This window comes from Algoriphagus halophilus, from assembly GCF_041729275.1.
In the GTDB taxonomy this organism is placed as follows: Bacteria; Bacteroidota; Bacteroidia; order Cytophagales; family Cyclobacteriaceae; genus Algoriphagus; species Algoriphagus halophilus_A.
On record NZ_CP146486.1, the window covers coordinates 115344 to 230686 of the forward strand.

The window sequence follows — 115343 nt, forward strand, 5'->3', positions numbered from 1 at the left end:
GTATAAACGAGTGGATTTGGATACTGTAATCAATGAAAATAGCGTATACACGGTGTTTAGAATCTACCTTCATAGTGAATCCAAATTGCCAGAGCGGTTTGAAAGAAATAATTATTATAAAGGAGAATTATCTCAAAGGGTAGTTTACGAGTATGATCAATATCGTTTTGGCAGCTTCAATTCAAAATCTCAATATTCGATCCCACCTAACTTTGTTTCAGTCCCATATGGAATTTCTACCCAAGATTTGGTGATGTTAAAAAAGGGAGAAAAAGCTCCTGATTTTGAAGGGTTTGATTTAAAAAATGAATGGGTGGAAACGGGGGATTTTGCTGACCAGCAAGTATTGGTGATGTTTTCAGCTATCAATTGTAGCTATTGTAAATTAGCGATGGAATTTCTAACAGAGGAAAACATTCAACTTTCAGAGGGATTGAACTTGATCAGTTTTTACCCGGAAGACACCAAGGATCAGGTGTCTCGCTATATGACTAATTTTAACCCTTCATTTTCAGTGATTGCCAATGCCGGTAGGGTAGGCCAGGCTTATGGGGTCAAAGGATTTCCGACCTTTTTCTGATCAACCAACAGGGGGAAATTGAAGAAGTAGTTCAGGGATTTAATCAGGATTTTTTGAATAAGTTTTTGAGTAAAAATGGATCTTAAACTCTTTCTGAATTTCAGAAAAAGGAATTGTTTCATACTTAGTAAAGCCAATCTGTAGGTAGATATAAAAATTTTCTCCCTATAGATTAAACTCAGGCTCAGGGCTGTTCTCGTATTAATTTATGATCCCTTAAGCCCAGGGTTCCATACCGTGGCGGGGCCATGGTTTTTTCAAGCCTCCAGGATACCTCGAAACAAGAATAATTTTAGTATTTAAGCTTCGAGAATATTTTTTCTATAACTATGAATTAGAATCTGACCTCAGGGAGTTTATGATTGGCCAATTCGGGATTCCTCCAGGAAATAGAATAGTTAAAGTTTTTATATTTTTAGAAATTACCTTGAGTTTTAAACCTAATAGCCATTTACTTATTCGTACTGAATACGATACCTTGATGGGTTTTTCAATCATGGAAACAATCTTTTTAGAATACTTCAGATAAATGGACCTTTCACCAAGTAGTGTTAAAAAAATAGGGTTAAATTATTGTTAATAGAATTTTGATCAATAGTTAAGCATATGAAATTAAGATTTTTAAGCTCCCAGTTTATTTTGACAATGTTGGCACTTGTGGCCATCACCTCCTGTAATGAGAAAAAAGATTCCAGTGAATTAGAAAGCATTGTTGAAAAAAAAGACAATTATGTAGAAGTGATAACTAACGTGATGGATTTCGAAACTGTGGATGAAATTAAATCTGGATGGACGACATTTCACTACCTAAATAAATCACAAGACTCGCATTTTTTTATTTTTGAAAAAATGCCTGACACCTTAGGTTTATATACTTACAAACAGGATTTGTTTCCACCTTTTATTTCTGCTTTTGAACATTTTGAAAAAGGTGAAATAGAGGAAGGAATGAAGGAATTTGAACAAATACCTCAATGGTTTTTGAAGTAGAATTGTCAGGTGGAGTTGGATTAACCTCCAAAAATACAACATCTAAAACGACCATATTCCTCGATCCTGGGACCTACATTATGGAATGCTATGTCAGGATGCCAAACGGCTTAGGGCATGTTTTTATGGGGATGATAAAACAGCTTGTTGTAACAGATGAGTCAAATGGCAATTCTCCACCAGAGGCCGATTTTGACATCAAAATATCGAGTGAAAACGGTATTCTATTTAATGATTCAATTAAAGCTGGCAATTATACGTTAGCAGCTAGTTTTGAAGACCAAAAACAATATGAACACTTAATGGGACATGATGTTAATTTGGTCAAAATAGAAAATGAACGTGTGATACCTGAGTTGGATAATTGGTTGAATATTGCTGAATTCACGGCATTTCGTACTCCTGAACCTGAAGGGCTATTGTTTTTAGGTGGAGTGGAGGACTTACCAGCTGGTAAGACCGGTTATATGGAGGTGACGCTCGAAAAAGGTGATTACCTCTTAATATCAGAAATCCCGAACGCCGTAGAAAGGAATATGGTCAAACGCTTCACAGTTTATTAAGGCAGAAATTAAGGGGAAGTTTGACAATTGAGAGAAAAAACCGGGAGTCAGAAAACTAATCATTTGAAACTTCCAGTCGTGGCAGGGCTATTAAAATTGTATGTCATCAGCATGCTTTCATTCAAAAAATAAAACCTGAAAATATCGATTTCAGGTTTTAATTCTTCATTTAATTATAATATATCGCTGTAAGATTTTCATTCCAAAATCCCCCTTGCCTCCTTTTTTCCGTTTTTAACATTTTTAAACTAGCTTTAAAACGGTCAACGATATTTAGGGAAGTACAACTTTCAGCATTCAGCTTTCATACTTCATCCTTCTGAATTTACTGATCACTGACCACTACTTTCAGCTTTCATGCTTCATCCTTCTGTCCTCACTGATTACTGCCCACCGAATCTGAAAATTACATCCTGAGATTCTCCATTTCCATTAGTTTTGGTTGGAATGGTTGTTCATGGAGTCGCTTACCAGTCGCTTTGTACAAAGAATTTCCTAGAGCAGCGAAAACAGGAGGGAAGAGTGGCTCTCCTAATCCAGTTGGCGCTTCATTATTCTGTACAAAATGAACTTCAATCTTCTTAGGAGCTTCCTTATGTCGGATCATGCGATAGGTATCAAAATTGGTTTTGGTAGGGGTACCATTTTCAAATGCCATTTCTCCAAAGAATGCATTTCCAATTCCGTCTACAATGGCTCCTTCACCCATATTCGCTGCAGCGTCTGGATTGACAACAATACCACAATCCACTGCAGCATAGACATTTTCTACCACTGGTTGATTGTCTTTAATGCTAATGTCCACTACCTCAGCAACATAGGAGTTGTGGCAGAAATAGGCAGAAACACCTCTTGCAATACCATTGGGTACATTGGACCAGTTTGATTTTTCTCTTACTAACTCCAATACTCCTGCATAACGCTTAGGATCATAATCATTGTCTTCTCCTACAGGATCCGTCTCTGCTCTTTTCAGTAGCTCCAATCTGAATTCGATTGGATCTTTACCCATTTCTTCAGCCAACTCATCCAAGAAACTTTGTTCCGCTCCAGCAATAAAGTTGGATCTTGGTGCACGGAATGCCCCAATGGTGATATTGGATTCAATCTGCCATCCTTCCGCCAGGTAATTATCCAATGCTCCAGCAGGGAATCGATTTGCGTGGATTGGGGATTCTGGAATTCCTCCAGCCTTCACATGCAGAGCCAATAAATTGTTATTTTCATCCAATGCTGCTCTGTAAGTGGCTGAATAGGTAGGTCTGTACACCCCAGCAGACATATCATCTTCTCGGGTATACACCATTTTCACAGGAGCTTGGATTTTCTGAGAAATCAAAGCTGCCTCTGTCATATGATGGCTATATGCTCTTCGTCCGAATCCACCTCCCATTCTGGCCAAGTTGATCTGAACATTTTCCTGTGGCATTCCTAAGCTACTGGCAATTGTCTGCCTAATTAATTCCGGAGCTTGCGTTGGGCCATAAATCACGGCTTTGTCTCCTTTTACATCAGCAAAGCAGTTCATAGGTTCCATGGTATTATGAGCCAAGAAAGGAGCCGTATAGGTACGTTCCATTACTTTTGCAGCTTTTTTAAACGCCCCTTCAGGGTCTCCATCTTTTCTTAATACATTACCAGGTTTCTGGATATACTCAGCCATTTTCGCTTTATGGGTATCGGAATTTTCCAGTCCCGCAGGAACTGTTACTTGAGAGGTTCCTCCTCTGAATCCGGCAGCAGTGAACTCAGATTTAGGAGCTTTTTCCCATTCTGCCTTCAAGTTTTTCTTTGCCTGTAATACTTCCCAAGTGGAATTTCCCACAATCGCAATGATAGTAGGGAAAGTAGTGGTGTCAAAGAAGTTTCTGGCGTAGTCATCTTTAAAGATGTTTACTTCAAATGCGTCCTGAATTCCGGGCATAGAAGTCACCGAACTTTTATCAAATGATTTTAATTGCATCCCAAAAGCCGGAGGATGTACGATGGCCGCGTACTTCATTCCTTCTACCTTATGGTCAATGGCAAACATGGGCTTTCCTGTGACTATCTTGGTTCCATCCACATTCTTTTTGGATTTCCCAATGATCTGAAAGTCCGAAATCTCCTTTAGTTTAACGGTCTCTGGATCTGGTGCTTCCAATGTTCCAGCTAAAGAAGCCATTTCACCATATCCAGCCTTTTTTCCAGAAGCTTTATGGGCAACTATTCCGGCACTCGTGGTGATTTCAGTTGCAGGTACATTCCAAGTCTGAGCTGCGGCATTGACAATTAATTGCCTGGCTGTAGCACCAGCAGTTCGCAAAGGTGTCCATGCAGATCGAACTCCTTGGCTTCCTCCGGTAAACTGACGATCGAATCGTTCTGGATAAAAATCAGCTTGTTCTACGAGTACATTTTTCCAATCCACATCCAATTCTTCAGCTAAAAGCATAGGAAGGGAAGTTTTTACATTGGATCCGAATTCTGGATTTGGGTTGAAAAGCGTTACCACTCCATTGTCTCCAATTTTGATATAACTATTAATTTCAAACCATTCTTCCGGCATGGTCATCACTTCCTCTGGAGTAGGCTTACAGCCTGCCAGCCAACTGAAACTTAACATCATACCGCCCCCAGCAAGGGTAGAGACTTTTAAAAAGGATCTTCTATTTATTTTCTTATCTATCAATGTCATAATCTGCTGGTTTAAACGTTTTGAGAAGCAGTTTTAATCGCTGCTTTGATTCGAGTATAGGTACCACAACGACAAATGTTTCCATTCATAGCATTATCAATATCCTCATCACTTGGACTTGGATTATCTTTTAATAAAGCCACCGCAGTCATGATCTGTCCAGCCTGACAATAGCCGCATTGTGGGACATCATGCTCCAACCATGCTTTTTGAACCGGATGATCACCTTTTTCCGATATTCCTTCAATGGTGGTAATCTTTGCACCTTCAGCCGCTGAAACCGGGAGTTGGCATGAACGGACCGCCGTACCGTCCATATGAATGGTGCATGCACCACATTGGGCAATTCCACAACCGAATTTGGTTCCTACTAAGTCTAGGTGGTCTCTTAGAACCCAAAGCATAGGAGTATTTGGATCCACATCCACTTGTTTGGAGTTCCCGTTGACAGTTAAATTAAATATGGCCATAGTGATGTAAGTTTTTGTATAAAATTAACTTGTTTCAATTTTGAATTCTTACGAAAATCAAATGAAAACCTTTGTATTTAAATGAATTTAAGGGTTTTGTATTACTTAAGTACCTTGATCAAACGGAAATTTGCTCTGAAAAGGGCTGATGATAGATTCGATTCTCCGTAGCCTGATACAATGAATTAGCTAAAGCCGCAAAGACAGGGGGATAAGCAGGTTCTCCCAATCCGGTGGGGTCTAACTTGTTTTCCACAAAATAGGTTTCTATGGCTTTTGGAGCTTCCTTCATCCGTATCATTCGATAGGTATCAAAGTTTTTGTTTTTGGGAACACCTTTTTCAAAGGTTTGCTCCCCAAACATGGCTGTTCCAATTCCATCAATCACCGCCCCTTCGCAAAGGTTTTTGGCGGCATCCGGGTTAACCACAATTCCACAATCCACAGCGGTAATTACTTTTTGAATGGCGACTTGACTATTCTCGATTTTTAAATCCATGACTTGGGCCGCATAACTATTATGACAGAAATAAGCCGATACGCCCCTGGAAATGCGATTTTTTTGCTTTCCCCAATCGGACTTGTTTTTGACTAATTCCAAAACTCCTATATACCGATCCGGGTCGTAATCATTGTTTTCTCCCACAGGACTGTCTTTGGCTTTTTTTAACAGCTCAATTCTGAATTCCAAAGGGTCTTTACCTGCTGCTTCCGCGACTTCATCCAAGAACGATTGTTCTGCAGAGGCGTTAAAATTGGACCTTGGTGCCCGAAATGAACCGGTCGTGACATTGGAAGGAACTTCCCATCCTTCTACCAGGTAGTTCTCTACTGCCCCTGCTGGAAACCGATTAGGGTGTAGGGGATTTTCAGGGAGACCCCCTCCATTGATATGGAAGCCGATCAACTCGTTGTTTTCATCCAAGGCAGCACGGTAAGTAATTTGGTAACGGGAGCGGTAAATCCCTGCAGTCATATCATCTTCTCTGGTGTAAATTAGCTTGATAGGAGCATTTACCTTTTGCGATATAACGGCAGCTTCAATCAACCAGTGGGCATAAGACCTTCTTCCATAACCACCTCCCAAGCGTGTCATTTCTATTTCAATGTTTTCCGCAGGAATTCCCAATCGAATAGATAGTGCCTGTTCGGTCAGTTCAGGCTTTTGAAGTGGCCCTGCACAAAGGACTTTGTCTCCAGTTACATGGGCAAAGAAGTTCATAGGCTCCATGCAATTATGAACCAGAAAAGGAGCGGTATATGTGCGTTCGATGATCTGAGAGGCTCGAGCAAAAGCTGCTTCTGGATTTCCATCTTTCCTTTGAACGCTGGCATTTTTGGAGGCTTCTAGCATTTTTTGCTCCTGTGAGTCATTGCTTTCAAGACCACCTGGAACGAACCTGCTTCCTTCTCTTCCAAACATATCCCGCTTTTCTTCATAGGATTCCACCGGTTCGTATGCTACCTCCACGACTTTTTTGGCATTCATCACTTCCCAGGTGCTATTTCCTACAATAGCCACTAAATCGGTGAATTGGGCAGTGTCGAAAAATGTCCTTTTATAATCGTCCTGAAGGGATTTGATCTGAAAAACATCCACAATTCCTGGCATTTGCTTGGCTTTGGATGCATCAAAAGATTTTACTTTCATCCCAAAAGCTGGAGGATGGATGATCATGGCGATTTTCATTCCTTCCTTTTTATAATCTATGCCAAATAAGGGCTTTCCGGTAATGATTTTGGGAACATCTACATTTTTCTGGGAGGTTCCGATCAATTTGAAATCCCAAGTATTTTTCAATTCTACTTCTTCAGGAACCGGAAGGGTAGCGGCAAAGGAGGCCATTTCCCCATAATGTGCTTTTTTGTTACTTCCCTGGTGAATCAAATACCCTTTATCCGTTTCAATAGAATTTGCAGGAACGTCCCAGGTTTGTGCAGCAGCCTGAATCAATAAGTTTCTTGCTGTAGCTCCGGCAGTTCTTAATGGAACCCAGCCTATTCGAATAGCCTGACTTCCTCCTAAAAATTGTCTGGTAAAATTCTCCGTATCCAAAGGAGCTTGTTCTACAATAACTTTCCTCCAGTCTGCGTCCAGCTCCTCGGCAACAATCATAGGCATGGACGTTTTAATATTTTGACCTCCCTCTGGATTGGGAGACATGATGGTGATTACTCCATTATCCCCAATGCGGATATACCCATTCATCCGAAACCATTCCTCCGGTAAGGTCAATAACTCTTCCGGATTCGGTTTACAACCTGCCAACCAGCTAAAGCTTAACAATAAACCTCCTCCTGCCAATGCAGAGGATTTCAAAAATGTCCTTCTACTTAGTTTATTTTCAGCTAATTTCATGAATAGGCGGCTTTATTTTTAATTAACCAATTTAACTATTTAATGTTGGCTTTGCCTTACAATAATCAAATAGAAAATTGAATTGAATTCGCTGATTTTAAGCCATTAATCCAATACTTTTTGAAGAAAATCCATCACTTTATGCCGAATTTCCGGTGCGTCAAACATAGGCCCGAAATGCGGAGCCCCTGGTACGACCATTAATTCGGTAGGAACCTTTTTAACCTGAAGCCAAGAATTCAATAAATGGGATTGGTTAGGCGAAACCATATCATCTTTTTCCCCATGGATGATCAAAAATGGAGGATCCTTTTCATCGACAAAAGAAACAGGGCTTGCCATCTTAGCCAGATCAGGTCTATCCAAAGGAGCAGCACCTATGAGCAATCCTTCAGGAGATTTAGCGTCAATTGCCCCTGGAAAAAGGGTCAAATCTGCGGGTCCATAAAAGTCCACCACACCTTTGAATGTAAAAGATCGATTGGTACCTGGTAAAAAGAAATCATTCACATCTTGATTTTTAGATAAACCAACCATGGAAGCTAAATGCCCACCTGCAGAAAATCCCATCAATGCCATTTTTTCTGGATCAAATTGGTATTGGTCTGCATGATCTACCAAATAGGAAATGGCTGCATTGCAGTCCAGCATTTGAGCAGGGAAAGTTGCTTGGGTGCTAAATCGATAATCAATAGAAGCTAAGGCATATCCCTGATTGATGATTTCCTGTAAGGTTTCCTTCATGTAACCCATATCAGCATATTTGTCATTGCTTAACCACCCTCCTCCATGAACCCAAACCACCAAAGGGATTTTTCCTTTGGCATTTGGAGGAAGGTAGATATCCAATAAGTGCTTTTTTAATGTGTCTTGTAAATAGGAGATATTGCCATGAAGGATTGTTCCCTCTGGGAATAGGTTCATGACCCGATTGGATTGAGCAAAAGAATATTGACTTAAGATCAAAAAGAAACCAACTATTAGGTAAATACTTTTTTTCATGGTCATTGTTTGGTGAATCGAATGTTGAAATTAATTTCCGTTGATTTGAACAACTACTCGTTGATAGCTGGTCAATGGGGAATCGGTCACATCTTTGGCGCTAGCGATGACATGAATTTCCTGACCTGTTTTGGCATCTTCCGGAATGGTAAATTCAGTGGAGTTTCCGAGCGATGTAGAAAAAGAAACGCTAGTTTCCGAACCTGAAATTGGAGTTTGATACCATTGAATAGTTACGTCATCACCATCTGGATCATAGCTATCAGCATGTAATTTGATTTTTTGACCAGGTGCGGCCAATAAAGTTAAAGGACCTTCAATTTTTACAAGTGGAGCATGATTGGCATCCTGGAAGTTGGGAGTCACCGACCATTTTAATCTGGCAGCAAAATCACGTTGAGCTTCAGGAAAATAGTTGGGAAAATCTTTCAAATTGCTTTGGGTTCTATTTTGGGAGGAAAGAGCGGCTGCCATATCCTCAGCCGACCCGGAGGAACTCATTCCCGCTACCGTTGAAGTGGCGCTAGGACTTACCATTCTACCTCCCCAGCCTCCATAGTATCCTTTTTCAAAAGCTCGAAGCCCATTTCCCAGCATATTCATCACTGTATGATTATCTCCTTCACCTAGCCATGAACCTTTTTCCTGAACAGGCATCCAAACAAAATATCCCATTTCCTTTAATTGCTCATTGGTATAACCAGCCATTCCGAAATAATCCACTTTATCTCCTACCACCATTTGCTTTCCGTCACCCCAAACCCGGTATAATTCACCGAATTCACCTTGATTCGAGATGTTTTCTTTCATCCAAGTAGAGGTCAAGAATGGGGCATTTTCTGTGCTTGCATTGAGTTGTGCTACATATCCATAATTAGGGGACTGTCTGAATTGTCTGATTTCTATGTCAGGCCAATTGGGACGGATAAATGTAGCAATGGTATTGTCCTGATCACCCGAAGGAAGCAATACGACTTTTCTATTGATTTTATCCCGGATCTCAGGCCATTCATTATTGAATTCAAAATCTCTTTGGATCGTATACAAAGCCCTTGCAATGGTGCTAGCTCCACCCCAAGCTGTGATAAATAACTTTCCAGGTCGATCATCCAAAATTAATTCACGGATCAACTTCGAACCAGGACTGTCTTCGCTGAAATCTCCATCAAATTCAATATTTCCATAACGGATGACTGATTTCAAGCTTTCAGGTGTAGGATACTCCGGGTTGTGAGTCTTTAAATTGGGATAAGAACTTTCGTAGGCCTCCACAATATCATGTATGAAACGCTCATTTTCTGCCCATCTCCAAGACTCACAGGGACATTCATTCATTCCAAATCGATCATATTCTCTTCCGGAACAAACCATTTGGTTCCTTTTCCATCTCCTTTCCAATGAAACTGACTGCTCGCATAAATAAGTCCTTCAATTCGTAAATCCGAGCTATATAGAATCAAGCGAATTAGGGAATTATTATCATCCAATTCCGGGTCTGCAGTAATAATGATTCTAGGCTTTTCAGGGGAGGTTTGAGAGAATCCTTGCTTTGAATTTGTCAATACGAGTATCAATAACCAGGGAAGAGAGATCCTTAAAAAAGCGGAAGGAAGTTTTTCAATGTTCATGGGTTCTATTGTAATTGGATTCAATATACAGATGTAATCAAATTATTCAAAAAGAAACAATAGGACAGACAGATTGACCTTTTACCTCTGATTAACTTTTAAATTAGGTGCTTGGCCCATCTCAAGAAATGCTTAAAAAATGAGTTTCTAACCAAAGAAATCCAATATCATTTACAGGTAAAATATTGCAATCTTTAAATCATACTTTCTTAGGGTTGATGCTAAGAAATAGAATGTGATGGTTTGATGTCTTTAAGCATATTTGAGTGCTATTTGCCCAAAAATGGAATGATTTTGTTCGGTTTTGAACGGATAAAGTTAAGCAATGGCTGATTTAGGCTTGAATTGTCCAGATTCTCTGGCATGGTTTTATACTTTAGGTGCATGATTCTTTTTGAATTTGAATAAACCATGATCCGTAGTTTTCTCAGAATTAGCCTAAGGAATTTAGGCCGACATAAAATCCATACCCTGATCAATTTGGTGGGGTTAGGAACCGGTATAGCAGCAAGTATTTTTATCCTTCTTTGGATTTCTGATGAACTATCCTTTGATAATTTTCATGAAAAAGGAGATCGAGTTTATTCAGTTCTTATCAATAATCAACAGAATGATGGAAGAATAGAAACCTATGGGGCAACTCCAGCTGTATTAAGAGATAAATTATTGGATGATATACCTGAGATAGCGCATGCCGCTCGATATAGTTTTGAGACGGAGGTATTATTAAAGGAAGGCAAGGACTCTTACCAAGAAAAAGGAATATATGCTGATCCTACATTTTTTGAGATAGTAAGCTTTCCAGTAGTTTCAAGTAATGGAAATAACCCTTTGAATGAGAAATACGCCATTGCAATCTCCCAAAATTTGGCAAATCGGATTTTTCAGCAAGAAAACCCATTGGGAAAGAGTCTAACACTTCCTAATGGGTTAGAAGTGATGGTGTCGGATGTCTATGAGAATGTACCAAGAAACTCATCTCTTCAATTTGATTTTGTCTTGCCATTTGATTTGTTATTGGATGAAAACCCTTGGATGCAAAATTGGCAAAGTGGAGGTAGTCAAACCATGGTGTTGCTGCAAGAAGGAAGTAAGAATCCTAACTCGAAACTTTCTACTTTGATTGCTGAGAATTGCGAAGCCTGTACCACCGAACCCTTTTTATTCCCTTTTCATAAACAACGGCTTTATAGAGAATTTGAGCAAGGGAAATCAGTAGGTGGTAAAATTCAACAAATTTATCTTTTTGCAGGGGTGGCATTCCTGATCCTTGCGATGGCCTGTATCAATTTTATGAACCTTGCGACTGCTAAATCTTCCAGTAGAAGTAAAGAGGTAGGGGTTAGGAAATCCATTGGAGCAAGCAAGCAAAGTCTGATTTCACAGTTTATTTTTGAATCTGTATTACTGGCTTCTTTGGCGTCGGTATTTGCATTGATATTAATTCAGCTTTTACTTCCATTCTTTAATGAGGTCACTGGAAAAAACCTGGAATTGGAATTAGGAAGCCCGGTCTTACTTGGCGGAATAGTTGGGATTACTTTTTTAACAGGTTTGATGTCAGGATTTTACCCGGCTTGGTTACTTTCTCGTTTTAACCCCGCCAAAGTTTTGAAAGGGGATAGCAGCGCTGGTTTGACTGGGGCAGGTATAAGAAAAGCCTTGGTGGTAGCTCAGTTTGCCACTTCGGTGGTTTTAATTTTTGGCAGCTTAATTCTTTTTCAGCAAATCAAATTCATCAGCGAGCGGAATTTGGGATTCGATCGGGATAATGTAATGGTGATTGATCAAAATGAAGGGTTGATAAAATCCTTTCCTGCGATCAAAAATGAATTGCAACAACTAACAGGAGTAAGTCAAGTGGCATTTGGTGGAAATAATATATTCACGGTGCCAATCAGGAGTTCAGATCTGGTATGGGCAGGCAAGTCTGATCAGGAGCAACTCAATTTCAAGGTCTTTCGAAGTGATGAAGGATTCCTTCCCACTTTATCCATTCCATTGATTGCTGGAAGGAATTTTATAGGGAAAGTGGATAGCTCCAATTACCTGGTCAATCGAAAGGCAATCGAATTAATGGGCCTAAACTTAGAAGAGGCCGTAGGTACCAAAATTGAAATGTGGAATGGACCGGGAGAAATAATTGGGGTGACGGAAGATTTCCATAATGACAACCTAAAGTTTGGTATACAACCTTTGGTATTCATGTATTCTGAAAATGTAGGGAATCATTACTTTATTCGACTTTCAGAAAATCAGGCCATGCAAAGCACCCTGGAACAGATCGAAACTATATTCCAAGAGTATAATCCAGATTACCCATTTGAGTTTTCGTTCCTCAACGAAGTATTTGATCGTGAATACAGACAGGAGCAGGTGATTGGGAAGCTATCCATGGCATTTACCGTTCTAGCAGTCCTGATCTCTGGTCTGGGCTTATTTGGCTTGTCATTATTTTCTGCAGAGCAACGGGCGAAGGAAATCGGTGTACGAAAAGTATTAGGTGCTTCCGTAGTCGATCTGGTTCTGATGCTGTTTCAGGATTTCGGCTATTTGGTGGGGGCAGGCTTATTGCTCGGAACTCCTATTGCTTGGTGGCTGGCAGATCGTTTTCTATCTAACTATGCCTTCCATAGTGGGATTCATTGGTCAATCTTTATTCTTATCACGGGATTAATGCTGTTATTGACTTTGATCTCTGTAGGATTCCAATCCTTGAGAGCAGCACTTTCCAATCCCGTCGAATCTTTGCATACGGATGGCTAAGTGTGGAGAAATTCTCCTTCATATGGATTTGACTAAATCTATCCTGTCTATTCAATTATTAATTCTACCTTCCTTATGAAATACTCCGATGTATTCCTAGAAAGTATTTTTGCGGCATTGGATCTCTTTTAAAACCAGAAAACTTAACCACTACATTCTTCTTTTATGAATAATTTAGAATTCGAAAAAGACAATTAGCTTTTTAATGCCTGGTGTTGAGAAGTTCCTGGAGTTTCAATAATTAGATCGATTTGAATAGTATTCGTTTCTATTGAATACTTAATGATTTCATTCTTTATTTTTATAAATCCCAAGAAAATATATTTTAAATGATTGAAATACTGTGTTTTACTTTCAATTCTATTTTTTTAATACAGTAAATAGACGCTGAGTTGCTACTTATGAATAATCCTTATTGTTATTTGAATTGTGTAAGGATTGATTTGAAAATCACTTTTCTTAATTTTTCAAAATATTGACTTTTGTGGAGTGGGCGTATAATAATTTTTATGCGCTATATTTATTGCCACCTTCAACCTCTCATGAAAAAATATTTCCTTCAAATCTTTCTAATTGGGCTAGTATGCATAGCAAACATTCAAGTTCAAGCTCAAACTGAAACTGAAAAATCTCCAGTACTTAAACATTTTGATGGAACAATCACCGCTACCACCAATGGGATTTCCATTATTCCATTTTTCTCATTGGGGAGGCCTGCCATGTTGTTTGATTTGAGCTTGGGGGGATCGTCTTTCTTTTGATCCGATGATGCGATTTGGAATGAATGGGAAACCTTGGTCCTTTGTTTTTTGGTGGAGGTATAAATTCATTGACAAGCCTAAATTCAGTTTTAGAGCTGGGGCCCATCCGGCATTTTTGTTTCAGGAAAGAGAATTACTTGTGGATGGTAAGCCTAAGAATGTATTGGTAGCCAATCGGTTTTAGCATGGGAATTGGCTCCAACCTATAAAATATCTCCTCGTTCAAGTTTAGGAATCTATTTTCTAAATGGGAATGGAATTAATCCTTATCCACCGGATCACACCTATTTTTTAGGTGTAACTTGGTCTCTAAGTAATTTCCCATTGAGTGAAACATTGAGGTTTGCCATGACTCCTCAAGTGTATTATCTAAAAGTGGATCAGAATGATGGGTACTATGGAACTTCTACCTTTACCCTGACCAAAACTGATTTTCCTATAGGATTACAATCAACTATTAACCAGAAAATTAAGTCGACAATTGATGGGGACGATTTTGTCTGGAACTTGAGTTTGATTTACAATTTTGCCAACGATTACCGAAAACAATAATCCAACTGGAGATGGAAAAAGCAGAATCCTTGGAAGAGTTCTACAAACTAAAATTCAAATGGTTGCCTGAAGATTATAAAAAGGATTTTGGGCATTTTAACATGTTTCGCCTGGAACCTTATTATGAAGGAAAAGTAAAAAGCTTACCCTATAGAAGACGGGATTTTTACAAAGTCATGTTGGTAAAAGGACAAAGTCAGGTTCATTATGCGGATAGGGTGTATGAAGTGAAAAAGCAGGCACTCTCTTTTTCAAACCCTATGATTCCCTATAAATGGGATAATAATCATGTGAATTTAGAAGGAGTTTATTGCATCTTTAATCCTCATTTTTTTGCAGGATACGGAAATATTCAAAAGTATGAGATCTTTCATCCCAATGGGGTGCATGTATTTGAATTATCTGATGAAGAAGTGGAGGAGGTATCAGATATTTTCGAGCAAATGAACCAAGAGTTTTTATCTGAATATAAATACAAATTCGACCGCATTCGAAGTTTGATATTAGAGTTGGTTCATTTCGCCTTGAAACTTCAGCCAGCAGAACTTCAGATCACAAAAAAAGGGAATGCTTCTGCGGATGTGGCTTCTCTGTTTTTGGAGCTTTTAGAAAGACAATTTCCCATTGATGATACCCATTCCACGCTTCAACTCCGTGCTCCGGGTCAATTTGCCGAACAATTGAATATCCATGTGAATCATCTCAATAGATCATTGAAAGAGATGACCCAGAAATCTACTTCTCAACTGATTGCAGATAGAATCCTTCAAGAAGCAAAAATCTTACTTACACATAGTTCTTGGAATGTTTCTGAAATAGCGTACGCTCTTGGCTACACAGAAGTGACGCATTTCAACAATTTCTTTAAAAAGCATACGAATCTCAGTCCCACTCAATTTAGAAAAGGGTGAATTTTTGTTCTTTGAAATTTTATTATCAGGGATTCAAATATTGATGCCAAATCCATGCATCAAGACTAATCTAAGTCCTACGTAGACCACTAAAACCGCAGTCAGTCCTCCTAAAATTCGAAGGTTAAATTTCTTATTGGATAAATAAGAACCTAAACTGCCGCCCAAAATTACCGCCAAGACCAGCTTCCAGGCTAATTGGAAGTCTAATTGGAAAGTATCTGCTACGGTCAATCCTATTAATCCAGAGATGGAATTGACCAAGATAAATACAGAAGCTAAAGAGGCCACGGTTCTTGGGTTGGCCCAATTCAACAAGTTTAAAGTAGGACTGAGGAAAATTCCTCCTCCAATTCCTGAAACTCCGGCCAAAAATCCAACACTTCCTCCAAGGCTTAGTTTTTTAATCAATGAGAACTCATGGGATTTCATTTTGGCTTGGATGTAACGAAGCATCATGGCAATTCCTGATAGAATAAGGGAGGAACCTAAAATCAGAAAAAATACTTGCTGGGATAATCTGAGCTGTGCCCCAAAGTAGGCGAGGGGTATGCTGGAAACCAGGAATGGCCAAAAAGCTTGAAGTCAAAGACTTTATTTTTGATGAAAATGAGCGTTCCAATGCTGACCACACAGATATTCAGGATCAATGCTGTGGATCGAATTTCATAAAATTCGGTGAAAAACAGGCTTAAAATAGCCAAATAACTAGATCCTCCACCAAAACCTACCGAACTATAAAACAATGCTATGATGAAAAATATAACTGGTAGGTATTCGATAGTCAGCATTCAATGAAGAAGTATACAGGTGATTGAATTGGGTTCAATTTCAGCCAATATCTGAACTGAATTACGTAATGAATTTGACTAAAATTTATTGATCTACCAATGCAGGCTCGAAAGAAATGGCTTCTTAAGGCTAAATTTCCGAAAATCAGATTTGGATTTTAAAAAGCCCCATAATGGTAACAGCGCTTTACGGGGCATAAAAAACAGAAGTATAAATTCAAATTTAGAAGAATTGGTTATCTGTTTTCTATTTTGAATTCTCTTTTTCAGGCACCCAGCTTATGATGACCTTTTGTTGTCCCCATTCTTTTGCTTTGGGGATGTCTGTGCCCATATAAATGTCTATTTTTTTTGTCCACCTACTATTCATGAGATCCACGACTTTATATTTTCCTTCCAACCCTTCTATGGTAATTTCCATGTTATGATGAATTCCTGAATCAAGCAGATCTCTTGAAATCGCAATCACCTTTGTCCCAGGCTTTAAAGTATCTCCGAAAGCCGTAAAAAAGGGTTCATTGGAGGTTTGTTCTTTGACAGAATTGTATGCGGTAGCCGTAACTTCCATAGATCTAATTTCAGTTTTCCCACAACTTATGAACAGAAAAATTAGTGATAGGTAAAAAATGTATTTAACTGATTTGTACATACTTATACTAACCTATAATTCAAGTAAAGGTTATGGATAAATCGATTTGCTCCGGAGAGATACACCTTCCTACCTTCGGCAGAAGCTGAGATAGAGTCGCTTCGCTCCTGAGATAGATCCTTCGGATGAGATAGGGTCGCTTTGCTCCCGAAATACGCCTTAGGCGAGATATATGGAGATAATTATTTCACCGACCGAAGGGAGGTTTATTTCCCTTGTATTTCCACGAAGTTCAATGTATTTCAAATACAAAACCAATTGCTAGTCTATCTTAACTCATCTTCTAATTATTCTTAGTTTATGAATTCAAAAAACTGAAGATTTTCGAATTTTAAATTGGAATACTAGAAGGTAATTTGTCTATTTATAGACCCTATTAAAGCCAAAATATCTTTCAGCTTTCAATAGGAGCGTAGGGAAGTTTCTATGGTTTATTTAAAAAGTACCTTCTTAATTTTACTTATAATCTGGGATTCAGCATTTGCTATTTCCAGCCAAGACAGTATAAGGTATTCCCCATCTCCATCCATTTTGAATATTCAGAATTTCACGCTTTCTGATGGTTTGGCGGTGTATTGTTTGGGCGCAAGTTTTTTGGATAATAAAGGTCGCCTTTGGGTTAATCCCTGTCAGGAAGATGGCAGAGAGTTGAGAATGAATTTCTTCCAGTTTGACGGGGAACAAAGCTTCTTTTATGATCTGGCACCTGAATGGATCAAAGAAGGCGATTTGGCCCCAATTTGGTATTTATTAGGTATTAATTCGGACGGTTATTTATATGGTGCGGACTTACAGAATGAAATCCTGTTTTATTGGCATCCTGATTTAAAGGAACAATATTTTTTCCAATTAGAGGATGGGTCCAAGCTGCTTAACCTTGTTGAAGATCCTAATGGAGGTCTTTTGGGGTTGACGTTGGAGGCTGAGAATCAGCGCCAAATAGTAACTGCCAAGTACCACTTGATTCGTTTGAATAAAGGTCAACAAGAGGAAGTTGGCTCGATCCAACTCAATTTTGAAGAGGAATTATCGCCAACACCCCCAAAACTTTTGCCTATTCCTTGGACATATCAAATGGTCATGCCTGGTTTTTTCATCAGCAAAAAGGATTGGTCAAAGCAAACTTAAATTCTGGCGAAATGGAGTTAATTCCCTGGGCTCAATTCGAAGGTATTCCTCCGATTGAGAAGGAAGGATTGGCTGATAATGGAAGTGGTTTTGAGTGGAAATTGATTTCAAATGGGCAAAACCGATTGTTATTGTTCTTAGGAAGAAAGAATGGGTTTTTTGAGTTGGAAACCAAGGCACTCGATCTTTCTCTCAATGCCGATCTGAATAATATGATCCTTAGTGAGGAGGAGGATGATTTAGTCCTTCGTGTTTTTATTTCTAAAGATAAAAAAGGTAACATCTTGTTGGTATCTGGATATCCAGACCCTTACTTATATGCAACTGCTACTGCAAATCGAAAGGCTGTATTGATGGGCAGTGATGGTTTCTGGGTAGATTATAGTGATTTAATCAAAGCATTAAGTTTCTCATATGAATATGATTTCCAACATGAAGGAAATTTTTTTAGCGAGGATTTCAAAACGGAAATAGGTTCTTCCCAACGAAGAGCAGGGGTTGCCTTTATGGATATTCAAGTCCCATTGGGCATTACCAAAATCCATGGGAGCCCCAATTATAAACAGGGTCAGATCACTAGCCTTGGGGATACCAGCCTTATTTTTAATTCTCAAATGCAAGTCTATCGATATGACTGGATCAACGGTGGCTGGAAAGGGAGTAGGTTGACGGGAGGTGAATTTGTAAGGGCAAGGCCATTTTCATCCCTCATTCAAAAGATGGAAAAATCTGGATGTCTGCAGATTTTTATCAGGAAAAACGTGTGGGCTTGCAATGGTACGATATTGCGACCAATGAGATTAATTACATACCCATTGATACTAAATTTGAGAAATTTGTCTTTTTAAATGATCAAGAGGTCGTCTTCTTCCAAGATGATGGGAGTGAAGAGGAGGAAATAGGAAATTTGTTTTTGTTTAACCTTACCGACCAATCAAAAAATCCTTTTTTAGTTGAAAACGAGCCATTTTCCATTCATGCAAAAGTCAACGACCTTTGGTTACAAGGAGATTCTCATTTATGGGTAGGGGCACAAAATGGGCTGTGGCTTATCGATTTGAAAGAACATGAAGTAAAGTACTTTCTTCAGTTGCCTATTTTGACCAATCAAAATATTTTAAACATACATCCCGGTGAGGAAGGAAAATTATGGTTAGGGACCGCAACTCAAGGCCTTTTAATTTTTGATCCCAACACCCATGAAGTCATACAAATTTCAGAAAACCATGGGTTGGCAAATAATACTGTGGCAGGAATCCTTTCAGATGATGACGGAAACCGCTGGGTGTCCACCTACAATGGGATTTCCGTGGTGGATTCGACTGGTTCTGTCATTTTAGAATTGAATCAGGAAGATGGCTTGATCCATGAAATATTTCATAAACAGGCATGTTATCGATTACCGGACGGGAGGATGGTATTCGGAGGATACGCCGGTTTTATACTATTGGATCCTAAATCGATTCTTGAAAAAACTGCGTTGAAGAAATCCAATTCTATATACCTGACCGGTCTGGAATATTATGATGATCAGATTAAAGAGAATAGACACAGGCAAGGTTCATACGAGTTGGATGAACCATTGGTCATTCCTGCTGCTCAACGCTTTTTAAAACTTGATTTTGCCTTATCTGATTATGAAAATATAAAGGAGCACGCCTATAAGTACCGTCTTCTTCCAGCTGATTTTTCCAAAGATCAAGAAGCAGCTACACCTTGGATTAACATCGGATCTGCCTCTCAGGTAACCATTAACAATATTCCGCCAGGTAGCTATATCGTTCAAGTGGAAGGAAGTGATTTTAAATCTAATCAAGCATTAATTCCTTTGGCGATCCCGATTGAAGTGGGAGAATATTTTTATAATCAATGGTGGTTTTATGTTTTGGTCACCATTCCATTTCTTTTAGGGGCTTGGATTTATATAAGAAGAATCCGGACTGAACGGAATCGTTTGGAAATTGAAGTAGGACGTAGAACTTCAAAAATCCGGCAGGATAAAGAGACTATTAGCCTACAGGCCTCTAAACTTCAAGAGCTTGACGAATCCAAGTCTCGTTTTTTTACCAATATTTCACATGAATTCCGTACTCCTTTGACTGTGATTCTTGGAATTGCGGATCAGATCAAAGAAAATACCCGAGAGAAAAATTTGATTCGAAGAAATGCCAAATTACTACTGAGCTTGGTGAATCAGATTCTTCGATTGAGGAAATTGGAATCCGGCTCAGAAAAAGCACAACTAATTCAGGGGGATGTATTGGTACATATTCAGTACATCATAGAATCATTCCAATCATTGGCTGAAGAAAAAGAGATTTCTCTCCAATTTGACTCCGACACAACTGCTCTCGTGTTGGATTATGATCCGGAAAAATTGCTGCACATCTTATCCAATTTGATTACCAACGCGATTAAGTTTACTCCTAAAAATGGAAAAGTCCAGATTACGGTTCATTCTAAAACTGTAACTGAATCTCCTTTCTATGAAATCCAGGTCTCTGATAATGGAGTGGGGATTCCAGAGGATAAATTGGAGCATATTTTTGATCGGTTTTATCAAGTAGATGATGAACAAAGTAGAACTGGAAGTGGAACCGGTATAGGGTTGACTTTGGTATGGGAGCTGGTGAAAATCCTGAATGGAAAGATTCAAGTTCAAAGTAAACTAGGAGAGGAGACTATCTTTACAGTGAAGTTGCCAATAACCAATACGGCTGAGAAAGAACATGAAGAAGTACCAATCCCGGAACCTTGGATGTGGCAGGAGCAACCTAAAGAAACGCAAGATTATTTCATAGAGGGCAAAGAGGGTTTTTCTGAAATCCTGGTTGTAGAGGACAATGCAGATGTAAGAGAATACATTGCAAGTTGCTTAAAAGGCGAATTCCAAATTCGTGTAGCTACGGATGGTCAGGAGGGTATTGATGCTGCCATAGAATATGTTCCCGATTTAATCATCAGTGATGTGATGATGCCTCAAGTGAATGGCTTCGACCTTTGTCATGAATTGAAAACCGACATCCGAACCAGTCATATTCCGATTGTTTTATTGACAGCAAAAGCAGACTTGGATTCCAGAATCACAGGAATCCAACGCGGAGCAGACGCTTATTTGGCTAAACCATTCGATCAACGGGAATTAATTGCCCAGATACATAATTTATTATCTATAAGAATCCGACTTCAGGAGCGATATAGTAATCTCAGAGACCTGGAACCTTCCCAAGAAATTGATTTGAAGCTAGAGGATGAATTTATTCTTCGACTTCGAGACACTGTATTAGCAAGTTTGGGTGAAGAAAATTTTGGAGTCCCCGAATTATGTAAGAAAATTTACATGAGCAGAACTCAGTTACATAACAAAATCAAGTCACTTACCAATCAATCCACCTCTCATTTCATTAAGCAAATTAGGATAGAAAAATCCATTGAATTGTTGATTACAACCGAGTTAAACATCAGTCAAGTTGCAATGGAGGTGGGGATAGAAAACCTTTCTTATTTTTCTAGAATATTTACAGAGGAAGTAGGGATTTCTCCCAATAAGTACAGAGAACATCACTTTGGAAACAAAAAGTAAATTTTTTCTATACGGAAGTAGAAGGTTTTTTTATCGTATAAGTATTTGATATACAGTATTTTGAAATAATTATTTATTTTTTAAACAATAGGTAAACTATTTAAAACCATAGGTAAAATTAAGTAAACATTTTTAGTCCACTATTGTCGGGAAAGCTTAGTTGTGACTTAATGAATTTAATATTTGAAGGATCATTTCATTTTTCAAATTAAAAACAAATAGATGCTTTACCTTTTAATCAACTACGCAGTGAAAAGATTTAAAAATGAGTATTCTTTCGCAAATGGATTGTTATTATTTGCGAATTTCAGCCCAATGTCTGAAAATAACCCTCAAACTGCCAATTTAGAAAAGTTCTCTTGGAAGCAAATGAAGGGAATTTACAATTTAGGTAGGAGTGTATTGAAGGGGCTGTATTATTGCTAGTAATTCCAATTAGAATCAGGATGATTTTGATACCAAAACCTTTACAGATTATTACCAATTTCTAGAGGATTTCTGTCTTTTTATCCACAAAATCTAGGAGATCAAATTGCTTCCGGGTGTTTTTAGTATATTGAATATTAGATAATTAGGTGTTGTTATTTCAAAATATCCCTACTTTAAAAGAAGTGAAGTTCTAAATTATTTTTTATTGATTGTGCACCCAACTCTTGTAATCATAAATATTTTTGAATTACCCTGTCAATGGAAATGTAAAATTATTTGGAGATGAAAAAAGCATGGAGTTTTTTAATGATCATCGTGTTGTTAGTGTCATGTGAACAACCATTAGATCCTATCATCAAATCTGTAGATCAGACCAATAAATTGCTTCAGTCTCATGTTTGGCAACTAGAAGATTTCAAAGTAGAAGTTCGGGAATCAGACATTGCAGCCCCTATTTTATTTGGATTGGGTGAGTCTATATCAGGCCCAGGAGTATATGATTTAGATGATATGGTGTTTGATGTCACTGATATGAGGGATTATACAGTTATTTTCGATCCTTCAGGTTAAATAATTACCTCCAATGGGCAAATTGATGTTATAGGAGATAGTATAGCCTCTTATTTTGTATTTAATGAAAGAACAATCAGGATCAGTAATGACAAGGCCAAATTAAATTACCGGTATACCTATAATGAACTTGAAAACTCGCTCTCCTTACGCCTTACGTCGGATGAGGCAAATACATTGATTTCGGACATCAACAATAAAATGATTGATGCGATTTCGAAAAGTACTCCGAATAAATTAGGTGATTTGGTGGCTGGTTTACTGTTTAATAATGAAAAAATCCAAAAGCTGATCAATGATTTGATCGTTTCAGCCTTAGCTGGGGAGTTGGAATTTATCAATGAATTTGACCCGGAGGAAGCAGCTGATTTATTGGCCGGAAAAATTATTGATGCCTTAGAGGCAGTAGATTGGGAAGGAAAGCTCAGTGAATTTTTTAAAACTGAGCTCGAAAAAATAACCAACATTGATCCAGATGAAGTTGCTGGAAAGATTTCTGCAGAGGTTGTGAATGCCATCAGCGAACCCTTTCGAGAGAGAACATTTATGATTTGGTTTATCCCTTTTTAAATGTGCTGGCTACCAATCCCGATGAAATAGCAGAAAGTATTTCCACGCTCATTGTCAATAAATTTTTAGATGTATTCAATGAAGAAAATTTAAAAATATTAGTGGCTAGTGCATGGGAAAAATTCACGGAGTTAGATGAGGATCAGGTGGCTGAAATTTCCAATGAACTCACTTCAGTGGTAGAAGACAAATGGATCAATGAAGAAAACTTCAAACAGCTTTTTCTACCGTTTAACTCGAAAATTGAAAATACCTCAATTTTACAAATGGGAGCCTTAGCCAAGGAAGCGACCGAGTCTTTGCAAGGACTCATCACCAAAATCAACGGGGAGTTTCCTGATTTGAATTTAGCACCGGATTTTGAAAAGATTGAAGCTCAAATCAAAGCAGTTTTTATTGCTGCTAAACCAGTGATTGGGTTAGCCGGAGGTGCTGAAAAGGCGGCAGAAGAAATTGGGAAACTAATTCTTTCACAGTTTCTAAGTACTGAAAATCTAAACACGGTATTTACTGGAGCCATAAATTCTCTTCAGGAATTAGACCCTGAATTGGTAGGGTCCACCATTGCAACGTGGTTGGTAAACCTTTCAGAAAATATTTCTCCAGAATTGGTTGAAAAGCTTTCTGATTTACTAAGTCCTATTTTAGATAATATTAATCCAGAGCTGACAGCCTTTAAAATTGCGGAGGCACTCAATGGGTTTATTAAGGAAACTATAACCCAAGAAAAAATTCAGGTACTTATACAGCCAGCAGTCGAATTCATTGCCAATATCAATGCAGAAGCTTTAGCAAGGTTTATTGCACGGGAGATCTTGTCATTAGAAATCATTAAAGATACCATTAATGAAGATAATATCGCCGCCATTCTAATACCCGTATTTCAATCTATCAGTGACATTAATCCTGAAAGTCTCGCTCAAGGAATTATTGATGCAGTAGTTCAAAGCGGAATATTTGAGGAAGTAATTACTGAGGAACGTGTATCAGCTATCCTCTCACTTATTATGTATAAAAGCTTATGGGAACAGGTTCAGGTGGCCAATAATTTTAAAGAAGCAACGATCATTTTAAGCCATAAGTAGTCCTATGAAGAAGATTTTACTAATAGCGATATTCATGTCGGTCGGCCTCCCTGCCTATTGTCAAATTTCTAATCTGAGCTTGGGAGATCCTTATGAAAAATACAGGGATAGTATTAAAACGACAGATTACCCATGGCGCTTACCAATCATGGGAGGCAAACTTCGGCAAATGGGATTTGATCTTCCTTATCCTAATGGAATCAGTGTCACTTATGGACATTCAATTCAGCAATTAACCTTAAACAATGTCAATGTTGGCTTTGCACCTGACAAACTTATCAATCTAGATGGATTAGCAAGGTTTAGATCTCTAAAAGCAAATGTAAATGCGATTATTGCTAGGTATGATTTCTATGTACTCCCTTTGTTAATTTTTTTGCATTAGCTGGGCATATAGAGTCTACCACTAATGTGGATATTGGTTTACCTATCGATATTAAATTTTCAACACAAAATGCAGGTACTACCCTTGGATGGGGGACTGTGGTTGCTGGTGGAATAGGTCCAATGGTGATGGCTGCAAATTTTGTTCAGACCTTTACTTTTGTACCTAGTCTAGAAAAGCCCTCTAAAACCATAGTGGTAGATGGAAGGATGGGTTATATGCATCGGTTCCCAAAATATCCCGAACGAAACATCGTGTTTCTAGTAGGAGCCCAATATTTGGGGCTAAACCCATTGAGTTCTGGAGATGCAGACTTAGAAAAGTTAGTAGGGATTACTCCCGAAGGAAAAAAGAAGCTTCAGAAAAATTGGATAATTGGTATGAAGGATTGGATGATCCTGAAAAGAATGTGTTTGGGGGAGTTTATGAAGGGTTATCCAATTATCTAAATAATGCAGAGGGGGAATAATTTATTATGAGTTTGAAAAAAGCTTATACTATCCAGTAAGTATGACTGCAGGCGTTAATTTCCAATTGAATCATAGATTTCAATTCAAAGCGATTTATACTTTTTTAGGAAGTAGACAACAAATTGTAGGAGGTATTACTTATCGTTTTGGGTTCAAAGGTAAAAACTTGCTTAGAGGACTTACCCTTTAAATTGTTTCAATTCTTAACTTAACTGTTCATTTTTAGAATTAATTATCGTGATCAGAAGTATACTTGTAGGGTTATTGGTATTCATTGTGATTGGTGGGGTTTCTTTGAAAGCCATAGGCCAAACAGATACTTTGCCTAAAAAGAGGGAGAAGAAAAGGATAAGTTTTCGGGATCCAGAGGATGGAGCTTTTGACGTGAGTGAATTCTTAATCTCACCAACGGGTTTTTTCTATACCAATTATCATTACCGAGCCAGCAGTTGGTTATGGAGGGGGGCATCCATATTGTTTTTCCATCCTCATAAAGGCAATGGGGGAGATAATGTTGCTCCCAATATTTCTGGTGTAGTTGGCTTATTCACCCAAAATAAAACTTGGCTTGGTGGAGCATTTCACCGGCATGTGTTTGGTAATAATCGAGTCATCAGTACCACAGCAGTAGCCAAACCGGATATTTTTATCAAATACTTTGGTAACAATAATGAGTTCTTAAGCAATAATCCCATTACCATGAATCTAGATTCCTGGGTAGCTCATCAAGGAGTAAAAGTAAGGTTGGGTGATTCCAAGTTCTTCGCTGGATTAAACTATACATTTTTTAGGACCGAGGTAAGCTTAGATACCATACCAGGAAGACCATTATTGAACCTTATTCTGAACAGGCTAAAAGGAACTTCCACAATTAGTACAATTCAACCTAAGATCAACTGGGACAAGCGGGATAATATTTTTACTCCTACCAAAGGCTTTGATACAGGAGTTTCCTTTAGTTACAACGCTGAATGGTTGGGTGCCGATGAGACTTTTTATTCCATGAATACTTATTTCAAAGGTTATTTTCCCATTGCTTCTAAATTGTATTCTTCTTGGAGGTTTGATGGCAAATTTTTGCTAGGAGAAGCCCCATTGTATGCTTATCCCTTTATTCAACTTAGAGGAATTCCTGCGATGAGGTTCCAAAGTGATAATACCTTGGTAGTAGAATCAGAATGGAGGTATGAAGTGTATAAAAGGTGGTCTGTATTAGGATTTGTAGGAGGAGGAAAAGCCATAAATTCTTTAGAGAATTTCAAAGATTTTGAATGGGCCTATAGTGGTGGAACTGGAATTAGATATAAAATTGCTAAAATATTTGGTTTACATTCCGGGGTAGATTTTGCTTGGGGAAGCGCTGGTGATTTTGCCTTTTATATTGTTTTTGGAACTTCTATTTAAAGGAGCAAAATGAGTCAAGAAAATGGATTAATTACTAATCTTGAAAGAATTGAGTTTTCAATCAAAAATCATAAATATTTTTCCTGCATAGTTTTGATCATGGTAGTAGCCCTTTTTTTAGGGAATGTGGGAGGATCTGAAGCGAGACAACTTTTTAAAAAGGATTCAACAAAATCCGAAATAAAGTCAAAGAAACTATACTTCATTCCCTTGCCAGCTATCTCCTATAATCCAGCATTTGGTTTTATCTATGGAGTGGCTGCTACCAGTAGTATTTTGCTCGGAGACCCTAAGGACACTAAACTTTCCTCTGGCTTTTTAAATGCGACCTATTCCTCTAAAAAACAACTTGTTATAGGTTTAAAAACAACCATTTACACTCAAAAAATAAGTGAATTTTTTAGGGGATTGGAGATTTTTGGACTCTTCTCAACCAACTTATGGCCTTGGAACAGGAAAACAAACTGAGATTTTGGTCAATGAAAAACAAGATGGTTTTGAATTGGGGGATTACAAAGATGGAGTGGATTTGGCTGAGTTGATGGAGTTTGATCTTATTCGATTCCATCAAGTAGCATTAAGACAAGTAACCCAGGATTTATATGCAGGATTGGGTTATCACATAGACAGATATACAAAAATTCAAGATAATTTGTTGGACTTGGAGAGTGATCCTCCCAGGATTACGAACCATTTCGCCTACAATACCATTCATGATTTTGACCTTGAAAAATATACCATTACAGGGCCAAGTCTAAATGCAGTATTGGATACCCGAGATAACGTTAATTTTCCTATTAAAGGGAGATATGCCTTCGCGCAATATCGGTTTCTTCCCCATTGGTTAGGGAGTGATAAAAGTTCACATGCCTGGTGGTTGGAATACCGCCAGTATTGGAATGTTTCTAAAAAAGTGGAAAGAAACACCATTGCCCTATGGGCATATGCAAACATTACCCCGTATGGAAAATTGCCTTATATGGGATTACCAGCTTTAGGTTGGGACCAACTAGGTAGATCTGGCCGAGCATATCCACAAGGTAGATTTAGAGGAGAAAATCTTTTTTATAGTGAATTGGAATACAGATTTCGAATTCCATTATTGAATAAAAATCCTGATTTTTTAGGAGGGGTTATTTTTGCTAATTCTACTTCTGCCTCCTCATTGGATCAAGACGTGAAACTTTTTCAGTCTTTTAAAGGAGGGGCTGGAGTAGGTTTACGGTTCATGTTTCAAAAAGCCACTCGCTCCAATGTCGCCATTGATTATGGAATTGGGGCAGATAGAAAGGGGGCGATTTTCTTTAATCTCAATGAGTATTTCTAATATGAAGGTATGTTATTCATTTATGGAAGGTTAATCAATTCAACGGGCAATCGACCTTATTCCAAAGCACCTGCTTTTAGTTCAATAAGCTCTCTAGTTGCTTTGGATATCATACAGATTTCATGAACTGCTTCAGTAAGTTTCTGGGCTCTAATCAGGATCACAATAATCATCACTTCATTTCCATAAATTTCAAACCCACCTTCTCTAAATGGACTTTGGTTGTAATTTCAGCATCAGGCAAACTTACTTTTTAATTATATGTATATCCCCTTTCTTACCAGTAGCCAAAGAAAAAAGGGTTTGAAGTATATTTCAATGTGCTGCGGACAGTGGACTGTCGTCAGTGGGCGATTATCCGTGACTTTCTAAACAAATTCTTTAACTGCTGGCACCAATGCGGATAATCATATTTTATTAACTAAATAAATGTGCCTCCATAGGACACAGAAAAATCAAAGAACATTCGAAGGCAAAATGTGGAGAATTCTTAACCGATTTCAAGAATGTTCGATAATAGGTGTTTTTAAATTTTGGTAATCTGGCAGTACCCGATTCCTTCATCAGCGAAGTGGTAAATGCCCTCAGTGAATGCTCCAAACTAAGCATGGTTTGGAAAACTAATTTACAGACCAATCACATTCCCTTTCAATTATTGACCTCCAAAACAGATTTGGATTCTAGAATCATAGGAATAAAAGGTAGATAATATGATTAGAAGGATTAACCATTTGATCACCTGAATTTAACTGCTCAACCCTTTAAAAATAAAAACCTATAGAATCTGGCTTCAGAAGCAAAGGACAATTCCCAAAGGAATTAAATTATTAAAGAGAAGGATCGAAAGTAAAACAATGAATGTAAACTTCTCCTTCGGCAAATAGCTGGGCTGAAAGCAAGTTTTGCATTCCAGAATTATGTGGGAAAATTTACATGAATAGAACATTGGAACATAAAAAAATTAAGTCCTCTTCAATCAATTCAACTCTCCAATTACCATTCATAATAGGATGGAAAGGCCATCGGACTGCTAAGCGAAACTGACCCAAACTGTAGACCTGGGGCCAAAATAGATTGGAATTTAAACCCTTCTTTTTTAAGAATTTTTCCAGAAGATATTAGTGTTTTTCAAAAAGAATATTGATTATAAAACAATAAAACAATAAGTAAAACTTTTCGAACAGTAAGTCAAAAATGATATAGGGTGATTTTTATCATGAATATTATCCTTTTTACTCTTTGTTTTAGTGTTTATCTTGACAAAACAATAGGTCAATTATTTGGAACCATAAGTAAAATACAGCATCCATTTTTGATTCATATTTGCTTTGTGTTTAAGTAAGAATATTTCTGATTTTATTATATGAACGGAATTCGGAGCTATACATTTTTAAAGATTTGATAATAACTATTCTAATATAAATTACCATGAGAAAATCAATCAATGCAATTGCATTCCTTATTGGACTATTTCTGCTTGTGAGTTGTAATTCTGAATCTGGAAATGAGCAACATACTGGCAGTTCAGACGCTTCTGTTAATATGGAGGAATTCACTTCCATGCAAATGACGGGAGTGGATCAAATTTCGGTAGATGTGGACCTGGATGGAGCCGTGAAGCGCTTATCCAAAGCGGTTACTTTTCCTACCATTTCCAATCAAGATCGGGATGATTTTGATGCCAAAGCCTTTACAGATTATCACAAGTTCTTGGAGCAATCCTATCCTTTGGTTCACAAAACCTTGAAAAAGAGGTGCTGGGAGATCCAAGACCTTATAGTTTATTGTATACCTGGGAAGGAAAAGACCCAAGTTTGGAACCAGCGTTATTCTATGCACACCAAGATGTGGTGCCTGTACCAGCGGATTCCAGAGATCAATGGGAAGTGGATCCATTTGCCGGAACTGTTCAAGATGGATACATCTGGGGACGTGGTGTGTTGGATGACAAAAATCAGATCCATGGTATTTTGGAAGCCGCAGAGATGCGAATCAAGGAAGGTTAGCAACCCTCCCGTACCATTTATTTTGTATTTGGTCAGGATGAGGAAGTAGGAGGGCCAGAAGGTGCTAAGCATATTGCTGACGTTTTAGAACAAAGAGGAATCAAACGATTTGCTTACGTAATGGATGAGTCAGCCCCACTGACTCCTGGAATTTTCCTGGAATTGAAGGGAATACAGCCCTTATTGGCATTGCACAAAAGGGCTTCATTAGTCTGGAATTGAAAATGGAAGGGGTTGGCGGACACTCCTCTCAACCACCGTTAGAGACTAATATTGGCATTTTAGCCAAAGCAGTTACCAAATTGGAGGCGGCACAGTTCCCCTATAAAATACACCCGGCGGTACGTTCCCAATACCGTTATATGGGTCCAGAATTACCAGAAGAGCAACAGCCATTGTACGCTGCTGTGGCCTTTGGTAAAGACGATGAGATTACTCCAATGGAAGAGAAATTTATCGATGTAATGTCTCAAAATCAAGTAACTAGGGCCATGCTGCATACCACTATTGCGGTGTCCATGTTCAATGCTGGAGTGAAAGATAATGTGCTGCCGCCAGCAGCGACGGCAGTAGTGAATTTCCGTCCGATGCCAGGCGATACTCCTGAAGTCATTATTCAACATGTGAAAGATGCGATCCAAGACGATCGGATTACAGTACGCGATATATCAGCATCAACGCCTGCTACCAATATTGCAGAAGTAGGTAATGACGCTTACAATATGTTGGAAAAGACCATTCGCCAGATTTGGGGAAATGATCTAATGGTCTCTCCATTCTTTGTGATCGGGGGTCCGATTCCAAACATTTTCAGGCAAGAGATTTTGCTCCGGATGTCTATACCATCACGGCATTGCAATTGGAGAATACCAAAGAATTTGAAGGCTTTCACGGGGTAAATGAACGAATCCTAGTGGAAGAGTTTGGGAAGTCGATCGGTTTCTTCTATACCATATTCGAAAATTTGGAAGCGCTGTAATCAATAAGCCTTTGCTATAATGAAATCTAAAGTTTTAAGGTTGTCAGTGGTTTTATGCCTACTGACATCCTCTGTAGTATTTGCCCAAAATCAAATTTTGATTACCAACGCCAAAATCTTTGATGGAACCAATAAGTTGGTCGAAGGGAAGGATGTACTGATTCAAGGGAACAAGATTGTTCAGATTGCAGAGGGGATTATGATTACCCTGGATGAGAATTCCCAAATTATCGATGCCGCTGGCAAAACTCTGATTCCAGGGCTGACCGATGCGCATTGGCACACTATGCACGCACATATTGCCAGTATGCAAATCTTTGTGAACGACATTGGGTACCTGACCCTGGTCGGTGCAGAAGCGGCCGAAGCCGCATTGATGAGGGTTTTACATCGGTCCGCGATGTAGGAGGGCCGGTTTTGGAATTAAAAAGATGATCGATGAGGGAAGAATTGTAGGGCCTAGAATCTATCCTTCAGGAGCCTATATCACCCAGACTTCCGGCCATGGAGATTTTCGTTTTCCTACTGCGATGACCAGGAAAGACGGAAGAGAATTGCTCGATGGTGAATTGATGGGCTGGACAAAGATTGCAGATGGTGTTCCCCAAGTAATTAGACGTGTACGTGAGAATTTAATGAGCGGTGCTACACAGATCAAAGTCATGGCGGGAGGAGGAGTGGCTTCACTCAGTGACCCGCTGGATGTAAGACAATATACGCTAGAGGAAATGAAGGCGGCAGTAGAGGTGGCAGCTACTTGGAATACCTATGTAGCCGTCCATGCTTATTCGGATATCGCGGTCCGAGGTGCTTTAGAAGCTGGAGTTCAATCCATTGAACATGGACAGATGATTACAGAAGAGACCGCTAAAATGATCAAAGAACATGATGCTTGGCTTTGTTTGCAACCCTTGCTAAATGATGAAGACGCCATTCCATTTCCTGATGGATCTTTCGAGCAACAAAAATTTTTAGCAATGACTGCGGGCACTGAAAAAGCCTACGAGTTGGCTGCAAAATATGATCTGAAGGTTGCTTTTGGTTCGGATTTGCAAAATGGGGCAGCCATTGCAGCCACTCAGGGAAAGGCACTGGCAAAACTCAAAAGGTGGTATGAGCCATGGGAAGTGTTGAAAATGGCTACTAGTACCAATTATGAACTCTTTAAGATGTGTGGACCTAGAGATCCTTATCCCGGAAAAAATGGAGTCATTGAAGAAGAGGCCTTAGCAGATTTACTTTTAGTAAACGGTAATCCTTTGGAGGACATCAATTTAATAGCCGATCCTGAAAAGGACTTTGTGATGATCATGAAGGATGGAACGATTTATAAAAACACTTTAAACTAGGTCAATCATGAAAAAGCTGAAAATAAACATCTGGTCGATCGTGCTGATGACATTTTTAAGTGGACTTACTAATGCCCAAACGCCAGTAAAACAAACTTTAATTACCAACGCCAAAATCTTTAATGGTGTTGACGAGAAATTGATTGATGGAAACATCCTTATTGAAAATAATTTAATCAAGGAAATAGGCCCTTCTGTCCAAGCATCCTCTAATGCGGAAATAATTGATGCAGCTGGTAAAACTGTCATTCCAGGCTTAACAGATGTCCATTGGCACATGACAATGGCTGAAGTTCCACAAGTGACAATCCTTACTGGTGATGTTTATGAAATAGCGGCAAGAGCGGTTCCCACAGCGGAACGCACCTTGATGAGAGGCTTCACCACCGTTCGTGACATTGGTGGTAACAGCTTTGCTATCAAAAAACTAATAGACTCCGGGGTAATCTTAGGCCCCCGCATGTTAGTTGCAGGTCCACCCATTAGTCAGACCGGAGGTCATTATGATTATCGCCTGCCTAATGTCACTCCTTCGGACGATCCAATCGATTATTGGGGCCGGAATTCATTCTTCGTTGTCGCTGATGGAGTACCCGAAGTCCAACGCCGTGCACGTGAAATCTTCAAGATGGGAGCCAGTCAGCTCAAGATCGCGGCAGGCGGTGGTGTCGCTTCGATTTTCGATCCACTCGATGTTCGTCAATACTCCTTGGATGAAATGAAGGCTATTGTAGATGTTGCAAAAAGCTACAACAGCTATGTAGCTGCGCACATTTTTACCGATGAGGCAGTCCAGATGGCCGTTGAAGCAGGGATTAAAACCATTGAGCATGGCATGCTTATTCATCGCGAGACACTTGAGATGATGAAAGAACACGGAGGAGTATATGGCTAAGCACTCAGCCGATTCTGGACGACGAGGATCGAATGGTGTTCCCCAGTGCTGCATCCAATGCGAAATTCAAAATGGCAACTGATGGTACCGATAATGTTTATCGTCTTGCAAAGGAAATCGGAGTAAAAATCGCTTATGGAACAGACTGCCTAATGGATCCCGTAGCAGCAAGCAAACAGGGAAGAATGTTAGCAAAACTTGAACGATGGTTTACTCCTTATGAAGCATTGAAAATGGCCACCTCCGACAATGCCGAATTGATGGAAATGGCAGGACCTCGCCACCCTTACCAAGAAGGTCCTTTAGGAGTCCTAAAGCCAGGTGCTTATGCCGATTTAATCATCGTAGAGGGGAACCCTTTGGAAAATTTGAAACTGGTAGCTGACCCTGAGACCAACTTCAAGGTCATCATGAAAGACGGTAAAATCTATAAAAACACATTAAACTAAATCAATCATGAAAAATTTAAAGACAACAATTTTCAGAATGGGGTTTGCATTTGGTTTAACACTGATTTCCGGCATGTCATATAGCCAAGATAACCCACTTGCAAAATACTTGGAAGTGCCAGGGGCAAAGGTAACCATGCCTATAAACTTCGCGAAGTCTCCTTTTTCTCTCCGAATTTTCTCAGCAGGCATTAAAGAGCTTTGAAAACTTTCATTATCAGATGGGAGGCGACCATGCGGTTTATTATAACCTACACTTGAGTGAGATGTTGCCGACAGCTACTTCTAAACCTCATGAGCTATATAGACCGCTGGATAAAAGCTTGAATGCGGAGATTGGAAACAAGGTCACTTTTCCTGTGAAAGAAGGTGAACTAACTGTCAATGAGTATGTGGTTCATCCCAACCACCGTGTACAGGGGGTGCTTATGATTCACAAAGGTAAAATTGTTTATGAAGCTTATCCTGGTATGAACCCAATGGATATGCATGCCTGGATGTCGCCGGGTAAAACAACTGTTGGGCTGGTCATGGCACAACTGGAAGCCGAGGGTAAAGTCGATATGCAAAAAGAAGTGGTAGATTATATCCCCGAATTTAAAGGCACCAACTGGGATGGCATTAAAATGATTGATGCCGCTAATATGGCTACGGGACTTCAGTTGGAAGAAACTCTGGAAGCCATCATCAATCCATCCTCCATTATTGTAAAATTCTTCAGTGCTGAATTTGGAGCAGCCAATCCTGAAACTGGTAAAGTAGATAACTGGTTGGATATCTTGAAGGATGCTGAAAAAATAGAAGGTGAAAAATCCGGAGAGGTCTTTCGTTATTCTTCGGCCGTGACACAAATATTTGTAGTGATTGGTGAGCGTATTGAAAATAAAACCTGGGCTAAATTATTTGAGGAGCGCGTTTGGGGTAAAATGACTGCGCGTCTGGACATGCAACATCATTTAACACCCGATGGTACTTCCGTAGCACACGGATTACTTTCTACCACCCTTGAAGACTTTGGACGATTTGGGATGTTGTTTACGCCAAGTTGGGATAAAGCAGCCGTAGCACCTGTTGTTTCTGCAGTCGTGTTAAAAAGATTGCAAACGGCCGGTAACGTAGAAGCTTTTAGACGAGGCGCAAAATTCAAGGGGCTTACGGAAGAATTTCAAGAAGAGCCCTTAATGAATTCCATGCAGTTTGATGCCGTATTCAGTGATGGTGCACTGTACAAGCACGGTAATGTAGGGCAGGGTATCTATATAGATCCTGAAAGAGATTTTGTGGGGGTTTACTTTTCTACCAACGGCTACATTCCTCCTTATGGTGAAGACAAAATGATGGGGTATTTAAGGAGATCCGCCAAATATCTGGCTGGAAACTAAAACTCAATGACGTCGATGAAAAATTATTCACGTTTACTCAAAGTATATTTAATTTCCTTGGTTCCCATATCAGGTTTTACTCAGGAAATCACAGTTCAGGATTCCTCGAAGAATCAATTTGTGATACCCGAATCGGATTTAAAGGAAGATATATTAAAAACTGCTGCCGAGGGTTTAGGGAGTGATCAGTTTGTTGGGTCTTGGCCGATGTTTGGAACAGACCTGAGAATGAAAATCGGAGGCTACCTAAAAGCTGACCTGTTATATGATTTTGATGGAACTACTGATAAAAGCCAGTTTTTGATGTCAACGATTCCTGTGGAGGGACAGGACGCCTATGGTAATGAAGGCTATGTGTATTTTCTAGCAAAAGAGACACGGATCAATATTGATATTAGACGTTTTGCAGAGAATAAAATACCCTTGAAGCTTTTTGTCGAAGGTGATTTTTTCTCCACTACAAATCAATTTAGGCTGAGGCATGCCTACATCACTGCCGGTGACTTTATTATCGGACAAACATGGACAACCTTGTCCTTTTTAGAGTCAATGGCTTTTATGATAGACTTTGCTGCAGGAGATGCCCTTTTTGGAGGTCGGTCTGTACAGATCAGATATCAAAAGTCAGTGAGTGAAAAGGTGAAAATTGTGGCAGGCTTGGAGTATTTAGGTGCTTTGGGAATAGAAAATTCCAATGGATTTGATGGGCAGGCAAATCTGAGACTTCCATTATTGGCACTTAGAATGGATTACCGTTGGGAAACAGGTGTCTTGTTTATGGGTACCAGTATGGCTGAGTTGCGATGGGATGGAGGCACAACGGGTCCAAAGGATCAAGTGTTGCAATTTGATGTAATAGTTGCAGGAAGGCAGTACATCGGGAAGAATAATTATTTCACTTACAATATCAGTCTAGGGAATGCGAGTGGAGAGAATATCATTGCATTTGCCGGAAGTAGTGCCAATGCGGTATTAAATCAAGAAGGTAAGCTGGATCCCATCCCTGCCAAATCTATCATGTTTGGATTTATGCACAGATGGGCTGAAGGTTTGGAGTCCAATTTCAATTATGCTTATGGCTGGTTGGACGCACCTGAATCAAGAGCTCCGTTTGCACTTAAAAGAGGAGGGGTAGGTCATTTGAATCTTATCAAACATTTTGATCAGAATTTCTCCATTGGAGGAGAATATATATGGGGAGCCCAGCGGACTTCCAATGATGCCTTCGGAAATGCGAGGCGAGTTCAGTTAATGGCAAAATTCGAGTTTTAATCTAGATAAACAGAAATCTTTCTTAAAATATTAATGTAATGAAAATCAGAAATTTACTGATTTGCAATGTAATTCTATTACTTGTAAATCCCGTTTTCGCACAGGAGGAACCCGTGAAAAGTTCGGAAGAATTAGCCAAGGAACTGGCTAATCCAAATGCCACATTGGGACAAATGTTATTTCCTATTGATTATGTTCGATATAGTGGAGAAATCCCTGATGCAAATCAAGGAGGGTTGGTCTTAAGCTTTCAACCTTCTTTGCCCATACCGCTATCAGAAGGATTAAACCTATATGTGAGGCCATTAATCCCAGTCTATATTTCTCAGCCTATTATTGGTGAACAGGGGTTTGAGAAAAAAGGAGGGTTAGGGAATATCAGCGCCGATGTAGCAATTGGTAAAAGCTGGCCTTCCAAATGGGTGACGCTTGTAGGTGTTTTTGGAGGGTTTCCTACTGCATCCAATGATGCCTTAAAGTCCAAGCAAGTAACACTTGGCCCAGAGTTTTTAGTGGCAAAATTGACTGATTTTGGGGTATTGGGCTTGATGGTGAGTCAGGCTTGGGGGTAGGAGATCCCAAAGATTCTGATGCAAGTTCAATGACTATCTTAGCTGATGATTATTGGATTACATCCGAGGGATCTACTAATGCGAAGGTAACGGCAGGGCAATATTTTTATACCATCAATTTATCCAAAGGCTGGCAGATCACGGCATCACCAACCTATTCCTTTAACCATAACGGGTCTAAAGGAAATAAATTTACTTTCCCATTGGGCACCGGTGCGCAGAAGGTTGTGATGGCTGGAAAAATGCCTATTCGTGTCGGATTGCAATACTGGTATTATGTGGCTGCGCCTGACAATTTCGGACCACAACATCAGTTTAGATTTACCTTTGCGCCTGTAGTACCGTTGCCTTGGTGATACTAAAATTCTGCTTTTAAGAAAAAGAGGCTGAAATTGATTTCGCATATACAAATAAGTTTGTAATTTGATGTGGATGCATAGTGTATTTTACGAAATCACTTTTCAGTTTTATGAATAAAAAGACAGCGCCGGTTTATTTTTCTTTGATAATATTGGTTCATTCTACCTGTTTTGATGCCATGGCGCAAACTGATAGTACTGATCGAAATTATACGCCCTATGAACTCCTTTCCAGTTATTATGAGGAGGATTTTAAACCCTTTAAGAAACGTAATATTTATACGGGACTTAGGTTTAATCTTACGGATAGGTATGAGGAGAATGCTGACTATCTAATCCAGAATGTCATTGATGGGGATCGACTTGACTTTAATCTCACTCTCAAAGGTGGATATTATATCAATGATTATGCAATGGTAGGGTTAAACGTGAATTACTTCCAAAATAAGTTTATTGGAAATATTTATAGAGAACCAGATACGGTTGCTTCCAATTCCATTACCAGAGGTTATTCCATCACGCCGAACTTTCGATCCACAGTTCCATTGACAAACAATGAGCGCCTTAGTTTTTTCACCGAAATGGGAGTGACTTTTGGAAATAGTACCACATTGGCCCGAAGAACAACAAATGTGGATGTAGTCAGTAAGGAATATTCCAAGGATTTTAATTTTAGGGTTGGTATCAGTCCTGGTGTCACCTTTTTTGTGATGGAAGCCTTTGCTTTTGAAGTACAGCTAGATGTGCTCGGTTATGAGCTTAATGTTTCTAAAGGTAAGGATGGTGCAAGTAATCAAGAATCCAAAAGAGTCAAGCAATCGGTAGATTTCAACATCAATTTGTTGTCTTTGAATATAGGATTGGCCTATTATATAGGAGCGAAAAGATTCACTCAATGAAAATGAAAAACTGCTATTTATTTCTCGTTCTTTTCATACTGACTTCTTGTGTGAAGGAGGATTTTTGGATACTCCCCTTATGGCAACATCAAAGTTTTTGAAGTGAGTAATCAAGCAAGTCAGGCTTTGATCAATGTTGCAGAACAAACAGTTACAGTGGAGATACCAGGTGGAGTCAATCTAAGCGAAATAATCCTTCAGAAAATTGAACTTTCCTCTTTTGCTACGGCAGATGCAGCTGCAGGAGATGTTTTAAATCTGGAAGATGACCTTGAAATCAATGTAGTGGCTGAAGATGGAAGCATGCATACTTGGCTTATTCAAGCAGAGGTGGCTTCTGCTACTCCACAACTTGCCAATGGGGATTTAAACTTGTGGTATAAAACCAATTCGGATTATTATGAACCTGGTGAAAGTAAGGACAATACCATTTGGGGTACAGGTAATCCAGGAACATTTATTTTAAATAAATTAGCAACTATCCCTTTTGATAGGGGTAACGATAATTTGGCAGCCCAAATGATTACGCTGGATAACGGATTTTTAGGTTCCACTTTTGGAGCACCCATCGCTGCAGGCTCTATTTTTACTGGAGTATTCAATTCAGATAATCTGGATCCTAAAGATCCAGAAGCGGCCATTGATTTTGGGATGCCTTTTGCTGGAAGACCCACCAAAGTGCAATTAACTTATAGTTATGTCCCTGGTAGTGATAATCAAGATAAGGATGGAAATTCCTTGCCTTACTCTGATATGATGGATATATATGCCTTTTTGGAGGTAAGATCAGGAGGAGCTACAGAAAGGCTGGCTACCGCTTGGTTGAGAAGTGGTGAAGAACAAAGTGATTTGGTCACCGTGACCATTGATTTTGTGTATGGTGAATTGGACGATTCTTTCCCAGATTATATGAAACCTGAAGATGGGAATTATGTAAGCCCTGACTCTGCTGCTTTTATTCTACCTACTCATATCACGTTTGTGGCTTCTTCTAGCTTTGCAGGAGCGGAATTTGCTGGGGCAGTGGGAAGTGAATTGATCTTGGATGATATAGTGATGGTCTATGAGTAATTTTTTTTACATATTTTGTAAAATACAAAACACCCATCTCTCTGAGATGGGTGTTTTAGATTAATTAAGAATAGGAAATAGGTTTAAAACAAATACTTTCTTTTCTAAGGAGATACCGGGAATTTTTCCAGTAGTTTTTCTACAAGTTGATCTATTTTTTTCTCAGGATTCTTTCCTCCCGGGAAAGTTCTTTTTCCACGGTAGTATACCAAAGAAGTTCTTTTGATTGGGGATCATGTAAAGAGATAGTGATATGGCCAATATTGGTGTCATATTCTCTTGTATCACTGCTGATTCTCCCTCCATAAATAGATCTTCTTCCCATCATTCCAAAATTTGAATGAGTAGTGTTATAATTGGTTTGAGTACTCATGTCAGTTACCACTTTTATCAATATATCTGGATCTGTTGTAGAGTTTGTCATTCCACGACTGGTCAGCAAGTTATTCAGGGAATTATCGAACCGGTTTTTGTTTAATTCATTCATATATTGATTGACACCGCCGATATTGTTTTCATATTCAATTTGATATGAATTAAACTCGGAATAATCTACATCTGCTTTTTGATCTGAATACATTTTGACGCTGGAACATGAACCAAACAATAACATGAAACTGATCAATATGACTATTTTGCTTTTCATAATTTTAGGATTTAAGTAATACATCCTTTTTAATTAGTTATAGTATTTAACGGCCGTATTTCATTCTTGTGATTGTATAAAATCTTATAATTATGGTCTTTTTTAGACATGATTAATAATTATTATCTCTTTCTGGGAAGGAGAAATAAAAAAAGAAGTAGCAATCACGGGATCACTACCTCTTTTGGTTAATAATAACTAAACCAAACAAACACTATTATCTATTAGAAATTCCAACATGGCGATTAAATAGTCGAGGAATCCTTGAATAGAATATTTCAAAGTAGTTGCTTCCCCCATCTAATAATCCAAGTTCAGTTTTCTTGATTTTTTCAGGTAAAATTTCTTCTACCTTTTCATTTTCTATCACATCAAGTTCTTCCTCAATTTCTGGACTCTTAGCCAATTTGCTCAAGAGAAATTCCATATAATCTTTCATAACAATTAATTATTCTTTAGGAATTATGCTTTTTCATTCCTTTCATTAAACGGACACTATTTGTGATGTTTGTAGTATTAAATAGGATTTATATGGTCTTTTTTAGACAATTAGTCCTTGTTTTAACTTTGTTAGTTGTTTTGGCGGAAATGATTGGGAGTCATGCCATTTTGTTTTTTAAAGAATTTGACAAAATGTGCGGGATCTTTGAATCCCAAGTGGAATCCGATCTCTTTTACAGAATTGGAGGAATGAAAAAGAAGCCTTTTCGCTTCGAAGTCTAGTTTTTCGCTAATGATTTTATTTGCAGGTTTGTTTGCAATGGAATGACAGGCTCTGTTAAGTTGTTTTTCAGAAACCTGTAGCATTTCCACATAATCAGCTACAAAATGAGAAGAGCGGAAATGTAAGTTCAGTGAGGAAAGGAAATCCCTAAAAATATTGTCATAGGATCTGTTTGGTGCTTTTTGGCCAATTAATTCTTTTGACTGAGAATAAATTCTGATCAAAAGTGCTCGGATCAACGCAGCTAAAATCTCTTCGTTTTTTTGTTGGGAATATTCATAGTGGATGAGTTCAAAATACTTTTTGAAACTTTTTGAACCATCTTCATCTACTAAAAAATTCAACTTTCTAGCTGGTCCGGTAATAAAAGATTTGATATTTTCAGTAAATCCCATTCTATCAATAAATGATGGAGTAAATGCGATTAATAGATATTCAAAAGTGGTTTCTTTTGGAATGGAGACTACACTGATTTTATCAGGTGAAACAAAGTTGATCCAGTTTTTTTGTATAGGGTAGGAGACATGATCTATTAACAGTTCACCTTCACCATCCAGAATAAATCTTAAAGCATAAAAATCAGTTTGATGCGGCCTTAAAACTTGGCTATTAAAATCTAAAAACACCTTAATCTTACCCACAAATACATTGGTATCTGCATCTAGTTTTTCTGAAGAAAACACTGTGGCATTAGTTCTAATTTTCTTGTAACGGGCCATTTCTATTGTATTTCGATAATCTATTATACCTTTAGGCTATCTTGACTTATCTGCCCGAAGGGCTATCTTATTTTTGTTCGATAATCGACTTTATTTCAATTGTATTTCCTAATATTTCTAACTTCCTACTTCGTATTTCCTGTTTCAGAATTCAAAGCTTCTTTAATAGATTCACTGTCCCAGGTATGGTCATTCACTGAGAATTTTCTAGAGAGTTCGCCCGATATTAAGCTTTCCTGGATTTCAATTTGCTGTCTTGCTTTGCTGATGTATTCATCACTATTGTGTTTGAAGTTGACCAACACTTTGAGCGAAGCTTCATCGTAATCATGGAATTGTTTTGCTAAGCGATGTACTGTATGTGCCCTAAACCCTAATTTTTTCAAGGCATCTTCTCCCATTTTGATCGAGGTATCCAGGTGTTCTCGATAAATATTTTTAACTCCCAAATCCATGAGATCAAATGCTTCCAATCTATTTTTTGCACGAATCATCACTTCTAAATGTGGAAATTCTTCTTTGCATACTTCTACCAGAATTCTACTGATTTCCCGATCATCTATGGCGGAAATTAGGATGCTCGCATCATGAGCTCCTGCAGATTCCAATAATTCTGCCCGAGTGCCATCTCCGAAATACACCTTGAAGCCCATTTTTCTTAAGTATTCCACTCGTTCTGGATCCGAATCCAAGATGGTGGCTTCTACTCCGCTTGCTCTTAAAAATCTACCCACCGTAGAGCCGAAGTGTCCAAATCCTATCAATAGAACTTTGTTTTTCTCGCTTACCTCATCCATTTTTTGCTCTTTCTTTTCTTCATTTCTTTCCAACTTTGGAAGGATAGCGAGGTCTAGAATAACCATTAGAATAGGAGAGATGGTCATACTCAATGCCGTCACTGCCATTAGCGTGTCTGACATGGATTGAGAAAAATTCCCAATTGCAAGGCAAAGGCGTAGGTGACAAATGAAAATTCTCCTACTTGAGATAATCCAATTGAAAAACTCAGGTTTGTAGAAAAGGGAAGTTTTTTGATCCTTCCCAGTACCAGTAAAATAACTGCTTTGATCAGGATGATCCCAAAGGTGATGGAAAAGATGGTACTTGCTTCATTGAAAATAAGCGTAAAGTTGATGGTTGAACCTACAGCCATAAAAAATAGCCCCAATAGCAATCCTTTGAATGGTTCAAGGTCAGATTCTAAGGCATGTCTATAAGGGGAGTTAGCCAAAATGACACCTGCTAGAAAGGCACCCAAGGCTGGGCTCAATCCTACCAATTCCATTAAAAAAGAAATTCCAACGACGATTAGCAACGCTGAGGCTGTAAACAATTCCCGTAACCTGGTTTTTGCAACAAAATTCAATAAGGGTCCAAAACCATACCTGCCTAATAGAATGACAATTCCTATAGCCCCAAAGATGGAAAGAGTTTGAGCCCAAGCAGGTAGCTGATCGATCAATCCATGCATTTGTTCAGGATCTGATTCGATCACTTGGGCTCCTTGCACAACAAGCAAGGGCAAGATGGCCAATATTGGAATCACCGCAATATCCTGCATGAGCAACACCCCAAATGACATTTTTCCCAAAGGCTGATTCATCTGATTTTTCTCCTTGAGGGATTGAAGTACGATCGCTGTGGAAGACAAAGCCATGGAAAGGCTGATTGCTAAAGCTGCCTGCCAAGGGATTTGAACTAGAATCCCGATTCCAAATACAATTAAAGAGGTTAATAGGATTTGAGATAAACCAATCCTTAGAATCAGGTCTTTGATTCTCCACAGCATTTTGGGTTCTAATTCCAAACCAATTAGAAATAACATCATGACTACTCCAAATTCAGTGGCATGCATGATGTCTTGACCTTGGCCTTCATTGGTTATGAACCCCAATAAATAAGGACCTATGATGATTCCTGCCAATAAATATCCCAAAACCGATCCCATTCCCAACCTTTTTGCAATGGGTACACAGACAATGGCAGCTAAGATATAGACGACAGCATTTGCAAAAAATCCACTCATGAGTTTAGGTGTTTAGGTCGAAATGGACGATGTATGCTCGGTGCATCTCTAAGGTGGAGAATCAATTCATAATATTCCTTGCCTTTCTGTGAGAGTTGCTCCTTGGTTATTTTATGGGTTCCGGACACTTGAAATGGAGCTAAATATTGAAGGAGGCATAACTTAGCTGTTTGTTCGAAAGGGAGTAGGAAATCCTCGATTGGATGTTGATTTCTACCCTCTGCAGAGTAGGCATGATCTGAACCACCAGTAGTAATGGTGTTCATGATCATTTTATTTTTCAGGTAAATGCCACCCGGCCCATAAGCCCATCCAAATTCCAGTACAATATCAATCCATTGCTTTAATAAGGGAGGACATGAATACCAATAGATAGGATGATGCCAAATGATGAGATCTGCTTGGAAAAGGGCTTCCTGTTCGGCCTGGATAGAAACATTAAAGTCCGGATAAAGCTCGTAAAGATCCCGTATCTCTACGTTTTCCAAATGACTGATTGCATTGAGCAATATTTGGTTGACTTCTGAATGTTCATATTTTGGATGAGCAAAAAGAACAAGGATTTTACGCATGGTGAATGAACTTATCCTTGAAAATCAATTTTTTTATGAGTCCCATCACAAAAAGGCTTATTCTGGCTTGCCCCACACCTGCAAAAAGCAGTAACCTTATGTTCTTGCTTGGTTTCCCCATTGGGTAATTTCACTTGTAGGTTTCCATACACCATTAAAGGACCGTTTGGAGTAACCTCTACAATTTGTTCTTTGGTGGATTCTTCTGAAATTTTATTGACCCCATCTTTGAAATAGTAGCCCAAAGCTCCACTGGGACAGGTGTCGATTTGTTTTACAATTCGTTCAGTGCTTGCTCCTTCTGCCAGTATCCAAGGTCTTCTTTCAAAATCAAAAACTTCTGGTAACCCTTTGATACATTTTTTAGAATGAATGCATTTATGGGGTTCCCAAGTAATGGTTACCTCCCCATTGGTATATTCTTTTTGATTGGTTCAGCCATATGCTTGTTTTTTGGTCATGTACTTTGAAAACAAGATAAGAAAGAATGGGGTGGTCTAGTTCAGATTTGAAAGGAAAAACTTGATCAAAGTTGAGAATAAGGGTTTTGTTACTATCCTTGATTGAATAATCTTAAAAGAAAACCTTGTGTTGACCGGTATTCAAAGAACCCTTTTAGCTTTCATTCTCCAAACTAATTAGTCATTTTGAGGTTAAGGAACTTTGGATAGCAACTCTATGATAATGGAATAAATGGTGAAATTTCCTTGTTACTATTGCTGAATATGATCGATTCATGAAACAATCAGACCTTCTTGTTTTCAATTCCAAAGGCATTTATTGCCCCAAAGCAAAGGTTTATTTAGATCCTTGGAGGCCTGTAAATCAAGCCATCATTACACATGGACATTCGGATCATGCCCGGTATGGTCATAAGAGTTACTTAACTCATCATTCAAATATTCCCATTCTAAAACATCGGCTTGGTGATATCCCTATTCAGGGGATGGCATGGAATGAGCCATTTCAGATCAATGGAGTGACATTCAGCCTTCATCCTGCAGGTCATATTATTGGATCTTCCCAGGTTAGAGTGGAATATAAAGGTGAGGTTTGGGTATTTACGGGCGACTACAAGGATGAAGATGATGGAGTAGCGGTACCTTATGAACCCATCAAATGTCAAACGATGATCACTGAATGTACCTTTGGCATTCCTGCCTTCAAATGGAAACCCCAGGCACAGGTCTTTGAGGAAATCAACCAATGGTGGCAAGGTAACAAAGAAGAAGGGAAGACTTCTGTACTTTTCGGGTATAGCTTGGGGAAAGCCCAACGGATACTAAAATATTTAGATTCTTCCATTGGCAAGATTTTTACGCATGGGGCGATTGAGAATATGACGGAAGTACTCAGACCTCAGATTCAACTTCCACCAACCAATCTGATTACCCGGGAAACCAAAAGCAAGGAAATCCAAGGGGGAATCGTGGTGGCACCACCCAGTGCTCATGGATCGACTTGGATGCGGAAGCTAGTTCCGTACGAAACCGGAACTTGCAGTGGATGGATGGCTTTTAGAGGAGCAAGAAGAAGAAGGTCAACGGATAAAGGCTTTGTGATTTCAGATCATTGTGATTGGCAGGGGCTACTCAAAAGCATCAAGACTAGCGAAGCAGAGCGAGTGATCTGTACCCACGGCTATACAGATATTTTTAGCAAGTATCTTCGTGAAATTGGATACGATGCCAGTGTGGAAAACACTGATTATGAAGGAGAAGCGGATGAAAGTTCAAATTCAACTATTCAGGAAGTATCATGAAGAAATTTGCTGAACTGATCGAGGAGTTGGATGCTACCACCAAAACCAACAGAAAAGTAGCTGCATTGGCAGCGTATTTTGAGCGGGCCTCAGAATCCGATAAAATCTGGACCATTGCCATTCTTTCTCATCGTCGACCTCCTCGACCTGTCAACACCACCTTGCTAAGGCAGTATGCAGCAGAGCTTGCAGAAATCCCATTATGGCTGTTTGAGGACAGCTACCATATCGTTGGTGATTTAGCTGAAGCAATCGCTTTGGTCATTCCCAATAATGAGATGAAAAGCGAAAAACCTCTGGCAAGTATTCTAGAAGAATTAATTTTTTAAAACCTAAATCAGAGGAAGAGAAAAAGACCTATGTGCAGGAGATGTGGATGCAATTGGATTATTATTCACGCTTTGTATTTACCAAGTTGCTTACAGGTGGGTTCCGGATAGGAATTAGTCAAAAATTGATGACCAAGGCACTTTCCCAGGTAACCGAGGTTCCGGAAGATGAACTTGCCTACCGATTGATGGGGAATTGGAGTCCTACTACTACTAGCTTTGAAGAATTGATCTTTGGAATGAATGAACAGGCCTATGTATCCAAGCCCTTCCCTTTTTATTTGGCCTACGCGTTAGAAAATAAGTTGGAGGATTTGGGGGATATTTCTGATTGGTCAGCAGAACATAAATGGGATGGGATCAGAGGCCAGATGATTTGTCGGAAGAGAGAGCTTTTATTTGGACGAGAGGAGATGAGTTGGTGTCTGATAAGTATCCTGAGATGTTAGAATTGGTTGATTTTTTACCTGATGGGACCGTGTTGGATGGAGAGATCTTACCTTTTATTGATGGGCAGATTGGGATGTTTAATGATCTTCAGACTAGGATAGGAAGAAAAACAGTAAGTAAAAGTCTACTTGAGAAGGTTCCAGTGGTTTTCAGGGCTTATGACCTGTTGGAAATTAATGGAATAGATATCAGGAATCAGAATTATATAAAGCGAAGAACTCAACTGGAATCACTGATCCAATCTATTTTACATCCTGTGCTACAACTTTCAGAAAGGATGCAGTTTAATTCCTGGTCAGAAGTAAGTATTGAGCGGGATTTGGCCAGAGAAAAGCGAAGTGAAGGGTTAATGCTAAAGAGAAATGATTCTTCTTATCGAGTAGGGCGAAAGAAAGGGGATTGGTGGAAATGGAAAACAGATCCTTTAACCATCGATGCGGTGTTGACTTATGCAATGCGAGGTCATGGAAGGAGAACCAACCTTTTTACAGATTACACTTTTGGACTTTGGGAACCAAATAAAGAAGGAGAACAAGAGCTGGTGACTTTTGCAAAAGCCTATTCCGGGCTGACAGATAAAGAATTTGCGCAAGTAGATGCCATTATCAAGAAAACTACTTTGGAGAGATTTGGTCCGGTAAGAAGTGTGGAGCCCACCTTGGTTTTTGAATTGGCTTTTGAGGGAATTGCTTTTTCCAATAGGCATAAAAGTGGAGTGGCGGTGCGATTTCCCAGAATAGTAAGATGGAGAAAAGACAAATCAATTGGGGATGCCAATACCCTGGAAGATTTAAAAGCGTTAATTCCTAAATAATGGCGACGGTTGCTTATTTTTATAACACTTCAAAATTTATTTAATGGGAGAGGGGATCGAAAAGTAGATTTTGTGGCCAACGTTTAAACATCAATTATGCAGTCACCCATTGGTTTAATAGTAGAAGAGAGAGCTGCCAACATCGGGAATTTTATGGTCGGGAGGCTCTTACCTTTTCGGGAAAAAAGAGCAGTTGGCCCTTTTGTTTTCATTGATCACATGGGCCCAGCATGTTTAAAAGAATATCAAAATGTCGATGTGCCTCCACATCCGCACATAGGAATTTCGACTTTGACCTATCTTTTTGATGGGGCGATTTTCCATAACGACAGTTTAGGGAATGGGGTTGAAATCAAACCAGGGGAAGTAAACTGGATGACTGCTGGAAAAGGAGTAGTACATTCAGAAAGGACTCCCGAATATTTAAGGAAGCAGGATAAATATTTACATGGATTTCAAATTTGGATAGGATTACCAAAAGACAAAGAAAAGATGGCCCCTACCTTTTTCCACTATGATAAATCGGAGATACCGGTTTGGGAAGAAAATGGAATTGAGTTTAAGTTGATTGCTGGAGAAATTTCTGGAAAGAAATCCCCTGTGCAAGTACATAGTCCTTTGTATTTCTTAGAGATCAAAACGAAAAGTGCCCAAAAAATAGCTATCGGGGATAGGCTATTTGGTGAAGTAGGGATGTATGTATTGTCTGGAACTGTCAAGGTGGAAGGAAATGATTATGGGACCAAACAATTGCTGATCGCCAAAAATCCATCCTTATGTGAGTTTGAAACCAATGGGGAAACCATTATTTACCTCTTTGGGGAAACCCTTTCCTGAAGAGCGATTTATGTTTTGGAATTTCGTTAGCTCGGATAAAAAGGAATTGGAAAATGCCAAAGAAAACTGGAAAGCGCAAAATTTAGATGTTTTTCCAAAAATCCCAGGTGATGACAAGGAATTTGTACCACTTCCAGAACCTCCCTTTCAATCGAAATAAGGAATAGGAGTCGGTTTGGAAGGTATGAGAATTTCCGTTTAAGAACCTCAATTAATTTTTACGGTTTTCTAGAATTAATATTTAGAAAGCAAGAAAGTGTGTGCTTAATTGAATTTCTATCATAAATATTGTATTTTATTCATCATTAGATAGTTATGACAACTGTCTTTTTCTTTTTACCATAGTTTTTATCATTTAATAAAAGATTTAATGATGAGTAGACAAGTTGAATTTATTCCTAAGATCCAGGTAAGGATGCTCTTTTTTAGCCTTGTTACAAGTATGATGTTGCTTTCTTCTTGTGGAACCGAACCTAAAGAAGAAACTGTAGAAACAGAAGAGGTAACACCTCCAACTAGCTTGGATGTTGTGACGCTGGATATGGATTTTCAAGCTGTGGATACCATTCCATCTGGATGGGTCACCTGGCGATACCAAAATCGTTCACCTCAACCTCATTTTATCCTAATAGATGATCCACTTGATAGTATTACGGTTGTTGAATTCAGGGATGAGTTATTGCCTCCTTTCGGCGAAGGAATCAAAAAGATGTATGAAGGAAAGAACGAAGAAGCCATGGAGGCATTTGGTAAAATTCCAGCTTGGTATGCGGGTACCACCTGGCCGGGAGGAGTTGGACTGACTTCACCTGGAATGACTTCAGAAACTACTCTTAAACTTGAGCCAGGATATTACATCATGGAGTGTTATGTGAAAATGAAAGATGGCATGTTCCATACCAACATGGGAATGTATAAAACATTAATTGTATCTCAGGAGAAGTCACCTTTAGCGGAGCCAACAGCAGATTTCAAAATTGATATTTCAAGCGAAAATGGAATTGTACTTGAGAGTCCTGAAAAAGCCGGTACCTATACATTTCAAGTAAATTTTATAGACCAGAAGAAATATGAGCACTTTCAGGGTCATGATGTGAATTTGGTTAGAATAGACGATTCTGGAGATTTGGCAGCAATTGAAACCTGGATGAATTGGTTAAACTTGGATGGTTTAATAGATCCTGTTCCCGAGGGCTTCACGTTTCTAGGTGGAGTAAATGATATGCCTACAGGAAGTACCGGTTATTTTAAAGTTACGCTCGAACCAGGTAAGTATGCGTTGATTTCAGAAGTTCCGGATGCATCCAATAGAAACTTGCTTAAAACATTTGAAATTACGCCCTGATTCAAACATAGCGAAGCCCTAATAGTGCTCACTTTGTGGTTAGTTTTACGCTTTTTAGTAAGGTCCAGCAGGTTTTTTATCCATTGAGCCCCTCCTAAGTCGAATCAAATCAATGGAATGGCTTTAGCATAGGCTTTGCATTATAAAAGGGTGTTTAAATAAAATAGTTATGAAAGATGAAACCAACAGTCTTATTCAAGGAATTAAAAGAGTTACAGATTACTCTGAAGGCCTCACCTCTTTATTGGCGGGCACCTATGTTTTATCCCTTGCATTGATCAAAGGAAATGTCGCTTTAAGGATTGCATTGGGGGTGGCAGGAGGATATTTGATTTTGAGAAGTGGAAGTAAACTGCACTCCTTAGGTAAAGAGACCAAGGTTATAGAGTAAATTGGTGATATGCGAATTTAGATTGGTGGGAGCAGCCACTCAACCCCATTAAAATTATCATCGACAAAATTATCTTCCGATAAGTTACTTTTTATTTTAGATCATTAAAATGTTTTACTAGGTTCAGGTCATTCAGCAGAATGAATCATTGACCACCAAACACTGAACTATATGAACTATAGAAACTGGATACTCTTATCCATTTTAATGATTAGTGTCTTTGCTCTACAGGCCCAAGATAAAAAGCCTATTCAGCTTAGCGATCTCACCAACATAGTCTCTGTCTCCAATCCCGAAATCACACCTGATGGACAGAAAGTGTTATTTGTCAAGAATTACATGGAGGCCGAAAAGGATGGGAAATTTGACTATAAACGTCAATTGATTTTGATGAATTTGAATCATCCAGAATTGACGAAAGTGTTGAATAGCCCAACTTATGAAATCAGCAATTTTACCTTATCACCCGACGGAAAGAAATTGGCATTCACAAAGTCTTGGGAAGGAAAATCCCAGATATGGATTTTACCCATGGATGGGGGTGAGTCACAAGTGTTGACCGATGAAAAAGATGGAGCTTCATCACCAGTTTGGTCTCCAGATGGAAGTAAAATTCTTTTTCTTTCTCCGTTCCTCTTTGGGCCATGGAAGGTACCCCTCCTTGGGAGAACCCTCGGCCAGGTAGAAGCTATGGTGATGAACCCAACTATGAAGCCATTAATGCAGGTAAAGCGAAGGAAGATCTGAAGCCTAATATGGATGGTTCGGTTGAAGAGCTTAGAGCTTGGTTAGCAAAAAATGCTGCTAAAAATGATCCTAGAGTTATAGATCGTCTCAATTTCTTAGGAGAGCGGGGACTGTCTACAGCTATTAGTTTCCGACACTTAGGCGTATATGATTTGGAAACCGGTACTTCTGAAATTTTGACTTCTGGTTATCAAAGTTTCGGTGGTGCAGCGTGGGCACCCGATGGAAGCTATGTCCTGGCAACCAGTGTTGAAAGTAATCAGCATCCAGACTTGAACAGGGAACTTAATTCATCGATTTATAAAATTAACCTTGCAGATCATGCTGTAAGTAAATTGATTGGTTCGGATGATTATCGATATACCGGAGCGACTTTTTCTCCAGATGGTAAATGGATAATGATTACCGGACAGAAAACAGATGAGGATCGCAATTTCAACCAAAGTCTTATTGGAGTTGCAAAGCCAGATGGATCAGGAATCAAATGGTTAATAGAATCTTTAGACAGGAGAGTGGGAGGAGCTAAATGGTCTGATGATAGCAGATCAATTTATTTTTCAGGAGCCAACAAAGGAGGTGTCACCTTATACAAAGCTGAAGTAAGCAATGGCAAGGTAAGCCTGATCATTACAGGTCCTGTTGGAGTAGGAGATTTTGATATCCAAGGCAGACAATTGGTGTATTCTTTGACACAGGTTTCTAATCCAAATGAGTTGTATAAGGCTGACCTCAACGGCAAAAGTGCACAGCAACTTACTCAATACAATGAGGCTTGGTTGGCTGACCGTTGGATTTCCCAACCAGAGGCACATCAATTCAAGCAGGATGGGTTCGAGGTGGATTACTGGGTGATGCCTCCTTATGGGTTGAAGGAAGGGAATAAGTACCCTACGCTTTTAGAAATGCACGGTGGGCCTACTGCCATGTGGGGACCAGGGGAGTCAAGCATGTGGCATGAGTTTCAAGTATTGGCTGGAAGAGGATATGGAATCGTTTATGCCAACCCACGTGGAAGTGGAGGATATGGAAAAGATTTCCAAAAAGGGAATTATAAGGATTGGGGAGATGGACCTGCCAAAGATGTATTGACTGCACTGGATAAAGCAGGAGAAGCATACGAATGGATTGATGAAGATCAACTGGTATTGACAGGTGGATCTTATGCTGGTTATTTGACTGCTTGGATCGTTGGACATGATCACCGGTTCAAAGCTGCAGTGACCCAACGGGGAGTCTACGAACTGACCTTCTTTATGGGGGAAGGAAATGCTTGGAGGTTAGTTCCTAATTATTTTGGATATCCTTGGGAAGAAGGCGCCAAAGAGATTTTAGATTATAACAGCCCTCAAACTTATGTCCAGAACATTGAAACTCCTTTGTTGATTTTTCATGGGGATAATGACCTGAGAACTGGTGTTCGTCAATCTGAATTGCTTTATAAGAGCTTGAAGATTATGGATAAGCCAGTGGAGTATATTCGATATCCTAGGGAAGGACATGAATTGTCAAGGTCTGGAGAGATCAATCATAGATTTGACCGAATCGGAAGGATTGTTGAGTTTTTTGAGAGATATGTGACACATCCTAATTAGGAAGCAATAACCAACGTAAAAGCCCTCTATTTTAAAAATTAGAGGGCTTTTTTATAGCAAAAGAATGAAGGCTAGCGGAAATTAGAATTGGAATCTAATAAATAAGGGTTCACCAAAAGCGAACCTTATCATTAATTATTTGACTTTAATTCAACGCTTATTCTTCCTCCTCTTCCACAACAATGTCCATAGCAGCTTCTGCCCACTCCATAATTAATTGTCGTTGGGTTGCATCTAATTTTGCTTCAGAATGTAAGGTTAAATAAATAGGTAGAGGCATATGTTCTTCTTCTACCTCAGAAATAATGTCATCTAAAATTGCCAATTGATCCATCATTTCAATCTCTTCCCAATTGGAAAAATTGACTTCTTCTCTGCCTTCTCGAGCATCTTTGGCAACTAACCAAGAACTTGGAGCCACATAAGAATACCAAGGATAGTCCGGAGTATTACTATGGCAATCATAGCATGCGGTCTTTAAAAGAGTGGCTACCTCACCCTCCACTAATCCGGAGCCCATCAGGTCTGCGGGATTATCAGTATTGATAGGAGGAAGCTCATTAGGAATAAACTGAATGACAATTAGAATAATTGCCATTCCGAGTAATAGCTTTTGCCAAAGCTTCATTTATTCTCCTTTTTCTTTTTACCTGTACTCCACTCCAGTAAAATAGCTTTTTCCTCATCTGATAATTTTCCCTCAGGTTTGTTCTCTAAGAATTTTTCTGGAGGCATCGCACTTTCAGTCAACACTTCATTTATTTTTGACATAGTAGCTAGTTGTTTTGACTTTTTAGAGGCTTCGAACTCATCCCAGTCTAACTTTTTCTTACCTTTTTCATTTCTGGATTCAGCGTTGTGACATCCATAGCATTTGGATTCTACTACTGCTTTCACATCAGCTGGCAACTTCGGGCCATCCATACTTAATTCATCGTGAGTTTCGATGGTGGGTTTTTGGATGGCTTGGAAAAATAAGAGCCCTACAACAAAGGCAGCAAGAAGGAGTAAAGATGATTTTTTCATAGTAAAAGGGTTAATAAATGATTGTTTTGTGTTAATACGTCAAAAAGATACATTAGGGTTGTAATCACAAGATAAAAGATAGAAAAAATTGTAAAAAGTATTTTTTAAATAATTTTCTAATGGTAATTATTTGTTCCCATCGGGACCACCAAGCCACTTTTTAAAAGAATTGACACGATCTCTACTTACAATAATCTCATCTGTATAAGAAAAATCCGGGTTGATTTTTAACCGACTACTGGAATAAACCAATACATCTTTAATACTGGTCAAGTTGATCAAATAGCTTCTATTGACTCTGAAAAACTGGGCTGGATCTAACAGTTCCTCCAACCCCTCCAGAGTATAATCGGTGATTAGTTTTCTACCATCTTCTCGGATCAGGTAGGTGTTTCTTCCTTCCGCAAAGAAAAGTTTGATGGCTGAAGTGGAAACAATATGGATGTGCTCACCAATCTTCACCATAAAGCGTTCTTTATAAGCTGGTTTGGAAAGCTCTTTCCAAACTTCCTGATTAATTGGATTCTGATTTGAAGTATCTCTTAACTGTTTATACTTATCCAAGCTTGCTGCAAAAGAAACATATCGTATAGGTTTGACTAAATAATCAATTCCATTAGCCTGAAAGGCTTCTAAAGCATATTGGCTATGTGCGGTGATAAAGATGACCGGTTTAAAAAAACAACTTGATCTAAGGCTTGAAAGGAAAGCCCATCCTCTAGATGCACATCTACCAATAAAAGATCAGCCTGTTTGCCTAGGGTTTGAAGTAAAGGAACAGCATCTTTTACAGATTTTGCGATTCCAATAATTTCCGATTCTGGGTCATATTGCTTTAAAAAATGCTTGATTTTTTCAAGAGCAGGAATTTCATCCTCAATTACCAATACTTTCATCGACTTTTATAGTTGGGTGGAATGAAGATTTATTCATGCTATTAGAGTTTTTTGAATAAGGTAGCTCCATGGGTACACAAATGGAATACCTAGAGTTATCAGTCCAACTTAAACTTTGATTTAACCATCCATTTTGACGCTTGATACTATTCATGGTTTCTACCAATTGATCCCCATATTTTAGGGAAAATTGTTTTGTAAAAGAGAGATGCAAACAATTTTTCTTGATTTCAAGCTCGATTTCCAGGGGACAGTTGGGGGAGGAAAGCTGGGAATAGGAAATGGCCTCCAGGATTTTAGTTAGGGTTCTAGGTACTAGTAAGTAATTTTTATCCTCCTTGGGAAGAGAGATGGATATGTTTTGAATTGAATTCATTCAGAAAAATTTTCACATTTTCCATAGCCTTTAATTCCTCGAGCAAAGGGACCAACTCTTCTTGATTTCTTAATGAATGCCTATAGATCTCTGATAATAGCAGGATGCCTTCCTCAGCTTCTTCATTTCTTTCTTCTTTGATTCTGAGTAAAATGGATTCCAGACCTAGTAATAAAAAATTTGGATTAAGCATGAATTGAAACTGGTTTTTGCTCCTTTCCAATTCCTCCTTTTCCTGGAGCTCATTTTCCAGGTCTTTTTCAAATTTCTTGTGAATCCAATAGAAACCTAAAAATGTCCTTGGTACATCAATGTGACAAATAAAAATACTCCATTGAAGATGCTTAATTCAGTTAGGTAAACCATGGGATCAGCCATGTTTTCAAACCAATAAAAGTAAGCCATTAATAATAAACTAATGCTTAAGATAGTGGTAATTATAGAGGTGAAAATCAATTGAATAATATGTTTGTAAAAATGAGTTGTTTTGGTGTTTCTTCTTTCAAAAACAATAAGATCAATCGATTTAACTCCAATAATGCAAAGCTTGAAAACACACAAAATAAGAGCTCTCTTGAAAAGAAATCCTCTTTGATATTCACCACCGAATCAAAGGCTAAAAGGATAGCCAAATAAGTTAATGTTCCCACCAATAAGGGAAGGATCATTCGATAAGCTGGCTTTATTTCAAAGACAGTACTCATGCCTTTTTGGTTTTTTGTTTGATGTAGGGTAAGCAGACAAAAAAGAATCCTTCCGATTGATAAATTGTCGGGGAGGTGTGACCATGATAATCATATCGCTCCTTCAAGTTTTGCAATCCTACTCCATTGGATTTTACATTCAGGGGCTTTTCGGTGATGGTATTGGCAACTGCTATTTTTTCGTGATCGGCGGTGATAATGATTTTCACAGGATTTTCCAGACTTGCCACATTGTGCTTTAACGCATTTTCTACCAAAAGCTGAATACCTAGTGTAGGAAGCAACTGTGTATTGAATTCTGGTTTGATCTTTTTTCAAGAATAACTTTATCTCCATACCTCACGTGCATCAAATGCATGTAATTATCAATGATTTCAATTTCTCTTGCCAAAGTATTCAGAGGTTGGATTCCATGCTGCATCAGGTTTGAGAAATTAAATGCCAATTTCCGGATGAATTCTTCTACTTTTTCAGGTTGGGTGGAGATCAAAAGGGAAGCACTGTTTAACGTATTAAATAGGAAATGAGGGGTTAATTGTGACCTTAAAAGTTTAAACTGAAGCTCTTCTTTTTTTCTGGTATCCCGCATTCCTTGAATGGTTTCCTTAGAAAATCTGGCAAAGGCAAACCAGCTGTAATCAATCCAAGTCAAAGCCAAAGAAACAATCAAACCTACGATTCCTCCTTTTAAGGTCATGGTATTATCTGGAAATGTGGAATCTTTCTCTACTACTTGGGTCATCAGGAATTCCAAGAGGTAAGAAAAGAGGGTAATACTTCCTCCGATCAAAAAAACAATTAAAACAGATCGGGTCACATGCCCTTTATCCCAAGGTTGAAGTTTAGATATGGATAAATATCCGAAGCTGATGATCATACTGGCCAAAAGAACGGGGGCAATAAAGAGTGCCAAGGTCCAGGAAACCGTACTTAAGGAGTAGATAAGGCCTCTATTATACAATAAATAGAGGCCTATGCTACCCGTAAGAAAAAAGCAAGTATAAATGAGATGGATTTTTCCATGGAATAGTGGTAGTCAACTAATTAGTTGGATGAAGACTACTTGGTATAAGTTACAAAACCTTAGGATATCATCGGGATGCACATCTTAAAACTTCTCCTAAGAAATGATCAGAATCAATGGTGTCTACCGCTGTTTTTCTTATTTGGGTTTTCACTTTTTCAGTTCCTTGCTTCTGGCAAATGTATTTGAGTACTTCAGCTTTAAAATGATCACTATCAATTTCATCGGAGCCTAAAACTACCAGAATCGCTCGATCATCATTCATGTTTCCCGTCTGTATGATGTATTTTAACACCTCACTTTTGAAGTGGTCTGAATCGATATTGGGAACCACCTCATTGACCATGAATCTTAATTCCTGATCATTGAGCTTACTGAAATCTATGGTTTTTGCGATTTCACTTTTAAAATGATCACTGTCGACCATATTGATTATTTCCACAGTCTTTTGACCTTGACATTGGATACTATTTTTTGAGAAAATTGGCTTCAAAAGTTCAGCTTTAAAATGATCAGAATCGATTGACTCTACTGCTCGGGTCAACTGATTGATATCGCCGAAATAGCTAGGATCAATTTGTTTGAAAACTTCTGTTTGATAATGGTCAGAGTCAATCTGTGATATGGTTTTGTCTATGACTGCGGAAGTCTCACTTGCACTCAGGTTTTTATCCAATAATAGCTGGAAGTAATGCGCTTTGATGTAATCACTTTCCATTTGATCCGTCAAATTTAAGACAGATTTAGCACCACCTTTTGCATATAGACGGTTTACCCGGTCTACTGAGCCAATGGTCGTACTGTTTAATAATTCAGGAAGAATTTCCGCTAACCAAGCTTTACCATTCGGTTCGAATGGCTTCTGAGAACCTCCTTCTCTGTATTCATAATCCAAGCCGCTTCCTGAGCTGCTGATAAACAAGGACCGGGAGTTTCCAAAAGTCGTTTTTTCAATTTTTAAATAGCCTCCTCTGGAGATAGAACTGATGGATTTCTCATCACTTCCAATTGAGATATCCCCGTTAAATTCAATGTTGAGTTTCTGTTTGTTGGTCTCGGAAACAAACTTGGAGGAAGATCGGGTGGTAGTACTGATCTTGGTTTGGGCATAACTGTTGGTTACTGTGAATAAAAAGCAGACGTAAAAAAGTAAGAAAGTCTGCCGAGAGATCATTGATGACTTCATAGGGATTGGTTTTTAATTTTCATGATACAAATATGGGTTGGATCAACTTTCTGAGAAACTGAAAAGGAATGAATGGGGGAATGTCTGTATTGAATCGTAGATCTCCTGTATTAAATGAGGAATTTAGACAGGGACCGGATTCCCGATTATCCCAAGTTAGGACCCCCTTCAGGAAGTTTTCTGAAAGGAGAGTATTAAAGTTCAAAATGGAATTAGTTGGGCTAAATAGTTTCTGGTACTTTTATGTAACAGTATTTTTATATGGTTAGCAGTGTGAAAAGCTGTAAAAATGATAGCACTGTTTTAAGATTTATTTTGAGCGAATTGAACAATTTTAAGAGGGGACTTTTGGAGATATTCTTCGCTAATCTAGGTGGATGTTTAGACTTTTGAGACCCTGTAAATAGGATACAATAGTGCAAAATAAAATTTGGTTGTAGAGATCTAATTGTACTTTTTATAGATAAGGAAAAAACTCTATAGTTCTTAGAATTTCGGTCCAATTCATATGTTCCTAATCGTTTAGTTTGAGTGTGAAAATTTATCTCTTACAATGAGGAAATAGATAAGAAGAATTTAATGAAATGGATTAAATGGCTGTAAATCAGTGTATAAACATGCTTTTTGAAGCGAGAGGTCATTTTTACATGTTTGATAGGGTATAGGACCTGACTATTTGTTATAGAGTTTTTTACATTAAAATATTATTAATAAAGGTATTTGGGAATTCTACCTATTTTAGATGTATGTACATTTAAATTAAAGAATTTTATTGGAGTTTGGGAAGAATAATGCTTATGTTGAATGTATGTAGAAATATTGGAGTTATATATTTTGATAATATATAAAATAATTATGTTTATTTTTTTTATATATATTTTAATTAAAATTTATTTATTGTTGATACAAACGAATAATAATTAGATTTATTATACCGGAGTTTAGTGAATGAAATCAATTTTAAAATTTGACACAAAAGTCTCAATGACATGATTAGCGTATATTACTAAAAAATAAATCCTCTAACGATATAGATGAACTATAAAAATTGTGTATTTCCTTAACTTGTTAAAAATTAATTCATATTATGAAAATTTCCAGATGGTGAGTTAAGGCTACTTTTTCCTGAAATTTTCTCGATGCCAAGTGCTTTAACTTGGGCATTGGAACAAAACTTAGATGATAGTAGAATCATCATTATCTGATCTGTTGTAATATGCCGCTAAATTAAATAAAAAAATTGTATTATAGTAATGTAAAAATCTATAATAATACAATTATTTAGGATAGGTTTATTTTATTTCTTTATATCCATAATAGCAGATTGGATTTCATAGAAATTAAATTGAAAGTATTCATTCCTAATTCTACCTATCTTTTGGAAATTCGATAATTGAAATATTTTGATGAATGGAGAGTTAAAATGTTGAAATTTAAAGTCAATTTTTGTCCGTGTTTAAATGAAAAATCCCTGTTTATACTGAAAATCAGGAGTCTAAAGGGCAAAAAATGAAAAAAAATAAAAATCTTTTGAAAAATTTTTTAAGATGTTTTTCTTCAAATAATTGTTACAAATGGCATTTTTCTAACTAACAAATGATATTTAAATAGTAAAAAATATTTTATATAATTTGGAATTATATCTCTTATATATTTTTTAAATCCTTAGTACTTGCGTCTGATTATCAAGTGTTTTAATATTGTGAAGTTATTATGAAAGTAAAGTCACCCGAGTGATTGATTGTTAAAAATTTAATTGCTGTTTTATACTTTCAAAAAACATATTAACGATTGTAAGAGTTTAGATTATCATCCATTTCTATTGCTTAAGAATTGTTTTAAGAAATATAGTAATGTTTTGATGTAGATCAAGTTTGATGTCACCCATCGATCTGGCCATCTAAATATCTTTCAAGACCTGATTTCCTAAACTTGGGATGCATAATTAGGTCAGGACTATGAATATTGAATCAAATAAATATCGCCCATACATCACCCTTAAAAAATGTTTCATTAATACTTAGCCAGACAGAGTAAGCAAATCATTCAAAAATTCAAGTAGTAAAAGGAGGGATTTTCCCTCACAGGAAAGCTACGTCTAATTGAAATAAGGATTTAGTTTGTAAATAAAATATAAACTATCTCATGGAAATCTATTGTCTAATTCCAAGATGAGCTTACAAAAAATTCTGTTTTATGATGGTTAAGAATCGATGATTCGAAATAAGGGAGGGCAGCGAAAGTATCAGTCTTATTCTATTTCAATAGCTAATAACAATGCTTTACACCAGCCTAATTCCTTCGAAATCAAAACTAATTGGGATTTTCTTCTCACTAGTTTTTGTTGCCGTATTGACCGTTCCAGGTTTCGCAACCGATTATTACTTTTCTTCTGTATCAGGAGATGATAGTAGATCTGCTACAGAAGCTCAAAATCCTTCTACACCTTGGAAATCAATTGATAAGTTGAATTCTTTTGGTGCCAACTTAAAGGGAGGAGACAGGATTTTATTCAAATCCGGTGAGACATTTTATGGTGCGATCCATATTATTAAATCTGGTTCGGCAGGTGCCCCCATTCAATTTACTTCTTATGGAACCGGCCCTAAGCCCATTATAACTTCCTTGGTTAAGATTGATCAGTGGAATTCAATTGGAAATGGAAATTATCAAGCGGATTTGAGTGCCTACAATTTGTCAAGAGTACAAATCTTGTTATTGAATGGGCAGCTTCAAGAAATTGGAAGGTATCCTAATGCTGGCTCAAGTAATGGAGGATATGCAACCATTGCTTCTAGCAGCGGAAGTAATTTTATCACTACCCAAGGAAGTAATCCCTACAGTGGATCTACCGGTGAAGTGGTGATTCGAAAAAACAACTGGATTATCGATAGACACCAAATCAGTTCTATAAGCGGAACCTCCATTTCCTTTGTTACCAATGAGAGCGTATATGATGCAAAGGCAGGCCACGGATATTTCTTGCAAAACCATATTTCCTTATTAGATCAACCTGGGGAATGGTCTTATGATCCAAGCACCAAAAAGTTAACCGTTAATCTTTCAGGTTATTCCTTGCCTTCCGTTGAAATAGCGGTTGCCACAAAAGACTATTTAATTACCAACCAACAGTTTACTACGAATTTTACTTTTTCAAACCTTCATTTAAAGGGGGCCAATACCAATTTGATACATGTTTTAAAAAGTGATCATGTTACCATCGAGAATTGTGACTTGGAATATGCAGGGGAAAATGGAATTAACTCCAATTCAATTCCAAATTATATCATTCAAAATAATAGGATTAACGCATCATTGAATAATGGAATTTTTATCCTTTATGGGTCACCAGGTGCCATCATCAGAAATAATGTGATAACCAATACCATGCAATTTCAAGGCATGGGAAGAAGTAGTGATTTGAATGGAATTGGGATTTATCTGGGAAGCGATGGAAACAATTCTCTAATTGAGAAGAATACCATAGATCATGTAGGATACAATGGAATCCACTTCGGTGGGAATTATACCGTAGTGAAAAACAATTTTGTCAATGATTTTTGTGTATTCAAGCAAGATGGAGGCGGGATTTATACCAATTCAGATGGTTTCCGAGATCGAAATAATATAGGTAGGGAAATTGTAGGCAATATCATTCTGAACGGAAGAGGAAGCAAATTAGGGACTTTGGAGGAAGTCGAATTGGCTGAAGGGATCTATTTAGATGACAATAGTGCAGGGATTAAAGTAGCAAATAACACGGTGGCTTTCGTCAGCGGAAAAGGGATATTTTTGCATAATGCAAATAATATAGAGATTTCCAATAACCTATTTTACAAAGCTAAAAGCCAAGTTCAATTCACCCACGATTTTTTAGGGGATCCTATTCGAAATGTGAGTATTTCAAATAATAAATTCTCTTCCATAGAACAATCTGAGCAGGTTTATGCCGTTTATTCGGACCTTGACGACATCACTTCTCTAGGAACCATCAATTCCAATTATTTTCTCGATCCCTATAACATTGACTTTTTTATCCATACCAAAACTGCAAGTGAGGGAAGTAAAGGAGTGGATAGAAACTTAAAAAACTGGAGTTCAAATTTTGGACATGATTCTAATTCCACAAAGCCGGATTTAAATCTTCCAACCTATGAAGTCACTTCTTCTAATTTAGTAAAGCAAAGTGAGTTCAATGATGCATCGGCGATTGCTGGTATTTATTCTGCTACTGGTAAGATTGTTTCAAATGGAATTAGTGGTAATTCTTATGTGATCAACCCAAATTCTACCAATCAAGCAACCGTATATATTCAGTTTGGTCAGATCCAAGTGAGTGATGATATCTTGGTTGAATTCGATTTGAAAAGCCCAAAGGCAGATACACCTATTGAATTGTTTTTGGAAGGCACCTATAATCTAGACAAAGGAGCAGGGAATAAAATTGTAGCTACCAAAACAGAGGCTACCACTTACCAAGTGCTACTTTCTTCATTAACAGCCCGTTCCAATGAGAGTTTGGTCTTGAGAATTCCTAGCAATGCCATTGATGTTTATTTGGATAATCTAAAAATCTCCAAAGTAACAACTTCTCCAATTGATAAGGGGCAGCAAATCTTTTTCAAGTATAACTATAGTGAATCCATGATTCAAGTTCCTTTGGATGGAACGTATGTGGATGCAAAGAATGAGACCTTTTCCGGTTCAGTTTCAATCCCTGCTTATGGCTCTGTTTTATTAGCAAAAGTTTCTACTGATGTACCTGAACAAGTAAACCAAGCTCCAAGTGTAATTTTAACTCAGCCAACTAATGGTCAGATTTTTACTTTGGGAACAGATCAAGTTCAATTGGTAGCAAATGCCCAAGATCCTGAAGGAGAAATCAAAAGTGTAGAATTTTATAGCAACGGACAGTTAATTTCTACCATCACAGAAGCTCCCTATACGTTTGATTGGACGACCATCACCGCTGGAAGTTACGAGGTCTATGCCAAGGTTTTTGATTTGGGAGGATTAAATGCCAGCTCGGAAATCATCAAGTTTACGGTAGAGGCAGCAAATCAAACACCTATTATTTCTTTGACTCAACCAAGCAATAATCAGGTATTTACTTTGGGATTAGATGTGGTTCAGTTGGTAGCCAATGCCCAGGATCCAGAAGGAGAAATCAAAAGTGTGGAGTTTTATAGCAATGATCAGCTGATATCCACGGTAACTTCTGCTCCCTATTCGTATGATTGGTCTACCATTACCTCAGGAAGCTATGTGGTATATGCCAAAGTAACTGACTTACAAGGATTAAGTGCTACTTCGGAAAAAATCAATTTTACGGTGGAAGGAGCGAATGAAGCTCCCAGCATTTCTTTAACACAACCGAGTAATAATCAAATTTTTACTTTAGGAGCTGACGCAATTCAATTAGTTGCCAATGCTCAGGACCCAGAGGGAGAAATCAAAAGTGTGGAGTTCTACAGTGATGGTCAGCTGATTTCTACGGTCACTACAGCTCCCTATATGTATGATTGGTCTACCATTACAGCAGGTACCTATCAGGTATATGCCAAAGTTTTCGATTTAGGAGGTTTAAGTGCCACTTCTGAAATAATCAAGTTTTCCGTAGAAGCGGCCAACCAAGCTCCTTCAGTTTCTTTGACTCAACCTAATAATAACCAGGTATTTACTTTAGGTAAGGATGCAGTTCAATTGGTAGCCAATCCCCAAGATCCCGAAGGAGAAATCAAAAGTGTGGAGTTTTACAGTGATGGTCAGCTGATTTCTACGGTCACTACAGCTCCTTATATGTATGATTGGTCAACCATCTCCGCAGGTACCTATCAGGTATATGCCAAAGTTTTTGACTTGGAAGGATTAAATGCCATTTCTGAAACTGTCAATTTTACAGTGGAATTGGCCAATGAAGCACCAAGTATTTCCTTGGTTCAACCAAGCAATAATCAGGTATTTACTTCAGGTGCAGATGTCGTTCAGCTAGTTGCTGAAGCTCAAGATCCGGAAGGGGAAATCAAATCTGTGGAATTTTATAGTAATGGAAAGTTACTTACCAGTGTGAGTAAAGCTCCGTACGTATATGATTGGTCCACGATTACCACAGGAACATACCGAGTATCTGCGAAAGTCATTGATATGGGTGGACTTACTGCGAACTCTGAAGCTATCAATTTTACGGTGGAATCTTCAGGGGCAAAACAGGATCCTAGTATCATTTTGACTCAACCTTACCAAAATCAGGTATTTGAATTTGGAAAGGAAAAAGTTCAATTGGTTGCTAACCCAAATGAATCTGTAGGGAAGATCAATAATGTGGAGTTTTATAGCAATGGGAAGTTGCTAGGGAAGGATTCTAAGTCTCCCTATGTTTACAATTGGTCATCTATTGATGTAGGAGCTTATGAAGTTTACGCCAAAGTCAACTATCGTGGTAATATCAATAGTGGTGTTTCTGAAACGATCAATTTTAGTGTTGAGGTGGCAAACCAGGCTCCAAGCATTACTTTGAAAAACCCTAACAATAATCAAGTATTTGTTGAAGGAAAGGACTTAGTCCAGTTTGAGGCCCTTGCAAGTGATCCAGAAGGGGAGGTAAAAGCTGTAGAGTTTTATAATAATAACCAATTGCTTTCAAGAGTATCAACTGCGCCATTTTTATACAACTGGTCTGGTATTGAAGCGGGAAATTATTCAGTGCATGCTGTTGTGATTGACCAAGGGGGTTTGATAGGGACTTCTGAAACTATTGACTTTACTGTCGAAGCTCAAGTAAATTTACCTCAGTTTTCAGGACTTATAGTGTCACCATCCCAAAATGCAGTGTTCCAGCTAGGTGATGAGCCTGTAATTTTGAATACCAATGCCTCATCATCAGGGCTTGAAATACAAAAAGTAGAATACTCGAACGGGGGCATACCAATCATTACAGTTTCAAGTGCACCTTTTGACTTTACTTGGAGTTCTATTGAAGCCGGAGATTTTAATGTGTCTGCTATTATTACAGATATTCAAGGGAATACCTACGCTACTGATGAAGTGTTCTTCACAGTGGAAGCGCCTGCCAATTTAGCTCCACAACCGGAACCATTGACTGTTTCCATGGCACAACCATTGGCAGATCAGCTGTTTACTTTAGGTCAGGATGTAGTCAACCTCCAGGTTTCCATCTCTGATCCAAGCAATGTGACTAGCGTTCAATACTTCAACTGGGGTAATGCATTGGTAACTTCTACGAATCAGCCATTTGATTTCACTTGGAGTTCCATAGAAGCTGGAGACTATAAGGTCTCTGCTGTAGTGACTGATTTGCAGGGCACCACTTATACTACTGAGGATGTATTCTTTAGTGTAACCGAACCAGCTCCACAACCGGAACCATTGACTGTTTCCATGGCACAACCGTTGGCAGATCAGCTGTTTACTTTAGGTCAGGATGTGGTCAACCTCCAGGTTTCCATCTCCGATCCAAGTAATGTGACTAGCGTTCAATACTTCAACTGGGGTAATGCATTAGTAACAACCACGGCCCAGCCTTTTGACTTCACATGGAGTTCCATAGAAGCTGGAGATTATAAGGTCTTTGCTGTAGTGACTGATTTGCAGGGTACTACTTATACTACTGAGGAAATATTTTTTAGCGTAACCGAGCCAGCTCCACAACCGGAACCATTGACTGTTTCCATGGCACAACCATTGGCAGATCAGCTGTTTACTTTAGGTCAGGATGTGGTTAACCTTCAGGTATCCATCTCTGATCCAAGCAATGTGACCAGCGTTCAATACTTCAACTGGGGTAATGCATTGGTAACAATCACGGCACAGCCATTTGATTTCACATGGAGTTCTATTGAAGCTGGAGATTATAAGGTCTTTGCAGTTGTGAATGATTTGCAGGGTACTACTTATACTACTGAGGAAGTATTCTTCAGCGTAAGCGAGCCAGCTCCAGAACCAGATCCATTGACTGTTTCCATGGCACAACCATTGGCAGATCAGCTGTTTGTATTGGGGCAAGATGTAGTAAACCTTCAGTTATCCATCTCTGATCCAAGCAATGTGACTAGCGTTCAATACTTCAACTGGGGCTATCCATTGGTAACTTCTACGAATCAGCCATTTGACTTCACTTGGAGTACCATAGAAGCTGGAGATTATAAAGTGTCTGCAGTAGTGACTGATTTGCAGGGTACCACTTATACTACTGAGGAAGTATTTTTCAGCGTAACCGAGCCAGCTCCACAACCGGAACCATTGACTGTTTCCATGGCACAACCATTGGCAGATCAGCTGTTTGTATTGGGACAAGATGTAATAAACCTTCAAGTATCTATCTCTGATCCAAGCAATGTGACCAGCATTCAATACTTCAACTGGGGCTATCCCTTGGTAAATTCTACGAATCAGCCGTTTGACTTCACATGGAGCAAAATAGAAGCAGGTGAGTATAGCGTTTATGCTGAAGTCACCGATTTAGCAGGAAATATTACCAGTACAGAAACTGTAAGATTTACTGTGAATGCCTCAAATGATACTAGTGAGATTCCAACAGAGCCAACAAGTTTGGTAATGACTCAACCTTATGAAGGACAAGTGTTTGAATTAGGAAACCAATTAGTCACTTTGAAAGCTGTGGCAAATGGAGATGTGAGCAATGTTCAATTCTTCAATTGGTATCTACCATTGGTGAATGTAAATGATCCAAGTCTGGAGTTTGATTGGACTAAGATTGAGGTAGGAAATTACTTAGTTTATGCTCAAATCACTGATTCCAAAGGAAATGTGATTGAATCTGAACCAGTAGGATTCCAAGTGATTGATCCAAGTCTCAAAGTAACAGAAGGTTCTGTTCCTGAAAATGGAGCAATGACCGAGATTCAAATGAATCCAACTGACTTGGAGACCAAAGAAATCCAAAAGGCAGAGGAAATTACTCCTTCCAATTATGGAATTAAAATGGGGCCAAACCCTGCCGATTCTTACTTGAGGATATTCTTTGACGATTATCCTTCCAATTTGGATGTTCAACTATCCATTGTGGATATGACAGGAGATGTTCAATTGACAGAGAAAGGCAATACCAATGATGGCGTGATGGAATTGGATGTAAATGCCATTCGGCCAGGAGTCTATGTGGTCAAAATCATCGTTGGTGACAAATATGTTCAGACCAAAAAGCTCATCATTATATAGTAAAAGGAAAATTATCACCCACATACCAACCTAACAGCTTTAAAGATTATTAGGCTGATTTTTAAAAAGACTACCGGGGCTTCCTGGTAGTTTTTTTGTACTAAACAGAAAAAAGATTCGCTAAGCAACTCTTTTTGGACCGGATTCAATTCCCAGTTCTTAAACCATGATAGCAAGCAATTTCATAGAAGTAAGATCTAGGTTACTTCATTTAGATGAAATTTAACTATAGGATTCAATGCGAAAACGATTCTCGTACTGCTTGAAGGGGTTTTCTTTCAGAAATTTTATTGGTAAGTTTTGTTTAATCTTATGGCCGGTTATTCAGCCTAATGTTTTTTAAATAGTTTTAGAAAAATTACTCAAATGAAAAAAATAGCTACTTCATTTTTCCTATTCATGTTCCTAATTCAACTGGGATTTGCCCAGCAAGAACTTGTACATGCGTCCCCATCACAATTAGGATTTGATGAAGCGTTTATCAACCAGCAAGTGGATTCCATCATGCAAGTGGGGATCGATAGTATGGCTTTTCCAGGGGCGCAGGTGTTGGTGGCCAAGAACGATACGGTGATCTTTCACAAGGCCTATGGATTTCATACCTATGATAATCTCCAGGCTGTCTCATTGAATGACTTATATGATTTGGCTTCAGTGACCAAAATTTCTGGACCATTGCCTGCCTTAATGAAGTTGGTGGATGAGGGGAAACTTGATTTGGATAAACCTTTTAGTACCTATTGGGAACCCTGGAGCAAACGAAAAGACAAAAAAGACCTTACTCTTCGGGAGATTTTGGCCCATCAGGCTGGTTTGGTTCCCTATATCGTGTTTTTGAATGAGGTAGTCCGAAAAAATGGCAAAGTCAAAAGAAGGTTTATGCATGAAACTTCCGGAAGACGATTTCATGGGCAAGTATTCGATGGATTGTATATCAACGATCGGTTTGAACGGAAAATGAACCGTATCATCAATCGATCTGATGTTTCAGATGAAAAAAAATACCTGTATTCGGGTCTCACTTTTTTAATTTTCCCGAGTTTGATCGAGCAGATTACAGGAACTGACTACCAAACTTATTTAGAAGAGAATTTCTATGGGCCGATAGGAAGTCATACCTTGGGTTATTTACCAAAAAAGAAAAATTACCCCAATGCCATCGTTCCAACAGAAGTAGATTCTCTTTTTCGAAAAACTTTGGTCAATGGATGGGTGCATGATGAAAATGCATCTTTAAAAGGAGGAGTTTCCGGAAATGCGGGCTTATTCGCTACAGCTGATGACTTGGCTAAGTTGATGCTCTTGTATCAAAATTATGGGAAGGTAGATGGAAAGCAGCTAATTTCAGCCGAAACCGTCAAAGAGTTTACCGAAGTGCAGTATCCAGAAAATGAGAACCGTAGAGGATTAGGTTTTGATAAACCGCTTTTGAATAATTCCGAACTCCCGATAGCTGAAGCCTATCCATCACCCTTGGCTAGTCCGGAAAGCTTTGGACACTCTGGATTCACTGGAACTTTCGTATGGGCCGATCCAGTGAAAAAGATCACCTATATATTCCTGTCTAATCGAGTATATCCTTCCAGAGATCATCAGAAACTGTACAGTTTGGGCATTCGAGAAGCCCTACAAGATGTATTTTATCAAGCAGAGCTGAAGTAAATCTTAAACCGATCATCCATTGAGGGTTAAAAAGCTTGATGATCCTAGATTTACCTTTTAGCACTTTAGAATGTCCTTAAGTCATTTCGACATAAAGGAGAAATCTATTTTCTTTCCAGAAAAGTAATGTGAGTGAAGACACTCACATGGGCAAAAAAAGTAAAGCATTTAATGGGATCGAATTCCTTATTTTTTAACACCAATTCGTTTACATCTTGCTGGCAAATCATTTAAGACTTCTAATGATAAAACCGGGCCAGCGCTGTGGAATTGTTACTTCCTATATGCCCCGGGCCCGATAGCTATCGTGGCTAAACCCGGGGCTATTAAGAAACCAAAATAGTTGACTCCCGCGCAGATTTTTTAGGAATTGAAAGCGCATTTGCGGGAGGAGTACTGTCTGGCCTTATTGGAAGCATTGGTATATTAATTCATTCTCCACAAATAGAAATCGCCGCTCGTGAAGGAACGAACGGCGGCTGTATCCCAATGCTATTAGCATTTAATCCAGAATCTGTAGATCTTAAATAGACATGGAGTAACTATTCAGATACCTTTCGTTGTTCTGGGTTTTTGTTTTCATTTTTGGCCTTATAATCTCGCTACGTAACCAGTATTTAAGCTCTCTTCCCTCATCAGGTGATAGCCAAAGCAATGCCTTTCGATATTCTTTTTTAAATAGCTTTTGATTAAATGAGACAGCTTTTAGGATGGTTTTGCAGTAATCGAGCATAGTTTTTCTCTTCTTCATAAGAAATGAATTGAAAAGTTGAAAGATTTAATTTTAGAAACTTGGAACTGATTGGATCTATGTATAGATCTCAGCAGGTTTTCAGATCAAAAAACTACAGTGTCTAATGAAAAGGGGATTTTTACTGACAAATTCTAAAGAAATTCTCTTTGGAAGTACTGAGGAGAAAAAGGTGAAGGTTTCGGTTTTAGGATTAGCTGAGATTTCGCATTGTTTGGTGGCAGAAGTAAAATGATAGCTCTGAACTCTAGTATTTACTATTTCAGTTTCCTGAATCCCTTAACTTGAAAACTTAGAGAACTTGCCAATCCGATCTCAATAGTTCCTGATGTAAGGAAAATCAGATTAAGTAGTAGAACTGAGGATATTATGGCAATTTTTCTCATTACCCATTTAACGAACGACCTACGAGATAAGGTTACAGTTTTAGGTATTAAAAATGGTTTATATTTTATATGAAATGTATAAAGTATTTTTATGGCCTATTTCCGATACTGAATGTGTAAATATTTGGTATTTAAAATGATAGATAAAAAACGATACAAATTCGGTACAAGGAGGTATAAATTAAAGAGTTACAAACCCCAAAAGAATAGGAAAGCGTAGATGAACACTATAGGTATCGTGGCCTACGCTTAGATGTGAGAATGAAATTTTTTAACCATGGAGACGTGGAGAAATTCCTTGCGTTTTCGGAGAATTACTGAAAAACAAGATTTTCTGAAAAGAAAGGCAAGGCTTTAGTTTCAATACGTTCTGCAATGCGGTTGATATGATCACCTTCGTAGCTTTCATAAAAATGATTGATCTGGTAAGCATCTAATACTCCATGTAGCTTTTTGGTAGCCTCGTTGATGCCTCTATCCTCGGTGCCTGCATCCATTCCTATTGCTTTAAGCTTTTTAGGTTTGGGATATATTGATCAATCGTGTTGAGCGTTCGATTGGCGATGATTTTATTGATAATTTCCTGTCTAGGAGAACCGTCTTTTGCAGGGAGATCTAAATAAAAGGGAGGGTTTTGAGGATTGGGTGCAAAGGCCGCAGATGTGGCAAGTGCTGCTATCTCGAAAAAAGAGGCATCCTGTAGTTGATCTGGTGTGAATTTCTCCAATTTTGAAATCATCTCAGGATTGGTCACTGCTCCACCGTCCATACAACATGGGCTTAGGGCGTAAATAGCAGTATAAACTTCAGGATATTTCATACCTAGACGAAGAGTGCCATATCCTCCCATGGAATGTCCTGCAAGCCCTCTACTGTTTTTGTTGGAAATAGTTCTATAGTTGGAGTCGATATAATTCACCAGCTCTTTGGTGACAAAGGTTTCCCAGTCACCAATGGTCGCCGAACTCGCATACATGCTTCCTTTAAAGGTATTGAAAGCATTGGGCATCACCACAATCATCTCTTTTGAAGCTCCCGATGCGAGGGATTGTTCAATGACATTTTGTAGGTTGATCCAATGATCTTCCCACCCAAACCATTGGGAATCGTTGTCAGTAAATCCATGGAGCATGTAAAGCACCGGGAAATGTCTGTTCGGATTAGTTTGATAGGAAGGAGGGAGATAGACTGTCACGTCTCGGTCTGCAGGGTCACCGATCAAGTTGCCTTCCAATGCGCTGCTATGAACTTTGATTCGCTCTTTGGTTCCTTTTTGTGCCTGGACAACAGTTATTCCAAGAAATAGAAGTAAGATGAATAGAATATTCCTTTTCATAGGTTAATGGGTTTAGGTCTCTAGTAAAAGTAGGTGAAAGTAAGAAGTTGTCCAATCGTTCTGTTTATGAATATGGTTCAATAGAGAGGATAACTTCCTGCCAGTAGGCTAGAAAACGTATTTCTAAAATCAGTTCTCCACAAACAGATGAAGAATGTGAATAGCCCCTGGTTTAAACCTGGGGCTATTAAGAAACCAAAATAGATGACTCCCGCCTAGAAACATCTTTTGGAATTAATTTCATATTTTCTGGTGGATTCCTGTGTCATTTCGAGTGAAAGGAGAAATCTATTTTCTCTCGCAAAACCGCGAAGCACGCAATGTATACAGCGAAGAAGAATAATTTAGAAATAGCTCCAAAGGAGCGATAGCTCATTAGCCATGGGTTTCAACCCATGGTTAAAGGATTCCCAAAAAATTAGCCTCCCGAGCATAATCATTTTAGGAATTGAAAGCGCATTTGCGGGAGGATGACCATGAGTAGTATCAGGAGCATTTTTTATATCCTTATCTGCTTTTACCTCCAAACAAAAATGGAATTTGAAGACACTCACATGGGCAACAAGTCGTTAAATGGTTTCCAGACAATCATTAAGCTCCAAAGGAGCGATAGCTCATTAGCCATGGGTGTCAACCCATGGTTAAAAGATTCCCATAAAATTAACCTCCCGCGCAGAGTTTTTTTAGGAATTGAAATCGTCTGTGCGGGAGGAAGACTGCTTTCCTTTTTGGGAACATTGATATATAAATTCATTCACCAAAACAGAAAAGGAATTTGAGTGAAGACACTCACATGTGCAACAAATAGCAAAGAATTTAATGGAATCGAATTCCTTATTTTTTTCACTAATTCGTTTTCATCTTGCTGGCAAATCATTTAGGACTTCTAATGATAAAACCGGGCCAGCGCTGTGGAATTGTTACTTCTTATTTACCCAGGGCTATAAAGCTTTGACCCCTAAGGGGCCAATAACTGTAACCTAACTTTGATCAAAACTTAAAATTAGCCTCCCTCGCAATGTTATTTCAGGAATTGAAAGCGCCTGTGCTGGAGGAGGACTGCTTACCTTATTGGGAACATTGGTAAATAAATTCATTCACCAAAACAAAAAATGGAATGTGAGTAAAGACACTCACATGGGCAACAAGTCGTTAAATGGTTTCCAGACAAACATTAAGCTCCAAAGGAGCGAAAGCTCATTAGCCATGGGTTTTAACCCATGGTTAAAAGAATCCCACAAAAAAATAGCCTCCCGCGCAAAGTTATTTTAGGAATTGAAAGCGCCAGTGCGGGAGGATGATTGCTTGCCTTTTGGGAAAAATGGTAAATAAATTCATTCACCAAAACAAAAAAGGAATGTGAGTGAAGACACTCACATAGGGGAAGTACTGTACCCTAAATTAAATCCCTACACTTTCCTTAAATAAGGATATTACCAGCTCTTCAGTTAATGGTCTCTTATTCGCTTTTTCACGCAAGGTGTTAAAAGCATATCTAAAATTGCAACCTTCTTTGTAGGCACTGCATCCATAGGCTTTTTTACCTTTGATAATCGTTCCTTTTTTGCATAAGGGACAAGGGATGACAGGAGTAGATTTTTTAGATGTTAAAGAATTCGCTTCTTTCTTTTCTTCTAATAGGAGTTGAAACTGATCATCGAAGCGAATCAACCCTTCTTTTTCACCCGTCTCCGTTTTAAAGCCCTTTAAGTTGACAGTAGCACCTTTTTGGAGCAACCGAACATACTGTTTCTCTGAGATTTTCTTTCCTTCAAATGAAAAAGGAAGTAACAAGTTGCAGCCTTTTTTATAAGCGCTGCATCCATAACTTGATTTGCCTTTCAGCAAGGAGCCTTCCTTACATTTTGGACAAGTTTGTCCCACCACAGTAGTGGGTGCTTTTTCTTTTTCTGGAGTTTTTCCTTTTTCAGAAGCTTTGGATTCGGTGGAAGGGGAAATGATGGTTTGACTTTGCTCCCGCATCACTTCATATACCAAATGCTCCACCATGAGCTTCATGTTTTTGACAAAAGAACCTGCATGAAACTTCCCTTTTTCAATTTCCCTCAATTGCTTCTCCCATTGTCCTGTTAGCTCAGCCGAGGTCAATAGCTCATTCCGGATGATTTCGATCAATTGAATCCCGGTTTGAGTGGGCAAAATCTGCTTTTGTTCCGCTCTATGTACTGTCGTTTAAAAAGCGTTTCAATGATACTTGCCCGGGTGGAAGGACGTCCTATGCCATTCTCTTTCATTAGTTCCCGCATCTCTTCATCGTCCACTTGCTTGCCGGCAGTTTCCATACCTCTCAACAAAGTCGCTTCCGTAAAGTGCTTAGGAGGTTTGGTTTCTTTCTCTAAGAATGAAGGTTCATGAGGTCCTTTTTCTCCTTTTTTGAAGAGGGGAGCTCGTCTTTCTCCTTTTTATCTTTTCCGTCAGTAGTTTCAAAAACAACTTTCCAGCCTTTTTCCAAGATTACCTTTCCGGTTGCTTTGAAAGAAACGGTATCCACCTTTCCAATGACCGTAGTATTGGCCACCGAGCAATCCCCATAAAATATGGCGATGAATCTCCTAGCAATGATATCATATACTCTAAGGTGATTCCCGTACAAATTTCCCTGAATTCCTGTTGGGATGATGGCATGGTGATCGGTTACTTTTTTATCATTAAAAACCTTGGTGGACTTTTTTAGTTTTTTGCCTAAAACAGGGCGAATCAAATCCTCATATTTGGTCAGGTTCTTCAGTATTCCCTGTGCTTTGGGATAGATGTCATCGGGCAAGAACGTAGTATCTACCCTTGGGTAAGTAATGACTTTTTGCTCGTATAGCTGCTGGGCTATTTTGAGTGTTTCATCAGCAGAAAGCCCAAACTTATTGTTGCAATACACCTGTAAACCAGTCAAGTCAAAAAGCTTTGGTGCATATTCTTTTCCATTTTTCTTTTCAATGGAGACTACTTCAAAGTCATGCGCTTTCACCTGGTTTGCAAAAGCTTCCCCGTCTTCTTTCTTTAAAAATTTGCCCTCTTCAAAATTAAAGGTGGTTTCTCGATAGACCGTTTGTAATTCCCAATAAGGTTGAGGTTGAAAATTTTGGATTTCCTTAAACCGGTTCACGATCATTGCGAGGGTAGGAGTTTGAACCCTCCCGATGGACAATACTTGTTTGTATCCCCCATATTTGACGGTATATAAGCGTGTGGCGTTGATCCCTAATAACCAATCGCCAATGGCCCTGGAATATCCCGCATAGTATAAATTATCGTATTTAGAGGAAGGTTGTAGCTTTTCGAATCCTTCTTTAATTGCTTCAGTGGTCAAAGAAGAGATCCATAAGCGTTTGACTTCGCCTTTGTATCCTGCTTGTTCGATGACCCATCGTTGAATCAGCTCTCCCTCTTGGCCGGCATCCCCACAGTTAATCACCTCTGTGGCTGTTTCAAATAGCTTTTTTACAATGTTGAATTGCTTTTGGATCCCGGCACTGTCCACCACTTTGGTTTTGAACTTTTCGGGCAGCATGGGAAGGTGACTGAGATGCCAACCTTTCCAATGGGCTTGATAATCGTTCGGTTCCAATAAAGTGCAAAAGTGACCAAACGTATAGGTGACGATGTATCCATTTCCTTCGTAATATCCATCATGCTTAGAAGTCGCTCCAAGTACAGCCGCTATTTCACGGGCAACGCTTGGTTTTTCTGCAATACAAACTTTCATCTGAAGCAAATCTAAAAATAAGCCTAAGCACAACAGCAGGTTGGCGTAGTAAAACATCTGAAAAAATAGTAACCCGTGAAGGCCAATAGCTTATAATTTTATTCCAACAACCTTTGGGGTGTCATCCCGAACCGTCCTAGACGAGAGAGGGATCTCCTCGAAGGTTTTTAAATCCGAAGATCATGTTTCGAATCTATATAGCCCTGGGCCCGATAGCTATCGTGGCTAAACCCGGGGCTATTAAGAAACCAACTAATTGACTCCCGACCAGAAACATCTTTTGGAAATAATTTCGTTTATGCGGGAGGATTCCTAGGTCATTTCGACTGAAAGGAGAAATCTATTTTCTTTCCAGAAAAAGAATGTGAGTGGAGACACTCACATCGGGGATTTTTAATTATTTACCGCAAAGGCGCAGAGAACGCAAAGTATGCCGCTAAGAAGATTATATCAGAAAAAGCTCCGGAGGAGCGTTAGGTTATTAGCCATGGGTTTTAACCCATGGTAAAAGGAATCCCAAAAAATTACCTCCCGCGCAAATCTATTTTAGGAATTCAATACGCCGGTGCGGGAGTACTCCTGGGTCATTTCGACTGAAAGGAGAAATCTATTTTCTTTCGCAAAGCCCCAGAGAATAATCTAATCTTTGAGGTTTAAAACACCTCGAAGGTTTTATATTTTTCTTACCTTCTTTTGTGTCTTCATAAAATATAAAGCCCCAGGTTTTAACCTGAGGTAAAGAATAACCATATATCCACCTCCCGCCCAGATCTATTTTAGGAATTCAAAACGCCGGTGCGGGAAGATGCCTAATAGACTTATGATCCTCATTAAAGTTTCTATTAGCATAAAACTTGAGCTGATTGGTTCTTTGAACACTCTGTCATATTTGTCTAGACTGGATATAATAAATTTTACGTTTACATATTTCAAACCTTAAAATATATTGGAAGCCAGGGACTTGGTTGAATTCAAAGGTTGGCAAACATTTTGAACAAACAGATCGAAAACTGAGAGAATAATGGCTGAACAAAAATCTGGAATAGATAAAATCCTAATCAGGATATTGTTATGGATACCTTCCTTGTTAATCGTATTGTTCTACATTCCAAATGGGCTTGATAAACTTATTAACCACGACCAAACAGGAAAGATCGTAGAAAGTAGTACTGTAATGATTGTCACTGGAATTTTTATTTTAATTGGAGTTGCCCTTTTCTTATACCGCAAGACAATACTGATTGGTACATCCATGTTGGTCTTGTACATGACATTTACTGTTTTAATCCATATGTATAAGGGAAAACCTGCCGAAATTGCAATTCTAATTGTTTTGGCTACCGTATATTCCTCATTTATCAGAGAACCAAAATTATTTCAGGAAAAAGCTCCCGAGCTGCGAAATAAATAGCTCCAGGTTTTAACCTGAGGTAAAGAATAACCACATAATTAGCCTCCCGCGCAAATCTATTTTAGGAATTCAATACGCCGGTGTGGGAGGATTCCAAAGGTCATTTCGACTGAAAGGAGAAATCTATTTTCTTTCGCAAAGCCCCAGAGAATAATCTAACCTTTGAGGTTTAAAACACCTCGAAGGTTTTATATTTTTCTTACCTCCGTTTGTGTCTCTACAAACAGAAAAGTGATTGGAGACACTGATATGTGCAATTTTTCTAAACTGCAAAGCCACAGAAACCGCAAATGCATCACAGAGAATTTCCATAACATATTCCTCATCAAATCATCCAATCAAGTATTCAAGTAGAATATCGCGGTACGCTTAGAGAACAAAAGATTACACTAAAAAGCCAACTTGAACCCAAAAGAGAATACCTCGTTATCCTCAAAGAGTAACCAGGTATTCAACTAGAGTAAAGCTGTCACCAAAAAGAATATCTAGTTATTCAAAAAGTATATTCGGTTACTCTCTGTACACCACTAGTTCACCATAGAGAATAACTCAGTACCCGAAAAGAGTAACTGCCTATGCAAAAAGTAGAACTTGGTACCCTTTTGGCCCAACTAGGGTACCTCGAAGGTGGGTAGGGGTACCTCGGAGGTGGGGGTATTACAAATTTCTGGAGAATAGGAAAGCGGAATATATAACTACCCTCAGGGCAGGAAGTAGGTCAAATATACCCAGTACTGGGTATTTTTTAATGGTATAGATATCCTGATATTACCATTTAGGGTTTTTATTGACTACAAAATTATTATTTCTGATATATATCAGAAAAATTAAAAATATCTTCCTCCTATTTCAGGAGAAGGTAATATTCCAGATGATTAAGAAAAGCAGCCTTATGTAGAAAGTATTTTTGAAAGTTTTTGTATTGAAATTTTAATGGAATAGGAATGAAGGAAGTTAATTTTGGATATATAGGAAAAATCAAGCTTAACTCTTATCACCCACTATGCTCCAACGAATTGGGTAAAAAAGCAGCTATTGAATTTGGAATACATCCATATGTAGATGGATCTTGTAGAAGAGAACCTGATTTTGAAAATCCATTCCCTTCGATATCTGCATTATGCCGTCAAAACTCTTTTGCGCCGAAACTATTTCCTAATGACATTGTAATTTATATTTCTCTTAATAGCAATGGCAATTCACAATCAAAATATAGACTCGTATCAATTCTTAAAGTTTACAAGCGATTTGAAACACATTATAATGCATATAGGTGGTATAGAGAAAACAATTTTGTGATTCCAAATAATTGTATGATTGAGGGAAATCCCCCATTCCTTTTGAAAAGACTATTTCAAAATTTGATTCATTTAAAGAAATTAATAGGTTTAAAAACTATACTGCTGAAAAACAAAAAAAGATAGGAGAAAGAATTGTAGCTAAATGGAACGAGGAATACCAAACTAAATCAGAAAAATGGCCTGTTTTTATAGTTACTAAGCCTTTATTTAATGCTGTATATGAAGGGTTTGAACCTCCAACCATCGAATATAATGACTTTCAAAGAATAATGGGAAGAGTTCCAAATACAAGAACTCCAAACAACCTTTTAAAAAAAGAACTATTTGGCTTTTGCGAATTAGCTGGTATTTTTCCTATAATTAAATGAGTTTACCCTTGTATGGTTTTATAAAGGAAACCAAGAAATAATTCTGATCCTTATTTTTCATTATTAACAATTTTTGATAAACCCCATTTTCAATGACCGTAAAAGAAGCAATCCTCAGAAGTCTGGATGAGATAAAAGCAATAACAAATTACCAAGAGGTCTATAACCATATTGTTGCAAATGGATATTACACATTTGACAATAATAAAACACCTTCAGCAACTGTATCCGCCATTCTTGGCGATTTTATCAGAAATGGAGATGCCAGAGTCAAAAGGATAAAGCAATCTGGAGGAACCTATTCTTATTACCTTGCCAAAAATGAGCAGGAAATTGGGATAGAGATTTTAAGTGGGGAAACTGAGATTAGCAACCCTAATCCAAAAAAGACTAAGGTTAAATCCTATCATGAAAGGGATCTACATAGACTTCTGAGTAGTTATTTGAAGAATACGAAAATTTATTCTAAAACTATTTTCCATGAGCAGTCCAAATATGGAAGCGACAGCAATCAAATCTGGACACATCCTGATATGGTCGGGGTTAAATTTTTAAACCTCCAAACCAAAGTCAGTCAAAACTTCTTAAAGTCAATCAACAGGGTAGATACCTTTAAGTTAAGTTCGTACGAAATCAAAAAAGAGATCAACTCTGACTCTGAGCTTAAAAAGCCTACTTCCAAGCGGTATCAAATTCCAGTTGGGCAAATTATGGTTACCTAGTTGCATTTGAATTCAGTGATAGTTTGACTGATGAAATGGAACGACTTAATCAGTCTTTTGGAATTGGAATTATTGAATTAAATGCGAATGCTTATAAAAGTAAAGTGCTTTATCCAGCAACTTACAGAGATCTTGATTTTAAGACCATAGATAAACTTTGTAAGATCAATAAGGAATTTGAACAGTTTATAGAGCAAACGGATCGCTTATTAACTGCTCAGGAGAGATATTATAAGTCTACGGAAAAGGAGTTGGATGAATATTGTGATACCTATTTTAGCAGTGACACTGAAATGGAAACTTATTGTAAGGAAAAGAATATTCCAAATGGTGAAGTTTCCGCTGATTGATTTTCAAATAACTGGCAACCCATGTCTGAATTTCCACCAATGGCTAATGCAACCCGTATAATCTAGTATCTTTAGAACTCCAAACCATGATTACTTTCGAAAACAAACCACAGATAGGACAGGGGATATACACCCTTCGGGATGCCGCCACTATCCTGCATCTTCCTTATGCTAAGGTTCATAGATACGTGGACAAGTATTGGGACGGGCAGCTTGGAAAGGAATTTCAGACACGATACTCTTGGAATACTGATGGATCCCGTGCTGTAAGTTTCCATACAGTCGTGGAACTCTATGTTATGGTCCAGCTGGCGGATCAAGGAGTCAAGACCACCGAAGTGCTTAAAGCCCATAAGAAGCTAAGCCATATCTATGATACTGCCTTTCCATTTGCTCAGAAGCGAGTTCTGGAGGAAATCAAAACGGATGGAAAACTAATATATTGGAAGAATGGGGCTGATGTGGTTTCTCTAAATGGTTCAGATCAATTCAATCTGGATATTATTTCTGTCTTTTTCAAGAAACTGGATTTCGATAGGGAGGACGTAGTATCTAAGCTGTGGCCAATGGGGAAAGAACATGCGATAGTGATTGACCCAAGTCGAAAGTTTGGTCACCCTATTATAGAAGGCAAGAACATCTATCCTGAGACTATCTTTGGACACTTCCAAGCAGGCGATCCAGTCCCCTACATTGCCCACATTTATCAGATCACGGAGAAAGAGGCTGAGGATGCTATTGCGTTTTGTAAGTATGCGGCATGATCATCTTTACTGATGAAAATATCCCTAGGCATTTGGCACCTGGATTTCAGTTGATCCAGGGACCTGAATCTTTGAAAACAGGAATTCCTTTGGAAGTCAAACACCTTCCTGACCATTTTGGGTATGGTAGCAAGGATAAAGACTGGATACCAGAGATCGGGAAATTAAAAGCTTGTGTAATCACGACCGATATTCATCTGAATCGCCGTAAACATGAAATCTCCCTGCTGAGAGAGCATAAGCTTGGGATATTTTTTCTGAGGGCAAAAACCAAAAAATCTGGTCTTTGTGTCTGGCAAATGGTGGAAATGCTTGCTCGTTCTTGGACAGAAATCACTAAAATTGCGGTAGAAGAGAAGAGGCCTTTTGGGTATGAGGTCTATGTTACTGGGAAATTAAAGAAGGTTTTTGAAAGAGATATTAAAGCTTTTCTAGTTTCATTAATTCAAAAAACGATTTGAATTAAAAATTTAACCTCAAAACCTCGAGTTACATATTATTAATTAAGAATGACGACACATCAACAACATATCAAATTCATTTGGGATATTGCAGATCTTTTACGAGGGCCATACCGTCCTCCTCAATATGAAAGGGTAATGCTTCCTATGACTGTTCTCCGTCGTTTTGATTCTGTATTAGAAAGGACAAAACAGGAAGTCTTAAAAGAACATACAAGCTTAAAAATTAAATTTAATAATGAAATTCCGCCTTCAGTATTAAGCTCTAGGCTCCAGAAAATTACCGATCAAAAATTTTACAATACCTCTCCTTTTACTTTTGAAAAATTGAAAGGTGCTCCAGATAGCATAGCTCAGGATTTAGTAAGTTATATAAATGGATTTTCTCCTAATGTGAGACAGATCTTCGAATACTTCGACTTTGAGAAAGAAATATTTGCAATGAATGATGCCAATATTTTGTACTTAATCATTTCTGAATTTGCAAAAGTCAATTTACATCCCAGTATGGTATCAAACAGGGATATGGGGTTAATATTTGAAAATCTTATTCGGAGATTCAATGAGTTAGCTAATGAAACAGCTGGAGATCACTTTACCCCTCGTGAGATCATCAAATTAATGGTTGATATTTTATTTCACGATGATGACGATTTCTTAAAAGGTAAATCAGTAATACGTGAAATTTTAGATCCTACCTGTGGAACAGGAGGAATGTTATCTGAAGCAAAAGAGCACGTAAAAAAAACAAATGAAGATGCCATTTTGATCGCTTATGGACAAGACTATAATAAGCGTGCTTTTGCAACAGCAGCAGCTGATTTACTCATTAAACTTGATCCTTCAGATAGGCTTATACAAGAAGATACAATCTTATTTGGCGACACATTAGTGGATGACCAGTTTCCAGATAAAAAATTCGATTACTTGATAGCCAATCCACCTTTTGGTGTTGATTGGAAAAAACAGAAACCCCAAATAGATCGGGATAAAACAGGACGTTTTGAAGCAGGTTTACCCCGTGTAAACGATGGTGCTTTGTTGTTTTTACAGCATATGATCAGCAAGTTTGAGCCTTACGAACCTGCTGCAAAGAAATTCGGATCTCGCTTAGCAATTGTATTTAGTGGTTCTCCTATGTTTTCAGGAGGAGCCGGTTCGGGTGAGAGTGATATTCGAAAATGGATTATTGAAAATGACTGGTTGGAGGGCATCATAGCTTTACCCGAGCAGATGTTTTATAACACGGGTATCAATACATATATCTGGGTTTTAACCAACAGGAAACCTAAAAACCGAAAAGGTAAAATTCAGCTGTTTGATGCTAGGGAATTTTATATCCCCATGCGCAAGAGCCAAGGAAGCAAACGCAGGAAAATAGGAGAAGGAGAGGTTGATGATGGTATTATCCATGTGATAGAGCCTAACCAAATAAAAGAGATTGTTGCTGAATATGGCCAGTTTGAAGACACTAAACATTCCAAATTGTTTGACAACAATGATTTCGGATTTACGAGGGTAACGGTAGAACGTCCATTACGCTTAAAATTCCAAATGACCTCCGAACGAAAGTTAGCCTTTTTGGACGCTTGTCCTCATTTACTGGAAGATGTTCAGGCTATCGACAAGAAGTTAGGGCAGGAGATCCTGATGGACTGGAATAAGGTATTGAAAGACATTAAAAAAATTAACAAACAGAAATGGTCGGCAAGAGAATTGACAGTCTTCCGCAATGTATTTACTGATAAGGATCCGGAAGCTGCAAAAGTACAAAAAGGAAAGACTGACTTTGAAGCGGATGCAGACCTGAGAGACTTTGAAAACATTCCTTTGAAAATTGATATTGAAACCTATTTCAAAAACGAGGTTTTGCCCTTTGTGTCAGATGCATGGATGGACCGTTCTAAAGATAAAATAGGCTATGAAATCAATTTCAACCGTTATTTCTTCAAAAACACCGAAAATCGCTCTTTAGATGTTATCAATAAAGAGTTGAGTGAGATTGAAAAGGAAATATTAGAAATATTGAATCTTTCATCTAAAATTTAATGAACCAGATTAGGTTAAAATATATTGCTAGCATAGAAATGGGCCAGTCTCCACCTTCTTCTGAGTACACAACTGAAGATGAAGGCATTCCATTTCTTCAAGGCACGGCAGAATTTGGAGAAAAGTATCCTTCTCCTATTATATATAGTCTTTCTCCAAATAAATTTTCTTTTAAGAATGATATCCTTTTTTCCGTAAGAGCTCCCGTTGGAGAAATCAACATAAACAATCAAAAAATTGGTATAGGTAGAGGCCTTTGCTCTATTAGAGCCAAAAATAATAACTCACAAGAGTTTTTATGGTGGGCCCTGCATGCTGTTAGGGTTCAATTAAAATATCTAGAAACTGGGACAACTTACTCAGCTGTTTCCACAGAAGATATTTCTAATCTAGTATTGCCTATTCACGATTTAAATATTCAAAACAAAATTGCGAACTACCTTGATACTGAAGTAGCTAAAATTGATGCCTTAATTGACAAGAAAAATCAGCTCATAGCCATTCTCGATGAAAAGAAAAAAGCAGTAATTAATCAAGCAGTCACCAAAGGGTTAGATATGAATGTCTGCATGAAAGATTCAGGAGTTGAATGGTTAGGAGAGATTCCAAAACATTGGAAAGTGGTGAAATTGAAGTATTTAACTAATGGCTTGAAATATGGAGCAAATGAGGCCGCAGAAGATGATAATCATAATGATCCCAGATATATTAGAATAACGGATATTGATGAAAATGGAGATTTAAAAGAAGAAACATTTAGGTCAATTCCTTTGGAGGTTGCTGAAGAATATCTCTTACAAGACGGTGATATCTTACTAGCAAGGAGTGGTGCTACCGTTGGAAAATCTTTTTATATAAAAAAGAATATGGGATATCCGCATATGCTGGATATTTGATTCGTATAAGATGTAATGCTAAAATTAGTCCAAAGTATATGTATTACTATACGCTCTCTAGTCTTATTGGAATCAAATCTATATTGATAGTATACAAGCAACAATTCAAAATTTTAGCGGTAAAAAATATGCTAATATGATTGTTGTTGTTCCTAATTATGATGAACAAGAAAAAATTGTCGATTCATTAGACTCATATTTTGAAAAGTTTAATGCTCTAAAAAAGAAGGTTTTATTATCGGTTGATCTTTTAAAGGAAAAACGAGCAGCCATAATATCAGCAGCAGTTAATGGCGAGTTAAATGCAAACTTATCATGAGAATTAAGACACTAGAGCTGACCAACGTGCGTGGTTTTACACATGCAAAGCTAGAGTTTCAACCTGGGTTTAACCTCATAGTGGGTATTAATGGAGTTGGTAAAACCACTGTTTTGGAAACTTTAAGAGTGTCCTTGACGCATATTCTTAAAGAAATCAAATCCCCAATTATAAAGAGTGAATCGTTTAAGAAATCAGACATCAATATTAACACCAATCAGCTACATGTAAACACCTCATTTAAGCTTGACGATAAAGATTATGATTTCATTTATTCTAAATCAGCAAAGAATTTTACCACAATAAGCACAGAGCAGAAGAAACGCACCAAGGAAAGTACCGCAAATATCAGAGAGGAAGGTATCACATTAGAAGATATCACTGAATTCAAACCCGAAATAAAAAGAACCAGTAAGATCCCGGAATTGGGTTTGTTTTTCTCAACAAGGAGATCCTTATTAGTCAGTCAAACTTCTAAAGCTGTAAAGTCTGGACTTCTTTATGCTGCTGCCTATGTTGATGCCTTGTCTGAAACCAGAGCTTTCAATGTAAAAATGTTTGCAGAATGGTTTAAAGTAAGAAAAGAATTAGCGAAAGGTACTCCGAACCACACGAAAATTATAAAATTGATCGAACAGACCATTTATACATTTTTACCCGGTTTTTCTGATCTAGATTTAGTAGAAGATGAAATCTCAAAAGAACTGACCTTTTACATTACCAAATCTAATAAGGTCTTAAATTTTAATCAGCTTTCAGATGGCGAGAGGGGCGTGTTAGCATTGGTATTTGATATTGCAAGGAGGTTGATTATTGCCAATATGCATAGCGATAGGCCTTTAGAAGGAGAGGCGGTTATTTTGATTGATGAACTTGATTTGCATCTGCACCCCAAATGGCAAAGAACGATAGTCAGCGATTTAACGAGGACTTTCCCTAATTGCCAGTTTATTGCCACTACGCATTCACCTCAGATTATAGGTGAGGTCAATCCTAAAGCCATTAATATTATTGATAAGAATTATGAAGAAGAAGTTTATAAACCTAATGTAGCTTTTGGATTAGATGCGCAAAGAGTTTTGGAAGAATTATTAGACGCTCCAATTAGGAATGTTGACATTAATAAAAAGTTTATTGAGCTAAGTAAATCCGTTGATGATGAAAAGTTTGAAGATGCTAAAAAGCTAATATCAGAACTAAAACAAATATTGGGAGAACATGATCCAGAGCTTATTCGAACTAATTCAATGATCCAATTTTTGGAAGAAGATTTAGAGGATGAAAAAGATAGTTAAGGGAAATGAACCCAGATCGTTAACTCAACATCGTAATTCGGAACATTCAAATTATAACAATTATGCGGAAAAAGACGATCTGAGAAATTCTTTAGTTAGAGATCAAAGAGGGATTTGTTGCTATTGTATGGGAAGAATTGAAGCAACAGAGGCAAAAATGAAAATTGAACATTTTCTATCTCAGTCTTTGCATCCAGATAAAGAATTAGAATATAACAATCTATTTGGAGCCTGTTTGGGAAATATGAAAGCAAATGCTGATGAACATTGTGACACATTCAAAAAAATAAAGAATTCCATTTTCATATGTGTTCATCCGGTATCATTCATTCAGATATTGAATATAAAAATGACGGTGAGATATTTTCAAATAATGGAATTCTAAATAGTGAGTTAAATGATGTCCTTAATTTGAACTATTCTGAACTAAAAAAGGCAAGAAAAAGCACTTTAAATGGATTTATAGATTTTTACCTTAAAGGAATTAGAGGCAAATTAAATAAGGAAAAATTAGTAAGATATAGAGATAAATGGGCAGGCGATTCGCATGTTGATCAACTCCAGCCTTATTGTATGATTGTGGTATATTATCTCGAAAAAAATAGCAAACTTATAAATAGGTTTTATGAGGAATACCCAAACCAAAGAAATAGCCTTTGAGAAAAGCATTGAGCAGGTAATGTTAGCCAATGGATATGTTTCATTAGCCAGTTCTGCTTACGATAAAGAAAAGGCAATATTTCCTGAAACACTTATTTCCTTTATTCAAGTTACGCAACCTAAAGTATGGGCTAAACTGCATTCTATTTTAGGAGATAATACTGCCAATCAAATTATCTATGACCTCACCAAATGGATCGAACTAAATGGTATTCTTTCAACGCTTCGTCACGGGTTTAAATGTTATGGTAAGCAATTACAATTAGCATATTTCAAACCCTCTCATTCCATGAATGCAGAAGTGTTGGAACGCTATGGTCAGAACATTTTAGGAATTACCAGACAGTTATATTATAGCTCTCGCAATCTTAATTCAATAGATGTTGTTTTAAGTGTAAACGGTATTCCACTCATTACCCTAGAGCTTAAAAATCAATTATCACATCAGAATATCAATCATGCCAAATACCAGTATAGTCATGATCGTGATCCACGTGAACTAATTTTCGAGTTCAAGAAAAGAACCTTGGTGCATTTTGCAGTAGATACTGATCTGGTAGAAATGACAACACGGTTGGCCAAAGAAGCAACCTATTTTCTTCCATTTAACAAAGGTAATGAAGGTGGTGCAGGCAATCCGGTAGATGAGGAAGGATTGAGTTACAAGACAGCTTACCTCTGGAAAGAAGTACTGCAAAAAGATAGTTTAATGGACATCCTGGGGAAATTCATTCACCTACAAATTGATGAAAGGTTTACCGAAGAAGGAAGAAAGGTGAAAAAGGAAACCATGATTTTTCCGCGATATCACCAATTACAGGCTGTTCGAAAGATGATAAATACATCATTGTCAGATGAAGTTGGTACCAATTACTTGATTGAACATTCTGCAGGTAGTGGAAAAAGTAATACTATCGCATGGGTAGCGCATCGCCTATCTTCCTTACACAAAGCAGATAATACCAAATTATTTGACTCAGTTGTAGTAATTACTGATCGTGTGGTTTTGGATCGTCAATTACAGGATACAATCTACCAATTTGAGCATAAAAGAGGTGTAGTTTTAAAAATAGATAAAGATTCAAAGCAATTAGCAGAAGCTTTGGAGAACTCAGTACCAATTGTCATTACCACCTTACAAAAATTCCCATTCGTTACGGAACAACTTCGAAAACTTGCAGAGGAACGAGGCGAAGAATCCAAAGGATTATTAAAAACCAGAAATTACGCCATTTTAGTAGATGAAGCCCATAGTTCACAATCAGGCGAAACTGCGGCTGATTTAAAAGAGGTTCTTGGAGGTGAAGATCTAGCCCTTGAAGCAGCTACAAAAGCAGGCGAAGAAGGAGAAGTGACTTTGGAACTTTTGTATCGGAATATGGCGAAAAGAGGAAAGCAGAAAAATATAAGCTTTTTTGCTTTCACAGCTACACCCAAACACAAAACCATTAAGCTGTTTTCTACTAATGGAGAGCCTCTTCATAGATACACCATGCGACAGGCTATCGAGGAAGGGTTCATTTTGGATGTATTACAGAACTATACTTCCTATGCTACATTTTATAAACTAGTAAAAGCATCTGAAGATGATCCAAAGGTTGAGCGAAAAAAGCAGCAAAGGCTTTGGGTCGTTTTATGCGATTGCATCCACACAATATTGCACAGAAAACCGAAATTATGGTAGAACATTTCTATCAGTCTACTAGGCATAAAATAGGGGGAAGGCAAAAGCAATGGTTGTTACTGGGTCAAGGTTAGAGGCAGTTCGATACAAGCAAAGCTTTGACAAACTAATTAAGGACAAAGGATATAAAATTAAATCTTTGGTAGCTTTTTCAGGAGAGGTAATCGATGATAAAATCCCTGAAATGACCTATACAGAAGTTGGGATGAATAATGGTATTAGAGAAAAAGATCTTCCCGAAAAATTTACCACATCAGAATATCATATTCTTTTAGTGGCAGAAAAATACCAGACTGGTTTTGACCAACCTTTATTGCATACAATGTATGTGGATAAAAGATTATCAGGTATTCAAGCAGTTCAGACCTTGTCACGATTAAATCGAACGCATCCCTTAAAAGAAGATACGTTTGTATTAGATTTTGTAAATGATCGCGATGAAATTCAAGCTGCTTTTAAAACCTATTACGATGGCGCTGTGCTTGGTCAAGAGGCAGATCCTAACAATATGTATCGTATTCAACAGGAATTGCTGTTAGCTGATATATATACAACAGATGATATTGACGTTTTTACAGCTATCTATTTTAAATCAAGAGAGAAACAAAGTCACAAGGATCATGAGGAGATAAATCATATTTTGGATGTTCCTGTTGAAAGATTCAGGCAATTTTTACAGGATAATGAGGAAGAGGCTGAGTTATGGAGAGGGAAAATTACGGCATTCAAAAATCTCTATGCTTTCTTAAGCCAAATTATTCCCTATCAGGATACCGACCTTGAAAAACTCTTTATTTTTCTGCGGCATTTATCGAGTAAACTGCCTAAACGGAAAACAGGACCAAATTATAACTTTGATGATTCAGTTCGATTGGAATACTATCGATTGCAAAAAATAAGTGAAGGTTCTATAAGTCTAAATAGTAAAGAATATAAATTAGATGGTCCAACAGATGTCGGAACAGGAATAGTAAGAGAACCCGAAGTTCCGTTTTCTCGAATAATTGATGTTGTCAATAATCGATTTGGAACTGAATTTAACCAAGCAGATCAATATTTCTTTGATCAGATAATAGAGACAGCTATAGTAGATGAGGATATTATTCAAGCCGCTCAATCAAATTCTCCTGATAAGTTCACCTTAATGTTTAAAAGTATTCTACAACAACTCTTCATTGAGCGAATAGATCAGAATGAAGATATTTTCGCTCGATTTATGGAGGAAAAAGACTTTAATAAAACCGTAACGGAACTCTTAGCAAAAGAGGCATTTAAGAAAATAATGGATAAGGAAACTAAAGAACTTTAATTATTTAGTTTAATAGTTCAACTTATTCTCAATTAAAGGTTTTGAGATCGAAATTGATTCGCTATTTACCAATGCAGAATTTGGAGAAGATATTTGCTAAAAGGTCATCCGTAGTAATCTCTCCAGTGATTTCTCCTAAGTAATGTAAGGAGCGACGGATATCCATGGCCACAAAATCATTGGTGATCTGGTTGTCTATTCCTTTCAAAATATCCAATAAAGAATCCCGAGTTTTGATTAAGGAATCGTAATGACGCACATTGGTCACGATGGTGTTTCCGGTTTTAAACTTATCCAGATTCACCAGCTCCAAGATTTTGGCTTTTAATTCTTCCAAGTTTTCCTTCTTTCCAGCAGAAATAAAAATGGTATCCGGATGTTTTGACTGGAGTTCAGAAATCAATTCCTGATTCGCCTTATCTATTTTATTGGCGATTTTCAGAAAGGGAACACCCAGATTTTCCAGCTTATTCACATCTCGGTTGATCTCTACCAAATCGGTATCTCCTAAGTCAAACAAATACAGAATCAAGGAAGCAGATTTCATTTTCTCTTGGGTTCGACTGACCCCAATGGCTTCTATGGTATCGGTGGTTTCTCTCAATCCAGCCGTATCGATGAATCGGAAGATCACGCCCCCAAATTGATTTCATCTTCGATAAAATCACGGGTAGTTCCGCTATATCTGAAACAATGGCCTTTTCTTCATTGAGTAGGGCATTCAATAGGGTGGACTTTCGGCATTGGGTTTCCCGGCAATTACCGTAGGAACCCCATTTTTGATGACATTTCCTAAGTCAAAGCTGAGGATCAATTCTTCGATCACTCTCAAGAGTCGCTCTACCAATTCCTGCAACTCAGTTCTACTTGCGAATTCCACATCTTCCTCCCCAAAATCGAGTTCCAATTCAATCATGGAGGCAAAATGAATCAGTTTTTCACGCAGCTGTTGAATTTCGCTGCTGAACCCTCCTCGCATTTGACTCAATGCAGCTTGATGGCTGCTTTCCGAATCGGCATGGATCAAATCTGCTACTGCTTCTGCTTGAGCCAGATCAAATTGCCCGTTTAAGAAGGCACGTTGAGTGAATTCTCCTGGTTTTGCTGGTCTTGCACCTTTCTTTAGGAAAAGCTTGATGACCTGATTGATGATGTAGGAAGATCCGTGGGTGGAGATTTCCACTACATTTTCCTTGGTAAATGATTTGGGTGCGATAAATAAGGAGACCAGCACCTCATCGATGATTTTGTCTCCATCCCGTATGGTTCCAAAATGGATGGTATGACTTTCCTGCTTTTCCAGGTTCTTTCCGAAAAAGACCTCATTGCAAAGTTTGATGGCGTCTTTGCCAGATAGTCGGATGACAGCAATGGCACCCACTCCTTGAGGGGTTGCTAAAGCAATGATGGTATCATTCCCTTCGGAAAGTGAAAAACTCATTGTCCTCTAAAACCTTTTTTGACGATGTATCCCAATCCTTCTAAAAATTGCTCCGGTTCTCTATAGCCTGGAAGCTGGGTGATATTTTTTAGGGTAGGGTCGATGATGACGAAATTCGGAAAAGAACGCACGCGCATTACCGCAGCCATTTCCGCTTCAGAATATTTTTTACCCATGAAATCAAAGGTGCGGTTATCATCCTCTGCATTTAATTTCACTGCGTAAAATTGATCGTTGACGTAATCAATGACGCTTGATCCTTAAAAGTCAAGGCATCCATTTTTTTGCACCATCCACACCAATCGGTGTACACGTCCACTAATAGCATTTTTGGGTTTTCTTGATTTGCTGCTACCGCGTCTTCAAATTTCATCCACTTGATCTCTTCCTGAGCCTGTGCGGCAAAGCCTAAGAATAAAATGAATGCGATTAGAACTATCTTTCTCATAATTGTTTGTCTTCGAGGGATAAACCATTCTTGCTCCTTGGAAGTTCAAATGTAAATTTAGGTCTTTTACCTTTAATTAGTACACTCGCCAAAAATAGGACACCAGAAACGGCTACCATCATTCCAGCAATTGAACTATCCACTAGGTAAGCAAGGTAATATCCTGATAGTGCAATAAAAATGCCTAATCCACAAGTAAGTTTGATCAATGGCATTAATTTTTTGGTCCATAGGAATGCAGTCGATGGTGGCACTACCAATAAAGCGACCACCAAAATGGCACCCACTGCTTCAAAACTGCTCACCGTAGTATACGATACCATGGACATTAAGGCCAGATTGACCGTTTTAGAAGGAAGTCCCATCACAGTACTGAAGTTTTCATCGAAGCTGGTCAGGGTTAATTCCTTAAATAATAAGGTGATAAAACCTCCCACCAAGGCTACATTGAGTACGGCGAGATAGGTGATTCTTGGCCCAAAATTAAATCCCGAATCAGAAATCCATAGGTCAATAGGGAGGTAAGCAATCTCTCCATAGAGCACACATTCCTGATCCAGGTCCACTTTGTAGGCAAGAAGGTTGATCAGGATGATCCCAATGGCAAAGAGTAGGGTAAAGGTGATTCCGATGGAGGCATCCAGCTGAACTCTTGCTTTCTGCCGCAGCCAGTCAATCACCAAGGTGGCCAAAATGCCCAGAATTCCTGCACCAATAATTACTTCTAGCCCTCGCTGACTTCCGGATATAAAAAAGCCAATGACAATCCCCGGTAAAACGGCATGGGAAATGGCATCTCCAGTCATAGACATTTTTCGGAGCATCATAAATACACCCAACAGACCACAGGAGATTGCTATCAAGGAAGCGGTGAAAATGATTAAGAATGCGTTTTGATCAAAGGTCATCATAGTCTCTTGGTATGTTTTCTTGATGAGGATCCAGTTTAGGAAAATTCATTTTTTTCTCCAGCAATGCTTCTACTTCAGGAGTCAGGATATGTTCCAGTTTTTCAGCCGTATCGTGCACATGATCCGGAGCAATATTCATGTACTCATTGAGGTATAATTCCCATAGTCTATGGAGCCTTACGATTCGTTTTGATTCTGATTTTCCTTCATTCGTCAATATGATAAGATTCTGATTTTTAGTAATTAAACCTTTTTTGATTAAATCATTGATTGACTGTTTGCTTTTTGTTTTTGGAAAGGAAAGCTCTCATAGATTTCTTCTATGGAGAGGTATTTTTTACCATTTTCCAAACCATGATGCAGGGCCTTTAATAAGTGGTCCCGATGGGTTTTGTTTAAGTAATTTTTCCGTGATATACTTCGGAAAAGCACCCCTTTCTTGGGTGCAAAAAGAAAGGAGATAAGTGCATGCAATGAGAGGCAGACTACCACCCAAGGTCCAGTAGGCATTTGTGGCAAAACGAATGAAATATAGGTTCCGATGATGCCGGAAATCACTGAAAATAGCCCTGCTATAAGCAGAAGCTTATGTAGCCGGTCTGTCCAGAATCTAGCCGCTGCGCCTGGGGTAATCAATAAAGCAGCCATCAATACCACGCCAATAGCCTGAATCCCTATTACGACTGCCAGTATCATTAACACATTAAATATTAAACGGATAGTGCCCATGGGGTAACCTATCGCTTTACCATAATCCGGATTAAAGACCAGAAGGCTAAATTCTTTTTGGAACAAGCTCAAGCTAATGATGATCAAAACCGCCAGTCCTCCATAGATGTAAAGGTCCTCTTCCAAAATGGCAATTGCGTTTCCGAAAATGAACTGGTTGAGCCCGGCCATTTCAGGATTTCCCGATTTCTGTATGACGGTGAGCAGTACAACCCCAAAGCCAAAGAATATGGATAGGATAGAGGCAATAGTGGCATCTTCCGACAATTTGGTGTTGGTTCTGATCCAGGAAGTAAGAAAGGTTGCCAAGGCTCCCGATAAGAAGGCGCCTCCTACAATAAAAATAGGGTCTTTCTCACCTGCTAAGATAAAGCCCAAACAAATCCCTGGAAGTACCGCATGGGAGATAGCATCCCCTAGCAACGCTTTTTTATCCATAAAGCTATAGGTCCCGACATAGGCTGAGCCTAAACCAAGCAAAGTAATCCCTATCACCACAAAGGCGATGGAGCTGTCCTGAAAAGTAAAAAAGTAGAGAAAATCTTCCATATCAGCTTTTCAATGGGTTGAAGTCTTTTTGTTTGATGAGATCTGTAACCTTGGTCAAAAGATTTAATTTTCCACCATAGGTTTTGCGTAAGAGTTCCTCGGACATCACATGTTCATTGGGACCTGAAGCGACCAAGTGAAGGTTCAGCATAATGATCCAATCAAAATAATTCATAGCAGAATGGATGTCATGATGCACTACGATTACGGTTTTGCCCTGTGCAGCCATTTCCTGTAATAAGTGGAAAATGGCTGTTTCCGTAGACATGTCCACTCCAGCAAATGGTTCGTCCATTAAATACAGATCTGCTTCCTGTGCCAAAGCTCTGGCAATAAAGACCCGTTGCTGCTGGCCTCCTGACAATTCCGATATTTGTCTATTGACAAAAGACATCATCCCTACTTTTTCAAGGCAGCTTAAGGCGATGTCTTTTTCTTTTTTCCTGGTCTTTTGAATAAACCTAATTTCCCATAGGTACCCATCATTACTACATCCAAGACAGATGCCGGGAAATTCCAGTCCACCGATTCTCGTTGGGGTACGTAACTTATTCTCGACCGAACCTGGTCCAGCGTTTCATTAAATACCTTGACATAGCCGCTGCTAGGAGTGACCAATCCCATGATCGCCTTGATCAAAGTGGACTTTCCGGCACCGTTTGGACCTAAAATTCCTATGAGCTTGCCGGAGGGTAAGCTTAAATCCACATTCCAGAGCACGGGGCTTTGGTCGTAGCTGACGATTAAATCATGGATTTCAAGAATTGGGTTATCTACTTGTGTGATCATGGGTTCAGGTTTTTATAAATGGTTTGTAGGTTTGATCTCACCATTCCTATATAGGTTCCGGCTGGAGTATCAGGAGCATCTAGGCTATCGGTAAATAAGGGGCCGGCCATTACAATTTGATGATTTTGGTTGGCACATCCAGCCACCACCGCTTCAATGGCTTTGGGGGAGATGGTCTGTTCGGCAAATACTGCGTGGATATTTCGGTCCACAATAAATTGAATTAAACCGGTCAGGTCCCGTAATCCTGGTTCACTTAAGGTGGAGAGTCCTTGTAGCCCTTTTACTTCCAATTGGTAGGATTTTCCAAAATATGCGAAAGCATCATGGGCCGTAATTAATGCCTGATTACTGGATTTTAATTGGTCTACTTTGACCTGGATTTCCTGATCCAATGTCTTCAATTCGTTCAGGTATTGTGCCGTGTTTTGTTCAATCTCCTGTTTCCATTCTGGTTTCCATGCCGCTAATGCTATTGAAGTATTATTTAAGGCGATGGACCAAATTTTCAGGTCAAACCAAATGTGGGGATCTACACTGTGTGCTTCAGGGCCTGATCTTAATAATAGTTCCTCAGGCAAATTTTCAGCCGCATTGATCAGGTTTTGACTATAAGAAAGTTTTTCAAAAATCTCGGTCATTTTTCCTTCCAGAAATAAACCGTGATAGACGACCATATCTGCCTCTTGGAGTAAGTCCAGGTCTCTGACTGAAGCCTTGTATAAATGGGGGTCTACCCCAGCAGGCATCAATGCTCTGACATCCGCTTTGTCTCCTAACATATTTCGAATACCATCTGCCAAAATACTGGTGGTGGCTACTACCAGGGGTTTTTGACGTTGGGTTTTATCTTCCCTTTTACAAGAGAGGAGGCCGATCGAGAGCAGTATCAGAAATAGGATTTTTCTCATGATTGAATAGCCAAAATATTTGCTGCTACATCCTTGGACATAAAGAGTGTTTTTTTCTGATCGACCAGAATTTCCAGAGAACCATCAAACTCTACTTTGTCCAAAATTTTGATTCGTGCACCGATGTATGCACCAACTTTATCCAAGTATCTAAGGAAAGCTGCAGAGCTGTCTTTCACAGCTACAATTTGTCCGGTTTGATCTATGTCCATTTCATTCAAGGCAACTCTTGGTCTAGCTCTTACATCACCATATTCATCAGGGATAGGATCTCCATGTGGGTCGAATTTGGGATAGTTCAAATAAGCATCCAATCGCTGGATGAGTAGGGGGATTGAATGTGTTCGAGTTCCTCTGCTACCTCATGAACTTCATCCCAGGCGAACTGCAATTTGTCCACCAAGAACACTTCCCAGAGACGATGTTTCCGGATGGTTTGGAGGGCTCGTTTTTTTCCTTCTTCGGTGATGTTTACTCCATAATACTTTCTGTATTCAATGACTTCCTTGTCTCCTAGTTTTCTAAGCATATCGCTGACGGAGGCAGGCTTGGTTTTCATCTCTGCTGCGACATCATTGGTGGACACACTCTTTTTCCACCGTCAGACAGGTGGTAGATCGCCTTCAAATAATTCTCTTCAGCTGTTGTCATATTCATAGTACTCCAAATTATCTAAGGTAAAGGTAAAAAATAATTTAGATATAGCTAAATAAATATTTGATAATGTCTAAATCGACTGTGGATAAGCCATTTTTTAATGTGATTATCAGTTTAGATTAATCTAAAAAATAATTTAGTCTGTGGGAATAAAAAATATAAGCTATTGAAAAATAGCTGATTAATATTTATTGAAAGTAAGGAAAAGGCAATTTTCTGCGGAAAGACTGGAGAAAAAGGAGTTTCCATTTCGCTTAAATTAGTGTAATCGGAAGTGGTGGAGTGGATAACTTTTGTGGATATCCACAAGAGATTAGAATGATAGAAGTTGCTCGAGGGTGGAAAGCATTTGTCCTTCTTGGGAACTCCAAAGGACTTCTTCTCCTGGTTGATTTATAAAAAACGGGTTTTTTATTGCAGCTAAAAATTGAGCGATGGCTACATCCATGCTATCAAAATCTAGTTGAACCCCTCCTTGATATTGATCTATAAAAGCTTTCCATTTTTCATTGGGACTGATCAACACAGGGGTGTGCAATGCCATTGCTTCAAAAATTTTGGTGGGCATTTTGGAAGAGATCGCTTCATGGGATTGATAAGGCAACAAACAAAAATCTGCCGCACTGATTTCCTCTAAAATCTCTTCATGATCTACCGGAGTATCGGTTATTTTCAAGTGGATTCCCGGGTGGGATCCCACTTCTATTTCCAGTTTTTTCCGGAAGCTTGGTAAGGGGATGTGACCGATAATTATAAGCCTTGAATTTGGGAAGACTTCTTGGATTTGTTTGAAGAATTGAATCCCTTGAATGGTTCCAAAAGCTGGTGTGATCGTTCCTGAGATCAGGAATTGAAATTCTCTTTTTTCGGAGTAATCCAACCGGGATCCAGAGACTAGGTTTCCTGCGAACTTATTCTCCAAAATTAAGAAGGGTTTCTTTTCCGGCATTTGTGGGACATAGCATGCTTCTGCTAAAAAGTAACAATCCACCCCTTTTATGGATTCTAAATTTTGTATTATTCTAAGAGCATTTGAACGCTGGTAATTGGATAAATCGGGGTTTAAATTTAGGTTTAGCGCATAGTTTTCCTGTACATCATAGATCAGTTTATATCCCAGTATTACTTTCAATAAAGCAGCGGTTGCCAGGTATTCATAGGTACAAACAATTAGGATTTTTGGACGGGTTTGGACCAAGGTTTTGAGAAATCTGAATTGTGAGAAAAATCTTTCCCAAGTTGAGTATCGGTTTGAAAGTGATGGGAAAAACCGGACTTCGGGTATACTTTCCTCGATTTTAGAGGAAAATCCTATGATGTTTAGGGTGTATTTGTTTGATTCGCGCAGTGAATTGCCGAGCTTTTCCCAAGCCCTCGTATCTTTGAGAGGTTTGAGGCTAGAAGCTATTAAAACGGGAATTTTTGAGGCTTTGCTTTGACCCATAAACGAAACTAATTAAAATAATGGAACTGAAAACCATCATCGAAAATGCTTGGGAAAACCGAGAACTATTAACGCAGAAAGAAACACAAATTGCTATAAAGACGGTTATTGCTGATTTGGATGCCGGACAAACCCGGGTAGCCGAACCAATGGAAGATGGAAGTTGGAAGGTAAATGACTGGGTAAAAAAGGCGGTGATTCTTTATTTCCCAATCCAAAAAATGCAGACTATTGAGGTTGGGCCTTTTGAATTTCATGATAAAATGGCATTGAAAACCAATTATGCCAAGCAAGGGGTTAGAGTGGTTCCTCATGCAGTAGCTCGATATGGTGCTTACTTGGCGAGTGGAGTAGTGATGATGCCAAGTTATGTTAATATTGGTGCATATGTGGACGGTGGCACGATGGTTGATACTTGGGCTACGGTAGGATCTTGTGCGCAGATCGGTAAAAATGTTCATTTAAGTGGTGGTGTAGGTATCGGAGGAGTTTTAGAGCCTGTTCAAGCAGCTCCCGTCATTATTGAAGACGGAGCATTTATCGGTTCCAGAGCGATCATTGTAGAGGGAGTCAGAGTATGTAAAGAGGCGGTAATTGGAGCTGGAGTTACATTGACAGCAAGTTCAAAAATTATTGACGTTACGGGTCCAGAACCTGTAGAATATAAAGGAATTGTTCCAGAAAGATCTGTGGTGATTCCAGGCTCACTTCCAAAAGAATTTGCAGCGGGTACTTATCATGTTCCTTGTGCAATTATCATTGGAAAGAGAAAAGCTTCTACCGATCTAAAGACATCACTGAATGATGCGCTAAGAGATAATAGTGTAGCAGTTTAAACCAACTAAAATGAAAAAGTTAAATCAAGTCCTTTTGATGGCGGCGTTGTCAGGGGTTTTATGGGCTTGTTCCAAACCGGATGAAAACCCGGGAGATCAGTATTTTAATTCAGGAAATTACGCGGAAGCTGTTTCTGAATATTCCGAAACTTTAAAGTTTAACCCCAATGATGTTCGAATGCTTTACAATAGAGGAAGAGCATACGAAGAACAGAATCAATTTGAAAATGCCAAAAATGATTTTGAAAAGGCATTGGAAATTGAACCCAATAATATTCAGGTATTATTGAGCTTGGCAAACCTGCATCATAAAGAGAAAAACTTCACCAATGCATTGCTTTATTCAAGTAGGGCAGAAGAGGTTCCCGGAGCCCCAGCGATGGCTTCTTTTATCAAAGCGAGAGCATTGCACCAAATGGGGAAATCCGAGGAGGCTTTGACTTCCTATGCGGATGCAATCAAAAGAGATAAAGATTTTGGTCAGGCTTATTACAATAGAGGCTTATTAAAAGTGGCTATTGGGAATATCGGGAGTTCTTGTGAGGATTTTCAATTAGCCAGGTCATTGGAATATCCAGGCGCTCAGGAAGCCATGGACAAGTATTGTAAATAAAAATAAAACCGGCTTAGGCCGGTTTTTTTATGTTCTTTTTTTTACGCTATTCCCATTTTCCTAGGAATGATCATGTGGTTCTTCAGCTTGATGATCGCATAAATTCTCAGATGCCAATCTTCCAGAACCTCCACAGGTCCTACAGGCGCTGACTTCTTTTAACGACCCCTCACAAACGGGACAAGTAAGTCTACCTTTTCCACTACAGCGCTCACACTCGAAATATTCCACAATATTGAAAATATTTCTTTTGGTTATCATACCCGTGCCGCCACATCTACTACAACCTACCACACCTTTGGCTTTGCAATAATCACAGTCCTGTTGGATTTCTTTATTGCCATCACAGGTGAAACATACTTTGTAGCGGTATCCTTTTCTATCACATAATTGGCAAGTTTGAATATCACGCAAGGGACCTTCTAATTTCTTTTGAAGTTCCTGGGCACCTTTGTAATGATCTCCTGTAAATCCTGACAGTTCTAAATACTTGTTCAGGAAATTCGCGGAGTTATCATATTGCCCTAAATGGTAAAGTGTTTCTGCAAAGTAATAGGGCATTTCCTCCGGAAGAGGTAATCCCGAGTCGATTAAGTTCCTGAATATGCCATTTGCAGTTTCATAATCACTTCGTTCAATAGCTGCCACTGCACTTTTCATCCAACTGTCCGTTTGTCCTAAATTCGGCCCAATTTGCGCCTTAGCGGTGAAACCCAAGGAAAGGAAAAGAGATAGGAAGAAAAAGATATAGGTGTAGAATGTTTTGGTATTCACTTTCGGATCTATCATTTAATACAGCAATAAAGATAGATCATTTGAAAAGTAAAAGTTAATCTTTACTAAGTGGTTTGGTAATGGTTTTTTATTGAAAATGGATTTTGTAAAATAAAAATTGTCTTTATTTTAGGCATGGAATAGAGTTTAGCATTATGTATTGCTTTAACTACCTATTTTCATATAATTTTAGTTTTATTGATTTAACAATTTAATCCAAACGATTATGGCAAAACCAATCACAATGATTGAAAGTATCGGTCCGGTAATGAAAGAAAAATTGGCGGCTGCAGGAGTTTCCTCAGTAGAGGGTTTATTGGAAAAAGGCGCTACGAAAGCAGGAAGAAAAGCAATTGCCGATGCATCTGGAATCGCCGAAGGTAAAATTTTGGATTGGGTAAATATGGCTGACCTATTTAGAATAGATGGAGTAGGAAGTCAATTCGCCGAATTATTGAAAGCTGCAGGAGTAGATACGGTGAAGGAACTCAGAAACAGAAACCCTGAAAACCTACATGCAGCTTTGGTGAAAACCCAAGAGGAAAAAGGCCTGACAAGAGCTGTGCCTGCAGCCTCTCAAGTAGCCAAATATGTGGAGCATGCTAAAACGCTAGAGCCAATAGTCACCTACTAAGTTTTTTAACAACTTGATCTTATAGAAAACCTTTTTGCTGATCGCATCAAGGTTTTTTTGTAGTTTAGAACCCTAATCTTATCTCCCATGAGTAAAACTGAAGCATTTAAAAAGCTCCTTGCTGAAGGTCAGGTCTATAAAAAGATTTCATTGTTTTAGGTACAGGTATTTTAGATGGATATCCTGTTCCTCATGCTCAGGTAAAGGTTCCTTTAAAAACCATGAACAGACATGGATTGATTGCAGGGGCTACGGGTACTGGGAAGACGAAGACTTTGCAAGTGATTTCCGAGCAACTTTCACTCAAAGGAGTACCTTCTGTGGTCATGGACCTGAAAGGAGATCTTTCTGGATTGGCACAACCAGGGCAATTGAATGATTTTATTCAAAAGCGTTCTGATGTAATTGGAGTAGACTACCAACCCAGTGGGGTACCAGTGGAATTAATGTCCATTTCAGAAGAAAAAGGAGTAAAATTAAAGGCTACCGTGTCTGAATTTGGACCGGTATTGATTTCCCAGATTTTGGATCTAAATGATACACAGCAAGGAGTAATCGCCGTAGTTTTTCGCTATTGCGATATGAATTTGCTGCCTCTGGTGGATTTGAAGGATCTGAAAAGGGTACTTCAATTCATTTCGAATGAGGGAAAAGAGATCATTAAGAAAGAATTTGGACAAGTTTCATCGGCTTCGGTGAATACCATCATGCGTAAAATCATTGAATTGGAGCAACAAGGAGCAGAACGGTTCTTTGGGGAACGATCCTTTGAGGTTCAGGACTTTGTAAGGCAAAAAGATGGGAAAGGCGTGGTGTCCGTGATTCGATTGACTGACATTCAGAGCACACCAAAATTGTTTTCCACCTTTATGCTGAGCTTGCTTTCCGAAATTTATGAAACCTTCCCGAACAAGGAGATGCAGACCAACCAAAACTCTGCCTGTTTATCGATGAAGCCCATTTGGTATTTTCTACTGCTTCAAAGGATCTGTTGGAAAAAATCGAGGCCATCGTAAAGCTGATCCGTTCCAAAGGGGTAGGGGTGTATTTTTGTACTCAAACTCCTACCGATGTTCCCGAAAGCATCTTGGGTCAATTGGGACTTAAAGTGCAACATGCTCTAAGGGCATTTACTGCGAAGGACCGAAAAGCCATTACCAAAACCGCAGAAAATTACCCGGATTCCGAGTTTTACGACACCGCGAAAGTGCTCACCCAGATGGGGATTGGGGAAGCATTGATTACTGCTTTAAATGAAAAAGGAATTCCTACTCCTTTGGCTCAAACCTTAGTGAGAGCCCCTATTTCCAGAATGGATATTCTTACCAACCATGAAATAGATGACTTGGTCAGTCAATCTGATTTAGTCAAGAAATACAATGAAGACATGGACCGGGAAAGTGCGTTTGAAATGCTGGAAGATAAATTGAATCAAGTGGAGAAAGAGCAAGAAAAAGCCACACTTCCGAAGCCTGCAATTCCCAAACCCAGACCCAGGGCGAAAGAAGAAGAATCTCTATTTGAGGAATTGAGCAAGAACACCATGGTAAGGCAGTTAGGAAGGAACCATATTCCGGGAATTGACCCGTGGAATCTTAGGTTCATTTACTGGTAGAAGAAGGTAGTTGTAAGTTGCTTATATTTAATTTGTTATAGATTTGAAAATAGCTGTTATCGGAGGAGGTGCTGCAGGTTTTTTGCTGCCATTCATGCCAGTAAAAAGGAAGTTCAGTTACTATTTTCGAGAAGTCACCCAAGTTATTATCCAAGGTAAAAGTCTCTGGTGGGGGCAGGTGTAATGTGACCCATAAGCCATTGGAAATCTCCAAATTGGTCAAGAATTATCCGAGAGGTGAGAAATTCCTGAAGAAGGTGTTTCGCCATTTTAAAAGTGAGGATACCATCAATTGGTTTGAATCCCGTTCAGTTCCTTTGAAAGTGGAAGGGGATGGAAGAATGTTTCCCGTGTCGGATGATTCTCAAAGCATTATTGATGCCTTATTGAAGGAAGCTAATCAATTGGGGATCCAGATAAAAACCTCTACTGGAATCAAAGCAATACAGAATCAAGGCAATTCCTTTTTGTTGGAGACCAACCAAGGGGAGTTAACCTTCGATGCGGTGATCGTGGCTGGAGGTGGTCATCCCAAATTGGAGGGCTATTCATTTCTTAAAAAGCTGAAACATTCCATCGTCAGTCCAATTCCTTCCCTGTTTACGTTTAATACGCCTCAGGAACCGATCAAGAAATTGATGGGTATTTCTATGCCTGATGCGCATGTTAAAATTGAAGGAACTAAGCTGAATTACCAAGGCCCATTATTAATTACCCATTGGGGGGTATCAGGTCCAGCGGTGCTAAAATTGTCAGCATTTGGGGCAGAATGGCTTCATGAAAAAAATACCATGCCCGTGCCATCATCAATTGGAATTCAGATTTTAATGAAACCAAGTATCTGGAGCATTTAATGGCTTATGCTACATCTCATCCAGCTAGAAAGGTCATTAACTATCCTTTGTTTGAGGTTCCCGGACGGTTATGGGAGTACCTGTGTAATCGTTCGGAGATTGAATTGAATCAAACTTTCAATGGATTGAGTAAAAAGCAGTACAATAAGTTGGTACAGAACCTTTTTTGCCATATTTTGAACATCGATGGCAAAACGACCTTTAAAGAAGAGTTTGTGACTGCCGGAGGAATAGCTCTACAAGAGGTAAATCCTAATACAATGGAGAGTATGTATCACCCGAATCTATACTTTGCCGGAGAAATCTTAAATATTGACGGAATCACTGGAGGCTTTAATTTTCAGGGTGCCTGGTCCACAGGATATTTAGCCGGAATCTCATCAGTAAATAGCAGTATATGATCAAACTTTACCCTGAGTTAAATCAGAAAATCCTTGAAATCGCGGACGGAGACGAAGAGTTCAAGGTGGAATTGACCAAAGCGATTCATCTAGGCTTAGTTGAATTAAAAACGGTTTATTCGGAAGGCCACGCAGAACAAGATGAGGTGAAAATCCAACAGATACGCCATAAGTTAAAACCTACTCTTTCCATGTTTGAGTTTGAAGATTTGATCGTTGAAATGCAGAATGGAAAAGAAATAGTGGAGTCTGAAGGTTTCACTGATCACTTTTCAAGCCATGTGGGTCAACTAAACCATCTTTTGGACAATGCAATTTATAATGTTAGCCTGCTTTTAAAATAAAAAAGGAGTCGCACCTGCAACTCCACTTTTTAAATTATTTTTACCCTATGAAGAAAGCCCAAAGGTAAAAGGGCCTTTTTTACCGTTGATTACCATAGCATGAACTTCTTGTAAAGGAATTCTTATTTAATACGATGCCTATTGTTCCTTCCACTTATCCCGGTCCTCCATCCTTTTTATTTAATGGCCACTTGGAAACCATTGTTCCCAGTCTTTATAGAAAGGTAAATCAGGTAAACTTTGAGCGTGAACGAATAGATACTCCGGATGGGGATTTTTGAATTTGGATTGGTCTAAAGTAGGTTCTAATCGTCTATTGATCATTTCACATGGCTTGGAGGGAGATTCCAATCGACACTATGTGAAAGGATTGGTAAAGCTGTTTAATCAACAGCAAATAGATGTCATGGTGTGGAATAACAGAACTTGTGGTGGGGAAATCAATGACCTCCCAATCCTCTATCATCATGGTGCAAGCTATGATTTAGATACCTCTATACAATATGTCTTAAAAACAGGAGCTTATACTGATATTTATTTGACTGGAATCAGCATGGGAGGTGCTCAAACATTAAAATATTTAGGGGAGAAATCCAGTGATCTGCCTCAGGAAATTAAGAAGGCGGCAGTCTATTCCACTCCTTGCAACCTTCCTTCTAGTGCAGCCACATTAAAGCTGAAATCCAATACCTTTTATAAAAAGCGATTTTTGGGAAAGCTTAAAAAGAAAATTGCTGCTAAAGCTTCTCAATTTCCAGAACTGATCAATTTAGAATTACTGGAGAAGGTTCAGGATTTTGATTCCTTTGATACGCTTTTTACTGCTAAACTTCATGGATTTAAAGATGCAGCGGATTTTTATCAATCGGTCTCCGCGGATAATTGGATGAAGGATATTAGCATTCCTACTTTGATCATCAACGCAAAAAATGACCCACTTTTAGGACCTGAGTGTTACCCTATTGAATTGGCGAAGGAAAAGCCAGAAATCTATTTGGAAATGCCTGATAGAGGAGGACATACAGGCTTTTTACTGAAAGGAAATGAATTTACTTGGGCCGAATTAAGGTTGCTTGAATTTTTGATAGGTAAAAACTAAACTTGGAATTGTTAGTTTTGATATAAATTAATAGAACCCCCATGAGAACCCTTTTTTTGTGGCAGCATTTATTTTGATTTCTGTCACTGCATTATCTATTTACTTCTTTGGCTTCGGATATAGTTTTTTGGCCATTCTTTTGGGATTGCTGGTGGTGGGGCTATATGATGTGCTACAAACAAAACATGCGATTTTAAAGAACTTTCCTATTGTGGGACATTTTAGGTACATGTTTGAGGCGATTTCTCCAGAGATTCAACAATATTTTATAGAAAGTAATACAGATGGAAGACCTTTTAGTAGAAATTTGAGGTCTTTGGTCTATAGAAGAGCCAAAAATGTAAACGATACCCATCCATTTGGAACGCAAAGGGATCTGGGGGGTGAGGAGTATATGGCCTTACGCCATTCTATTTATGCCGTAAAGCCTATTGAGGAAGAACCTAGAATTTCCATTGGAAGTGATTTCTGTACCCAGCCCTATTCTGCTTCTATTCTTAATATTTCAGCCATGAGTTTTGGCTCCCTGAGTTCCAACGCGATTTTGGCATTGAATAAAGGTGCGAAAAAGGGTGGCTTCTTTCACAATACAGGAGAAGGAGGAATCAGTAATCACCATCGTGAAGGGGGAGGAGATCTCGTTTGGCAAATTGGAACAGGTTATTTCGGCTGTAGGGATGAGGAAGGAAATTTTGACCCTGAAAAATTTAAGGAAAAGGCGAATTGGCCACAGGTCAAAATGATTGAGATCAAGCTTTCCCAAGGCGCAAAACCAGGACATGGGGGAGTATTGCCTGGAGTGAAGAACACCAAAGAAATTGCCCATATCAGGGGAGTAAAGCCTGGAGAGACCATTTTATCACCTCCCGCACATACCGCATTTTCTGGTCCCAAAGGATTGGTGGAGTTTGTAGGGAAGCTTAGAAAACTTTCTGGTGGCAAACCCATAGGGTTCAAACTTTGCATAGGCAGAACAGAAGAATTTGTGAATGTCTGCAAGGAAATGGTTGCCCAACATGTCTGGCCAGATTTTATTACCGTGGATGGAGCAGAAGGCGGAACGGGTGCAGCTCCATTGGAATTCTCAGACAGTGTTGGTCTTCCTTTGGAACCTGCATTGATTTTTGTGAATGGTACGTTGGAGAAATACCACCTCAGAGAGCATATCCGGATCATAGCTTCTGGAAAAGCAATTTCAGCTTTTTCTATCCTTAAAAACATTGCTTTGGGTGCGGATATTTGTAATTCTGCACGGGGTTTTATGTTCAGTTTGGGATGTATCCAGGCTTTACGTTGCAATACCAATGAATGCCCAACAGGAGTTGCCACCCAAATGGCGAGTCTTACTAAAGGTCTGGTAGTGAGTGATAAAGCGGAAAGGGTCTATAACTTCCATAAAAACACGGTGCATGCCGTCCAGGAATTACTGGGGGCCACCGGTCATACCCATACTTCTGAGATCAGTATCCACGACCTGGTGAAGGGAGATGAGATGGTGAAACTGGCCAACCGATATTTCCCGGATACAGTGAATACCCAGGTGTAGTTAAAGTCATTATTTCTTATTGAAATCGTTTCAATGCCAATTCAGCCACGGTACCTCCAGTGGAAAGTGAGCTAGTAGCTGCTGGAGAAGGAGCATTTAATACGTTGATGGCATGTGCAGACTCCCTGATGGCAAAATCATCTAATAAACCTCCTGTTCTGTCGCAGGCTTGTGCCCGTACCCCAGCACCTCCATCTTCCAAATCAGAAGATTGAATTTCGGGGATCAATTCTTGAAGCGCTTTGGTAAACGCTGCCTTAGAAAAAGATCTATACAATTCCCCAAAACCCGTTTGCCAGTATTTTGCCGCTACTTTTTGAAATCCAGGCCATGCTAAACTTTCGGCCAATTCCGCTAAATTGATTTGGGATTTCTTATATCCTTCTCTTTTGAAAGCAAGTACCGCATTTGGTCCTGCTTCCACGCCACCCTTTTTCATTCGGGTATAATGAACTCCTAAAAAGGGGAAATTAGGATCTGGAACAGGATAAATAAGATTCTTGACTAAATACTCTTTCTCTTTTTTCAGTTTGTAATATTCACCTCTAAAAGGTATGATTTTGACATCGATAGGATCTGATTCATTCATCTGGGCTACCTTATCTGAATAAAGTCCGGCACAGTTAATCACCAATTTACATTGAAATTGCCCTTTTGAAGTTTCAATGTAATTGATGTTGTCTTTGTGATTGATAGTTAGTACCTTATGGTTTAAAAATATTTCCCCTCCAGCTTGTAAAATCTTTCTTCCATAGGCAATGGCGACGTTAAAATAGTCTACGATTCCCGTTTGAGGGACGTGGATGGCGGCTACACCGGTACAATGGGGTTCATACTCTTTTAACTCATCAATCGTAATAGATCTGGTTCCGGTCAATCCATTTTGAAGACCTCTTTCCAGCAGATTATTTAAGAGAGGAATTTGTTCATCTTTCGTGGCTACGACGACTTTGCCCGTAATTTCGTAAGGAATCTTTTCCTCTTCACAGAACTGGATTAATTCATGATAACCATTGATGCAGTTGGTCGCCTTTAAGGAACCTGGTTTATAATACAGGCCAGAATGGATCACCCCACTGTTGTTTCCAGTTTGGTGTTTTGCTAGTTGATCTTCTTTTTCCAGGAGGGCAATTTTCAGAGCAGGGTTTGATTGTAGGATTTTTAGGCCAGTGGCCAACCCAACAATTCCTCCACCAACAATGACAATGTCGTAAATCATGCGTAGTTTATTTATGGGGCAAATATACAAGCCCGTTTCTCATTTTCATGAGCTTCATTTCATATCAAATGAAGCAACTTGTGAATTTTTAACAAAACTTGGACAATTACTCCGATAAGAGAATTTATCTTGCAGTTGAAATTGAGCCAGGAACTCTACTACGAATGATCCGCAACCTTCTTTTTTTATTCACCTTCCTGTTATTTTCTGAAGCCTCTGCACAATTTATTGTCCAAGGTAAGGTCACTGATGCTGAAACAGGAGATCCCATTCCGTTCGCCTCTGTACTCTTAAAAGGGACTACTTTGGGGATGAATACAGATTTTGAGGGAAATTATTCATTGAGTGCCAAATCATTGCCTGATAGCATTGTGGTGAGCTACATAGGGTATTTGACTCAGTCCAAACCCCTCTCAAATCAAGCGGAACAAACTTTGAATTTCCAGTTAAGGCCAAGTGATTTTCAATTGGAGGCTTTTGTTTTTGAGGCTGGAGAAAACCCGGCATTTGAGATTATCCGAAAGGCAGTAGCAAAGAAAAAGAATTTGATAAACGTTCCTTAATGGCTTATGAAACAAAGAACTATACCAAGATCGAGATTGATATAGACCATGTAGCAGAAGAATTTGCACAACGAAGGTCAGTTCGTAAAGTCACCGCAGTTTTGGATAGTATCAAGCAGCTGACCAATGATGAAGGAGAGAAAATCTTACCGATATTTTTCTCCGAAACCCTCTCTAAATTTTATTATAGAAACAATCCCGAATTACGAAAAGAAATCGTAGAGAAGTCCCGAGTGACCGGAGTAGGGATTACAGATGGATCCACCACTTCTCAGATTACCGGTTCGGTGTTTCAGGAGTATAATTTTTACAAAAACTGGTTGAGTATCCTGGAAAAAGACTTTGTTTCTCCCATTGCGGATGGGTGGAAAGCCTTCTACGACTATGATTTAATGGATTCGGTTTTGGTGGGACAAGACAGTTGTTATATGCTGCAGGTATATCCAAGGAGGGAACAGGATCTGGCATTTAGCGGAACCATTTGGATCAATAAGGAAACGTATGCACTCAAGCAGGTCGACCTGACGATCCCAAAAGAAACAAATCTAAACTTTGTGGAGCGTATCAAGATTCAGCAGGAATTGGTTCCAACCCCTCCAGGGCCACTGATTCCTTCCAAAAGTAGAATCCAAATAAAAATAGGGCAGGTGACACCCAAAACTGCTGGCATGTTGGCTAAATTTTATACTTCCTCCGACAGTTTAAAATTAAATGACCCTGCACCTACCTCGTTTTTTAATCAAGCGGTAGTGTTAAAGCCAGATTTCAATACGGGAAATGAAGAATTTTGGAGGACCAATCGTCAAGATCCTTTGAGTTCGGAGGAATTGGCGGTTTTACAAATGGTGGATACGCTCAAAAGAATTCCGGTTATCCGTTTTTATACCGAAGGACTGAAGTTTTTGCTACAGGGTATTTGCCTGTAGGTAAAATGGATTTGGGTCCTTGGCCAGGTTTTTTCAACTACAATAATGTAGAAGGGATACGATTAGGGGTTGGCGGCAGAACCAACCTAAAATTTTCTAATAAATGGTTATTACAGGGATATTTGGCCTATGGTTTTAAAGATGAACGATTTAAATACACCGGATCTGTAACACGGGTATTGGATCGAAACCGATGGACCACCATGCGTTTGGGCTCCCAGCGGGAAATAGAGCAGGTAGGATTGGAAATTGCGAGTTTGGAAGGGAATAGCATTTTCCTTGCTGCAAGTAGGTTTGGTACGCTTAGACGTGCATACATGAGTACCAAACATGAATTGAATTTCCAACGGGAGTTTTTCAAAGGGTTTTTATTCAGCGCTGCTGTCAATGTGGCTCAGTTTGAACCCTTGTATGATTTCTATTATTTAGATAAAGATACTCGGGATTACCGATCAAGATTTGAGACTACTGAAGCAAGATTTGCCCTTCGTTATGGAAGGGATGAAATTGTCATCATCAATGATAACGAGCGGGTTTCATTTGGACCTTCCAAATGGCCAATAGTCCAATTGAATTATGCCAGAGGGTTGAGATGGCTGGGAGGGGATATCACCTACGACAAACTGAGTTTTTACCTATATCAGCGTCTCAATATGGGGATGTTGGGTGTTTCAAGGTATGAACTGGATGCAGGAAAGGTGTTTGGAGAAGTACCCTATCCCATTTTGAAAAACCATTTGGGAAATGAGACCCTGTTTTATACTTCAGCGGCCTTCAATACCATGAATTTCAATGAATTTGCCTCAGATCAGTATTTGAGTTTACGGTACCGACACTTTTTTGAAGGGTTTCTATTGAATAAAATTCCATTGATTAAAAAATTGAAATGGAGAGCAGTGGCTAATGCTAATGTATTATTTGGCTCTGTACGTCAGGCAAATATTGATAATGCTCCGACTTCAGATCCTGCAGGTAACCCATTGGAGACCTTTGGAAGACTTGATCCAACCAAACCTTATGTGGAACTTGGCTATGGGATAGAGAACATCTTTAAGTTTTTCCGAGTAGACTTCTTCCATAGAATGACCTATCTGGATAGTCCTGAGGCAAAGCCATTTGCGGTAAAAATAAGCGCACAGATAATTCTTTAGTCGTTTTTTTACTTTAGTTGAATGAAAAATAAAAGAACTTTCTTCTACCCAATTTTGGTCATTTTTTGTGCCTTATTTTTCTTTATTTCTATAGAAAGTAAGTCTCAGACCGAGCCTGAGAAGTTCACAGCAAAAAATGCGATTTATCTTGAAGTTGGCGGAAGTTCTGGAAGATACGCGGTCAACTACAGCAAGATTTTTCATCAAATAGGAAAGCTAAGTCTAAATGCAAGCGCGGGATTTTCCATTTGGCGTAATCAACTAAATGATTTCAAGACGATTTGGCTTCCAGTTATTCCTTTGGAGGCCACTGCGCTATATGGCAAGTCAAACCATCATTTAGAAATGGGGTTGGGAATCACTTCATTCTTAGATAGAACTTTAACCATTGATTCGGATACATTTGAATTCAATGACAAAGTGGTATTTGGTGCTTATATTCCTCTAAGAGTCGGATATAGATACCAAAAACCAGAAGGTGGATTCTTTTTCAGGGTTGGCTATACGCCAATTATTGACTTTCCGCCAAGAACAGGAGGTAATTGGTCTTTCAACCCATATCATGCAGGATTGAGTTTTGGGAAAAGTTTTTAAAATGGTTGAATGTATTTTTCACCAGATTAGCTGATGCCTTGGCAGTTTAATGGAGGATGAAAATCACAAACTAATAGGTATTGAATTTAAAATTGCCGATTTTTAAATTACAAAATTGGATTTAAATGGCTACAGTTGAAAACTTAAGAAATGGATTGATCGATAAAATACTTTCAATCAATAACAGGGAATTCCTAGAAGCCCTTGACAAACTCATTTCCTCAAGCTCACCTGAGCTAGATCAGAAGGAATTAACAAAAGTACAAAAAACTTTGTTGGAAATGAGTGTGGAAGATATTAAAAAGGAAACTTGATTTCTCAAGAAGCAATGGACAAAAGAAATCTTGAATGGTTAAACGAGATGTAATTTGGACCAAAACTGCAGACCTTCAGCTCGTTGGAGTTTTAGAGTACTGGGTCAATAGAAATAAATCAACTTCCTTTTCCAAAAAACTTGTAAGGTTAGTTTCCAAAAGAACCAAAGAGATTTCAGAACAACCATTTATTTACAAATCAATTGATTTCAAAGAGATTAGAGTAGCCTCATTGGTTAATTTCAATATCTATTACAAAATCACTGATTCACAAATCATCATTATGGCATTTTGGGATAACCGACAAGACCCAAAAAAACTATTGAAACTTCTTAAAAACCAGAGTTGACTTTTCCTTTTATTTTGAATCATAGTTTTTGAAATTGATTACTTTCATCTTTTTATTCTTTCAAACCAAGTGCATTTGAAAATAGAATTAAACTTCGCCCAAGCAGCTTTTGCCGCCAAAGATTCTGAAAACACTGTCCTTATCATTTGTACCCTGAAGAAATAACGATTCTTTTCATTATTCACCTCCCTGAAATTTTTTGGTTGCAAGAGCTATTTGCATATTTGCAACTTAAACCAAATGCCTGTTTGTATGGGCAGAAATAAATGTACAAATGTCACAACTAATTAAAATCACTCTTCCAGATGGCACTGTGAAAGAGTTTGAAAAAGGAACTACCGGTCTACAGATTGCTGCCAGTATCAGCGAGGGTTTAGCAAGGAATGTTCTAGCCGCAAAAATAAATGGACAAGTTTGGGACGCTACTCGTCCTATCTTAGAAGATGCTTCAGTTCAACTTTTAACTTGGAATGATGGAGAGGGTAAAAACACCTTCTGGCATTCTTCTGCCCACTTGTTGGCAGAAGCTTTGGAAGCACTTCACCCAGGCATCAAATTCGGTATCGGTCCACCGATAGAAACAGGTTTTTACTACGATGTGGATTTCGGGGATAAAACCCTAGACGGTTCTGAGTTGGAAGCCATTGAAAAGAAAATGGTGGAATTGGCTCGTGAAAAGAATGAATACATCCGAAAAGAAATTTCCAAAAAAGACGCAGTAGCATATTTCCAGGAAAAAGGAGATGAATACAAACTGGATCTTTTGGAAGGCTTGGAGGATGGATCGATCACCTTCTATGAGCAGGGAAATTTTACGGATTTATGTAGAGGTCCTCATATTCCAAATACAGGGTTTATCAAAGCTGTAAAGCTGACCAATATCGCCGGGGCTTATTGGAGAGGGGATGAGAACAGAAAAATGCTGACCCGTATTTATGGAGTGACTTTTCCAAAAGCCAAGGAACTGACCGAATATCTAGCGCTGATTGAAGAAGCCAAAAAGCGTGATCATAGAAAATTGGGCAGAGAACTTGAATTGTTCACATTCTCTGAAAAGGTAGGAATGGGACTTCCATTATGGTTGCCAAAGGGGACTTTATTGCGTGAGCGTCTGATCAATTTCATGAAAAAGGCGCAGGATAAATCCGGTTACCAGCAGGTGACTACTCCACATATTGGCCACAAAGTTTTGTATGAAACTTCTGGGCATTATGAGAAGTACGGAAAAGATTCATTCCAGCCAATTGCTACTCCGCATGAAGGAGAGGAGTTTTTGTTGAAACCGATGAACTGTCCACATCACTGTGAGATCTACAAGCATAAACCGCATTCATACAAAGAATTGCCGATCCGCTACGCGGAATTCGGAACTGTTTACAGATATGAGCAAAGTGGTGAATTGCATGGATTGACCCGAGTAAGAGGCTTTACTCAAGATGATGCCCATATTTTCTGTAGACCCGATCAGGTAAAAGATGAGTTTATCAAAGTCATTGATTTGGTGTTGTATGTATTCAATGCATTAGGCTTTGAAGACTATACTGCTCAAATTTCACTGAGAGACCCTGAAAATCCTTCCAAATATATAGGAGGAGATGAAGCTTGGAATAAAGCAGAATCAGCGATTATTGAAGCAGCTGCTGAAAAAGGATTAGAAACTGTCACTGAATTGGGAGAAGCAGCGTTTTATGGCCCTAAGCTTGATTTTATGGTCAAAGATGCGTTGGGTAGAAAATGGCAGTTGGGAACTATCCAGGTAGATTATCAGTTGCCAGAACGTTTCCAATTGGAATATATTGGGTCGGATAATCAAAAGCATAGACCGGTGATGATCCACAGAGCACCTTTTGGTTCTTTGGAGAGGTTTGTTGCCGTTTTAATAGAACATTGTGCGGGTAATTTCCCATTATGGCTTGCTCCTGAGCAAATTAATATTTTGCCTATTTCTGAGAAGTATGTAGATTATGCTGAGGAAATCAAGAATATCTTGGATGAAGCAGGAATTACTGGTTCAATTGATAATCGTGATGAGAAAATCGGTCGAAAGATTCGTGATTCTGAGGTGAAAAAAGTGCCGTTCATGTTAATTGTAGGTGAAAAAGAGAAGGAGGAGCGGAAACTTTCAGTGAGGAAGCATGGTCAGGGTGACCTGGGTAACTACTCTCCGGAGGAGTTTATTAATTATTTTCAGGGAATAATTTCTTCAGCTTTAAGCAGATCAGAAACAGCTAATAATTGATTGTGCTTTTCTTAATTAGAAATATTTCCGATATTTGCAGGCAATTTCATAAAAACAACCTAATCAAACTTGAGAAACAATAGACAACCGTATAGAGGTAGACAAGAAGAACCTTATAAAGTAAACCAGAAAATCAGAGCTCGTGAAGTAAGAGTTGTTGGTGAATTCGTAGAGGGCGGCAATGCGCTGCTACCCACTGACAAAGCAATTAAACTGGCTCAGGAAAATGACCTGGACCTTGTAGAGATTTCTCCTAATGTTGATCCTCCCGTTTGTAAGATTCTTGATTACGCAAAGTTTAAGTACGAGCAGAAAAAGAAACAAAAGGAAATCAAGGCCAATGCAGCGAAGGTTGTTTTGAAAGAAATTAGATTCGGTCCTAATACGGATGAACATGACTTTAATTTCAAAGTAAAGCATGCGATCAACTTTCTGAAAGAAGGGGCAAAAGTAAAGGCTTATGTGCATTTCGTAGGTCGTACGATTGTTTTCAAGGAAAGAGGAGAGATGCTTTTATTGAAATTTGTTCAAGCTCTGGAAGAATATGGGGCGGTGGAGCAACTTCCAAAGATGGAAGGAAAGCGTATGAACATCTTTATTGCACCGAAGGCAGGAAAAAATAAATTTCAACTAAATAAATACAGCAAAATGCCAAAAGTAAAAACCAAATCAAGTGCAAAGAAGAGGTTCGCTTTAACGGGAACCGGCAAGATCAAAAGGAAACACGCTTTCAAAAGCCACATCCTTACCAAGAAATCTACTAAAAGAAAGAGAGAATTAACCAAAGCTGGTCTAGTTCATACTTCTGACGAAGGTAGAGTAAAAGACATGTTGAGAATCTGATCAACCTGTTTCATTAATTAATTAAGGTTTATTTATTCACCAGACACTTTGGTACACAAGATCTCAGGTAAACTGGGACACCAAGCGTCAAAAAACAAAAAACTATGCCTAGATCAGTAAACGCGGTAGCGTCAAGAGCAAGAAGAAAAAAGTGCTAAAGGCCACTAGAGGTTATTTCGGAAGAGGTAGCAACGTTTGGACTGTAGCCAAAAACAAGTACGAGAAAGGACTTCAGTACGCTTACAGAGACCGTAAAGCGAAGAAAAGAGAATTCAGAGCATTATGGATTCAGCGTATCAACGCCGGTGCTAGAGAGCACGGTGTGTCTTACTCTCAATTAATGGGATTATTGAAGAAAGCAGAAATCGAATTGAACCGTAAGGTTCTAGCTGATTTAGCCATGAATCACCCAGAAGCATTTAAAGCTGTAGTTGAAAGAGTAAAATAAGGTCGCACTATCTTATTTTGCAGAAGTCTTCCCTCGGGAAGGCTTTTTTTTTTGGCTGCCAGCTAATTATTGACATTTTTTTACCTTTTGGTTGTTGGTACTTACATGAATACCCTATGAACCCAAGACATTATTGCTTTTTGATCCTGTTTTTTCTCGTCACTCAACTTTTGGTTGCCCAGACGAAAATTTTTGATCGCTTTGAAAAAGAATTTATCAGCTCCAAAAGCTATGAAAATCCACTTTACGAAGTCAATTCCTTCGAAATTACATTTACCTCTACATCAGGAAGGAAAAAGACTGTCAGAGGCTTTTGGGATGGAGATAACAAATGGAAAGTTCGGTTTATGCCGGATGAACTTGGACTATGGACTTTTGAAAGTTCCTCCTCAGATCAGAGCAATTCAGGTTTGCATGGAATAAAAGGGGAATTTGATTGTGTGGAGAATGACAGTGAACATGATCTATTCCAAAAAGGCCCCATCATTCATCAAAAGGGATCCTATCATTTAAGTCATTTGAATGGCTCCCCATTTTTTTGGACTGCAGGTACTGCTTGGAATGGCGCATTAAAATCCACGGATGAAGAATGGGATTTTTACCTGAATCACCGGCTCACTCACCACTACAATACGATCCAATTGGTAACTACCCAATGGAGAGGAGGGACCACCAATGCAGAAGGGGAGGTTGCGTTTACAGGTTCAGGAAGAATCTCCCTAAACCCAACATTCTTTCAAAGAATTGACCAGAAAATTGAGGAAGCCAACCAAAAAGGGTTGTTGGTGTCCCCTGTGGTTTTATGGGCCTTGCCATTTGGTCAGGGAATTGAGTTTAGCCCGGGATATTATCTACCCATCCGGGAAGCGGTTTTATTGGCGAAATATATTGTTGCCAGGTATCAGGGAAATCATGTGGTATGGAACCTGGGAGGAGATGGGAAGTATTATGGGGATTTGGAAGACCGCTGGAAAACAATCGGAGCTGCGGTTTTGGAGAAGGAAAACATCAGGGATTAGTCACCCTTCACCCGCATGGGACTTCCTGGATTGGGGACCTGTATGAGGACCAGGGTTGGTATGGGCTGTATACCTATCAATCTTCTCATTCAAAAGCCCAGAATACTGTGGATTGGATCACGAAAGGACCTGTTTCTGAACGTTGGTCAATGCTAAGGCCTTTGCCTTTTATCAACACAGAGCCTCTTTATGAGGAAATTCGTGCGGATGCCACAGCTCAGGATCTTCGGAATGCATGGTATTGGAGTATTTTCTCTGCACCTGTGGCTGGGATTACCTATGGAGCCAATGGGATTTGGCCATGGCTGAGAGAGGGGGAGGACATCGAAAACCATGGACCTGCTGGAAATGTCAGTCGTTGGAAAGAAAGTTTGGAGTTAGATGGAAGCATTCAGATGGGATTTTTGTTTGAATTTTTCAATGGATTGGAATGGTGGAGTTTGAAGCCTGCATCCGATTTATTGAGGGATCAGCCGGGGGACAGCACATTTAATGAATTTGTAAGTATTCTTTCGGATGCTGACCAATCTTTGGTTTTGGTTTATACACCGGTTCGACAATCATTTCATTTGTTCCCATTACTTGGCACTGCTTATCAGGCAAAATGGTTCGACCCCAAATCCAATAAATACTTGGACTTAGGCAGCTTGTCAGGAATGGGGGATTTGGAATTTGAAAGTCCCTTTGAAGAAGATGCCATTTTGGTTTTGGAGAAAAAGAGGGATTGATTCTATAGTATTCAGAATAGCTGAAGAATCCCATACAGGGAAACAAGTCCTATGGATAGGACACTTATCCAAAACATGAATTGAGAGAAAGGGCCCGATGCCAATTTCAAGGGTTGGTTTTTCAGTTGAAAATGAATGGCAGCAAAGACTACCAACAATAATAGTACGGAACCTATCACCCCTCCAAAAAGAACCATAAATGCGGGAAGCTTGACAAAAACAAACGTCAAGGCCCACAACAAAGGGAAAACCCAGGCTAATAGGGCCACCCATTTTTTACGCTCTGTTAGATTATTCCAATTGATCCAACCTAATTCACCAAAAATATCGGGAAACAAACGGGTCCAATAAGCAAGCGTAGCAAACACACTGGAATAAAGCACAAAGAACGCCCCCATGAGGTAGGCAAACCGAGCATTTTCTCCTAACGTTTGCGTATAGATAGCAGCTAGAGTTTCTATTAATTCATTACCGGAAGGAATTAGCTCATTTCCATGAAGGATAGCTGCTCCCAATAGGTAAAATGAAGCTGTAACGAGGGTGTAAATTACCATTGCCACAAAAGCATCCAGATACATGATCTTGATCCAAGCTGTTGCCCTGGATTTCCATGCTTCACTGCCATCATTTTCTCCAGTGTAGGTGGCATACCCTTTTTCTAAG

The 115343-nt window shown here is 38.7% G+C and carries 117 protein-coding genes and 8 pseudogenes (2 of these 125 cut by a window edge); 83 read left to right on the forward strand and 42 right to left on the reverse strand.

Annotated features, from left to right (window positions below; genetic code table 11):
• The 3 genes from V8V91_RS00620 to V8V91_RS00630 all read left to right on the forward strand — a co-directional run.
• Nucleotides 1-580, forward strand: the 3' portion of a protein-coding gene (locus V8V91_RS00620; RefSeq protein ID WP_373398303.1) for a TlpA family protein disulfide reductase. The gene continues 461 nt to the left of window position 1, outside the view; 580 of the gene's 1041 nt are visible here — the last part of the coding sequence; the start codon falls outside the window, past its left edge; the stop codon is at nucleotides 578-580.
• Between the two features lie 606 nt (nucleotides 581-1186).
• A complete protein-coding gene (locus tag V8V91_RS00625; RefSeq protein ID WP_373398304.1) occupies nucleotides 1187-1570 on the forward strand; it encodes a hypothetical protein in 384 nt (127 codons plus the stop codon).
• Nucleotides 1555-2133: a hypothetical protein gene (locus tag V8V91_RS00630; RefSeq protein ID WP_373398305.1), complete on the forward strand. Its 579-nt coding sequence runs from the start codon at nucleotides 1555-1557 to the stop codon at nucleotides 2131-2133. Before V8V91_RS00625 ends, V8V91_RS00630 begins: the two co-directional genes overlap by 16 nt.
• A 406-nt stretch (nucleotides 2134-2539) precedes the next feature.
• Here V8V91_RS00630 and V8V91_RS00635 read toward each other — a convergent pair whose 3' ends face one another.
• The 6 genes from V8V91_RS00635 to V8V91_RS00660 all read right to left on the reverse strand — a co-directional run bounded on the left by V8V91_RS00635 (nucleotide 2540) and on the right by V8V91_RS00660 (nucleotide 10269).
• The gene (locus V8V91_RS00635; RefSeq protein ID WP_373398306.1) at nucleotides 2540-4810 is read right to left on the reverse strand and encodes a molybdopterin cofactor-binding domain-containing protein; all 2271 of its coding nucleotides are present in this window, start codon (nucleotides 4808-4810) and stop codon (nucleotides 2540-2542) included.
• An 11-nt stretch (nucleotides 4811-4821) separates the two neighbouring features.
• Entirely contained in the window at nucleotides 4822-5280 is a 459-nt protein-coding gene (locus V8V91_RS00640) for a (2Fe-2S)-binding protein (protein ID WP_074223938.1), read from the reverse strand.
• A gap of 118 nt (nucleotides 5281-5398) precedes the next feature.
• Nucleotides 5399-7639 (reverse strand): molybdopterin cofactor-binding domain-containing protein, encoded by a 2241-nt coding sequence (locus V8V91_RS00645; protein ID WP_373398307.1) that lies wholly within the window; start codon nucleotides 7637-7639, stop codon nucleotides 5399-5401.
• A gap of 105 nt (nucleotides 7640-7744) precedes the next feature.
• A complete protein-coding gene (locus tag V8V91_RS00650) occupies nucleotides 7745-8641 on the reverse strand; it encodes an alpha/beta hydrolase fold domain-containing protein (RefSeq protein WP_373398308.1) in 897 nt (298 codons plus the stop codon).
• A 30-nt stretch (nucleotides 8642-8671) separates the two neighbouring features.
• Complete coding sequence (locus V8V91_RS00655) at nucleotides 8672-9976, reverse strand: nucleoside hydrolase-like domain-containing protein (RefSeq protein ID WP_373398309.1); 1305 nt, start codon at nucleotides 9974-9976, stop codon at nucleotides 8672-8674.
• Nucleotides 9973-10269, reverse strand: coding sequence for a nucleoside hydrolase-like domain-containing protein (locus V8V91_RS00660; protein ID WP_373398310.1), 297 nt, complete (start codon nucleotides 10267-10269; stop codon nucleotides 9973-9975). The genes V8V91_RS00655 and V8V91_RS00660 overlap by 4 nt, the downstream gene beginning before the upstream one ends.
• 411 nt (nucleotides 10270-10680) lie before the next feature.
• On the opposite strand from V8V91_RS00660, the gene V8V91_RS00665 reads away from it, so the two are divergent.
• The 5 genes from V8V91_RS00665 (at nucleotide 10681) to V8V91_RS00685 (ending at nucleotide 15259) form a co-directional block, all read left to right on the forward strand.
• Entirely contained in the window at nucleotides 10681-13035 is a 2355-nt protein-coding gene (locus tag V8V91_RS00665; protein ID WP_373398311.1) for an FtsX-like permease family protein, read from the forward strand.
• Between the two features lie 542 nt (nucleotides 13036-13577).
• A complete protein-coding gene (locus V8V91_RS00670) occupies nucleotides 13578-13796 on the forward strand; it encodes a hypothetical protein (protein WP_373398312.1) in 219 nt (72 codons plus the stop codon).
• Nucleotides 13797-13800: 4 nt separating this feature from the next.
• Complete coding sequence (locus tag V8V91_RS00675) at nucleotides 13801-13980, forward strand: hypothetical protein (RefSeq protein WP_373398313.1); 180 nt, start codon at nucleotides 13801-13803, stop codon at nucleotides 13978-13980.
• A gap of 8 nt (nucleotides 13981-13988) precedes the next feature.
• Nucleotides 13989-14348: a hypothetical protein gene (locus V8V91_RS00680; RefSeq protein ID WP_373398314.1), complete on the forward strand. Its 360-nt coding sequence runs from the start codon at nucleotides 13989-13991 to the stop codon at nucleotides 14346-14348.
• Between the two features lie 11 nt (nucleotides 14349-14359).
• Nucleotides 14360-15259: a helix-turn-helix domain-containing protein gene (locus V8V91_RS00685; RefSeq protein ID WP_373398315.1), complete on the forward strand. Its 900-nt coding sequence runs from the start codon at nucleotides 14360-14362 to the stop codon at nucleotides 15257-15259.
• Between the two features lie 33 nt (nucleotides 15260-15292).
• On the opposite strand, the gene V8V91_RS00690 is transcribed toward V8V91_RS00685, so the two are convergent.
• The gene (locus tag V8V91_RS00690; RefSeq protein WP_373400834.1) at nucleotides 15293-15823 is read right to left on the reverse strand and encodes a sulfite exporter TauE/SafE family protein; all 531 of its coding nucleotides are present in this window, start codon (nucleotides 15821-15823) and stop codon (nucleotides 15293-15295) included.
• Between the two features lie 2 nt (nucleotides 15824-15825).
• Here V8V91_RS00690 and V8V91_RS00695 point away from each other — a divergent pair, with 2 nt between their 5' ends.
• A complete protein-coding gene (locus tag V8V91_RS00695) occupies nucleotides 15826-15954 on the forward strand; it encodes a hypothetical protein (protein ID WP_373398316.1) in 129 nt (42 codons plus the stop codon).
• A gap of 343 nt (nucleotides 15955-16297) precedes the next feature.
• Here V8V91_RS00695 and V8V91_RS00700 read toward each other — a convergent pair whose 3' ends face one another.
• On the reverse strand, nucleotides 16298-16618 hold the full coding sequence (locus tag V8V91_RS00700) for a 3D domain-containing protein (RefSeq protein ID WP_373398317.1): 321 nt from the start codon (nucleotides 16616-16618) through the stop codon (nucleotides 16298-16300).
• Nucleotides 16619-17230: 612 nt separating this feature from the next.
• On the opposite strand from V8V91_RS00700, the gene V8V91_RS00705 reads away from it, so the two are divergent.
• From V8V91_RS00705 to V8V91_RS00825, 25 genes are all read left to right on the forward strand, one after another.
• On the forward strand, nucleotides 17231-17827 hold the full coding sequence (locus V8V91_RS00705) for a hypothetical protein (protein ID WP_373398318.1): 597 nt from the start codon (nucleotides 17231-17233) through the stop codon (nucleotides 17825-17827).
• Nucleotides 17828-17838: 11 nt separating this feature from the next.
• Nucleotides 17839-18675: a hypothetical protein gene (locus V8V91_RS00710; protein WP_373398319.1), complete on the forward strand. Its 837-nt coding sequence runs from the start codon at nucleotides 17839-17841 to the stop codon at nucleotides 18673-18675.
• The gene (locus V8V91_RS00715; protein ID WP_373398320.1) at nucleotides 18561-21410 is read left to right on the forward strand and encodes an ATP-binding protein; all 2850 of its coding nucleotides are present in this window, start codon (nucleotides 18561-18563) and stop codon (nucleotides 21408-21410) included. Before V8V91_RS00710 ends, V8V91_RS00715 begins: the two co-directional genes overlap by 115 nt.
• A 711-nt stretch (nucleotides 21411-22121) precedes the next feature.
• Nucleotides 22122-22409 (forward strand): hypothetical protein, encoded by a 288-nt coding sequence (locus V8V91_RS00720; protein WP_373398321.1) that lies wholly within the window; start codon nucleotides 22122-22124, stop codon nucleotides 22407-22409.
• 177 nt (nucleotides 22410-22586) lie between these two features.
• Nucleotides 22587-22979 (forward strand): hypothetical protein, encoded by a 393-nt coding sequence (locus V8V91_RS00725; protein ID WP_373398322.1) that lies wholly within the window; start codon nucleotides 22587-22589, stop codon nucleotides 22977-22979.
• On the forward strand, nucleotides 22961-24064 hold the full coding sequence (locus tag V8V91_RS00730; protein ID WP_373398323.1) for a hypothetical protein: 1104 nt from the start codon (nucleotides 22961-22963) through the stop codon (nucleotides 24062-24064). The genes V8V91_RS00725 and V8V91_RS00730 overlap by 19 nt, the downstream gene beginning before the upstream one ends.
• A gap of 4 nt (nucleotides 24065-24068) precedes the next feature.
• On the forward strand, nucleotides 24069-24449 hold the full coding sequence (locus tag V8V91_RS00735) for a hypothetical protein (RefSeq protein ID WP_373398324.1): 381 nt from the start codon (nucleotides 24069-24071) through the stop codon (nucleotides 24447-24449).
• Nucleotides 24450-24475: 26 nt separating this feature from the next.
• Complete coding sequence (locus V8V91_RS00740) at nucleotides 24476-24898, forward strand: hypothetical protein (protein ID WP_373398325.1); 423 nt, start codon at nucleotides 24476-24478, stop codon at nucleotides 24896-24898.
• A gap of 61 nt (nucleotides 24899-24959) precedes the next feature.
• Complete coding sequence (locus V8V91_RS00745; protein ID WP_373398326.1) at nucleotides 24960-25109, forward strand: hypothetical protein; 150 nt, start codon at nucleotides 24960-24962, stop codon at nucleotides 25107-25109.
• A 47-nt stretch (nucleotides 25110-25156) separates the two neighbouring features.
• Nucleotides 25157-26323 carry a BamA/TamA family outer membrane protein gene (locus tag V8V91_RS00750; protein WP_373398327.1) on the forward strand — a complete coding sequence of 389 codons (1167 nt, stop codon included), beginning with the start codon at nucleotides 25157-25159 and terminating at the stop codon, nucleotides 26321-26323.
• 99 nt (nucleotides 26324-26422) lie between these two features.
• Complete coding sequence (locus tag V8V91_RS00755) at nucleotides 26423-26791, forward strand: hypothetical protein (RefSeq protein ID WP_373398328.1); 369 nt, start codon at nucleotides 26423-26425, stop codon at nucleotides 26789-26791.
• Nucleotides 26742-27650, forward strand: coding sequence for a BamA/TamA family outer membrane protein (locus V8V91_RS00760; RefSeq protein WP_373398329.1), 909 nt, complete (start codon nucleotides 26742-26744; stop codon nucleotides 27648-27650). Before V8V91_RS00755 ends, V8V91_RS00760 begins: the two co-directional genes overlap by 50 nt.
• A 1886-nt stretch (nucleotides 27651-29536) precedes the next feature.
• Entirely contained in the window at nucleotides 29537-29656 is a 120-nt protein-coding gene (locus V8V91_RS00765; RefSeq protein ID WP_373400835.1) for a M20/M25/M40 family metallo-hydrolase, read from the forward strand.
• Between the two features lie 188 nt (nucleotides 29657-29844).
• On the forward strand, nucleotides 29845-30555 hold the full coding sequence (locus tag V8V91_RS00770) for a peptidase dimerization domain-containing protein (RefSeq protein WP_373400836.1): 711 nt from the start codon (nucleotides 29845-29847) through the stop codon (nucleotides 30553-30555).
• 99 nt (nucleotides 30556-30654) lie between these two features.
• Nucleotides 30655-31041, forward strand: coding sequence for a hypothetical protein (locus tag V8V91_RS00775; protein WP_373398330.1), 387 nt, complete (start codon nucleotides 30655-30657; stop codon nucleotides 31039-31041).
• A gap of 25 nt (nucleotides 31042-31066) precedes the next feature.
• Nucleotides 31067-31984 (forward strand): amidohydrolase family protein, encoded by a 918-nt coding sequence (locus V8V91_RS00780; RefSeq protein ID WP_373398331.1) that lies wholly within the window; start codon nucleotides 31067-31069, stop codon nucleotides 31982-31984.
• A 7-nt stretch (nucleotides 31985-31991) separates the two neighbouring features.
• Nucleotides 31992-32879 (forward strand): amidohydrolase family protein, encoded by an 888-nt coding sequence (locus V8V91_RS00785; protein WP_373398332.1) that lies wholly within the window; start codon nucleotides 31992-31994, stop codon nucleotides 32877-32879.
• Nucleotides 32880-32911: 32 nt separating this feature from the next.
• Complete coding sequence (locus V8V91_RS00790; protein ID WP_373398333.1) at nucleotides 32912-33328, forward strand: amidohydrolase family protein; 417 nt, start codon at nucleotides 32912-32914, stop codon at nucleotides 33326-33328.
• A 7-nt stretch (nucleotides 33329-33335) separates the two neighbouring features.
• The gene (locus tag V8V91_RS00795; protein ID WP_373398334.1) at nucleotides 33336-33533 is read left to right on the forward strand and encodes a hypothetical protein; all 198 of its coding nucleotides are present in this window, start codon (nucleotides 33336-33338) and stop codon (nucleotides 33531-33533) included.
• 16 nt (nucleotides 33534-33549) lie between these two features.
• The gene (locus V8V91_RS00800) at nucleotides 33550-34710 is read left to right on the forward strand and encodes a serine hydrolase (protein ID WP_373398335.1); all 1161 of its coding nucleotides are present in this window, start codon (nucleotides 33550-33552) and stop codon (nucleotides 34708-34710) included.
• Nucleotides 34711-34725: 15 nt separating this feature from the next.
• Nucleotides 34726-35982, forward strand: a complete 1257-nt coding sequence (locus V8V91_RS00805) for a DcaP family trimeric outer membrane transporter (protein ID WP_373398336.1) — start codon at nucleotides 34726-34728, stop codon at nucleotides 35980-35982.
• A gap of 38 nt (nucleotides 35983-36020) precedes the next feature.
• Entirely contained in the window at nucleotides 36021-36554 is a 534-nt protein-coding gene (locus tag V8V91_RS00810) for a hypothetical protein (protein WP_373398337.1), read from the forward strand.
• Between the two features lie 29 nt (nucleotides 36555-36583).
• A complete protein-coding gene (locus V8V91_RS00815; protein ID WP_373398338.1) occupies nucleotides 36584-36910 on the forward strand; it encodes a hypothetical protein in 327 nt (108 codons plus the stop codon).
• Between the two features lie 113 nt (nucleotides 36911-37023).
• The gene (locus V8V91_RS00820; protein WP_373398339.1) at nucleotides 37024-37812 is read left to right on the forward strand and encodes a hypothetical protein; all 789 of its coding nucleotides are present in this window, start codon (nucleotides 37024-37026) and stop codon (nucleotides 37810-37812) included.
• Nucleotides 37813-37914: 102 nt separating this feature from the next.
• Complete coding sequence (locus V8V91_RS00825) at nucleotides 37915-38883, forward strand: PCMD domain-containing protein (RefSeq protein WP_373398340.1); 969 nt, start codon at nucleotides 37915-37917, stop codon at nucleotides 38881-38883.
• Nucleotides 38884-39034: 151 nt separating this feature from the next.
• Here V8V91_RS00825 and V8V91_RS00830 read toward each other — a convergent pair whose 3' ends face one another.
• From V8V91_RS00830 to V8V91_RS00865, 8 genes and pseudogenes are all read right to left on the reverse strand, one after another.
• Nucleotides 39035-39529 carry a DUF4136 domain-containing protein gene (locus V8V91_RS00830; protein ID WP_373398341.1) on the reverse strand — a complete coding sequence of 165 codons (495 nt, stop codon included), beginning with the start codon at nucleotides 39527-39529 and terminating at the stop codon, nucleotides 39035-39037.
• Between the two features lie 217 nt (nucleotides 39530-39746).
• The gene (locus V8V91_RS00835; RefSeq protein WP_373398342.1) at nucleotides 39747-39968 is read right to left on the reverse strand and encodes a hypothetical protein; all 222 of its coding nucleotides are present in this window, start codon (nucleotides 39966-39968) and stop codon (nucleotides 39747-39749) included.
• A gap of 131 nt (nucleotides 39969-40099) precedes the next feature.
• Nucleotides 40100-40972, reverse strand: a complete 873-nt coding sequence (locus V8V91_RS00840; protein WP_373398343.1) for an AraC family transcriptional regulator — start codon at nucleotides 40970-40972, stop codon at nucleotides 40100-40102.
• 125 nt (nucleotides 40973-41097) lie between these two features.
• Complete coding sequence (locus tag V8V91_RS00845) at nucleotides 41098-41892, reverse strand: NAD-binding protein (RefSeq protein WP_373398344.1); 795 nt, start codon at nucleotides 41890-41892, stop codon at nucleotides 41098-41100.
• Entirely contained in the window at nucleotides 41877-42998 is a 1122-nt protein-coding gene (locus V8V91_RS00850) for a monovalent cation:proton antiporter-2 (CPA2) family protein (RefSeq protein WP_373398345.1), read from the reverse strand. The genes V8V91_RS00845 and V8V91_RS00850 overlap by 16 nt, the downstream gene beginning before the upstream one ends.
• A complete protein-coding gene (locus V8V91_RS00855) occupies nucleotides 42995-43570 on the reverse strand; it encodes an NAD(P)H-dependent oxidoreductase (protein WP_373398346.1) in 576 nt (191 codons plus the stop codon). The genes V8V91_RS00850 and V8V91_RS00855 overlap by 4 nt, the downstream gene beginning before the upstream one ends.
• 11 nt (nucleotides 43571-43581) lie before the next feature.
• Entirely contained in the window at nucleotides 43582-43815 is a 234-nt protein-coding gene (locus V8V91_RS00860; RefSeq protein ID WP_373398347.1) for a CDGSH iron-sulfur domain-containing protein, read from the reverse strand.
• A 48-nt stretch (nucleotides 43816-43863) separates the two neighbouring features.
• Nucleotides 43864-43968 (reverse strand): annotated as a pseudogene (locus V8V91_RS00865) ((4Fe-4S)-binding protein); the annotation flags it as partial.
• Between the two features lie 338 nt (nucleotides 43969-44306).
• Here V8V91_RS00865 and V8V91_RS00870 point away from each other — a divergent pair.
• The 10 genes from V8V91_RS00870 to V8V91_RS00915 all read left to right on the forward strand — a co-directional run bounded on the left by V8V91_RS00870 (nucleotide 44307) and on the right by V8V91_RS00915 (nucleotide 51837).
• Complete coding sequence (locus V8V91_RS00870; RefSeq protein ID WP_373398348.1) at nucleotides 44307-45332, forward strand: ligase-associated DNA damage response exonuclease; 1026 nt, start codon at nucleotides 44307-44309, stop codon at nucleotides 45330-45332.
• The gene (locus tag V8V91_RS00875; protein ID WP_373398349.1) at nucleotides 45329-45661 is read left to right on the forward strand and encodes a hypothetical protein; all 333 of its coding nucleotides are present in this window, start codon (nucleotides 45329-45331) and stop codon (nucleotides 45659-45661) included. Before V8V91_RS00870 ends, V8V91_RS00875 begins: the two co-directional genes overlap by 4 nt.
• A 32-nt stretch (nucleotides 45662-45693) precedes the next feature.
• Nucleotides 45694-46110 (forward strand): hypothetical protein, encoded by a 417-nt coding sequence (locus V8V91_RS00880; RefSeq protein WP_373398350.1) that lies wholly within the window; start codon nucleotides 45694-45696, stop codon nucleotides 46108-46110.
• The gene (locus tag V8V91_RS00885) at nucleotides 46083-46925 is read left to right on the forward strand and encodes a hypothetical protein (protein ID WP_373398351.1); all 843 of its coding nucleotides are present in this window, start codon (nucleotides 46083-46085) and stop codon (nucleotides 46923-46925) included. Before V8V91_RS00880 ends, V8V91_RS00885 begins: the two co-directional genes overlap by 28 nt.
• 96 nt (nucleotides 46926-47021) lie before the next feature.
• Complete coding sequence (locus V8V91_RS00890) at nucleotides 47022-47762, forward strand: pirin family protein (protein ID WP_373398352.1); 741 nt, start codon at nucleotides 47022-47024, stop codon at nucleotides 47760-47762.
• Nucleotides 47743-47922: a pirin-like C-terminal cupin domain-containing protein gene (locus V8V91_RS00895; protein WP_373398353.1), complete on the forward strand. Its 180-nt coding sequence runs from the start codon at nucleotides 47743-47745 to the stop codon at nucleotides 47920-47922. Before V8V91_RS00890 ends, V8V91_RS00895 begins: the two co-directional genes overlap by 20 nt.
• Before the next feature lie 210 nt (nucleotides 47923-48132).
• Nucleotides 48133-49107, forward strand: a complete 975-nt coding sequence (locus V8V91_RS00900; protein WP_373398354.1) for a hypothetical protein — start codon at nucleotides 48133-48135, stop codon at nucleotides 49105-49107.
• A 169-nt stretch (nucleotides 49108-49276) separates the two neighbouring features.
• Entirely contained in the window at nucleotides 49277-49498 is a 222-nt protein-coding gene (locus V8V91_RS00905; RefSeq protein WP_373398355.1) for a hypothetical protein, read from the forward strand.
• Nucleotides 49499-49669: 171 nt separating this feature from the next.
• Nucleotides 49670-50245 (forward strand): TolB family protein, encoded by a 576-nt coding sequence (locus V8V91_RS00910; protein ID WP_373398356.1) that lies wholly within the window; start codon nucleotides 49670-49672, stop codon nucleotides 50243-50245.
• On the forward strand, nucleotides 50143-51837 hold the full coding sequence (locus V8V91_RS00915) for a prolyl oligopeptidase family serine peptidase (RefSeq protein ID WP_373398357.1): 1695 nt from the start codon (nucleotides 50143-50145) through the stop codon (nucleotides 51835-51837). The genes V8V91_RS00910 and V8V91_RS00915 overlap by 103 nt, the downstream gene beginning before the upstream one ends.
• A gap of 157 nt (nucleotides 51838-51994) precedes the next feature.
• Here V8V91_RS00915 and V8V91_RS00920 read toward each other — a convergent pair whose 3' ends face one another.
• The 9 genes from V8V91_RS00920 to V8V91_RS00960 form a co-directional block, all read right to left on the reverse strand.
• Nucleotides 51995-52465 carry a heme-binding domain-containing protein gene (locus V8V91_RS00920; RefSeq protein WP_373398358.1) on the reverse strand — a complete coding sequence of 157 codons (471 nt, stop codon included), beginning with the start codon at nucleotides 52463-52465 and terminating at the stop codon, nucleotides 51995-51997.
• On the reverse strand, nucleotides 52462-52863 hold the full coding sequence (locus V8V91_RS00925; protein ID WP_373398359.1) for a heme-binding domain-containing protein: 402 nt from the start codon (nucleotides 52861-52863) through the stop codon (nucleotides 52462-52464). Before V8V91_RS00925 ends, V8V91_RS00920 begins: the two co-directional genes overlap by 4 nt.
• A 126-nt stretch (nucleotides 52864-52989) precedes the next feature.
• The gene (locus tag V8V91_RS00930) at nucleotides 52990-53427 is read right to left on the reverse strand and encodes a LytR/AlgR family response regulator transcription factor (protein ID WP_373398360.1); all 438 of its coding nucleotides are present in this window, start codon (nucleotides 53425-53427) and stop codon (nucleotides 52990-52992) included.
• 68 nt (nucleotides 53428-53495) lie between these two features.
• Nucleotides 53496-53759, reverse strand: a complete 264-nt coding sequence (locus tag V8V91_RS00935) for a hypothetical protein (RefSeq protein ID WP_373398361.1) — start codon at nucleotides 53757-53759, stop codon at nucleotides 53496-53498.
• Nucleotides 53760-54088: 329 nt separating this feature from the next.
• Nucleotides 54089-54328, reverse strand: a complete 240-nt coding sequence (locus V8V91_RS00940) for a histidine kinase (RefSeq protein ID WP_373398362.1) — start codon at nucleotides 54326-54328, stop codon at nucleotides 54089-54091.
• 259 nt (nucleotides 54329-54587) lie between these two features.
• Nucleotides 54588-54839 carry a hypothetical protein gene (locus V8V91_RS00945; RefSeq protein ID WP_373398363.1) on the reverse strand — a complete coding sequence of 84 codons (252 nt, stop codon included), beginning with the start codon at nucleotides 54837-54839 and terminating at the stop codon, nucleotides 54588-54590.
• A complete protein-coding gene (locus tag V8V91_RS00950; protein WP_373398364.1) occupies nucleotides 54836-55123 on the reverse strand; it encodes a hypothetical protein in 288 nt (95 codons plus the stop codon). The genes V8V91_RS00945 and V8V91_RS00950 overlap by 4 nt, the downstream gene beginning before the upstream one ends.
• A complete protein-coding gene (locus tag V8V91_RS00955; RefSeq protein WP_373398365.1) occupies nucleotides 55108-55800 on the reverse strand; it encodes a histidine kinase in 693 nt (230 codons plus the stop codon). The genes V8V91_RS00950 and V8V91_RS00955 overlap by 16 nt, the downstream gene beginning before the upstream one ends.
• Before the next feature lie 130 nt (nucleotides 55801-55930).
• Nucleotides 55931-57049: a hypothetical protein gene (locus tag V8V91_RS00960; RefSeq protein ID WP_373398366.1), complete on the reverse strand. Its 1119-nt coding sequence runs from the start codon at nucleotides 57047-57049 to the stop codon at nucleotides 55931-55933.
• Nucleotides 57050-59326: 2277 nt separating this feature from the next.
• Here V8V91_RS00960 and V8V91_RS00965 point away from each other — a divergent pair.
• Entirely contained in the window at nucleotides 59327-66247 is a 6921-nt protein-coding gene (locus V8V91_RS00965; protein ID WP_373398367.1) for an Ig-like domain-containing protein, read from the forward strand.
• 366 nt (nucleotides 66248-66613) lie between these two features.
• On the forward strand, nucleotides 66614-67909 hold the full coding sequence (locus V8V91_RS00970; protein WP_373398368.1) for a serine hydrolase domain-containing protein: 1296 nt from the start codon (nucleotides 66614-66616) through the stop codon (nucleotides 67907-67909).
• 1451 nt (nucleotides 67910-69360) lie between these two features.
• Here the strand turns inward: V8V91_RS00970 and V8V91_RS00975 are convergent.
• The 4 genes and pseudogenes from V8V91_RS00975 to V8V91_RS00990 all read right to left on the reverse strand — a co-directional run bounded on the left by V8V91_RS00975 (nucleotide 69361) and on the right by V8V91_RS00990 (nucleotide 74160).
• Entirely contained in the window at nucleotides 69361-69543 is a 183-nt protein-coding gene (locus tag V8V91_RS00975; RefSeq protein ID WP_373398369.1) for a hypothetical protein, read from the reverse strand.
• Between the two features lie 2 nt (nucleotides 69544-69545).
• Entirely contained in the window at nucleotides 69546-70382 is an 837-nt protein-coding gene (locus tag V8V91_RS00980; RefSeq protein ID WP_373398370.1) for an alpha/beta hydrolase, read from the reverse strand.
• A gap of 1401 nt (nucleotides 70383-71783) precedes the next feature.
• The gene (locus V8V91_RS00985; protein WP_373398371.1) at nucleotides 71784-72542 is read right to left on the reverse strand and encodes a hypothetical protein; all 759 of its coding nucleotides are present in this window, start codon (nucleotides 72540-72542) and stop codon (nucleotides 71784-71786) included.
• Nucleotides 72515-74160, reverse strand: a pseudogene (locus tag V8V91_RS00990) (DNA topoisomerase 3). Before V8V91_RS00990 ends, V8V91_RS00985 begins: the two are co-directional and overlap by 28 nt.
• A gap of 964 nt (nucleotides 74161-75124) precedes the next feature.
• Here V8V91_RS00990 and V8V91_RS00995 point away from each other — a divergent pair.
• The 14 genes from V8V91_RS00995 (at nucleotide 75125) to V8V91_RS01060 (ending at nucleotide 87692) form a co-directional block, all read left to right on the forward strand.
• On the forward strand, nucleotides 75125-75514 hold the full coding sequence (locus tag V8V91_RS00995) for a hypothetical protein (RefSeq protein ID WP_373398372.1): 390 nt from the start codon (nucleotides 75125-75127) through the stop codon (nucleotides 75512-75514).
• Nucleotides 75515-76458: 944 nt separating this feature from the next.
• Entirely contained in the window at nucleotides 76459-76938 is a 480-nt protein-coding gene (locus tag V8V91_RS01000) for a hypothetical protein (RefSeq protein ID WP_373398373.1), read from the forward strand.
• A gap of 337 nt (nucleotides 76939-77275) precedes the next feature.
• Complete coding sequence (locus V8V91_RS01005; protein WP_373398374.1) at nucleotides 77276-77905, forward strand: hypothetical protein; 630 nt, start codon at nucleotides 77276-77278, stop codon at nucleotides 77903-77905.
• Nucleotides 77906-77940: 35 nt separating this feature from the next.
• A complete protein-coding gene (locus V8V91_RS01010) occupies nucleotides 77941-78255 on the forward strand; it encodes a hypothetical protein (protein WP_373398375.1) in 315 nt (104 codons plus the stop codon).
• Between the two features lie 86 nt (nucleotides 78256-78341).
• Nucleotides 78342-79019, forward strand: a complete 678-nt coding sequence (locus tag V8V91_RS01015; protein WP_373398376.1) for a DUF433 domain-containing protein — start codon at nucleotides 78342-78344, stop codon at nucleotides 79017-79019.
• Complete coding sequence (locus V8V91_RS01020; protein ID WP_373398377.1) at nucleotides 79016-79480, forward strand: hypothetical protein; 465 nt, start codon at nucleotides 79016-79018, stop codon at nucleotides 79478-79480. Before V8V91_RS01015 ends, V8V91_RS01020 begins: the two co-directional genes overlap by 4 nt.
• Before the next feature lie 48 nt (nucleotides 79481-79528).
• A complete protein-coding gene (locus tag V8V91_RS01025; RefSeq protein ID WP_373398378.1) occupies nucleotides 79529-81529 on the forward strand; it encodes an N-6 DNA methylase in 2001 nt (666 codons plus the stop codon).
• Nucleotides 81529-82425, forward strand: a complete 897-nt coding sequence (locus V8V91_RS01030; RefSeq protein WP_373398379.1) for a restriction endonuclease subunit S — start codon at nucleotides 81529-81531, stop codon at nucleotides 82423-82425. The genes V8V91_RS01025 and V8V91_RS01030 overlap by 1 nt, the downstream gene beginning before the upstream one ends.
• A gap of 136 nt (nucleotides 82426-82561) precedes the next feature.
• Nucleotides 82562-82744 (forward strand): hypothetical protein, encoded by a 183-nt coding sequence (locus V8V91_RS01035; protein ID WP_373398380.1) that lies wholly within the window; start codon nucleotides 82562-82564, stop codon nucleotides 82742-82744.
• Nucleotides 82741-84039, forward strand: a complete 1299-nt coding sequence (locus tag V8V91_RS01040; protein WP_373398381.1) for an AAA family ATPase — start codon at nucleotides 82741-82743, stop codon at nucleotides 84037-84039. Before V8V91_RS01035 ends, V8V91_RS01040 begins: the two co-directional genes overlap by 4 nt.
• Entirely contained in the window at nucleotides 84023-84424 is a 402-nt protein-coding gene (locus V8V91_RS01045; protein ID WP_373398382.1) for a retron system putative HNH endonuclease, read from the forward strand. Before V8V91_RS01040 ends, V8V91_RS01045 begins: the two co-directional genes overlap by 17 nt.
• Nucleotides 84346-84699 (forward strand): hypothetical protein, encoded by a 354-nt coding sequence (locus tag V8V91_RS01050; protein ID WP_373400868.1) that lies wholly within the window; start codon nucleotides 84346-84348, stop codon nucleotides 84697-84699. The genes V8V91_RS01045 and V8V91_RS01050 overlap by 79 nt, the downstream gene beginning before the upstream one ends.
• Nucleotides 84665-86383 carry a DEAD/DEAH box helicase family protein gene (locus V8V91_RS01055; RefSeq protein WP_373398383.1) on the forward strand — a complete coding sequence of 573 codons (1719 nt, stop codon included), beginning with the start codon at nucleotides 84665-84667 and terminating at the stop codon, nucleotides 86381-86383. The genes V8V91_RS01050 and V8V91_RS01055 overlap by 35 nt, the downstream gene beginning before the upstream one ends.
• Before the next feature lie 49 nt (nucleotides 86384-86432).
• Nucleotides 86433-87692, forward strand: coding sequence for a hypothetical protein (locus V8V91_RS01060; RefSeq protein WP_373398384.1), 1260 nt, complete (start codon nucleotides 86433-86435; stop codon nucleotides 87690-87692).
• A 61-nt stretch (nucleotides 87693-87753) separates the two neighbouring features.
• Here the strand turns inward: V8V91_RS01060 and mnmE are convergent.
• The 10 genes and pseudogenes from mnmE to V8V91_RS01110 all read right to left on the reverse strand — a co-directional run bounded on the left by mnmE (nucleotide 87754) and on the right by V8V91_RS01110 (nucleotide 95325).
• Nucleotides 87754-89133 (reverse strand): annotated as a pseudogene (gene mnmE / locus V8V91_RS01065) (tRNA uridine-5-carboxymethylaminomethyl(34) synthesis GTPase MnmE).
• Nucleotides 89130-89351, reverse strand: a complete 222-nt coding sequence (locus tag V8V91_RS01070) for a hypothetical protein (protein WP_373398385.1) — start codon at nucleotides 89349-89351, stop codon at nucleotides 89130-89132. The pseudogene mnmE and the gene V8V91_RS01070 overlap by 4 nt, the downstream one beginning before the upstream one ends.
• Complete coding sequence (locus V8V91_RS01075; protein ID WP_373398386.1) at nucleotides 89348-89581, reverse strand: thioredoxin family protein; 234 nt, start codon at nucleotides 89579-89581, stop codon at nucleotides 89348-89350. Before V8V91_RS01075 ends, V8V91_RS01070 begins: the two co-directional genes overlap by 4 nt.
• Nucleotides 89578-90492, reverse strand: a complete 915-nt coding sequence (locus tag V8V91_RS01080) for a metal ABC transporter permease (protein WP_373398387.1) — start codon at nucleotides 90490-90492, stop codon at nucleotides 89578-89580. Before V8V91_RS01080 ends, V8V91_RS01075 begins: the two co-directional genes overlap by 4 nt.
• A complete protein-coding gene (locus tag V8V91_RS01085) occupies nucleotides 90479-90709 on the reverse strand; it encodes a metal-dependent transcriptional regulator (protein ID WP_373398388.1) in 231 nt (76 codons plus the stop codon). The genes V8V91_RS01080 and V8V91_RS01085 overlap by 14 nt, the downstream gene beginning before the upstream one ends.
• 41 nt (nucleotides 90710-90750) lie before the next feature.
• Nucleotides 90751-91770 (reverse strand): metal ABC transporter permease, encoded by a 1020-nt coding sequence (locus V8V91_RS01090; protein WP_373398389.1) that lies wholly within the window; start codon nucleotides 91768-91770, stop codon nucleotides 90751-90753.
• Nucleotide 91771: 1 nt separating this feature from the next.
• Nucleotides 91772-92559, reverse strand: a pseudogene (locus V8V91_RS01095) (metal ABC transporter ATP-binding protein).
• Nucleotides 92556-93470: a metal ABC transporter solute-binding protein, Zn/Mn family gene (locus V8V91_RS01100; RefSeq protein ID WP_373398390.1), complete on the reverse strand. Its 915-nt coding sequence runs from the start codon at nucleotides 93468-93470 to the stop codon at nucleotides 92556-92558. The pseudogene V8V91_RS01095 and the gene V8V91_RS01100 overlap by 4 nt, the downstream one beginning before the upstream one ends.
• Nucleotides 93467-94127: pseudogene (locus V8V91_RS01105) on the reverse strand (metal-dependent transcriptional regulator). The gene V8V91_RS01100 and the pseudogene V8V91_RS01105 overlap by 4 nt, the downstream one beginning before the upstream one ends.
• 313 nt (nucleotides 94128-94440) lie before the next feature.
• The gene (locus V8V91_RS01110) at nucleotides 94441-95325 is read right to left on the reverse strand and encodes a glycosyltransferase (protein WP_373398391.1); all 885 of its coding nucleotides are present in this window, start codon (nucleotides 95323-95325) and stop codon (nucleotides 94441-94443) included.
• A gap of 266 nt (nucleotides 95326-95591) precedes the next feature.
• Here V8V91_RS01110 and V8V91_RS01115 point away from each other — a divergent pair, with 266 nt between their 5' ends.
• Both V8V91_RS01115 and V8V91_RS01120 read left to right on the forward strand, forming a co-directional pair.
• Entirely contained in the window at nucleotides 95592-96407 is an 816-nt protein-coding gene (locus tag V8V91_RS01115) for a 2,3,4,5-tetrahydropyridine-2,6-dicarboxylate N-succinyltransferase (protein WP_205644273.1), read from the forward strand.
• 10 nt (nucleotides 96408-96417) lie between these two features.
• Nucleotides 96418-97020 (forward strand): tetratricopeptide repeat protein, encoded by a 603-nt coding sequence (locus V8V91_RS01120; protein ID WP_373398392.1) that lies wholly within the window; start codon nucleotides 96418-96420, stop codon nucleotides 97018-97020.
• 60 nt (nucleotides 97021-97080) lie between these two features.
• Here V8V91_RS01120 and V8V91_RS01125 read toward each other — a convergent pair whose 3' ends face one another.
• Nucleotides 97081-97809, reverse strand: coding sequence for a molecular chaperone DnaJ (locus V8V91_RS01125; RefSeq protein ID WP_373398393.1), 729 nt, complete (start codon nucleotides 97807-97809; stop codon nucleotides 97081-97083).
• Between the two features lie 211 nt (nucleotides 97810-98020).
• Here V8V91_RS01125 and V8V91_RS01130 point away from each other — a divergent pair, with 211 nt between their 5' ends.
• The 9 genes and pseudogenes from V8V91_RS01130 (at nucleotide 98021) to V8V91_RS01170 (ending at nucleotide 104287) form a co-directional block, all read left to right on the forward strand.
• Nucleotides 98021-98428 carry a DUF4332 domain-containing protein gene (locus tag V8V91_RS01130; protein WP_074224004.1) on the forward strand — a complete coding sequence of 136 codons (408 nt, stop codon included), beginning with the start codon at nucleotides 98021-98023 and terminating at the stop codon, nucleotides 98426-98428.
• A gap of 87 nt (nucleotides 98429-98515) precedes the next feature.
• Nucleotides 98516-100053: pseudogene (locus V8V91_RS01135) on the forward strand (helicase HerA-like domain-containing protein).
• A 33-nt stretch (nucleotides 100054-100086) separates the two neighbouring features.
• Nucleotides 100087-100227, forward strand: coding sequence for a hypothetical protein (locus V8V91_RS01140; RefSeq protein WP_373398394.1), 141 nt, complete (start codon nucleotides 100087-100089; stop codon nucleotides 100225-100227).
• The gene (locus V8V91_RS01145; RefSeq protein WP_373400838.1) at nucleotides 100166-100897 is read left to right on the forward strand and encodes an aminoacetone oxidase family FAD-binding enzyme; all 732 of its coding nucleotides are present in this window, start codon (nucleotides 100166-100168) and stop codon (nucleotides 100895-100897) included. The genes V8V91_RS01140 and V8V91_RS01145 overlap by 62 nt, the downstream gene beginning before the upstream one ends.
• On the forward strand, nucleotides 100885-101298 hold the full coding sequence (locus tag V8V91_RS01150) for an NAD(P)/FAD-dependent oxidoreductase (RefSeq protein WP_373400839.1): 414 nt from the start codon (nucleotides 100885-100887) through the stop codon (nucleotides 101296-101298). The genes V8V91_RS01145 and V8V91_RS01150 overlap by 13 nt, the downstream gene beginning before the upstream one ends.
• Nucleotides 101295-101642, forward strand: a complete 348-nt coding sequence (locus V8V91_RS01155; RefSeq protein ID WP_373398395.1) for a hypothetical protein — start codon at nucleotides 101295-101297, stop codon at nucleotides 101640-101642. Before V8V91_RS01150 ends, V8V91_RS01155 begins: the two co-directional genes overlap by 4 nt.
• 134 nt (nucleotides 101643-101776) lie before the next feature.
• On the forward strand, nucleotides 101777-101923 hold the full coding sequence (locus V8V91_RS01160; protein WP_373398396.1) for a hypothetical protein: 147 nt from the start codon (nucleotides 101777-101779) through the stop codon (nucleotides 101921-101923).
• 2 nt (nucleotides 101924-101925) lie between these two features.
• Nucleotides 101926-102741, forward strand: a complete 816-nt coding sequence (locus tag V8V91_RS01165) for a YheT family hydrolase (protein ID WP_373398397.1) — start codon at nucleotides 101926-101928, stop codon at nucleotides 102739-102741.
• A 58-nt stretch (nucleotides 102742-102799) separates the two neighbouring features.
• Nucleotides 102800-104287, forward strand: coding sequence for an FMN-binding glutamate synthase family protein (locus tag V8V91_RS01170; RefSeq protein ID WP_373398398.1), 1488 nt, complete (start codon nucleotides 102800-102802; stop codon nucleotides 104285-104287).
• Between the two features lie 16 nt (nucleotides 104288-104303).
• On the opposite strand, the gene lhgO is transcribed toward V8V91_RS01170, so the two are convergent.
• Nucleotides 104304-105506, reverse strand: a complete 1203-nt coding sequence (gene lhgO / locus V8V91_RS01175) for an L-2-hydroxyglutarate oxidase (protein ID WP_373398399.1) — start codon at nucleotides 105504-105506, stop codon at nucleotides 104304-104306.
• A 164-nt stretch (nucleotides 105507-105670) separates the two neighbouring features.
• Between lhgO and V8V91_RS01180 the strand changes: the two genes are divergently transcribed.
• The 12 genes and pseudogenes from V8V91_RS01180 (at nucleotide 105671) to V8V91_RS01235 (ending at nucleotide 114680) form a co-directional block, all read left to right on the forward strand.
• Entirely contained in the window at nucleotides 105671-106069 is a 399-nt protein-coding gene (locus V8V91_RS01180; protein ID WP_373398400.1) for a carboxypeptidase-like regulatory domain-containing protein, read from the forward strand.
• Nucleotides 106069-106995 (forward strand): DUF5686 family protein, encoded by a 927-nt coding sequence (locus V8V91_RS01185; protein WP_373398401.1) that lies wholly within the window; start codon nucleotides 106069-106071, stop codon nucleotides 106993-106995. Before V8V91_RS01180 ends, V8V91_RS01185 begins: the two co-directional genes overlap by 1 nt.
• A complete protein-coding gene (locus V8V91_RS01190) occupies nucleotides 106986-108146 on the forward strand; it encodes a DUF5686 family protein (protein ID WP_373398402.1) in 1161 nt (386 codons plus the stop codon). Before V8V91_RS01185 ends, V8V91_RS01190 begins: the two co-directional genes overlap by 10 nt.
• Before the next feature lie 21 nt (nucleotides 108147-108167).
• Nucleotides 108168-108740, forward strand: coding sequence for a hypothetical protein (locus V8V91_RS01195; RefSeq protein WP_373398403.1), 573 nt, complete (start codon nucleotides 108168-108170; stop codon nucleotides 108738-108740).
• A gap of 125 nt (nucleotides 108741-108865) precedes the next feature.
• Nucleotides 108866-109054 (forward strand): hypothetical protein, encoded by a 189-nt coding sequence (locus V8V91_RS01200; RefSeq protein ID WP_373398404.1) that lies wholly within the window; start codon nucleotides 108866-108868, stop codon nucleotides 109052-109054.
• Nucleotides 109055-109088: 34 nt separating this feature from the next.
• On the forward strand, nucleotides 109089-109403 hold the full coding sequence (locus tag V8V91_RS01205; RefSeq protein WP_373398405.1) for a type II toxin-antitoxin system RelE/ParE family toxin: 315 nt from the start codon (nucleotides 109089-109091) through the stop codon (nucleotides 109401-109403).
• A gap of 274 nt (nucleotides 109404-109677) precedes the next feature.
• Nucleotides 109678-111642, forward strand: coding sequence for a threonine--tRNA ligase (thrS, locus tag V8V91_RS01210; protein ID WP_373398406.1), 1965 nt, complete (start codon nucleotides 109678-109680; stop codon nucleotides 111640-111642).
• A 69-nt stretch (nucleotides 111643-111711) separates the two neighbouring features.
• Nucleotides 111712-112260: pseudogene (gene infC, locus V8V91_RS01215) on the forward strand (translation initiation factor IF-3); the annotation flags it as partial.
• A 30-nt stretch (nucleotides 112261-112290) separates the two neighbouring features.
• Nucleotides 112291-112485: a 50S ribosomal protein L35 gene (rpmI, locus tag V8V91_RS01220; protein ID WP_184497419.1), complete on the forward strand. Its 195-nt coding sequence runs from the start codon at nucleotides 112291-112293 to the stop codon at nucleotides 112483-112485.
• A gap of 104 nt (nucleotides 112486-112589) precedes the next feature.
• A pseudogene (gene rplT, locus V8V91_RS01225) lies at nucleotides 112590-112933 on the forward strand (50S ribosomal protein L20).
• 116 nt (nucleotides 112934-113049) lie between these two features.
• Complete coding sequence (locus V8V91_RS01230) at nucleotides 113050-113952, forward strand: DUF4038 domain-containing protein (protein ID WP_373398407.1); 903 nt, start codon at nucleotides 113050-113052, stop codon at nucleotides 113950-113952.
• Complete coding sequence (locus V8V91_RS01235) at nucleotides 113853-114680, forward strand: DUF4038 domain-containing protein (RefSeq protein WP_373398408.1); 828 nt, start codon at nucleotides 113853-113855, stop codon at nucleotides 114678-114680. Before V8V91_RS01230 ends, V8V91_RS01235 begins: the two co-directional genes overlap by 100 nt.
• 11 nt (nucleotides 114681-114691) lie before the next feature.
• Here V8V91_RS01235 and V8V91_RS01240 read toward each other — a convergent pair whose 3' ends face one another.
• A protein-coding gene (locus V8V91_RS01240) for an Nramp family divalent metal transporter (RefSeq protein WP_373398409.1) crosses the window boundary here: on the reverse strand, nucleotides 114692-115343 show its 3' portion. The gene runs 665 nt beyond the window's last position; only the last 652 of its 1317 coding nucleotides appear in the window; the start codon falls outside the window, past its right edge; it ends in the stop codon at nucleotides 114692-114694.

Bases quoted from the DNA above. Each gene is read 5' to 3' on its own strand.
- V8V91_RS00625 (WP_373398304.1), top strand. From the start codon at position 1,187: ATGAAATTAAGATTTTTAAGCTCCCAGTTTATTTTGACAATGTTGGCA.
- V8V91_RS00630 (WP_373398305.1), top strand. From the start codon at position 1,555: ATGGTTTTTGAAGTAGAATTGTCAGGTGGAGTTGGATTAACCTCCAAA.
- V8V91_RS00635 (WP_373398306.1), bottom strand. From the start codon at position 4,810: ATGACATTGATAGATAAGAAAATAAATAGAAGATCCTTTTTAAAAGTC.
- V8V91_RS00640 (WP_074223938.1), bottom strand. From the start codon at position 5,280: ATGGCCATATTTAATTTAACTGTCAACGGGAACTCCAAACAAGTGGAT.
- V8V91_RS00645 (WP_373398307.1), bottom strand. From the start codon at position 7,639: ATGAAATTAGCTGAAAATAAACTAAGTAGAAGGACATTTTTGAAATCC.
- V8V91_RS00650 (WP_373398308.1), bottom strand. From the start codon at position 8,641: ATGAAAAAAAGTATTTACCTAATAGTTGGTTTCTTTTTGATCTTAAGT.
- V8V91_RS00655 (WP_373398309.1), bottom strand. From the start codon at position 9,976: ATGAATGAATGTCCCTGTGAGTCTTGGAGATGGGCAGAAAATGAGCGT.
- V8V91_RS00660 (WP_373398310.1), bottom strand. From the start codon at position 10,269: ATGAACATTGAAAAACTTCCTTCCGCTTTTTTAAGGATCTCTCTTCCC.
- V8V91_RS00665 (WP_373398311.1), top strand. From the start codon at position 10,681: ATGATCCGTAGTTTTCTCAGAATTAGCCTAAGGAATTTAGGCCGACAT.
- V8V91_RS00670 (WP_373398312.1), top strand. From the start codon at position 13,578: ATGAAAAAATATTTCCTTCAAATCTTTCTAATTGGGCTAGTATGCATA.
- V8V91_RS00675 (WP_373398313.1), top strand. From the start codon at position 13,801: ATGATGCGATTTGGAATGAATGGGAAACCTTGGTCCTTTGTTTTTTGG.
- V8V91_RS00685 (WP_373398315.1), top strand. From the start codon at position 14,360: ATGGAAAAAGCAGAATCCTTGGAAGAGTTCTACAAACTAAAATTCAAA.
- V8V91_RS00695 (WP_373398316.1), top strand. From the start codon at position 15,826: ATGGCCAAAAAGCTTGAAGTCAAAGACTTTATTTTTGATGAAAATGAG.
- V8V91_RS00700 (WP_373398317.1), bottom strand. From the start codon at position 16,618: ATGGAAGTTACGGCTACCGCATACAATTCTGTCAAAGAACAAACCTCC.
- V8V91_RS00710 (WP_373398319.1), top strand. From the start codon at position 17,839: ATGGAGTTAATTCCCTGGGCTCAATTCGAAGGTATTCCTCCGATTGAG.
- V8V91_RS00715 (WP_373398320.1), top strand. From the start codon at position 18,561: ATGTCTGCAGATTTTTATCAGGAAAAACGTGTGGGCTTGCAATGGTAC.
- V8V91_RS00720 (WP_373398321.1), top strand. From the start codon at position 22,122: ATGAAAAAAGCATGGAGTTTTTTAATGATCATCGTGTTGTTAGTGTCA.
- V8V91_RS00735 (WP_373398324.1), top strand. From the start codon at position 24,069: ATGAAGAAGATTTTACTAATAGCGATATTCATGTCGGTCGGCCTCCCT.
- V8V91_RS00745 (WP_373398326.1), top strand. From the start codon at position 24,960: ATGACTGCAGGCGTTAATTTCCAATTGAATCATAGATTTCAATTCAAA.
- V8V91_RS00755 (WP_373398328.1), top strand. From the start codon at position 26,423: ATGGTAGTAGCCCTTTTTTTAGGGAATGTGGGAGGATCTGAAGCGAGA.
- V8V91_RS00775 (WP_373398330.1), top strand. From the start codon at position 30,655: ATGAAATCTAAAGTTTTAAGGTTGTCAGTGGTTTTATGCCTACTGACA.
- V8V91_RS00780 (WP_373398331.1), top strand. From the start codon at position 31,067: ATGATCGATGAGGGAAGAATTGTAGGGCCTAGAATCTATCCTTCAGGA.
- V8V91_RS00785 (WP_373398332.1), top strand. From the start codon at position 31,992: ATGAAAAAGCTGAAAATAAACATCTGGTCGATCGTGCTGATGACATTT.
- V8V91_RS00790 (WP_373398333.1), top strand. From the start codon at position 32,912: ATGGTGTTCCCCAGTGCTGCATCCAATGCGAAATTCAAAATGGCAACT.
- V8V91_RS00795 (WP_373398334.1), top strand. From the start codon at position 33,336: ATGAAAAATTTAAAGACAACAATTTTCAGAATGGGGTTTGCATTTGGT.
- V8V91_RS00800 (WP_373398335.1), top strand. From the start codon at position 33,550: ATGGGAGGCGACCATGCGGTTTATTATAACCTACACTTGAGTGAGATG.
- V8V91_RS00805 (WP_373398336.1), top strand. From the start codon at position 34,726: ATGAAAAATTATTCACGTTTACTCAAAGTATATTTAATTTCCTTGGTT.
- V8V91_RS00810 (WP_373398337.1), top strand. From the start codon at position 36,021: ATGAAAATCAGAAATTTACTGATTTGCAATGTAATTCTATTACTTGTA.
- V8V91_RS00815 (WP_373398338.1), top strand. From the start codon at position 36,584: ATGACTATCTTAGCTGATGATTATTGGATTACATCCGAGGGATCTACT.
- V8V91_RS00820 (WP_373398339.1), top strand. From the start codon at position 37,024: ATGAATAAAAAGACAGCGCCGGTTTATTTTTCTTTGATAATATTGGTT.
- V8V91_RS00830 (WP_373398341.1), bottom strand. From the start codon at position 39,529: ATGAAAAGCAAAATAGTCATATTGATCAGTTTCATGTTATTGTTTGGT.
- V8V91_RS00835 (WP_373398342.1), bottom strand. From the start codon at position 39,968: ATGAAAGATTATATGGAATTTCTCTTGAGCAAATTGGCTAAGAGTCCA.
- V8V91_RS00840 (WP_373398343.1), bottom strand. From the start codon at position 40,972: ATGGCCCGTTACAAGAAAATTAGAACTAATGCCACAGTGTTTTCTTCA.
- V8V91_RS00845 (WP_373398344.1), bottom strand. From the start codon at position 41,892: ATGTCAGACACGCTAATGGCAGTGACGGCATTGAGTATGACCATCTCT.
- V8V91_RS00850 (WP_373398345.1), bottom strand. From the start codon at position 42,998: ATGAGTGGATTTTTTGCAAATGCTGTCGTCTATATCTTAGCTGCCATT.
- V8V91_RS00855 (WP_373398346.1), bottom strand. From the start codon at position 43,570: ATGCGTAAAATCCTTGTTCTTTTTGCTCATCCAAAATATGAACATTCA.
- V8V91_RS00870 (WP_373398348.1), top strand. From the start codon at position 44,307: ATGAAACAATCAGACCTTCTTGTTTTCAATTCCAAAGGCATTTATTGC.
- V8V91_RS00875 (WP_373398349.1), top strand. From the start codon at position 45,329: ATGAAGAAATTTGCTGAACTGATCGAGGAGTTGGATGCTACCACCAAA.
- V8V91_RS00890 (WP_373398352.1), top strand. From the start codon at position 47,022: ATGCAGTCACCCATTGGTTTAATAGTAGAAGAGAGAGCTGCCAACATC.
- V8V91_RS00900 (WP_373398354.1), top strand. From the start codon at position 48,133: ATGATGAGTAGACAAGTTGAATTTATTCCTAAGATCCAGGTAAGGATG.
- V8V91_RS00905 (WP_373398355.1), top strand. From the start codon at position 49,277: ATGAAAGATGAAACCAACAGTCTTATTCAAGGAATTAAAAGAGTTACA.
- V8V91_RS00910 (WP_373398356.1), top strand. From the start codon at position 49,670: ATGAACTATAGAAACTGGATACTCTTATCCATTTTAATGATTAGTGTC.
- V8V91_RS00915 (WP_373398357.1), top strand. From the start codon at position 50,143: ATGGAAGGTACCCCTCCTTGGGAGAACCCTCGGCCAGGTAGAAGCTAT.
- V8V91_RS00920 (WP_373398358.1), bottom strand. From the start codon at position 52,465: ATGAAGCTTTGGCAAAAGCTATTACTCGGAATGGCAATTATTCTAATT.
- V8V91_RS00925 (WP_373398359.1), bottom strand. From the start codon at position 52,863: ATGAAAAAATCATCTTTACTCCTTCTTGCTGCCTTTGTTGTAGGGCTC.
- V8V91_RS00935 (WP_373398361.1), bottom strand. From the start codon at position 53,759: ATGAAAGTATTGGTAATTGAGGATGAAATTCCTGCTCTTGAAAAAATC.
- V8V91_RS00940 (WP_373398362.1), bottom strand. From the start codon at position 54,328: ATGCTTAATCCAAATTTTTTATTACTAGGTCTGGAATCCATTTTACTC.
- V8V91_RS00945 (WP_373398363.1), bottom strand. From the start codon at position 54,839: ATGAGTACTGTCTTTGAAATAAAGCCAGCTTATCGAATGATCCTTCCC.
- V8V91_RS00960 (WP_373398366.1), bottom strand. From the start codon at position 57,049: ATGAAGTCATCAATGATCTCTCGGCAGACTTTCTTACTTTTTTACGTC.
- V8V91_RS00965 (WP_373398367.1), top strand. From the start codon at position 59,327: ATGCTTTACACCAGCCTAATTCCTTCGAAATCAAAACTAATTGGGATT.
- V8V91_RS00970 (WP_373398368.1), top strand. From the start codon at position 66,614: ATGAAAAAAATAGCTACTTCATTTTTCCTATTCATGTTCCTAATTCAA.
- V8V91_RS00975 (WP_373398369.1), bottom strand. From the start codon at position 69,543: ATGGATGCAGGCACCGAGGATAGAGGCATCAACGAGGCTACCAAAAAG.
- V8V91_RS00980 (WP_373398370.1), bottom strand. From the start codon at position 70,382: ATGAAAAGGAATATTCTATTCATCTTACTTCTATTTCTTGGAATAACT.
- V8V91_RS00995 (WP_373398372.1), top strand. From the start codon at position 75,125: ATGGCTGAACAAAAATCTGGAATAGATAAAATCCTAATCAGGATATTG.
- V8V91_RS01000 (WP_373398373.1), top strand. From the start codon at position 76,459: ATGAAGGAAGTTAATTTTGGATATATAGGAAAAATCAAGCTTAACTCT.
- V8V91_RS01005 (WP_373398374.1), top strand. From the start codon at position 77,276: ATGACCGTAAAAGAAGCAATCCTCAGAAGTCTGGATGAGATAAAAGCA.
- V8V91_RS01010 (WP_373398375.1), top strand. From the start codon at position 77,941: ATGGAACGACTTAATCAGTCTTTTGGAATTGGAATTATTGAATTAAAT.
- V8V91_RS01015 (WP_373398376.1), top strand. From the start codon at position 78,342: ATGATTACTTTCGAAAACAAACCACAGATAGGACAGGGGATATACACC.
- V8V91_RS01020 (WP_373398377.1), top strand. From the start codon at position 79,016: ATGATCATCTTTACTGATGAAAATATCCCTAGGCATTTGGCACCTGGA.
- V8V91_RS01025 (WP_373398378.1), top strand. From the start codon at position 79,529: ATGACGACACATCAACAACATATCAAATTCATTTGGGATATTGCAGAT.
- V8V91_RS01030 (WP_373398379.1), top strand. From the start codon at position 81,529: ATGAACCAGATTAGGTTAAAATATATTGCTAGCATAGAAATGGGCCAG.
- V8V91_RS01035 (WP_373398380.1), top strand. From the start codon at position 82,562: ATGATTGTTGTTGTTCCTAATTATGATGAACAAGAAAAAATTGTCGAT.
- V8V91_RS01040 (WP_373398381.1), top strand. From the start codon at position 82,741: ATGAGAATTAAGACACTAGAGCTGACCAACGTGCGTGGTTTTACACAT.
- V8V91_RS01045 (WP_373398382.1), top strand. From the start codon at position 84,023: ATGAAAAAGATAGTTAAGGGAAATGAACCCAGATCGTTAACTCAACAT.
- V8V91_RS01050 (WP_373400868.1), top strand. From the start codon at position 84,346: ATGTGTTCATCCGGTATCATTCATTCAGATATTGAATATAAAAATGAC.
- V8V91_RS01055 (WP_373398383.1), top strand. From the start codon at position 84,665: ATGAGGAATACCCAAACCAAAGAAATAGCCTTTGAGAAAAGCATTGAG.
- V8V91_RS01060 (WP_373398384.1), top strand. From the start codon at position 86,433: ATGGTTGTTACTGGGTCAAGGTTAGAGGCAGTTCGATACAAGCAAAGC.
- V8V91_RS01075 (WP_373398386.1), bottom strand. From the start codon at position 89,581: ATGAGAAAGATAGTTCTAATCGCATTCATTTTATTCTTAGGCTTTGCC.
- V8V91_RS01080 (WP_373398387.1), bottom strand. From the start codon at position 90,492: ATGATGACCTTTGATCAAAACGCATTCTTAATCATTTTCACCGCTTCC.
- V8V91_RS01090 (WP_373398389.1), bottom strand. From the start codon at position 91,770: ATGGAAGATTTTCTCTACTTTTTTACTTTTCAGGACAGCTCCATCGCC.
- V8V91_RS01100 (WP_373398390.1), bottom strand. From the start codon at position 93,470: ATGAGAAAAATCCTATTTCTGATACTGCTCTCGATCGGCCTCCTCTCT.
- V8V91_RS01115 (WP_205644273.1), top strand. From the start codon at position 95,592: ATGGAACTGAAAACCATCATCGAAAATGCTTGGGAAAACCGAGAACTA.
- V8V91_RS01120 (WP_373398392.1), top strand. From the start codon at position 96,418: ATGAAAAAGTTAAATCAAGTCCTTTTGATGGCGGCGTTGTCAGGGGTT.
- V8V91_RS01125 (WP_373398393.1), bottom strand. From the start codon at position 97,809: ATGATAGATCCGAAAGTGAATACCAAAACATTCTACACCTATATCTTT.
- V8V91_RS01130 (WP_074224004.1), top strand. From the start codon at position 98,021: ATGGCAAAACCAATCACAATGATTGAAAGTATCGGTCCGGTAATGAAA.
- V8V91_RS01155 (WP_373398395.1), top strand. From the start codon at position 101,295: ATGATCAAACTTTACCCTGAGTTAAATCAGAAAATCCTTGAAATCGCG.
- V8V91_RS01160 (WP_373398396.1), top strand. From the start codon at position 101,777: ATGCCTATTGTTCCTTCCACTTATCCCGGTCCTCCATCCTTTTTATTT.
- lhgO (WP_373398399.1), bottom strand. From the start codon at position 105,506: ATGATTTACGACATTGTCATTGTTGGTGGAGGAATTGTTGGGTTGGCC.
- V8V91_RS01180 (WP_373398400.1), top strand. From the start codon at position 105,671: ATGATCCGCAACCTTCTTTTTTTATTCACCTTCCTGTTATTTTCTGAA.
- V8V91_RS01185 (WP_373398401.1), top strand. From the start codon at position 106,069: ATGGCTTATGAAACAAAGAACTATACCAAGATCGAGATTGATATAGAC.
- V8V91_RS01195 (WP_373398403.1), top strand. From the start codon at position 108,168: ATGAAAAATAAAAGAACTTTCTTCTACCCAATTTTGGTCATTTTTTGT.
- V8V91_RS01200 (WP_373398404.1), top strand. From the start codon at position 108,866: ATGGCTACAGTTGAAAACTTAAGAAATGGATTGATCGATAAAATACTT.
- V8V91_RS01205 (WP_373398405.1), top strand. From the start codon at position 109,089: ATGGTTAAACGAGATGTAATTTGGACCAAAACTGCAGACCTTCAGCTC.
- thrS (WP_373398406.1), top strand. From the start codon at position 109,678: ATGTCACAACTAATTAAAATCACTCTTCCAGATGGCACTGTGAAAGAG.
- rpmI (WP_184497419.1), top strand. From the start codon at position 112,291: ATGCCAAAAGTAAAAACCAAATCAAGTGCAAAGAAGAGGTTCGCTTTA.
- V8V91_RS01230 (WP_373398407.1), top strand. From the start codon at position 113,050: ATGAACCCAAGACATTATTGCTTTTTGATCCTGTTTTTTCTCGTCACT.
- V8V91_RS01235 (WP_373398408.1), top strand. From the start codon at position 113,853: ATGGAACCTGGGAGGAGATGGGAAGTATTATGGGGATTTGGAAGACCG.